This window comes from Kitasatospora misakiensis, assembly GCF_042656005.1.
GTDB lineage: Bacteria > Actinomycetota > Actinomycetes > Streptomycetales > Streptomycetaceae > Kitasatospora > Kitasatospora misakiensis.
Genome location: NZ_JBHSOF010000010.1, coordinates 1 through 110,414, shown reverse-complemented (window position 1 = coordinate 110,414; position 110,414 = coordinate 1). Strand labels below are relative to the sequence as shown.

Annotated in this window: 103 protein-coding genes, 1 tRNA gene and 1 pseudogene (1 of these 105 running past the window's edge); 46 read left to right on the top strand and 59 right to left on the bottom strand. The window is 73.3% G+C overall.

Annotated features, from left to right (window positions below; genetic code table 11):
- Together mqnP and ACFP3U_RS11045 are read right to left on the bottom strand one after the other, a co-directional pair.
- Positions 1-154 carry the start of a menaquinone biosynthesis prenyltransferase MqnP gene (gene mqnP / locus ACFP3U_RS11050; protein ID WP_380225175.1) on the bottom strand. Its footprint begins 752 nt before the window's first position, so only the first 154 of its 906 coding nucleotides appear in the window; the start codon lies at positions 152-154; its stop codon lies off the left edge, out of view.
- Positions 151-1,608 carry a menaquinone biosynthesis decarboxylase gene (locus ACFP3U_RS11045; RefSeq protein WP_380225174.1) on the bottom strand — a complete coding sequence of 486 codons (1,458 nt, stop codon included), beginning with the start codon at positions 1,606-1,608 and terminating at the stop codon, positions 151-153. Before ACFP3U_RS11045 ends, mqnP begins: the two co-directional genes overlap by 4 nt.
- A 137-nt stretch (positions 1,609-1,745) precedes the next feature.
- Here ACFP3U_RS11045 and ACFP3U_RS11040 point away from each other — a divergent pair, with 137 nt between their 5' ends.
- From ACFP3U_RS11040 to ACFP3U_RS11025, 4 genes are all read left to right on the top strand, one after another.
- On the top strand, positions 1,746-2,153 hold the full coding sequence (locus ACFP3U_RS11040; protein ID WP_380225173.1) for a PLD nuclease N-terminal domain-containing protein: 408 nt from the start codon (positions 1,746-1,748) through the stop codon (positions 2,151-2,153).
- Between the two features lie 440 nt (positions 2,154-2,593).
- The gene (locus ACFP3U_RS11035) at positions 2,594-4,195 is read left to right on the top strand and encodes an acyl-CoA carboxylase subunit beta (protein WP_380225172.1); all 1,602 of its coding nucleotides are present in this window, start codon (positions 2,594-2,596) and stop codon (positions 4,193-4,195) included.
- Between the two features lie 77 nt (positions 4,196-4,272).
- Positions 4,273-4,485, top strand: coding sequence for an acyl-CoA carboxylase subunit epsilon (locus ACFP3U_RS11030; protein ID WP_380225171.1), 213 nt, complete (start codon positions 4,273-4,275; stop codon positions 4,483-4,485).
- Between the two features lie 224 nt (positions 4,486-4,709).
- Positions 4,710-5,321, top strand: coding sequence for a ScbR family autoregulator-binding transcription factor (locus tag ACFP3U_RS11025; protein WP_380225170.1), 612 nt, complete (start codon positions 4,710-4,712; stop codon positions 5,319-5,321).
- A gap of 17 nt (positions 5,322-5,338) precedes the next feature.
- Here the strand turns inward: ACFP3U_RS11025 and ACFP3U_RS11020 are convergent, their stop codons facing one another.
- Positions 5,339-5,989 carry a ScbR family autoregulator-binding transcription factor gene (locus tag ACFP3U_RS11020; protein WP_380225168.1) on the bottom strand — a complete coding sequence of 217 codons (651 nt, stop codon included), beginning with the start codon at positions 5,987-5,989 and terminating at the stop codon, positions 5,339-5,341.
- 365 nt (positions 5,990-6,354) lie between these two features.
- Between ACFP3U_RS11020 and ACFP3U_RS11015 the strand changes: the two genes are divergently transcribed.
- Complete coding sequence (locus ACFP3U_RS11015; protein WP_380225167.1) at positions 6,355-7,437, top strand: ScbA/BarX family gamma-butyrolactone biosynthesis protein; 1,083 nt, start codon at positions 6,355-6,357, stop codon at positions 7,435-7,437.
- Between the two features lie 38 nt (positions 7,438-7,475).
- Here ACFP3U_RS11015 and ACFP3U_RS11010 read toward each other — a convergent pair whose 3' ends face one another.
- The 7 genes from ACFP3U_RS11010 to hemL all read right to left on the bottom strand — a co-directional run bounded on the left by ACFP3U_RS11010 (position 7,476) and on the right by hemL (position 14,617).
- Positions 7,476-7,883 (bottom strand): hypothetical protein, encoded by a 408-nt coding sequence (locus ACFP3U_RS11010; protein WP_380225166.1) that lies wholly within the window; start codon positions 7,881-7,883, stop codon positions 7,476-7,478.
- A gap of 129 nt (positions 7,884-8,012) precedes the next feature.
- Positions 8,013-9,146, bottom strand: a complete 1,134-nt coding sequence (gene ccsB / locus ACFP3U_RS11005; protein ID WP_380225165.1) for a c-type cytochrome biogenesis protein CcsB — start codon at positions 9,144-9,146, stop codon at positions 8,013-8,015.
- A 3-nt stretch (positions 9,147-9,149) separates the two neighbouring features.
- A complete protein-coding gene (resB, locus tag ACFP3U_RS11000; RefSeq protein ID WP_380225164.1) occupies positions 9,150-10,919 on the bottom strand; it encodes a cytochrome c biogenesis protein ResB in 1,770 nt (589 codons plus the stop codon).
- 3 nt (positions 10,920-10,922) lie between these two features.
- Entirely contained in the window at positions 10,923-11,696 is a 774-nt protein-coding gene (locus ACFP3U_RS10995; RefSeq protein WP_380225163.1) for a cytochrome c biogenesis CcdA family protein, read from the bottom strand.
- Positions 11,693-12,298, bottom strand: coding sequence for a TlpA family protein disulfide reductase (locus tag ACFP3U_RS10990; protein WP_380225161.1), 606 nt, complete (start codon positions 12,296-12,298; stop codon positions 11,693-11,695). Before ACFP3U_RS10990 ends, ACFP3U_RS10995 begins: the two co-directional genes overlap by 4 nt.
- A 263-nt stretch (positions 12,299-12,561) precedes the next feature.
- Positions 12,562-13,209 (bottom strand): histidine phosphatase family protein, encoded by a 648-nt coding sequence (locus tag ACFP3U_RS10985; protein WP_380225235.1) that lies wholly within the window; start codon positions 13,207-13,209, stop codon positions 12,562-12,564.
- Between the two features lie 79 nt (positions 13,210-13,288).
- Positions 13,289-14,617, bottom strand: a complete 1,329-nt coding sequence (gene hemL / locus ACFP3U_RS10980; RefSeq protein WP_380225160.1) for a glutamate-1-semialdehyde 2,1-aminomutase — start codon at positions 14,615-14,617, stop codon at positions 13,289-13,291.
- Positions 14,618-14,937: 320 nt separating this feature from the next.
- Between hemL and ACFP3U_RS10975 the strand changes: the two genes are divergently transcribed.
- Entirely contained in the window at positions 14,938-15,567 is a 630-nt protein-coding gene (locus tag ACFP3U_RS10975; RefSeq protein ID WP_380225159.1) for a hypothetical protein, read from the top strand.
- A 105-nt stretch (positions 15,568-15,672) separates the two neighbouring features.
- On the opposite strand, the gene ACFP3U_RS10970 is transcribed toward ACFP3U_RS10975, so the two are convergent.
- From ACFP3U_RS10970 to ACFP3U_RS10950, 5 genes are all read right to left on the bottom strand, one after another.
- Positions 15,673-17,493 carry an LCP family protein gene (locus ACFP3U_RS10970; protein ID WP_380225158.1) on the bottom strand — a complete coding sequence of 607 codons (1,821 nt, stop codon included), beginning with the start codon at positions 17,491-17,493 and terminating at the stop codon, positions 15,673-15,675.
- A 245-nt stretch (positions 17,494-17,738) separates the two neighbouring features.
- Positions 17,739-19,217, bottom strand: a complete 1,479-nt coding sequence (locus ACFP3U_RS10965; protein ID WP_380225157.1) for an MFS transporter — start codon at positions 19,215-19,217, stop codon at positions 17,739-17,741.
- A 115-nt stretch (positions 19,218-19,332) separates the two neighbouring features.
- Positions 19,333-19,821, bottom strand: coding sequence for a MarR family winged helix-turn-helix transcriptional regulator (locus ACFP3U_RS10960; protein WP_380225156.1), 489 nt, complete (start codon positions 19,819-19,821; stop codon positions 19,333-19,335).
- Positions 19,822-19,905: 84 nt separating this feature from the next.
- On the bottom strand, positions 19,906-21,069 hold the full coding sequence (locus tag ACFP3U_RS10955; protein WP_380225155.1) for a hypothetical protein: 1,164 nt from the start codon (positions 21,067-21,069) through the stop codon (positions 19,906-19,908).
- A gap of 458 nt (positions 21,070-21,527) precedes the next feature.
- A complete protein-coding gene (locus ACFP3U_RS10950) occupies positions 21,528-21,767 on the bottom strand; it encodes a chaplin (protein ID WP_380225154.1) in 240 nt (79 codons plus the stop codon).
- Between the two features lie 478 nt (positions 21,768-22,245).
- Between ACFP3U_RS10950 and ACFP3U_RS10945 the strand changes: the two genes are divergently transcribed.
- The 3 genes from ACFP3U_RS10945 (at position 22,246) to ACFP3U_RS10935 (ending at position 23,368) form a co-directional block, all read left to right on the top strand.
- A complete protein-coding gene (locus ACFP3U_RS10945; protein WP_380225153.1) occupies positions 22,246-22,488 on the top strand; it encodes a chaplin in 243 nt (80 codons plus the stop codon).
- 110 nt (positions 22,489-22,598) lie between these two features.
- The gene (locus tag ACFP3U_RS10940; RefSeq protein ID WP_380225152.1) at positions 22,599-22,874 is read left to right on the top strand and encodes a chaplin; all 276 of its coding nucleotides are present in this window, start codon (positions 22,599-22,601) and stop codon (positions 22,872-22,874) included.
- 119 nt (positions 22,875-22,993) lie between these two features.
- Entirely contained in the window at positions 22,994-23,368 is a 375-nt protein-coding gene (locus ACFP3U_RS10935) for a hypothetical protein (protein WP_380225151.1), read from the top strand.
- Positions 23,369-23,496: 128 nt separating this feature from the next.
- On the opposite strand, the gene ACFP3U_RS10930 is transcribed toward ACFP3U_RS10935, so the two are convergent.
- Positions 23,497-24,153, bottom strand: a complete 657-nt coding sequence (locus tag ACFP3U_RS10930) for a hypothetical protein (RefSeq protein WP_380225149.1) — start codon at positions 24,151-24,153, stop codon at positions 23,497-23,499.
- A 300-nt stretch (positions 24,154-24,453) separates the two neighbouring features.
- Here ACFP3U_RS10930 and ACFP3U_RS10925 point away from each other — a divergent pair, with 300 nt between their 5' ends.
- The 3 genes from ACFP3U_RS10925 to ACFP3U_RS10915 all read left to right on the top strand — a co-directional run bounded on the left by ACFP3U_RS10925 (position 24,454) and on the right by ACFP3U_RS10915 (position 25,744).
- Positions 24,454-24,798 (top strand): hypothetical protein, encoded by a 345-nt coding sequence (locus ACFP3U_RS10925; protein WP_030304790.1) that lies wholly within the window; start codon positions 24,454-24,456, stop codon positions 24,796-24,798.
- Positions 24,799-24,879: 81 nt separating this feature from the next.
- The gene (locus tag ACFP3U_RS10920) at positions 24,880-25,224 is read left to right on the top strand and encodes a rodlet layer protein (RefSeq protein ID WP_380225148.1); all 345 of its coding nucleotides are present in this window, start codon (positions 24,880-24,882) and stop codon (positions 25,222-25,224) included.
- Between the two features lie 253 nt (positions 25,225-25,477).
- Entirely contained in the window at positions 25,478-25,744 is a 267-nt protein-coding gene (locus ACFP3U_RS10915) for a hypothetical protein (protein WP_380225147.1), read from the top strand.
- A 65-nt stretch (positions 25,745-25,809) separates the two neighbouring features.
- On the opposite strand, the gene hemB is transcribed toward ACFP3U_RS10915, so the two are convergent.
- The 7 genes from hemB to ACFP3U_RS10880 all read right to left on the bottom strand — a co-directional run bounded on the left by hemB (position 25,810) and on the right by ACFP3U_RS10880 (position 33,195).
- Positions 25,810-26,790, bottom strand: coding sequence for a porphobilinogen synthase (gene hemB, locus ACFP3U_RS10910; RefSeq protein WP_380225146.1), 981 nt, complete (start codon positions 26,788-26,790; stop codon positions 25,810-25,812).
- A gap of 67 nt (positions 26,791-26,857) precedes the next feature.
- The gene (locus ACFP3U_RS10905; RefSeq protein WP_380225145.1) at positions 26,858-28,528 is read right to left on the bottom strand and encodes a bifunctional uroporphyrinogen-III C-methyltransferase/uroporphyrinogen-III synthase; all 1,671 of its coding nucleotides are present in this window, start codon (positions 28,526-28,528) and stop codon (positions 26,858-26,860) included.
- Positions 28,525-29,538: a hydroxymethylbilane synthase gene (gene hemC / locus ACFP3U_RS10900; protein ID WP_380225144.1), complete on the bottom strand. Its 1,014-nt coding sequence runs from the start codon at positions 29,536-29,538 to the stop codon at positions 28,525-28,527. The genes ACFP3U_RS10905 and hemC overlap by 4 nt, the downstream gene beginning before the upstream one ends.
- 41 nt (positions 29,539-29,579) lie before the next feature.
- Positions 29,580-30,917 carry a glutamyl-tRNA reductase gene (locus ACFP3U_RS10895; protein ID WP_380225143.1) on the bottom strand — a complete coding sequence of 446 codons (1,338 nt, stop codon included), beginning with the start codon at positions 30,915-30,917 and terminating at the stop codon, positions 29,580-29,582.
- Positions 30,918-30,951: 34 nt separating this feature from the next.
- Entirely contained in the window at positions 30,952-31,848 is an 897-nt protein-coding gene (locus tag ACFP3U_RS10890) for a redox-sensing transcriptional repressor Rex (RefSeq protein WP_380225142.1), read from the bottom strand.
- A 101-nt stretch (positions 31,849-31,949) separates the two neighbouring features.
- Positions 31,950-32,723, bottom strand: coding sequence for a 3'-5' exonuclease (locus ACFP3U_RS10885; RefSeq protein WP_380225141.1), 774 nt, complete (start codon positions 32,721-32,723; stop codon positions 31,950-31,952).
- 187 nt (positions 32,724-32,910) lie between these two features.
- The gene (locus ACFP3U_RS10880; protein WP_380225140.1) at positions 32,911-33,195 is read right to left on the bottom strand and encodes a glutaredoxin family protein; all 285 of its coding nucleotides are present in this window, start codon (positions 33,193-33,195) and stop codon (positions 32,911-32,913) included.
- Between the two features lie 118 nt (positions 33,196-33,313).
- Between ACFP3U_RS10880 and ACFP3U_RS10875 the strand changes: the two genes are divergently transcribed.
- From ACFP3U_RS10875 to ACFP3U_RS10865, 3 genes are all read left to right on the top strand, one after another.
- Positions 33,314-34,357 (top strand): HAD family hydrolase, encoded by a 1,044-nt coding sequence (locus tag ACFP3U_RS10875; RefSeq protein ID WP_380225139.1) that lies wholly within the window; start codon positions 33,314-33,316, stop codon positions 34,355-34,357.
- A 636-nt stretch (positions 34,358-34,993) separates the two neighbouring features.
- Positions 34,994-35,740 carry an ECF subfamily RNA polymerase sigma factor, BldN family gene (locus tag ACFP3U_RS10870; protein ID WP_380225234.1) on the top strand — a complete coding sequence of 249 codons (747 nt, stop codon included), beginning with the start codon at positions 34,994-34,996 and terminating at the stop codon, positions 35,738-35,740.
- A gap of 343 nt (positions 35,741-36,083) precedes the next feature.
- Positions 36,084-37,430, top strand: a complete 1,347-nt coding sequence (locus ACFP3U_RS10865) for a DUF5667 domain-containing protein (RefSeq protein ID WP_380225138.1) — start codon at positions 36,084-36,086, stop codon at positions 37,428-37,430.
- A gap of 82 nt (positions 37,431-37,512) precedes the next feature.
- Here ACFP3U_RS10865 and ACFP3U_RS10860 read toward each other — a convergent pair whose 3' ends face one another.
- From ACFP3U_RS10860 to ACFP3U_RS10835, 6 genes are all read right to left on the bottom strand, one after another.
- Entirely contained in the window at positions 37,513-38,526 is a 1,014-nt protein-coding gene (locus tag ACFP3U_RS10860) for a lysophospholipid acyltransferase family protein (RefSeq protein ID WP_380225137.1), read from the bottom strand.
- Between the two features lie 6 nt (positions 38,527-38,532).
- Entirely contained in the window at positions 38,533-39,672 is a 1,140-nt protein-coding gene (locus ACFP3U_RS10855; protein ID WP_380225136.1) for an NAD-dependent epimerase/dehydratase family protein, read from the bottom strand.
- Positions 39,673-39,822: 150 nt separating this feature from the next.
- Positions 39,823-39,921, bottom strand: a complete 99-nt coding sequence (locus ACFP3U_RS10850; protein ID WP_003948845.1) for a 30S ribosomal protein bS22 — start codon at positions 39,919-39,921, stop codon at positions 39,823-39,825.
- 189 nt (positions 39,922-40,110) lie between these two features.
- Complete coding sequence (locus tag ACFP3U_RS10845; RefSeq protein WP_045937940.1) at positions 40,111-40,320, bottom strand: helix-turn-helix domain-containing protein; 210 nt, start codon at positions 40,318-40,320, stop codon at positions 40,111-40,113.
- 251 nt (positions 40,321-40,571) lie between these two features.
- Complete coding sequence (locus ACFP3U_RS10840; protein WP_380225135.1) at positions 40,572-41,768, bottom strand: acetoin utilization protein AcuC; 1,197 nt, start codon at positions 41,766-41,768, stop codon at positions 40,572-40,574.
- A gap of 69 nt (positions 41,769-41,837) precedes the next feature.
- Complete coding sequence (locus tag ACFP3U_RS10835) at positions 41,838-42,218, bottom strand: HGxxPAAW family protein (protein ID WP_380225134.1); 381 nt, start codon at positions 42,216-42,218, stop codon at positions 41,838-41,840.
- Between the two features lie 115 nt (positions 42,219-42,333).
- On the opposite strand from ACFP3U_RS10835, the gene ACFP3U_RS10830 reads away from it, so the two are divergent.
- The gene (locus ACFP3U_RS10830) at positions 42,334-42,819 is read left to right on the top strand and encodes a MarR family winged helix-turn-helix transcriptional regulator (RefSeq protein WP_380225133.1); all 486 of its coding nucleotides are present in this window, start codon (positions 42,334-42,336) and stop codon (positions 42,817-42,819) included.
- A 52-nt stretch (positions 42,820-42,871) separates the two neighbouring features.
- On the opposite strand, the gene ACFP3U_RS10825 is transcribed toward ACFP3U_RS10830, so the two are convergent.
- From ACFP3U_RS10825 to proC, 3 genes are all read right to left on the bottom strand, one after another.
- On the bottom strand, positions 42,872-44,062 hold the full coding sequence (locus ACFP3U_RS10825; protein ID WP_380225233.1) for an MFS transporter: 1,191 nt from the start codon (positions 44,060-44,062) through the stop codon (positions 42,872-42,874).
- A 160-nt stretch (positions 44,063-44,222) separates the two neighbouring features.
- A complete protein-coding gene (locus ACFP3U_RS10820) occupies positions 44,223-44,879 on the bottom strand; it encodes an HAD family hydrolase (protein WP_380225132.1) in 657 nt (218 codons plus the stop codon).
- Between the two features lie 30 nt (positions 44,880-44,909).
- Positions 44,910-45,737 (bottom strand): pyrroline-5-carboxylate reductase, encoded by an 828-nt coding sequence (proC, locus tag ACFP3U_RS10815; protein WP_380225131.1) that lies wholly within the window; start codon positions 45,735-45,737, stop codon positions 44,910-44,912.
- Between the two features lie 188 nt (positions 45,738-45,925).
- Between proC and ACFP3U_RS10810 the strand changes: the two genes are divergently transcribed.
- Positions 45,926-46,360: a hypothetical protein gene (locus tag ACFP3U_RS10810; RefSeq protein WP_380225130.1), complete on the top strand. Its 435-nt coding sequence runs from the start codon at positions 45,926-45,928 to the stop codon at positions 46,358-46,360.
- 14 nt (positions 46,361-46,374) lie between these two features.
- Here the strand turns inward: ACFP3U_RS10810 and ACFP3U_RS10805 are convergent, their stop codons facing one another.
- The 5 genes from ACFP3U_RS10805 to ACFP3U_RS10785 all read right to left on the bottom strand — a co-directional run bounded on the left by ACFP3U_RS10805 (position 46,375) and on the right by ACFP3U_RS10785 (position 52,332).
- Positions 46,375-46,896, bottom strand: coding sequence for a hypothetical protein (locus tag ACFP3U_RS10805; protein ID WP_380225129.1), 522 nt, complete (start codon positions 46,894-46,896; stop codon positions 46,375-46,377).
- A 120-nt stretch (positions 46,897-47,016) separates the two neighbouring features.
- Entirely contained in the window at positions 47,017-48,861 is a 1,845-nt protein-coding gene (ilvD, locus tag ACFP3U_RS10800; RefSeq protein WP_380225128.1) for a dihydroxy-acid dehydratase, read from the bottom strand.
- Between the two features lie 153 nt (positions 48,862-49,014).
- A complete protein-coding gene (locus tag ACFP3U_RS10795) occupies positions 49,015-49,797 on the bottom strand; it encodes a class I SAM-dependent methyltransferase (protein WP_380225127.1) in 783 nt (260 codons plus the stop codon).
- Between the two features lie 32 nt (positions 49,798-49,829).
- The gene (locus ACFP3U_RS10790) at positions 49,830-50,657 is read right to left on the bottom strand and encodes a sugar phosphate isomerase/epimerase family protein (RefSeq protein ID WP_380225232.1); all 828 of its coding nucleotides are present in this window, start codon (positions 50,655-50,657) and stop codon (positions 49,830-49,832) included.
- A 712-nt stretch (positions 50,658-51,369) separates the two neighbouring features.
- Positions 51,370-52,332 carry a Ppx/GppA family phosphatase gene (locus ACFP3U_RS10785; RefSeq protein WP_380225126.1) on the bottom strand — a complete coding sequence of 321 codons (963 nt, stop codon included), beginning with the start codon at positions 52,330-52,332 and terminating at the stop codon, positions 51,370-51,372.
- A gap of 136 nt (positions 52,333-52,468) precedes the next feature.
- On the opposite strand from ACFP3U_RS10785, the gene ACFP3U_RS10780 reads away from it, so the two are divergent.
- Complete coding sequence (locus ACFP3U_RS10780; protein ID WP_380225125.1) at positions 52,469-53,449, top strand: DUF3109 family protein; 981 nt, start codon at positions 52,469-52,471, stop codon at positions 53,447-53,449.
- 49 nt (positions 53,450-53,498) lie between these two features.
- Here the strand turns inward: ACFP3U_RS10780 and ACFP3U_RS10775 are convergent, their stop codons facing one another.
- Together ACFP3U_RS10775 and ACFP3U_RS10770 are read right to left on the bottom strand one after the other, a co-directional pair.
- Complete coding sequence (locus ACFP3U_RS10775) at positions 53,499-54,668, bottom strand: NADH-quinone oxidoreductase subunit D (RefSeq protein WP_380225124.1); 1,170 nt, start codon at positions 54,666-54,668, stop codon at positions 53,499-53,501.
- Positions 54,665-55,720 carry an SAM-dependent methyltransferase gene (locus ACFP3U_RS10770; RefSeq protein WP_380225123.1) on the bottom strand — a complete coding sequence of 352 codons (1,056 nt, stop codon included), beginning with the start codon at positions 55,718-55,720 and terminating at the stop codon, positions 54,665-54,667. The genes ACFP3U_RS10775 and ACFP3U_RS10770 overlap by 4 nt, the downstream gene beginning before the upstream one ends.
- 139 nt (positions 55,721-55,859) lie before the next feature.
- On the opposite strand from ACFP3U_RS10770, the gene ACFP3U_RS10765 reads away from it, so the two are divergent.
- The 18 genes from ACFP3U_RS10765 to ACFP3U_RS10680 all read left to right on the top strand — a co-directional run bounded on the left by ACFP3U_RS10765 (position 55,860) and on the right by ACFP3U_RS10680 (position 77,451).
- Positions 55,860-57,089, top strand: a complete 1,230-nt coding sequence (locus tag ACFP3U_RS10765) for a sensor histidine kinase (protein WP_465261958.1) — start codon at positions 55,860-55,862, stop codon at positions 57,087-57,089.
- 50 nt (positions 57,090-57,139) lie between these two features.
- Complete coding sequence (locus ACFP3U_RS10760) at positions 57,140-57,832, top strand: response regulator (protein ID WP_380225122.1); 693 nt, start codon at positions 57,140-57,142, stop codon at positions 57,830-57,832.
- Between the two features lie 137 nt (positions 57,833-57,969).
- On the top strand, positions 57,970-58,926 hold the full coding sequence (locus ACFP3U_RS10755) for a Rossmann-like and DUF2520 domain-containing protein (protein WP_380225121.1): 957 nt from the start codon (positions 57,970-57,972) through the stop codon (positions 58,924-58,926).
- Entirely contained in the window at positions 58,926-59,831 is a 906-nt protein-coding gene (gene panC / locus ACFP3U_RS10750) for a pantoate--beta-alanine ligase (protein WP_380225120.1), read from the top strand. Before ACFP3U_RS10755 ends, panC begins: the two co-directional genes overlap by 1 nt.
- Positions 59,832-59,927: 96 nt before the next feature.
- Positions 59,928-60,377: an aspartate 1-decarboxylase gene (gene panD, locus ACFP3U_RS10745; RefSeq protein WP_380225119.1), complete on the top strand. Its 450-nt coding sequence runs from the start codon at positions 59,928-59,930 to the stop codon at positions 60,375-60,377.
- A gap of 15 nt (positions 60,378-60,392) precedes the next feature.
- Positions 60,393-62,066 carry an L-aspartate oxidase gene (locus tag ACFP3U_RS10740; RefSeq protein ID WP_380225118.1) on the top strand — a complete coding sequence of 558 codons (1,674 nt, stop codon included), beginning with the start codon at positions 60,393-60,395 and terminating at the stop codon, positions 62,064-62,066.
- 5 nt (positions 62,067-62,071) lie between these two features.
- On the top strand, positions 62,072-63,067 hold the full coding sequence (gene nadC / locus ACFP3U_RS10735) for a carboxylating nicotinate-nucleotide diphosphorylase (RefSeq protein WP_380225117.1): 996 nt from the start codon (positions 62,072-62,074) through the stop codon (positions 63,065-63,067).
- An 89-nt stretch (positions 63,068-63,156) separates the two neighbouring features.
- The gene (locus ACFP3U_RS10730) at positions 63,157-63,942 is read left to right on the top strand and encodes a type III pantothenate kinase (RefSeq protein ID WP_380225116.1); all 786 of its coding nucleotides are present in this window, start codon (positions 63,157-63,159) and stop codon (positions 63,940-63,942) included.
- 121 nt (positions 63,943-64,063) lie between these two features.
- Positions 64,064-64,843: a hypothetical protein gene (locus ACFP3U_RS10725; protein WP_380225115.1), complete on the top strand. Its 780-nt coding sequence runs from the start codon at positions 64,064-64,066 to the stop codon at positions 64,841-64,843.
- Positions 64,844-65,092: 249 nt separating this feature from the next.
- Positions 65,093-66,892: a hypothetical protein gene (locus tag ACFP3U_RS10720; protein ID WP_380225114.1), complete on the top strand. Its 1,800-nt coding sequence runs from the start codon at positions 65,093-65,095 to the stop codon at positions 66,890-66,892.
- An 89-nt stretch (positions 66,893-66,981) separates the two neighbouring features.
- Complete coding sequence (gene lysX, locus ACFP3U_RS10715) at positions 66,982-68,538, top strand: bifunctional lysylphosphatidylglycerol synthetase/lysine--tRNA ligase LysX (protein WP_380225113.1); 1,557 nt, start codon at positions 66,982-66,984, stop codon at positions 68,536-68,538.
- Positions 68,539-68,542: 4 nt separating this feature from the next.
- Complete coding sequence (locus ACFP3U_RS10710; RefSeq protein WP_256463529.1) at positions 68,543-68,665, top strand: hypothetical protein; 123 nt, start codon at positions 68,543-68,545, stop codon at positions 68,663-68,665.
- A gap of 136 nt (positions 68,666-68,801) precedes the next feature.
- On the top strand, positions 68,802-69,239 hold the full coding sequence (locus ACFP3U_RS10705; RefSeq protein WP_380225112.1) for a BlaI/MecI/CopY family transcriptional regulator: 438 nt from the start codon (positions 68,802-68,804) through the stop codon (positions 69,237-69,239).
- A gap of 9 nt (positions 69,240-69,248) precedes the next feature.
- On the top strand, positions 69,249-69,785 hold the full coding sequence (locus ACFP3U_RS10700; protein ID WP_380225111.1) for an amino-acid N-acetyltransferase: 537 nt from the start codon (positions 69,249-69,251) through the stop codon (positions 69,783-69,785).
- Positions 69,786-69,877: 92 nt separating this feature from the next.
- The gene (locus ACFP3U_RS10695; protein ID WP_380225110.1) at positions 69,878-70,228 is read left to right on the top strand and encodes a histone-like nucleoid-structuring protein Lsr2; all 351 of its coding nucleotides are present in this window, start codon (positions 69,878-69,880) and stop codon (positions 70,226-70,228) included.
- Positions 70,229-70,920: 692 nt separating this feature from the next.
- Positions 70,921-73,440 carry an ATP-dependent Clp protease ATP-binding subunit gene (locus tag ACFP3U_RS10690; protein WP_380225109.1) on the top strand — a complete coding sequence of 840 codons (2,520 nt, stop codon included), beginning with the start codon at positions 70,921-70,923 and terminating at the stop codon, positions 73,438-73,440.
- 350 nt (positions 73,441-73,790) lie between these two features.
- Positions 73,791-76,139, top strand: coding sequence for an immune inhibitor A domain-containing protein (locus tag ACFP3U_RS10685; RefSeq protein ID WP_380225108.1), 2,349 nt, complete (start codon positions 73,791-73,793; stop codon positions 76,137-76,139).
- Positions 76,140-76,542: 403 nt separating this feature from the next.
- Positions 76,543-77,451: a M23 family metallopeptidase gene (locus ACFP3U_RS10680; RefSeq protein ID WP_380225107.1), complete on the top strand. Its 909-nt coding sequence runs from the start codon at positions 76,543-76,545 to the stop codon at positions 77,449-77,451.
- A gap of 51 nt (positions 77,452-77,502) precedes the next feature.
- Here ACFP3U_RS10680 and ACFP3U_RS10675 read toward each other — a convergent pair whose 3' ends face one another.
- Positions 77,503-78,129 (bottom strand): TetR/AcrR family transcriptional regulator, encoded by a 627-nt coding sequence (locus ACFP3U_RS10675; protein WP_380225106.1) that lies wholly within the window; start codon positions 78,127-78,129, stop codon positions 77,503-77,505.
- Positions 78,130-78,381: 252 nt separating this feature from the next.
- Between ACFP3U_RS10675 and ACFP3U_RS10670 the strand changes: the two genes are divergently transcribed.
- Positions 78,382-80,019, top strand: a complete 1,638-nt coding sequence (locus ACFP3U_RS10670; protein ID WP_380225105.1) for an MDR family MFS transporter — start codon at positions 78,382-78,384, stop codon at positions 80,017-80,019.
- Between the two features lie 94 nt (positions 80,020-80,113).
- Here ACFP3U_RS10670 and ACFP3U_RS10665 read toward each other — a convergent pair whose 3' ends face one another.
- Entirely contained in the window at positions 80,114-81,112 is a 999-nt protein-coding gene (locus ACFP3U_RS10665) for an HhH-GPD family protein (RefSeq protein WP_380225104.1), read from the bottom strand.
- 182 nt (positions 81,113-81,294) lie between these two features.
- Between ACFP3U_RS10665 and ACFP3U_RS10660 the strand changes: the two genes are divergently transcribed.
- Positions 81,295-82,248: a hypothetical protein gene (locus ACFP3U_RS10660; RefSeq protein ID WP_380225103.1), complete on the top strand. Its 954-nt coding sequence runs from the start codon at positions 81,295-81,297 to the stop codon at positions 82,246-82,248.
- A gap of 161 nt (positions 82,249-82,409) precedes the next feature.
- Here ACFP3U_RS10660 and disA read toward each other — a convergent pair whose 3' ends face one another.
- Positions 82,410-83,516, bottom strand: a complete 1,107-nt coding sequence (gene disA, locus ACFP3U_RS10655; RefSeq protein ID WP_051769323.1) for a DNA integrity scanning diadenylate cyclase DisA — start codon at positions 83,514-83,516, stop codon at positions 82,410-82,412.
- Between the two features lie 142 nt (positions 83,517-83,658).
- The gene (radA, locus tag ACFP3U_RS10650) at positions 83,659-85,158 is read right to left on the bottom strand and encodes a DNA repair protein RadA (RefSeq protein WP_380225102.1); all 1,500 of its coding nucleotides are present in this window, start codon (positions 85,156-85,158) and stop codon (positions 83,659-83,661) included.
- A gap of 191 nt (positions 85,159-85,349) precedes the next feature.
- Here radA and ACFP3U_RS10645 point away from each other — a divergent pair, with 191 nt between their 5' ends.
- Positions 85,350-87,362, top strand: a complete 2,013-nt coding sequence (locus tag ACFP3U_RS10645) for a BACON domain-containing protein (RefSeq protein WP_380225101.1) — start codon at positions 85,350-85,352, stop codon at positions 87,360-87,362.
- A 32-nt stretch (positions 87,363-87,394) separates the two neighbouring features.
- Here ACFP3U_RS10645 and ACFP3U_RS10640 read toward each other — a convergent pair whose 3' ends face one another.
- From ACFP3U_RS10640 to ACFP3U_RS10630, 3 genes are all read right to left on the bottom strand, one after another.
- Positions 87,395-88,066, bottom strand: coding sequence for a GAP family protein (locus tag ACFP3U_RS10640; RefSeq protein ID WP_380225100.1), 672 nt, complete (start codon positions 88,064-88,066; stop codon positions 87,395-87,397).
- Between the two features lie 94 nt (positions 88,067-88,160).
- Positions 88,161-89,501, bottom strand: coding sequence for a DUF1254 domain-containing protein (locus ACFP3U_RS10635; RefSeq protein WP_380225099.1), 1,341 nt, complete (start codon positions 89,499-89,501; stop codon positions 88,161-88,163).
- A 49-nt stretch (positions 89,502-89,550) separates the two neighbouring features.
- Entirely contained in the window at positions 89,551-90,885 is a 1,335-nt protein-coding gene (locus ACFP3U_RS10630) for a DUF1254 domain-containing protein (protein ID WP_380225098.1), read from the bottom strand.
- Between the two features lie 250 nt (positions 90,886-91,135).
- On the opposite strand from ACFP3U_RS10630, the gene ACFP3U_RS10625 reads away from it, so the two are divergent.
- Complete coding sequence (locus ACFP3U_RS10625) at positions 91,136-92,167, top strand: NAD-dependent epimerase/dehydratase family protein (RefSeq protein WP_380225097.1); 1,032 nt, start codon at positions 91,136-91,138, stop codon at positions 92,165-92,167.
- Between the two features lie 95 nt (positions 92,168-92,262).
- Here ACFP3U_RS10625 and ACFP3U_RS10620 read toward each other — a convergent pair whose 3' ends face one another.
- Both ACFP3U_RS10620 and ACFP3U_RS10615 read right to left on the bottom strand, forming a co-directional pair.
- A complete protein-coding gene (locus ACFP3U_RS10620) occupies positions 92,263-93,312 on the bottom strand; it encodes a family 2 encapsulin nanocompartment cargo protein polyprenyl transferase (RefSeq protein ID WP_380225096.1) in 1,050 nt (349 codons plus the stop codon).
- Positions 93,313-93,464: 152 nt separating this feature from the next.
- Positions 93,465-94,892, bottom strand: coding sequence for a family 2B encapsulin nanocompartment shell protein (locus ACFP3U_RS10615; protein ID WP_380225095.1), 1,428 nt, complete (start codon positions 94,890-94,892; stop codon positions 93,465-93,467).
- A gap of 351 nt (positions 94,893-95,243) precedes the next feature.
- Between ACFP3U_RS10615 and ACFP3U_RS10610 the strand changes: the two genes are divergently transcribed.
- Entirely contained in the window at positions 95,244-96,329 is a 1,086-nt protein-coding gene (locus tag ACFP3U_RS10610; RefSeq protein ID WP_380225094.1) for an ATP-grasp domain-containing protein, read from the top strand.
- A 34-nt stretch (positions 96,330-96,363) separates the two neighbouring features.
- Here the strand turns inward: ACFP3U_RS10610 and ACFP3U_RS10605 are convergent, their stop codons facing one another.
- The 3 genes from ACFP3U_RS10605 to ACFP3U_RS10595 all read right to left on the bottom strand — a co-directional run bounded on the left by ACFP3U_RS10605 (position 96,364) and on the right by ACFP3U_RS10595 (position 98,694).
- Positions 96,364-96,891 carry a methylated-DNA--[protein]-cysteine S-methyltransferase gene (locus ACFP3U_RS10605; RefSeq protein WP_380225093.1) on the bottom strand — a complete coding sequence of 176 codons (528 nt, stop codon included), beginning with the start codon at positions 96,889-96,891 and terminating at the stop codon, positions 96,364-96,366.
- A 149-nt stretch (positions 96,892-97,040) separates the two neighbouring features.
- On the bottom strand, positions 97,041-97,277 hold the full coding sequence (locus tag ACFP3U_RS10600) for a hypothetical protein (protein WP_380225092.1): 237 nt from the start codon (positions 97,275-97,277) through the stop codon (positions 97,041-97,043).
- A gap of 52 nt (positions 97,278-97,329) precedes the next feature.
- A complete protein-coding gene (locus ACFP3U_RS10595) occupies positions 97,330-98,694 on the bottom strand; it encodes an MFS transporter (RefSeq protein WP_380225091.1) in 1,365 nt (454 codons plus the stop codon).
- A gap of 205 nt (positions 98,695-98,899) precedes the next feature.
- Here ACFP3U_RS10595 and ACFP3U_RS10590 point away from each other — a divergent pair, with 205 nt between their 5' ends.
- The gene (locus ACFP3U_RS10590) at positions 98,900-99,685 is read left to right on the top strand and encodes a hypothetical protein (RefSeq protein ID WP_380225090.1); all 786 of its coding nucleotides are present in this window, start codon (positions 98,900-98,902) and stop codon (positions 99,683-99,685) included.
- A 99-nt stretch (positions 99,686-99,784) separates the two neighbouring features.
- Here ACFP3U_RS10590 and ACFP3U_RS10585 read toward each other — a convergent pair whose 3' ends face one another.
- The 6 genes from ACFP3U_RS10585 to ACFP3U_RS10560 all read right to left on the bottom strand — a co-directional run bounded on the left by ACFP3U_RS10585 (position 99,785) and on the right by ACFP3U_RS10560 (position 105,698).
- Positions 99,785-100,180 carry a PIN domain-containing protein gene (locus ACFP3U_RS10585; RefSeq protein ID WP_380225089.1) on the bottom strand — a complete coding sequence of 132 codons (396 nt, stop codon included), beginning with the start codon at positions 100,178-100,180 and terminating at the stop codon, positions 99,785-99,787.
- Positions 100,180-100,455 carry a hypothetical protein gene (locus ACFP3U_RS10580; protein ID WP_380225088.1) on the bottom strand — a complete coding sequence of 92 codons (276 nt, stop codon included), beginning with the start codon at positions 100,453-100,455 and terminating at the stop codon, positions 100,180-100,182. The genes ACFP3U_RS10585 and ACFP3U_RS10580 overlap by 1 nt, the downstream gene beginning before the upstream one ends.
- Before the next feature lie 152 nt (positions 100,456-100,607).
- Positions 100,608-102,356, bottom strand: coding sequence for a glycoside hydrolase family 35 protein (locus ACFP3U_RS10575; protein WP_380225086.1), 1,749 nt, complete (start codon positions 102,354-102,356; stop codon positions 100,608-100,610).
- A 75-nt stretch (positions 102,357-102,431) separates the two neighbouring features.
- Entirely contained in the window at positions 102,432-103,775 is a 1,344-nt protein-coding gene (locus tag ACFP3U_RS10570; RefSeq protein WP_380225085.1) for an ABC transporter substrate-binding protein, read from the bottom strand.
- A gap of 70 nt (positions 103,776-103,845) precedes the next feature.
- Entirely contained in the window at positions 103,846-104,781 is a 936-nt protein-coding gene (locus ACFP3U_RS10565; RefSeq protein WP_380225084.1) for a carbohydrate ABC transporter permease, read from the bottom strand.
- A complete protein-coding gene (locus tag ACFP3U_RS10560; protein ID WP_380225083.1) occupies positions 104,778-105,698 on the bottom strand; it encodes a carbohydrate ABC transporter permease in 921 nt (306 codons plus the stop codon). Before ACFP3U_RS10560 ends, ACFP3U_RS10565 begins: the two co-directional genes overlap by 4 nt.
- A 274-nt stretch (positions 105,699-105,972) precedes the next feature.
- Here ACFP3U_RS10560 and ACFP3U_RS10555 point away from each other — a divergent pair, with 274 nt between their 5' ends.
- Positions 105,973-106,962, top strand: a complete 990-nt coding sequence (locus ACFP3U_RS10555) for a LacI family DNA-binding transcriptional regulator (protein WP_380225082.1) — start codon at positions 105,973-105,975, stop codon at positions 106,960-106,962.
- Positions 106,963-107,037: 75 nt separating this feature from the next.
- Here the strand turns inward: ACFP3U_RS10555 and ACFP3U_RS10550 are convergent.
- A tRNA-Thr gene (locus ACFP3U_RS10550) sits at positions 107,038-107,114 on the bottom strand.
- A 288-nt stretch (positions 107,115-107,402) separates the two neighbouring features.
- On the opposite strand from ACFP3U_RS10550, the gene ACFP3U_RS10545 reads away from it, so the two are divergent.
- From ACFP3U_RS10545 to ACFP3U_RS10535, 3 genes are all read left to right on the top strand, one after another.
- Positions 107,403-108,494 (top strand): ABC transporter ATP-binding protein, encoded by a 1,092-nt coding sequence (locus ACFP3U_RS10545; protein ID WP_380225081.1) that lies wholly within the window; start codon positions 107,403-107,405, stop codon positions 108,492-108,494.
- A gap of 183 nt (positions 108,495-108,677) precedes the next feature.
- Positions 108,678-109,121 carry a hypothetical protein gene (locus ACFP3U_RS10540; RefSeq protein ID WP_380225080.1) on the top strand — a complete coding sequence of 148 codons (444 nt, stop codon included), beginning with the start codon at positions 108,678-108,680 and terminating at the stop codon, positions 109,119-109,121.
- 137 nt (positions 109,122-109,258) lie between these two features.
- Entirely contained in the window at positions 109,259-110,038 is a 780-nt protein-coding gene (locus tag ACFP3U_RS10535; protein ID WP_380225079.1) for a nucleotidyltransferase family protein, read from the top strand.
- A gap of 130 nt (positions 110,039-110,168) precedes the next feature.
- Here ACFP3U_RS10535 and ACFP3U_RS10530 read toward each other — a convergent pair.
- Positions 110,169-110,414, bottom strand: a pseudogene (locus ACFP3U_RS10530) (hypothetical protein); the annotation flags it as partial.

Here is a 110,414-nt window from a genome sequence, read left to right as displayed (position 1 = left end):
CCCAGTGCACCCGTTCGTCGGCCCGGTACATCGCCGTCAGCGCCGCGATGTAGGCGAACGGCAGGGCGAAGACCGAGTGCTCGATCATCACCAGCCGCAGGAACGACTTGACCTTGCCGGGCGGGACCTCGGGCAGGGCGGCGGCGGTGCTCACAGGCCGTACTCCTTCCAGCGCCGGCTCACCAGGGCGGCGGTCGCCGGGTCGGAGCCGACCATCTCGGGCCAGCCGCCGTCCCGGGTGTAGCCCTCCTCGGGCAGCTTGCGGGTCGCGTCGATGCCCGCCTTGCCGCCCCAGAACTGCTGGTAGGAGGCGTGGTCGAGGTGGTCGACCGGGCCCTCCACCACGGTGAGGTCGCGGCTGTAGTCGACGTTGCCGAAGGCCCGCCAGGCGACCTCCTGGTAGTCGTGGACGTCGCAGTCGGCGTCCACCACGATGATCAGCTTGGTCAGCGACATCATGTGCGCGCCCCAGATGGCGTGCATGGTCTTCTGGGCGTGCTTCGGGTACTTCTTGTCGATCGAGACGATCACGCAGTTGTGGAAGCCGCCGGCCTCGGGCAGGTCGTAGTCGACGATGTCCGGGATGATGATCTTCAGCAGCGGCAGGAAGAAGCGCTCGGTGAACTTGCCCAGCGGGCCGTCCTCCGTCGGCGGGCGGCCGACCACGATGGACTGCAGGATCGGGCGGCGACGCATCGTCACGCAGTCGATCGTCAGCGCCGGGAACGGCTCCTGCGGCGTGTAGAAGCCGGTGTGGTCGCCGAACGGCCCCTCGGGCAGCAGCTCGCCCGGCTCCAGCCAGCCCTCCAGGACCACCTCGGCGTCGGCCGGGACCTGCAGCGGGACGGTCTTGCAGTCCACCATCCGGACCCGCTCGCCCGCCACGAAGCCGGCGAACAGGTACTCGTCGATGTCGCCCGGCAGCGGCGCGGTCGCCGCGTAGGTGACGGCCGGCGGGCAGCCGAAGGCGATCGCCACCGGCAGCCGCTCACCGCGCTTCGCGGCCACCGCGGCGTGGTTGCGGCTGTCCTTGTGGATCTGCCAGTGCATGCCGATGGTGCGGCGGTCGTGCCGCTGGAGCCGGTACAGGCCGAGGTTGCGGATGCCGGAGTCCGGGTCCTTGGTGTGGGTCAGGCCCAGGTTGAAGAAGGAGCCGCCGTCCAGCGGCCAGGTGAACAGGGCGGGCAGCTCGTCCAGGTCGACCTCGTCCCCGGTGAGCACCACCTCGTGCACGGGCGCGTCGCCGGACTTGACGTTCCTCGGCGGCACGTGGGCCATCGAGGCGAGCTTGCCGAAGGCGTCCCGGAAGCCGGTGAAGCCCTGCGGCAGCTCCGGCTTCAGCAGGCCGGAGATCCGGTCGGCGATCTCCTCCGGGCCCTTGAGGCCGAGCGCCTTGGAGAGCCGGCGCTCGGTGCCGAAGACGTTCATCGCCAGCGGCATCGACGAGCCCTTGACGTTCTCGAACAGCAGGGCCGGCCCCTTGGCCTTCTGCACGCGGTCGACGATCTCGCCGATCTCCAGATAGGGGTCCACCTCCGCCTTGATGCGCTTGAGGTCGCCTTCGCGGTCGAGGGCCCGCAGGAACGAGCGGAGATCGTCGTATGCCATGCCTGCCAGTATCCGCCACCCGCTAGCCTGGCCTGTGTCAAGGGCCCCCTCGAAGCGGCGCACCGCCCGACGGACCGGCCCGCCGCCGCGAGGACGCGCCCGTCCGCCACCGACGCCACCCGGGGGAGATCGCCGCCGTGCTGAGGATCCTGACCTTCGTGCTCCCGCTCGCCCTGTGGGTGTGGGCGTTCATCGACTGTCTGACCACCCCCGAGGACGAGGTGAAGCACCTCCCCAAGGTGGTCTGGGTGATCATCGTGCTGCTCTTCCCGCTCATCGGCTCGATCGCCTGGCTGGTGGCCGGTAAGCAGCGGGGGGTGCTGCGGACCGGCGCGGCGGGCGGCTACGGTGCCGCCGACGGGGCGTACGACCCCCGGCGCGACGGCCGTCCGTTGGCGCCGGACGACAATCCGGAGTTCCTCGCCTCGTTGAAGAAGCACAACAACGAGCACGAGGACATGCTCAAGCAGTGGGAGGCGGATTTGCGCCGCCGCGAGAACGAGCTGCGTGGCAAGGACGACCCGGACGAAGGGCGTCGCGGCTGACCGCGGATCGCTCGGACGGCCCACCCGGCATCCACCGGGTGGGCTGCGGTGTTTTTGGCGCATCCCTACGACTGGAAGGCGCCCATCGGCCCGTCGGCACGGCCTTCACCGCCGTACCAAGCGCCCCTTGAGCGGCCCTTGAGCACGCTCGGCCAGCATCGATGGGGACAGCCCTGACCTGCACCTTTCCTCATGTTCAGCTCATCCGGAGGCCATCCGGGCGACAGCTCGGGGTAATCGAACGGCTACCGGCCGCACGGGCTGAAACGCTTCGGTTTCTGTGCAGCCCTGACATCTAAACGGACGCGACCTTGTACGGAATCGACGCCGAAACCAGCGTGCGGCCCCTCGTACAGTCATAAGTGAAGAAGTGATTCGCAGCCGGGGGCATCGCAGACGTTGGCTGTCGGACAGTTCCCTCACCTTTGGAGTGGTTCGAGATGACGGTTGTGCACCAGGCGCCGGTCGACGACGACGCCCCCGAGACCCCCACGGACGTCCGGGGCAGAGTCGCGGAGCTGCACGAGCTCCGCGAGCAGGTCCGCCGGGGTCCGAGCGAGAAGGCCACCGAGGCCCAGCACGCCAAGGGCAAGCTGACCGCCCGTGAGCGGATCGAGCTCCTGCTCGACGAGGGCACGTTCCGCGAGGTCGAGCCGCTGCGCCGGCACCGCGCCACCGGCTTCGGCCTGGAGGCGAAGAAGCCGCACACCGACGGCGTGGTGGTCGGCTGGGGCACCGTGCACGGCCGGACGGTCTTCACCTACGCCCACGACTTCCGGATCTTCGGCGGCGCGCTCGGCGAGGCCCACGCCCAGAAGATCCACAAGATCATGGACATGGCCATCGCGGCCGGTGCCCCGCTGGTCTCGCTCAACGACGGCGCCGGCGCCCGCATCCAGGAGGGCGTCACCGCCCTGGCCGGCTACGGCGGCATCTTCCAGCGCAACACCCGCGCCTCCGGCGTGATCCCGCAGATCTCCGTGATGCTCGGCCCGTGCGCCGGCGGCGCGGCCTACTCGCCGGCCCTGACCGACTTCGTCTTCATGGTCCGCGAGACCTCGCAGATGTTCATCACCGGTCCGGACGTCGTCCAGGCCGTCACCGGCGAGAAGATCAGCCAGAACGGGCTCGGCGGCGCCGACGTCCACGCGGGCGTCTCCGGCGTCTCGCACTTCGTCTACGACGACGAGCAGTCCTGCATCGAGGAGGTCCGCTACCTCCTCTCGCTGCTGCCGCAGAACAACCGCGAGATGCCCCCGCCGGTGGTCAACGACGACCCGGTGGACCGCCGCAACGAGACGCTGCTCGACCTGGTGCCGGCCGACGGCAACCGGCCGTACGACATGCGCAAGGTGATCGAGGAGATCGTCGACCACGGCGAGTACCTGGAGGTCCACGAGCGCTGGGCCACCAACGTGCTCTGCGTGCTCGCCCGGATCGACGGCCACGTCACCGGCATCATCGCCAACCAGCCGCAGTCGCTGGCCGGCGTCCTGGACATCAACGCCAGCGAGAAGGCCGCGCGCTTCGTCCAGATGTGCGACGCCTTCAACATCCCCCTGGTCACCATGCTCGACGTCCCCGGCTTCCTGCCCGGCGTCGACCAGGAGCACGACGGCATCATCCGGCACGGCGCGAAGCTCCTCTACGCCTACTGCAACGCGACCGTGCCGCGGATCCAGCTGATCCTCCGCAAGGCCTACGGCGGTGCCTACATCGTCATGGACTCGCGCTCGATCGGCGCCGACCTCTCCTTCGCCTGGCCGACCAACGAGATCGCCGTCATGGGGGCCGAGGGCGCGGCCAACGTGATCTTCCGTCGGGACATCAACGCCGCCGACGACCCGGACGCGATGCGCAACCAGAAGATCAAGGAATACAAGAGCGAACTGATGCACCCGTACTACGCGGCCGAGCGCGGCCTCGTGGACGACGTCATCGACCCCGCCGAGACCCGCCAGGTCCTGGCCTCCTCGCTGGCCATGCTGCGCACCAAGCACGCGGATCTGCCGAGCCGCAAGCACGGCAACCCGCCGATGTAGCAGTGCCGCCCGGCCCGAGCAGTACGGCCGGCCACGCCGACGACCACACACCTCTTCCGCCGGGAGAAATCCGGACCATGACCGCTTCCGCCGAACCACTCGTCCGCATCGTCCGCGGCTCGCTCACCGACGAGGAGCTCGCCGCCCTGACCGCCGTGCTGATGGCCCGCGCCGCGGCCGCCCAGCAGGCGGCGGCCGCCGCCTCGCCGGTCGAGCCGATCGCCAACTGGCAGCGCCTGGAGCGCCGCCCGGCGTACTTCTCGCCGGTCAGCTGGCAGTGGGCCGCCTGACGGCTCGCCCGACCGCCGTTCGACCGTCGGCCGGCCACCCGCAGCACGGGGGTGGCCGGCCGACGGCGTTCCCCGCGGGGTACCGGGCGCGCCGGGCGCGCGGGACACGCACCGGTGCCCGAAACGGCTCGAAAGGGTCGCTACCGGGCGGTACGCGGACCGTCGCCCGGCCCGCCCCCGTAGGATCCAGCAGCTGACGACCGGAACCGACCAGGGAGACTGCGATGGCCAGGCAGGCCCGGGCGCTGGCGACCCGCCAGACGGTGCTGCGCGCCGCGGCCGAGGTGTTCGACGAGCGCGGCTACGCGGGCGCCACGATGGCCGAGATCCTGGACCGGGCCGGGGTCACCAAGGGCGCGCTCTACTTCCACTTCCCCTCCAAGGAGGAGCTGGCGCTCGCCGTGATCGAGGGCCAGGGCTCCTGGCTGGCCACCTGGCAGCCCGCCTCCGACAGTCCGGTGCAGACCCTCATCGACCTCGGCTACGCCTTCGCCCACGCGCTGCTGGACGACCCGCTGCTGCGCGGCGCGATCCGGCTGACCGTCGAGCACGGCACCTTCACCCAGCCGCAGATCGGCGCGTACCAGGGCTGGACGGACGCGGCGCGCGAACTGCTGGAGCGGGCCAGGGACGCCGGCGAGCTCCAGCCGGGGGTGCGGCCGGCGGCCGCCGCGGGGGTGATCACCGGCGCGGTGACCGGCATCCAGCTCAGCTCGCAGGTGCTGACCGACCGCAAGGACCTGCTGGAGCGGATGGCCGACCTCTGGGCGCTGCTGCTGCCCGGCCTGGTCGAGCCGCGCACCCTCGCCCGGCTGAACACCGTCGACCGGGCCTGAGGTCCTGGGGTCCGTCTTCAGACCCGGTACTCCGCCAGCCGCTCGGCGGGGACGAGCGACGGCAGGGCGGCCGACCAGAGGCCGGTGACGGCCTCCTCGGCCAGCCGGCCGGTGGACTCGGCGGCGAACAGGACCAGGCCGGCCGCCAGGGTGGTGAGCAGCCCGGCCGCCTGGGCCCGGTCCAGCCCGGGGCGCAGCTCGCCGGCCACGCCGGCCCGGTCGAGCAGGGTGCGGAAGACCGCGGTCAGGCTCCACCAGGCGTCCGCCGAGGGTTCCGGCGGCGAGCCGGCCGGGGACACCACCGCGCCCACCCCGCAGCCCGCGGGACGGCCGCCGAGGCCGAGCAGCACGCCCGCCCGGACGACCACGTCCTCGCGCAGCAGCCGGGCCAGTTCGTGGGTGAGGTCGAGGAGTTGCTGGACGGCCGGCCCGCGGCCGCGCAGCGCGTGGAGCACGGCCAGGCCGATGGTGTCGGCGGCCGCGGCGCGGACCCCGTCGGCGAGCGCCTGCTTGGAGACGAAGTGGAAGTAGAGCGCGCCCTTGCTGACGCCCGCCCGGCGGCTGATGTCGACCAGGCTGGCCGACTCGAAACCCGCGTCGGCGAAGGTGTCCGCCGCTGCGAGCAGCACGGCCTGCCTGGTTCGCCCCGCCCGTTCCTGCTTAGCCACTCGGCCCCTCCGGCCCCCGGCCGCGGCGAGCTCCGGCTCGCCCGGTTGCTGTCACGGCGCCGTCGTCGATGCCGCGGCGCCCCGTCTGCGGGCCGTCGGTGGCGCGTCGCGCCCGCCCGAAACCGCATGGTTGGTATCTAATCTAGCCCCTGCCCGGCCCCCGTCGTCCAGGGGGGACCGGCCCCCGCCCAAGGTCCGGAGCGGGCCGCCCGGGCGTTACCGCAGGCAGGCGCGCGGGTACGGTGAACCCGCCGGGTGCACGCCAGGAGCCACCCCGCAGGGGGAGCAGAAACCGGGTGGCCTGTATGTTTTGGCGAGGGCCGCCCGTACGGCCGGCCGACCGACACCCGGGAGTGGGGCCAGTCATGCCAGTGTTCACCGCGATCGACGGCGACGCTCCGTTTCCCCACACCGGTCCCGGCCACCCGGGCCCGCACCGCTACGACTTCCACGAACGGACCGTCTCCCGCCAGTTGGTCCACCGCTCCTCGGTCGCCGAGGTGCTCATCACCGGCTGGCAGTCCACCGGCCCGTACGACTTCCTGCTCGGCGCCCAGTGGCCGCGGGTGCACGGCTTCTACCGGCTGCCCGGGGACCGCCACCACGACCCGGTGCTGATGGCCGAGACGCTCCGGCAGGCCGCGCTGCTCGTCGGCCACGCCGGTTTCGGCGTCCCGCACGACCACCACGCCGTGCTCGACGAACTCGGCTACACGCTCGGCCCGGCCGGCCTCGACGGTCTCGCGGTCCGCGCCGCCCCCACCGAGCTGATGCTCCGGGTCACCTGCCACGACGTCCGGATGCGGCACGGCCGGCTGGTCGCGCTGCGGGTGCAGGCCGAGATCGAACGCGACGGCCGGCCGGTCGGCCGCGGCGTCGGGGGCCTGCGGATCCTCTCCCCCGCCGCGTACGACCGGCTGCGCGGCCCCGGCCGCCCGGCCGCCCCGCCGCCCCGGCTCCCGGAGCAGGTCGTCGCGCCGGAACTGGTGGGCCGTCAGCAGGCCTCCGACGTCGTGCTCGGCCCCGCGCTGATGCCCGACAGCTGGCTGCTGCGCGCGGACGCCGGCCACCCCGCGCTGTTCGACCCGATGGACCCGGCGCCCGGCCACCTGCCCGGGATGCTGGTCCTGGAGGCCGCCCGGCAGGCCGCCCAGCGCCTGCACCACCCGGACCGGGTCGTGCCGGTGGACGTGGTGACGTCCTTCCACGATCCGATCGCGCCGGACCGCCCCTGCGTGGTGCGGGCCGTCCGGGAGGTCGGTCCGGACACCGGGCAGGACGGCGGCGGCGGCCGGCGGGCGCCCGTCCGGGTCGTACTGGTGCAGGACGGCCGGACGGTGGCCGAGGTCCGGCTGATCGGCGCTCCGGCGGACGGCGCGCCGGCCGACGGCGGCCCGTCCGCGGCCGCTCCGGCCCCCACCAGACGCGGCCTGCCGCTCGCCAGCTGAGCACGCCGCGCGCCCGGCACCCCCGTACCCCCGCCGGGTCAGGCCGCCACCAGCGCGGACGACGGCCGCCCGGCGTGCATCACGCTGAGGTTCTCCGCCAGCCGCCCCGGGTCCTGGGCCAGCCAGAGCCGCAGCGCGGCGCCCAGCATCGCGCTGGCCGAGCCGATCCGCACGTGGGTCACCTGGGCGATCCGGGCCGCGCCCGGGACGAGCAGATCGGCCAGCGGCGTCGGCAGCCAGACGGTCAGCGCGCACGGCGCGGGGGCCGCCAGGGCGGCCAGCAGCCGGTGGGCGTCGGCCGGTGAGGCGAACGTCGGGATGACGTCCAGCAGCCCGTCGGCCACCACCTCGGAGACGTCGCTGCGGTGCCCCTGGGCGAGCCGGCGGAGCAGCAGGTGCTCGGCGGCGGTGATTCGGACGGTCAGCATGACCTCGTCGCACTCCATCGCGCGATTTCCTCCTCGGTTCCTCCCCGTGCCGGACCGGGCGGCCGGCACGCTCTTACCCACCCCTGTCGCACCTCGGCCCGGCTTCCTCGTCTGGAGCGCCGGGCCGGTGGGTGGATGCCGTTCCGGTCAGATCCCCGCGTAGGAGTGCTTGCCGGTGACGAAGATGTTCACGCCGTAGTAGTTGAACAGCCAGCAGGCGAAGGCGGCGAGGGCCAGGTACGCGGCCTTGCGCCCCTTCCAGCCGGCCGTGGCGCGGGCGTGCAGGTAGCACGCGTAGCCGACCCAGGTGATGAACGACCAGGTCTCCTTCGGGTCCCACTCCCAGTACTTGCCCCAGGCGGCCTCGGCCCAGATCGCGCCGGCGATGATGGTGAAGGTCCAGAGCGGGAAGACCAGGGCGTTGATCCGGTAGGACAGCTTGTCCAGGGTCGCGGCCGCGGGCAGCCGGCGCCAGATCGACGGCGAGGTGCCGAGCGGGCCCTTGGCCAGGCCGGCCGCCATCCGCTGGTCGAAGGAGTCCTTGCCCAGGTACAGCAGGGTCGTGATGAACGCCGCGTAGAAGGCGCCGCCGCAGATGATCGCGGTGGAGACGTGGATCGCCAGCCAGTACGAGTGCAGCGCCGGGACGAGCTGCTCGGAGTCGGTGTAGAGCACCGAGACGGCGACGCCCAGGGTGAGCAGCACCGCCAGGGTGACCGGCAGGCCGAGCCAGCGGACCGGCTTCTTCGCGACCAGCAGGCCGAGGAAGGCGACCGTCATGGCGAGCGCGAAGGCGCAGGAGAACTCGTACATGTTGCCCCACGGCCAGCGGGAGACCGAGAGGCCGCGGGTGAGCACGGCCGCCGCGTGCAGCAGGGCGGCGAGCACGGTGAGCGAGACCGCGATCCGGCCGGACAGGTCGGCCTTCTCGCTGGTGCCGGCCGCGCCGGGACCGTCCACGTCCTCGTCGCCGCGTCCGCTGGTGACCACCGTCGCGCCCTCGCCGGCCAGCGCCGTGCGGGTGAGCGTGGTGGTGCCGCCGCGCGCCGAGGCGACCGTGACGGTGACCTTCTTGGCGCCCTTGGCCCTGGCCTCCGCCTCGGCCACGGTCCCGGCCAGTCCGGCCTGCTCGGTGGAGCGGACGGCGACGGCGCCCTTGGCGCCGAAGGTCCACTCGAACATGTAGGCGAACATGGCGATCAGATAGACCGCCATCGCCGAATAGATCAGCTTGTTGGACAGGTCGGCCAGCTGCGGGTCGACCGACGAGGCGAGGTGCACCGTCTACTCCTTGGAGTTCTGGGCGGCGGGGACTGCGGATTCTGCGGGTGCTGAGGCCTCGTCGGCCTCGGTGGTGTCGTCGTCAAGAGCGGGGGCGTCGTCGAGCGCGGGGGCGTCGTCCAGCGCGGGGGCGTCGTCCTGGAGGTCCACCGCGAGCGCGGCCAGCTCCTCGGCGATCTTCGCCGACTCGCTGCGGCCGAGACCGGCCAGCTCGACCAGGGTCCCGCCGTCCGGCAGGGCCACCGCCCGCACCCAGATCCGGCGCCGCTGGATGAACAGCGAGCCGATCAGACCGGCGATCGCCAGCACCGCGCCGGTCAGGGCGATCCCGTTGCCCGGGCGGTGCGAGACGTTGAAGCTGGCCCACTGCCGGTAGCCCTCGAAGGTGACGCTGCCGTAGTTGTCCGGCAGGCTCCAGGCCTGGCCCGGCTTCAGGCGGGCCTTGGCCGGCTCGCCGTCCTGCTGGAGCTGGGTCAGGTTCTTCGTGTTGAGCTGGTAGATGTTCTGCGGCAGGCCCGAGTCGGTGCCCAGGTCGCCCGCGTAGGCGTTGAGCACCAGCGCCGGGTCCGCGTCCCCGGGGAACAGCGAGCGCGGGCCGGTGTTCCGGTCGAAGGCCACCGGGGCGGTCGGCAGGAAGAAGCCGGACAGGCCCAGCTGGGTCTTCTGGCCGTCCTTGTCGCCGTAGTCGGAGACCTTGATGACGCCGGTGGAGGTCAGGTTGCCGTCCTGCGGCAGGAACGGGGTCGCGCCGGTGTAGACGATCTCACCGGCGGCGTTGCGCACCGTGACCACCGGGGCGTAGCCGTGCCCGATCAGGAAGAACTTGCTGCCGCCGATCTCCAGCGGGTGGTTGACCTCGATCTTCCCCCGCTTGAGCTTCGCCGGGTCGGAGCCCGCGTAGTACTCGACGTTCGCGGTGAACTCCCGCGCGCTGCCGATCTGCGAGCCGTTGTTCTGGAACTTCGAGGTGAACGTGTCCAGCTTCACGTAGAAGGGGTCGAGGTCGTCGGAGCCGTAGAAGCGCGTGCCGGTGAAGTCGTCCAGCTGGGTGATGGTGTTGGAGTAGCCCTCGCCCTCGACCAGCAGCTTGCCGCCGGTGCCGCTGGCCAGGCTCGCCCAGGCGAAGCCGCCGAGCAGCGCGAACAGCGACAGGTGGAAGACCAGGTTGCCGACCTCGCGCAGGTAGCCCTTCTCGGCCGCCACCGCGCCGCCGTCCAGGTGCGCCCGGAAGCGCCGCCCGCGCAGCAGCCGGTGGGCGGCGGCGTTGACGGCCGCGGGGTCCGCGTCCGTCCGCCAGGCCGCGTACACCGGCATCCGGGTCAGGTTGCGCGGCGCCGCCGGCGGCCGGGAGCGCAGCACGCCGACGAACTGCCAGGTCCGCGGGACGATGCAGCCGGCCAGCGAGACGAACAGCAGGATGTAGATCGCCGAGAACCAGACCGAGCTGTAGACGTCGAACAGCTGGAGCTTCTGGTAGATCGGCGCGACCGTGCCGTGCTGCGCCTTCCAGGTCTCGACCTTGAACTGGTTCTGGCCGTTCTGCGGGATCAGCGAGCCGGGGATGGCGGCCAGCGAGAGCAGGAACAGCAGGATCAGCGCGACCCGCATCGAGGTCAGCTGGCGCCACATCCAGCGCAGCCACCCGAGCACGCCGATGCCGGTGGGGCCGTCGGACTCGGCCGGCGCGGTGCTCAGCCGCTCGGCCGCGTCCTCGGCCGCGCCCTGCGCCGCGGCGGCCGTGTGCTGCTCGCGGTCGGTCGTGGTCTTGGTCACGGGTCAGATTCCGATCTGGAAGTCGGCGAACTGGTTCTGCAGGTCACTCACCATCGAGTCCCAGACCCCGGTGACCAGCAGCAGACCGACCACGACGAGCATGCCGCCGCCGATCCGCATGACGAGCGGATAGTGCCGCTTGACCCAGCCGAAGGCGCCCAGCGCCCGCCGGAAGGCCACGGCGGCCACGATGAACGGTACGCCGAGGCCCAGGCAGTAGAAGAACATCAGCAGCGCACCGCGCTGGGCGTCGGCCTGGTTGAGCGCGAGGTTGGTGACGGCGGCCAGGGTCGGCCCCATGCACGGCGTCCAGCCGACGCCGAAGACCACGCCGAGCAGCGGTGCGCCGACCAGCCCGACCACCGGGCGGCGGTGGGAGCGGACCTCGCGCATGCTCAGACCGGGCACCAGCCCCATGAAGGCGAGGCCCATCACGATGGTGACCGCCCCGAGCACCTTGCTGATGACCGCCTGGTGCTCCCTGAGCGTGTCGCCGAACTGGCCGAACAGCGCGCCGCCGGAGACGAAGACGGCGGTGAAGCCGAGGATGAACAGCCCCGCGCCGGCCAGCATCCGGCCGCGCCGGGCCCCGCGCGCGTCGGCGAGGTCGGCGGCCGAGAAGCCGGTCACGTAGGAGAGGTAGCCGGGGACGAGCGGCAGCACGCAGGGCGAGAAGAACGACACCAGGCCCGCCGCCAGCGCGATCGGTGCGGCGACCAGCAGCGCCCCGCTCTGGATGGTCCCGATGTTGTCGGCGAGCTGCTGCGTCGCGCTCACCGCTGCTGCTCCGCCAGCACCGGCTGGAGCATCGTCTCCAGGGCGTCGTCGGTCTGGCCGCCGACGGCGCGGGCGGCGAGCCGGCCGTCCCGGTCGATCACCAGGGTGGTCGGGATGGACTGCGGGTTGAGGCTGCCCTTGGGGAACTTCAGCAGCTGGGCGCCGGCCGGGTCGTAGATGCTGGGGAAGGTGACGCCCTTCTCCTGCTCGAAGCGGACGGCGTTGCTGATCTCGGGGTCCCGGGTGTTGATCCCGAGGAACTGCACGCCCTGGCCCTGGTACTTCTCCCAGATCCGCTGGAGGTCGTCGGCCTCCGAACGGCACGGGCCGCACCAGGAGCCCCAGACGTTCACCACGACGACCTTGCCCCGGTAGTCGGAGAGCTTGGCCGGGGCGCCCTCCAGGGTGTTGCCGCCGATGTCCGGCGCGTCCTGGCGGTGGCCGGCGGCGGCGGTGGAGATGTTGGTGCCCTTGGCGGTGACGAAACCGATCTGCCCGTCACCACTGGCCGAGGAGCCGGAGGAGCTGCAGGCGGTGAGGACCAGCGCGGCAGCGGCGGCGGTGACCGCGGCGGCGGCGAGACGGGGACGGGGGCGCGTCATGCCAGACATGTGAAAAGTTTCGCATGGAGTCACGGGCAGGTACCGGGGGGTCCGGCATTGTCTGCCGGACCCCCTCTGACCTGCGGCGGGACGGCTCGGCGGGGTGTCGCGGGAGTGTGACCCAGGTCTTACTCACACGGCGCTTACACCGCATCGGGAACCATGAGCACCGTTCCGCTCGTCCGGGCTTCCTCGGCGTACCCGGATCCCGGCGTACCCGGATCCCGGCGTACCCGGGGCCGGTGTCGGCCCCGGAGCCGGCGTCAGGCGCCGAAGCTCTTGCCCACCGGCTTGCTCTTGCCGCCCTTGCCGACCAGGTGGGCCGGCAGCAGGTCGCGGGCCGGCTCGCGGTAGCCGACCGAGACGATCCGGTCGCCCTCGTAGGTGAAGCTGGTCAGCGAGGCCAGCGAGCACTGCCGGTTGCGCGGGTCGTGCCAGAGCCGGCGGCGCTCCACGAAGGAGCGGACGATCCAGATCGGCAGCTGGTGGCTCACGCAGACCGCCTCGTGCCCGCGCGCGGCGTCCCGGGCCGCGGCGAGCGCGCCCATCATCCGCACCGCCTGCTCCAGGTACGGCTCGCCCCAGGAGGGCTTGAACGGGTTGGTGAGGTACCTCCAGTAGGACGGGTTGCGCAGCGAGCCGTCGCCCACCCCGAAGGTCTTGCCCTCGAAGATGTTCTCCGCCTCGATCAGCCGCCCGTCCGTCGCGAGCTCCAGGCCGTGCGCCTCGGCGATCGGCGTGGCGGTCTCCTGGGCGCGCTCCAGCGGGGACGCCACCACGTGGGTGATGTCCCGCCCGGTCAGGTCCTCGGCGACCCGCTCGGCCATCTCGCGGCCCAGCTCGGACAGCCGGTAGCCCGGGAGGCGGCCGTACAGGACGCCCTCCGGGTTGTGCACCTCACCGTGCCGCATCAGGTGGACGACGGTGATGTCCTTGGCGCTCACTTCTCAGTACTCCTGGGGCTCGTAAAGGCCGGGGTCCGGGAGGACCCTAGGCCGTGGCTTCGGCGGCGGCCCGGGCGGCGGCGGGCAGGGCGGCGGCGATCCGCTCGATCGCCCGCTCGTCGTGCGCCGCGGAGACGAACCAGGACTCGAAGGCGGACGGCGGCAGGTAGACGCCCCGGGCGAGCATCGCATGGAAGAACGCGGTGAAGCGGAACGCCTCCTGGGTCTTCGCCTGGGCGTAGTCGGTCACCGCGTCCTCGGTGAAGAACACCGAGAACATGTTCCCGGCGGTCTGCAGCCGGTGGGTCACGCCCTCCTTGGTCAGCGCCGCGGAGACCAGGCCGGAGATCTCGGCGGAGACCCGGTCGACGGTCGCGTAGACCTCGTCGGTGCAGCCCCGCAGCTGGGCCAGCCCGGCCGCGGTGGCGATCGGGTTCCCGGACAGGGTGCCGGCCTGGTAGACCGGGCCGGCCGGGGCCAGGTGGGCCATCACGTCGGCACGGCCGCCGAAGGCCGCCGCCGGGAAGCCGCCGCCCATGACCTTGCCGAAGGTCAGCAGATCGGGCGCCCAGCCCTCGTTCGCCGCCTCCAGGCCGTACCAGCCGGCCTTCGAGACGCGGAAGCCGGTCATCACCTCGTCCGAGACGAACAGCGCGCCGTTCTCCCGGCAGAGCCGGGCCAGGCCGCCGTTGAAGCCGGGCAGCGGCGGGACGACGCCCATGTTGCCGGGCGAGGCCTCGGTGATCACGCAGGCGATCTCGCCGGGGTTGGCCCGGAAGGCCTCCTCGACCGCGGCGAGGTCGTTGTACGGCAGCACGATGGTGTCGCCGGCCTGGGCGCCGGTGACGCCCGGGGTGTCCGGCAGGCCGAAGGTGGCGACACCGGAACCGGCGGCGGCCAGCAGCGCGTCCACATGACCGTGGTAGCAGCCGGCGAACTTCACGACCTTCGCGCGGCCGGTGAAGCCGCGGGCCAGCCGGATCGCCGACATGGTGGCCTCGGTGCCGGAGGAGACCAGGCGGACCTGCTCCACCGGGGCGACCCGGGCGACGATCTCCTCGGCCAGCTCGACCTCGCCCTGCCCGGGCGTGCCGAAGGAGGTGCCGCGGGCGACCGCGGTCCGCACGGCGTCGAGGACGGCGGGGTGCGCGTGGCCGAGGATCATCGGACCCCACGAGCAGACCAGGTCGACGTACTCGCGGCCGTCGGCGTCGGTCAGGTAGGGGCCGGTGCCGGACACCATGAAGCGCGGCGTACCGCCGACGGCGCGGAAGGCGCGCACCGGGGAGTTGACGCCGCCGGGCGTGACGACCGAGGCACGATCGAAGAGCGACTGGGACTGAGGTGCTTCGTAGGGGTAGCTCACGGGAGACATGGTCTCAAATCGTGTCCTTCACCTCTGCATGTCGGACCTCATCATCTGGAACGATGATCCGGGCGCCCGAGTCTGTACGGTTATCCGTACAACAGGACCCCTGGCTGCGCCGGCCCCCCGGACCAGTCAGACTATGTACCCAGAGTGTCTCCGGGGTTCGGCCGGCCATCAGGACGGGCAGGAACTCCGGGTCGACGCAGGGGTCTGGAGAGGACTGCCGCGTACCGCGACTGGGTACGGCGGCGCATGACGGGTAAGGAGCATGTCCGGAGGACACCGGACGTGCGGGGGTCTGTCGATTCCGGCGAATTCCGGTGAGGATGGTCCGAGTGTCCGAGGCGCAGGACGGCCACGACGAGGCCGCGGGTGGCCCCCGCCGGCCCACCGAGGCCGCACGCGGGGGTACGGGAGCGGGAACGGGGCGTGGCGGCCGTGGCCGTGAGAGGCGGGGTGAGGGACGCGTGGGGGTGACGTACAAGTACTTCGGCGCACCCGACCGGGCGACCGCGGCCCGGGTCCCGACCGCGCTCGGGCCGGGCGGGCTCGGCCTGGACGCGGGCGAGCTCGGCTCGCTCGGCCGGCTCGGCGACCTGATGGAGACCAGCGGCTCGCCCAACGGCCACCTCTCCACCAAGATCAAACCGGAGACCATGAGCGCGATGGTTCTCACCGGCATCCAGGGCGTGCCGCTGCACCAGGTGCCGCCGCTGGAACTGGTGGTGCTGCACCCGGACTACGCCGTCGTCCAGCTCCCGCACAACGTGGTCGAGCCGCTCCGGAAGGCCGACGAGACCGAGCTGGGCGCCGCCGCCTTCATCTGGTCCACCGTCCCCGACCGCCGGGGCCCGCGCGACGCCTTCGTGATCTACAGCATGCTGCACGAGTGGCAGGACTTCGCCAACCGCCTGCACGACGCCGGCCACCAGCTGTACTGCCTGGTCTGGCCCTGAGCCGACGGCTCCCCGCCACGAGCGGGGAGCGGGAGCGGAGACGGGCGGGGCCTCGGCGGGGAGCCGGGGCGCCGCCCGTCGGTGTTCGCGGGAGCCGTCGGGGGCTCAGCCGCCCGAGCCGTAGCTGGTGTTGGCGCAGATGTCGTCGTCCGCCGAGCGGGCCTCCTCGGTGACCGAGCTGGGCAGCGGGGCGGGGGCCGCGGGGGCTCCCGAGGCGCCCGGGGCGGAGGCGCCGGCACCGCCGTTGGCGTCCGCGTAGTCCTTGCCGAGGACGACGCTGATGCCGGCCGCCGAGGTGGCGGTGAGGGTGGCCCCGGGGAACAGCTCGGCGACCTTCTCCGCGTTGGCCTTCTGCCCGGCGCCGTACTCGATCGCGGTGGTGGCCTTGTTGGTGGACTTCGCCTGGTTGATGCCGGTGACGGTGAACTGCGCCGCCTTGAGCGCGTCGCCCGCCTTGGCGCCCAGGCCGTTGACGGTCGTTCCGTTGTAGACCGCGACCTTGATCGGCGCCGCCGGGGCGAGGTGCGCGGTGGGCGCGCTGGTGGTCGGCGCGGGCTCCGGCGCGGCCGGGGCCTGCGGCGTGGCGGACTGCTCGCCGGTGGCGTCCTTGCCGTCGAGCGTGCGGTCGGCCTTGATGGCCTCCCAGAGCCGGTCCACGTCCGGCTTGACCAGGTCGAGGTTGGCGTCGCTGTAACGCCACGGCGGGGTCACGAACTTGAGGTCGTGGAGGTCGATGTTCTTCAGCGACAGGGCGAAGGACATCAGCTTGTCGACCGAGTTGAGCCCCTCGTCGACGCGCAGCGACTTGGTGGCGGCGTCGGCCAGCGGCAGCAGGGTGGTGGGCTCCAGGCCCTTCTTCTTCACCGTGCTGATCATCGAACTCATGAAGGCCTGCTGACGCTTCATCCGGCCGATGTCGGAGCCGTCGCCGATGCCGTGCCGCAGCCGGACGTAGTCGAGCGCCTTCTGGCCCTCCACCTTCTGCCGTCCGGAGGGGAGGACCTGCGCGCCCTTCTTGGGGAGGTTCGGGTTGATGTCGCCCTCGAAGATGGGCTTGGGCAGGCAGACCTCGACGCCGCCGACCGCCTTGGTCATCGCCGCGAAACCCGAGAAGTCGACCACCAGGGTGTGGTCGACCCGTATCCCGGTGAGCTTCTCCAGCGTGTTCTGGGTGCAGGCGGCGTTGCCGTCCGGCGACTCGCCCTGCGTGAACGCGGCGTTGAACAGGACGTCCTTGCCCTTCTGCTCCTTGGTCCACTTGCCGTTGGGGAGCTTGCAGGGCGGGATGGTGACCAGGGTGTTGCGCGGGATCGAGACGCCGATGGCGTTCTTGTGGTCGGCGTAGACGTGCAACAGGATCGTGGTGTCCGAACGGGCGCCCGCGGCGTCGCCGCCGCCGAGGTCGGAGTTGCCGCCGCCCCGGCTGTCGGAGCCGATCAGCAGGATGTTCACCGGCTTGTTGCCGTTGGCGTCGGCCGTGGCCTCCGGCGGGCGGTCCTTGCTGAGGCCGTCCGCGTCGATGGTCTTGATGTTGCCGCTGAGCTTGAAGTAGATCGCGCCGCCGGTCCCGGCTATCAGCACCAGGGCACCGACCGCCGTCCAGCCGACGATCTTCTTGATGTTGCGTTCGGGCTTCTTGCCGCGTCCGCCGGAGCGGCGGTGGCCCGAGCCGTTCTGCCCGCCGTCGCCGCCCTGTCCGCCCTGTCCGCCGCGGCCCTTGCCCTGGGCCGCCCGCCGGGCCTCGGCGCGGCCGCCGGGCCGGGGGGCCGGGATCGAGCCCGTGGCGCCGGTCGTCCCCGCGCCGGCCGTGCCGCCGCCGGAACCACCGCCGGAGCCACCACTCGCGGCTCGGCTGCCCGTGGAGCCGCTCCGGGTGCCGCCGGAGCCCGCCGAGCCGGTCGAGCCCTCCGAACGCGGTCCGGCCACGCTGGGCTGACTCCTGTCTCGGCGACCCGACATCCCCGCACCTCTCACGGCTGTGCCATCGAACGATCGGCGGCCAAGGTTGTGCCCCCAGGCGCCAGGTGGAGCATACAAGCCGACCGGAAACGACCGTTCGCCGCGCCGGGTTCCGCGGGTGCGCGGGGGCCCGGGGCGGGCGGCCCAGGGCGGTCACCCGCCGACGGCCGCCCGTCGGCGGGTGCGGACGGGCGACCGCGGCCCGGCGGCCGTCACCGCGCCGGACGCAGCACCAGGGCGGTGACGGCGAAGGCCAGCGCCAGCAGCCCGGTGGCGACCGCGAAGGCGAGCCGGAAGCCGCCGGTGAGCGCCTCGGCGGCCGGGTGGCCGGCGGCGGCCAGGGCCTCGCCGTGCGAGGTCGCCAGGGTGGAGAGCACGGCCACCCCGAGCGCCGCGCCGACCTGCTGGGTGGTGTTGAAGAGCCCGGAGGCGGTGCCCGCGTCCGCCTCGCCCGCGCCGGACATGCCCAGCGAGGCGAGGCCGGAGAGCACCAGTCCTCCCCCGCCGACGAGCAGCATGGTCGGCAGCAGGTCGACCGCGTAGCCCGCGTCGGCCGGCAGCCGGAGCAGCAGGCCGAGCGCGGCGACCAGCAGGGCGAGGCCGGCCAGCAGCACGGCCCGCTCGCCGAACCGGGCGCTCAGCCGGGCGGAGAGCAGCAGCGAGACGGCGCCGATGGCGAGGGCGGCCGGCAGCATGGCGAGCCCGGTGGCGGCGGCGCCGTAGCCGCGCACGTTCTGCAGGTAGAGGGCCACCAGGATCTGGAAGCCGAACATCCCGGAGATGACCAGCACCTGCACCCCGTTGGCGACGGAGACGGCCCGCGAGCGGAACATCCGCAGGGGCAGCAGCGGTGTCGCGGCCCGGGCCTGCCGGGCCAGGAAGCCGGCCAGCAGGACGAGCGCCAGGGCGCCGAGGCCGAGGGTCCGCGCGGAGGTCCAGCCGTGCTCGGCGGTGCCGACGATGGTGAAGATGCCGAGCATCAGCGCCGCCGTGATCAGCACCGCGCCGAGGGCGTCGGCGCCGGCCCGCAGTCCGGGCCCGCGGTCGGGGGCCAGCACGCGCAGGGCCAGCAGGGCGGCGGCCAGGCCGAGCGGCAGGTTGATCAGGAAGATCCAGTGCCAGTCCAGCGCCTCGGTGAGGATGCCGCCGAGCACCTGGCCGATCGAGGCGCCGGCCGCGCCGACGAAGCTGAACGCGCCGATGGCGCGGCCGCGCTCGCCCGGCTCGGGGAAGAGCGTGACGATCATGCCGAGGCTGACCGAGGAGGCCAGCGCGCCGCCGACGCCCTGCAGGAAGCGGGCGGCGATCAGCATGCCCTGGTCGGTGGCGAGCGCGCAGAGCAGCGAGGCCGCGGTGAACAGCAGCAGCCCTGCGACGAACACCTTCCGGCGGCCGACGAGGTCCCCGAGCCGGCCGGCGAGCAGGAGCAGCCCGCCGAAGGCGATCAGGTAGGCGTTGACGGTCCAGGTGAGGTCGGCGGAGGTGAACCCGAGGTCCCGCTGGATGGCCGGCAGGGCGACGGTGACGATCGAGCCGTCCAGGACGATCATCAGCATCCCCGCGCAGAGCACCGCCAGGGCGAGCGCCCGGGAGCGGGTCGGGGAGGTCCTGGGCGGGGCGCTCCCGGCCGGTTCCGCCGAGGCGGGTCGCGGCGCGGTCGGGTCGTGCTTCATCGGGGCGTGCGTGGTCATGGTGGGTCTCCCGGTCGTCGAGTACCGGGTAAGACGCTAACAGATGGTTTTGTTGTGGACTATCTTTTCCCGGAGAATCTCCTGCCGGATGATCCTCTTCGTGACATCAGCGACATCATCCCCGGGAGCGGCGGGCGCGGCGGACCGTCCGCTCGCTCTCCACCGGTTCGGCCAGCGGGCCGCCCACCAGGCGGGTCAGCGCCGAGACGAAGGCGGTGCGCTCGTCGTCCGGCAGCGCCTCCAGCACCTCCCGGTGCACCCGGTCGGCGATCGCCGTACCCCGCTCGACGGCGCGCTCCCCCGCCCCGGTGACCGAGATGATCCGGGCCCGGCGGTCGACGGCGGACGGCCGGCGCTCGGCCAGCCCGGCCTTCTCCAGCTCGTCGACGGTCACCACCATGGTGGTCTTGTCCAGGTCGGCCAGCTCGGCCAGCTGGATCTGGGTGCGCTCGGCCTCCATCGCGTGGAAGAGCACGCAGTACGCGCGCGGGGTGATCCCGAGCTCGGTGAAGGCGGCCGCCATCCGGGTCGCGAGCACATGGCTGGCGTGGTCCAGCAGGCCGGAGATGTCACGGATCTGCCGCGCGGGCGGGCTGGTCGTCATGGTTCCGAGGTTAGCAACGACCGTCCGCCGACGGATGATCCCGTGCGGGACCGCTTCGGCCCCCAGGGACCGGCCCCGGTCGGCCTACGGGATGCCGAGCTCGAACAGCGCGTACCCCGCGTACCAGCCGGCCGCCACCGCCGGCATCGCGAACAGCCCGGCCACCGTGCTCGGCCGCAGCCGGCGCAGCGCCACCGCCAGGCCGATGCAGAGCGGGAAGGCCGGCAGCAGGTAGCGCGAGATGTTGCCGTAGATCTGGTTGCTGCTCAGCGCCATGAAGACGGTCATCAGCGTGTAGACCACCAGGACCAGCGGCGGCCGCAGCCGCAGCAGCAGCACCAGGAGTCCCGGCAGGGCGATCAGCAGGGCCACCGCGATGAGGTCCGGCGCCGGGTTGGACTGCCAGAACGTCCAGTGCCCGGTGATCGTGTCCAGGGTGCTGCGCGCGGTGGACGCGCCCCAGTCGAAGTAGCGGTTCCAGGCCCCGCGCTGGAGCTTGAAGTAGCCGGTCCAGTCGCCCATCCGCCAGCCGACCCAGGCGATGTAGCCGAGCATGCCCCACGGGGTGATCAGCATCGCGGTCAGCGGCCGGGCCACCCCGTCGGTGCGCCGGACCAGCGCCACCAGCGCGGCGATCGAGACGGCGGCGATCAGCGTGGCCGCGGTCGGCCGGTTGAGCCCGGTCACCAGGGCGAGCACCCCGGCGGTCAGCCAGCGGCGGGTCATCACGCAGTAGCAGGCCCAGGCCGAGAGGGCGACGAAGAGCGAGTCGGAGTAGACCGCCCACTCCACGCCCGAGCCCGGGAACAGGCCCCAGACCACCGCCGCGATCACGCCGGCCCGGAAGCCGCCGAGCCGCTCGGCGATCGCGAAGATCCCGGCCGCGGCGACGAAGGAGGCGAGCACCGAGACCACGATGCCCGAGCCGTACGGGCCGAGCCCGGTCACCGCCCCGACCAGCCGCATCAGCCACGGGTAGAGCGGGAAGAACGCCGCCGAGTTCTCGTAGTAGGTGGCCAGCGGGTAGCCGTGCAGCGGGATCAACTGCGGGTCGTAGCCGTTCTCGGCGATCCGCTGGTACCAGACGCCGTCCCAGGTGCCGAGCACGTCCCAGGGCCGGGCGCCGCCGCCGCGCCCCGGGTCCTTCTTGAGGAAGTCCTCGGTGTGCGAGAGCAGCAGCAGGAAGACGGTCAGGCCGGTCGCCTTGACCATCGCGTACGCGCCGAGCGCCGGTGCGAAGCGGTCCACCAGGGCACCGAACCGGCCCGGGCCGGGCCGCGGAGCCGCCGGCCGCTCCGCGCCGTCCGCCCCGTCGGCCGTCCTCGGCGACGAGGGCGACGGCGTGGAGGACGACGGCGTGGAGGACGACGAGGGCACGCCCGCGCCACCCCCCGACGACTCGGTGCTCGATGCCGTGCTCATCAGCTCTGGTACTCCCCGCCCCACTCGTGACCGGCGCGCCGAACCGACACCGCGACGCCGGGCGAGCCTACGACACGGCCGCCGCCGCACGGGCGGGCAGCCCGCCCGGTGGCCGGACGGCGGGTCGCGGACGGAACATCCGCGCAGGTGGCGGGTGCCGGGCCCGGTCGGCCCCCGGGGCCGGGCCGGATCGGTCCGGCCCCGGGAACGCCGCGAGCCGCCACTCCGCACCCCAGGAGGGAAGCGCGGGAGCGGCGGCTCGCACCGGCCGGACCGAGGAACGATCAGCCGTGGTTGACGCAGGTGTTGCCGAACGCCGGGTTCAGCAGACCGATCACGTTGATGGTGTTGCCGCACAGGTTGACCGGGATGTGGATCGGAACCTGCAGCTGGTTGCCGGAGATGACACCGGGGGAACCGGCGGCAACACCCTCGGCGCCGGAGCTGGCCATCGCGGTGCCGGCACCGGCGGCCACGATGCCGACAACAGCGGCGCCGACGGCGGCCGTCTTCTTGATGCTCATGAGGAGCCTCCTGACTGTTCGACAGAGATGCACGGGGAGTGCGACATCTCCAACGAGGCCCGGTCAGCCCGGTTGCGAGGGCACCCCCGTTGTCACCCGTCCGGAGGAACGGCCCCACCGGCCGGGCATTCGGGTGACTGCCGCGTCCGACCGTTTCCCCCGGCCCGGCGCCTCGTTCTCCCAGTCGGAACACGCTCCACCCGCCCCGCTACGACGAGGAGATCCGCCGCCGGTCCAAGCCCGTCCGGAATTCCTCCCGGTCGCGCGTCGATGCGAATTCTTCCCGGCCGTGCGGGAATCGTTCGCGACGCACGGTACCGCGGCGGCCGCTCATCGCCCGAGCCATGGGCGACACGCGCCATCTGGGCCGCCCGAGTGACAATCACGGCATTCCCAGACGCCAACGGGCCAGGATTTCCCCTCGCCCGGCTCCCGACTATTCCACAGACGGTCGGGCAGAAATCGGAGGAAGAACCACATGCGTAACCTCAAGAAGGCTGCCGCCCTGTCCCTCGCGACCGCCGGCCTGGTGGTCGGTGCGGCCGGCGGCGCGTTCGCCAGCTCCGGTGCCCAGGGTGTCGCCGCCGGCTCCCCGGGCGTGCTCTCCGGCAACCAGATCCAGATCCCGGTGCACGTCCCGATCAACGTCTGCGGCAACTCCATCGGGATCATCAGCATCCTGAACCCGGCGTTCGGCAACACCTGCATCAACAAGGGCTGAACCGGTGGCCGCCGACCCGGCGGCCGCGGTTTCCCCGTACCCGTGCCGCACCCCGCCGCCGGCGGGGTGCGGTCCGCTCAACCCGTGTGTGATCGAGGAGATCAACCCCCATGCAGAACGTGAAGAAGGCCGCCGTCCTCTCCGCCGCCGCTGCCGGCCTGGTGCTGGGCGCGGCGGGCGGTGCCTCCGCCAGCTCCGGCGCCGAGGGCGTCGCCGCCGGCTCGCCCGGTGTCGTCTCCGGCAACCAGCTGCAGGTCCCGGTGCACATCCCGGTGAACCTGTGCGGCAACTCCATCGACGTGATCGGTCTGCTGAACCCGGCGTTCGGCAACACCTGCATCAACGCGGAGGCCGAGCACCACCACCACGACATGGACGACTGCTGATCCCGATCGGCACGCGTTCCGCCCGCACTGCCCCCCGGCCCGCCGGCCGGGGGGCGGTTCGGCGTACCCGGGCGCGGTCCGGTCGCCCGGGGACTTCCTCCCCCCGAAGGTGATTGCGCATGGTTTCGAAGAAGAGCGGGGCCGGCCTCGCCGCCGCCCTGGGCGCCGCGGTGCTGCTCGGCGGTGCCGGCGCGGGAGCGGCGCACGCGGCCCCCGCCGAGGGCGGCGCCGCCCTGACCAAGACCGACGTCGCCCAGGCGCTCGGCGGCACCACCACCGGCCTCGGCTACGGCATCGCGCCGGTCAAGGACCTCCGGCTGGACCCGTGGGCCAACTCCTCCGCCGACGTGCTGAACAACGGCGCGACCGTCCAGCCGGAGAACTCGGGCCTGGCGCCGGTCGGCACCGACCTGCTGACCGGCCCGCTCAGCGCCGGCGGCGGCCCGCGCGACCTGCCGGTGGTCGGCGGGCTGCTCGGCGCGCTGCCCGGCTGAGCCGCCGCGGCGGCACCACACCGCGAACGCCGGGAGCCCGGCACCCCGTCCTGCGACACGGGGTGCCGGGCTCCCGGCGTTCGGCCCTACAGCTTCGGCCCTACGACTCCGGCCCTGCAGCTTCGGTCCTACAGCTGGGCCAGGCCCGCCAGACCGGTCTCCTGGACGACCCCGGTGGCGGTGGCCGTCGTGGTGGTCGCCAGGTTGTCCACCGAGTCGGTCACCGAGATCCGCTCGTCCTCGTTGCCCAGGGTGGCGCTGGCGCCGGGCACGGCCTGCACCGCGCCGGTGATCAGCCGCGGGTCGATCTCGTCGATCTTGACCCGGCCGTCGGCGAGCTGGCCGGTGCCGTCCTGGGCCAGCGAGAGCGGCTTGCCGAGGCCGATCCCGGGGGTGTCGGCGTGCAGCGGCGCGGCCGGGGCGTCCAGCAGCAGTTCGCCGAGGTCGGCGCCCCGGTCGAGCAGCGGCAGCGGCAGCTCGGCCTTGGCGGTCGGGCCGACCTTGCCGGTACCCAGGGCGGGCACGATGCGCTCCGGGATCAGCGCGTCGCCGGTGGTGTGGGCGGGCACCGGCGGCATCACCAGCGAGGTCGGGATGCCGCCCGAGATCCGGCTGTCCAGCGGCGCCACCGGAATGTCCACCGGCACCTGCTGGGTCGCCAGCTTGTCCTCCAGCGCCCCCACCTGCTCGGGACCGACCGGGGCGGCGGACGCCGCCCCCTGGGAGGCGAGCACGCCCGCACCGACCGCCAGCAGCATCGCGCCGGCCCGCTTGGAGAACCTCATGCTTTTCACCGTTCTGCCTGTCCGTACTGGAGATCTCTCATGGGAAGGCTGCGCGGGCGCAGCCGAAAGCAATGTGCTCAACGACCCACCCGGATCCCGGATTGCGGCGGTTAGCCGGTTCGGGCTAATAATCCGAAAAGAAACACCCGACCGCCGAGCCTCCCGGACTCTTTTCAAAAATCCCCGTAACCTTCCGTGCCGTCATTCTTTGATCTGAGCGTCAGTGACCGCAGACCGGGTCTGAGCGTTGTACGCGTTGTACGCACGGAAACCAAGAGCTTTTCAGAGAGGGATCTCCCCATGATCCAGAAGTCCTTCGCGGCCGCCGGCCTGGCCGCCGCCGCGCTGGCCGTCGCCGCGGCGCCGGCCTCGGCCATCGGTGACTCGGACGGCTCCGCCGGGTCGTTCCAGGGCAACGGCGGCACCAACTTCACCGGCACCGTCGGTGACCACAGCCCGAACTTCCACTTCCTGGACAACGCGAACGTCTGCCTCCCCGAGATCCACAACATCGCGGTCGGCGTTCTCGGTGTGGCCGTCCCGGTCGAGGTCCCGATCGCCAACAGCGGTGGCAAGCAGTACTGCACCCAGGGCCAGGGCACCCAGACCAAGGGCGACTCGGGCGTCTCCCACCTGATCGGCTGACCCGCTCGTCCCCAGTCGCGTCACCCCCCTGAATCCACCCTTCGAATCGCTCCCCGATTCACCCCTGAGAGGAACACCGAAATGATCAAGAAGTCTTTCGCCGCCGCCGGTCTGGCCGCCGCCGCCATCGCGATGTCCGCCGGCTCCGCCTCCGCCATCGCCGACTCGGACGGCTCGGCCGTCTCGGTCCAGGGCAACGGCGGCACCAACCAGACCGGCACCCACGGCGACCACAGCCCGAACTTCCACACCCTCGACAACGCGAACATCTGCCTGCCGGAGGTCCACAACATCGCGGTCGCCGTCCTCGGCGTGGCCGTCCCGGTCGAGGTGCCGGTCCTCAACAGCACCCCGAAGCAGATCTGCAACGTCGGCCAGAACACCCAGTCCTCGGGCGACGCGGGTGTCTCGCACCTGATCGGCTGATCCGGCCGCACGGCGCGACGGAGGGCCCGGGGACGTCTGGTCCCCGGGCCCTCCGGGCGTACCGGACCGGACGGCCGGCCGCACCGCACGGCCGCCGTCCGGCCGGTGACGGGCCGTCGGCGCGGCGCGCGGGGCGCCGTGCTGGACGGCACCCGGGTGCTCCCGGGCCGGGGCGGGACCCCGGCACCGACCGGAGCACACACCAGAGGCAGAGCGCCCGCAGGGGGCGCTCCGGAAGAGAGGGCAGAGATCCATGAAGAGCAAGCTGGGCAAGATCGCTCTGACCGCCGTCGGCGCGCTGGCACTGGCCGGCCTCGCCGCCCCGGCGGCGTCCGCGCACGTCGGCCTGGCCGGCGGCGCCGAGTTCATCGCCTCCGCCCACCCGGTGTTCGCGGCCGGCGAGTGGGGCGGCATCGCCCACACCTCGCACATCCTCACCGGTGCGCACGGCTGGGGCGCCGCCACCTCCACCGACGTGGTCGGCGGCGAGGAGGGCTTCGCCCACATCGGCGGCTGGTAGCACGCGCGAAGGCCGGGTCCCACCCCTCGGGGGCGGGACCCGGCCTTCGGTGCGTCCGGACCGGGCTACTTCACCATCGCGGCGGCCTCGACGGCCCAGTAGGTGAGGATCTGCTCGGCACCGGCGCGGCGCAGCGAGGTCAGCGTCTCCAGGATCATCCGCTCCCGGTCGATCCAGCCGTTGGCCGCGGCGGCCTCCACCATCGCGTACTCGCCGGACACCTGGTACGCGGAGACCGGCACCGGCGAGGCGTCGGCGATCTGGCGCAGGATGTCCAGGTAGGCCATGCCCGGCTTGACCATCACCAGGTCGGCGCCCTCGGCGAGGTCCAGCTCCAGCTCGCGCAGCGCCTCCCGGGCGTTGGCCGGGTCCTGCTGGTAGGCCTTGCGGTCGCCCTTCAGCGAGGAGCCGATCGCCTCCCGGAACGGGCCGTAGAACGCCGAGGCGTACTTGGCGGTGTAGGCGAGGATGCCGACGTCCTGGTGGCCGGCCTCGTCCAGCGCCTTGCGGACCACCGCGATCTGGCCGTCCATCATCCCGGACGGGCCGACCAGGTGGACGCCCGCGTCCGCCTGCACCCGGGCCATCTCGGCGTAGCGCTCCAGGGTGGCGTCGTTGTCCACCGAGCCGTCCGCGGCCAGCACGCCGCAGTGGCCGTGGTCGGTGTACTCGTCCAGGCACAGGTCGGACATGACCACCAGGGCGTCGCCGACCTCGGCGACCACGTCCCGGATCGCCTGCTGGAGGATGCCGTCCGGGTTGGTGCCCTCGGTGCCGGTCGCGTCCTGCGTCTCGGGGACGCCGAACAGCATGACGCCGCCCAGGCCCGCCTCGGCCGCCTCGGTGACGGCCTTGCGCAGCGTCTCCCGGGTGTGCTGGACCACGCCCGGCATCGACGCGACCGGGACCGGCTCGCGCACGCCCTCGCGGACGAACAGCGGCAGGATCAGCTCCGCCGGGTGCAGCCTGGTCTCCGCGACCAGCCGGCGCATCGCCGGGGTCGAGCGCAGCCGGCGCGGGCGGACGTACGGGAATTCAGCGGACACGGCTTCTCTCTCCGAACGGTGGTGCGGGCGCCGGGGGCGGTCCGGGTGGTCCGCTCCCGGCCTGGATTCAGCGCGCGGCCTTGCGGCGCGAGCCCGGACGGCGCTCACTGGGCCGGTAGACCGGCTCGCCGGCGGCGGTCGCGGTGTCCCGGCGCTTGGCGCCGAAGTCTGCCAGGGCCTGCGCCAGCGCGGCGGCCGACGGGGCCGGGGCCATCACGTCGACCCGCAGGCCGTGCTCCTCGGCGGTCTTCGCGGTGGCCGGGCCGATGCAGGCGATGACCGTCACGTTGTGCGGCTTGCCCGCGATGCCGACCAGGTTCCGCACGGTCGAGGACGAGGTGAACAGCACCGCGTCGAAGCCGCCGCCCTTGATCGCCTCACGGGTCTCGGCCGGCGGCGGCGAGGCGCGCACCGTCCGGTACGCCGTCACGTCGTCGACCTCCCAGCCCAGCTCGACCAGGCCGGCCACCAGGGTCTCGGTGGCGATGTCGGCGCGCGGCAGCAGCACCCGGTCGATCGGGTCGAACACCGGGTCGTACGGCGGCCAGTCCTCCAGCAGCCCGGCGGCGGACTGCTCGCCGGACGGCACCAGGTCCGGCTTCACGCCGAAGTCGACCAGCGCCTGGGCGGTGGTCTCGCCGACCGCCGCGACCTTGATCCCGGCGAACGCCCGGGCGTCCAGGCCGTACTCCTCGAACTTCTCGCGCACCGCGCGCACCGCGTTCACCGAGGTGAAGGCGATCCACTCGTACCGGCCGGTGACCAGGCCCTTGATCGCCCGCTCCATCTGCTGCGGGGTCCGCGGCGGCTCGACCGCGATGGTCGGCACCTCCTGCGGCACCGCGCCGTACGAGCGCAGCTGCTCGGACAGGCCGTGCGCCTGCTCCTTGGTGCGCGGCACCAGGACGTTCCAGCCGAACAGCGGCTTGGTCTCGAACCAGGAGTGCGAGGAGCGGTGGGCGACCTGCTCACCGACCACGGCTATCACCGGGGTGGCCGGGTCCACCGGGGCGGAGACCGGCGCGGGCAGCACCCGGGCGGCCTTGAGGTCGGCCGCGATGGTGGCCAGGGTGGCGGTGAAGGTGCGCTGACGGGTGGTGGTGCCGGAGAGCGTCGCGCTGAGCGCCGACTCCGGCTTGCGGCCGTTGGCGACCAGCGCGTTGGCGGTGGCCGGCAGCTGGCCGAGGGTGGTGCGCACCACCAGGGTGGTCTCCGGCGCGCCCAGGTCCACCGGGGAGCCGGCCAGCAGCGCGCCGGCCTCCACGAAGCGGACGTCGGTCCCGGCGGCGCCGCGCAGCGGCACACCCGCGTAGGCCGGCACGCCGACCGACTGGGCGACACCCGGGATCACCTCGAAGGCGATCCCGGCGCCCGCGCAGCCGAGCATCTCCTCGGCGGCGCAGCCGTCCAGGCCCGGGTCGCCGTCGACGGTCCGCACCACGTGCTTGCCGGAGCGCACGGCCTCGGCGACCAGCCCGGCCAGGTCGAAGTCCGGCCCGTCCGCACCGGGGGTGTGCACCTGCACACCCGACGGACAGTGGCTGCGCACGGCGGCGGCGGTCAGCGGGTCGGCGACCAGGACGTCGGCCGAGGCCAGCACCTCGACCGCGCGCAGGGTCAGCAGGCCCGGGTCGCCCGGGCCCGCCCCCAGGAAGGTGCACCGGCCGGTCGCGGGGACCGTGCCCCCGAACGGGCTGTCGGCCGGGAACGGGCTGTCGGTGGCGGCGGTGGGGCTCATCGGGCTCGCTCCCCCATCAGGGCGGCCGCGCCCGCGTCGAGCAGCCGGGCCGCCAGCGCGCGGCCGAGGGCCGCCGCCTGCTGCTCGGCGGCCTCGTCGAGGACGATCGGACCGTGGGCGGACATCTTCAGCAGGGTGGCGCCGTCGGTGGTGCCGACCACGCCCTCCAGCCGCAGTTCGGATCGGTGGACCCAGCCGGCCAGCGCGGCGACCGGTGCGGAGCAGCCGGCCTCCAGGGTGGCGAGCAGGGCGCGCTCGGCGGCCACCGCGGCCCGGGTGGGGGCGTGGTCGAGGCCCGCCAGCGCGGCGGCCAGGGCGGTGTCGGCGGCGGCGCACTCGACGGCCAGCGCGCCCTGGCCCGGGGCCGGGGTCATCAGCTCGGGGTCGAGGTGCTCGGTGATCTCGGCGGACCGGCCGAGCCGGTTCAGGCCGGCGGTGGCCAGCACCACGGCGTCCAGCTCGCCGGAGGCCACGAAGCCGATCCGGGTGTCCACGTTGCCGCGGATCGCGACGGTCTCCAGCTGGGCGCCGCGGGCGTGGGCCCAGGCGTTCAGCTGCGCCATCCGGCGCGGCGAACCGGTGCCGATCCGGGCCGGGCGGCCGGCTCCGGCCAGCTTCTCCACCAGCTCGCCGAGCGCCAGGCCCTCGCGCGCCACCAGGGCGTCGCGGCTGTCCTCGCGCTCGGGGACGGCGGCCAGCACCAGGCCCTCGGGGGCCGCGGTGGGCAGGTCCTTGAGCGAGTGGACGGCGAAGTCGATCCGGCCCTCCAGCAGCGCGTCGCGCAGCGCGGAGACGAACACCCCGGTGCCGCCGATCTGGGCCAGCGCCTCGCGGGAGGTGTCGCCGTAGGTGGTGATCTCCACCAGTTCGACGGGGCGCCCGGTGAGGCGGGTCACCTCGCGGGCGACCATGCCCGACTGGGCCATGGCGAGCGCGCTGCGCCGGGTGCCGAGCCGCAGGGGTGCCGCGGTGGTGTCCGGTGCCTGGCCGGTGAGCGGTTGACCATTCATGGGGTGATCGTCCCGGTGGTACTCGTGGGATGGCTGACGGTTCATCCGGCGCCCCCGCCCGCAGGCTGCTGGGTGCCGATCGGGGTGCCCGAGACCGCGTGCACGGCGGCCGGGTCGAGGTCGAACAGTTCACGCAGTGCCTCCGCGTAGGAGGCGCCGCCGGGCTCGGCGGCCAGCTGCTTCACCCGCACGGTGGGGGCGTGCAGCAGCTTGTCGACGACCCGGCGGACGGTCTGGCCGATCTCGGCGCGGGAGCGCTCGTCCAGACCGGGCAGCCGGGAGTCCAGGCGGCCCAGCTCGGCGGCGACCACCTCGGAGGCCATCGCGCGCAGCGCGACCACGGTCGGGGCGATCCGCGCGGCCCGCTGGGCGGCGCCGAAGGCGGCGACCTCCTCGGCGACGATGCCGGTGACGGCGTCGACGTCCCCGGCGCCGGGGGTGGCGGCGTGGGCGTGCGAGAGGCTCTCCAGGTCGACCAGGAGCGCGCCGGGCAGCTCGTGCACGGCGTGGTCGACGTCGCGCGGCATGGCGAGGTCGAGGAAGGCGAGCGGGGTCGCGGAGCCGCGCGCGGCGAGGGCGGCGGCGACGTCCTCGGCCCTGATCACCACGCCGGCCGCGCCGGTACAGGAGATCACCAGGTCGACGTCGGCCAGCGCCTCGGGGACCTTGGCCAGCTCCAGGGTGCGGGCGACGTCGCCGCCGAGGATCTCGACCAGGCGCTCGGCGCGCTCGGCGGTCCGGTTGGCGATCAGCAGGTCGGTGACGCCCGCGCGGACCAGGGTGGCGGCGGCCAGCGAGCTCATCGAGCCCGCGCCGACCACCAGGGCCCGCTTGCCCGCGATCGGGCCGGCGCCGGCCGCGACCTGCTCCAGGCCGAAGGTCACCAGGGACTGGCCGGCCTTGTCGATGCCGGTCTCGCTGTGCGCCCGCTTGCCGACCCGCAGGGCCTGCTGGAACAGCTCGTTCAGACCGCGCGCGGCGGTGTGCTCCTCCTGCGCCCGGGCCAGCGCGTCGCGCAGCTGGCCGAGGATCTGGCCCTCGCCGACCACCATCGAGTCCAGGCCGCAGGCCACCGAGAAGAGGTGGTGGACCGCGCGGTCCTCGTAGTGGACGTAGAGGTGCGAGGTCAGCGCCTCCAGGTCCACCCCGCTGTGGTGGGCGAGCAGCAGCGACAGCTCGGCGACGCCGGCGTGGAACTTGTCCACGTCCGCGTACAGCTCGATCCGGTTGCAGGTGTTGAGCAGCGCGGCCTCGGCGACGGTCGCGGACTCGGCCGCGTCGTGCAGCAGCCGGGTCGGCACCTCACCGGTCAGCGCGGCCCGCTCCAGCACGCCGACGGGGGCCGTGCGATGGCTCAGCCCTACGACGAGAAGACTCACGCCCGCCCCCTGGTCCCACGAATCTCGGTCCCGCTCATGCCGGCATCACCGCCGACAGCTCGCCCTCGCCGGTCTTGCCGGGCTTGCCCTTGGCCGCCGGCTCCGCGTCCTTGGCCGACTCGGCGGCGGTGCGGGGCTTGCCGTTGCCGCCGGCCGCGCGGCGCAGCTTGGCGGCGGCGGCGCGGACCGGACCGGGGGCGCGGTCGAGCACGGACTCCGTGCGGTCCGGCTCGTCGCCGGCCTTGCGCTGCTCGTGGAAGGCGAGGATCTGCAGCTCGATGGAGAGGTCCACCTTGCGCACGTCCACGCCGTCCGGGACGGTCAGCACGGTCGGGGCGAAGTTCAGGATGCTGGTGACGCCGGCCTCGACCAGCCGGTCGCAGACCTGCTGGGCGGCGCCGGGCGGGGTGGTGATGACACCGATCGAGACGTGCTGGCTCTCCACGATGGACTCCAGTTCGTCCATGTGGCGCACCGGCAGGCCGGCCGCGCTGCTGCCGACCACGGCCGGGTCGGCGTCCAGCAGGGCGGCGACCCGGAAGCCGCGGGAGGCGAAGCCGCCGTAGTTGGCGAGCGCGTGGCCGAGGTTGCCGATGCCGACGATGACGACCGGCCAGTCCTGGGTCAGGCCCAGCTCGCGGGAGATCTGGTAGACGAGGTACTCGACGTCGTAGCCGACCCCGCGGGTGCCGTACGAGCCCAGGTAGGAGAAGTCCTTGCGGAGCTTGGCGGAGTTCACCCCGGCCGCGGCGGCCAGCTCCTCGGAGGAGACGGTCGGCACCGAGCGCTCGGAGAGCGCGGTGAGCGCGCGCAGGTAGAGGGGCAGCCGGGCGACCGTCGCCTCCGGGATGCCCCGGGCACGCGAGGGTCGGCGCGCGGCGCCCTGGTCGGGCGTCTGCGAACTGCTCTGTGGTGATCGGCCGATTGCCACGGTGCTCCTGTGGGTGAAGCTGGGCTTTGGCAGCCAGGCTATGCGTTTGTGAACGTGTGCACAAAGATGGTGTCCGTTTTGTCCACGCACAGTGATGCGCATCACGCCGTCGAACCCATAGCACCGGATGATTTCAGGGCCATCGCCGGGGGCGGTTCCAGGGGCGGCCGAGGGCCGTACAGCAGGCCGTTCGGCAGGCCGGACGGGGCCGCGTGGACGAGTTCCCGCGGGAGCAGCGGCACCGGCGCGGACCGGGCCCGCCCCAGCCGCGGCCACGGCACCCGGGCCGCCTCCCGCAGCGGCTCGGCCCAGTCGCCCGGCGGGCAGGACGGCGCGCCCAGGCAGTGGCGGAGCAGGGCGGCGGTGGCCCGGGCGTCGCCCAGCGCGGTGTGCGCGGCGAACCCGCCCAGGCCGGCCGCCGCCACGCAGGCCGCCAGGCCGAACCCGCCGGCCTCCGGCAGGTGGTCGCGGGCCAGCCGCATCGTGCACAGCGACGGCACCGGCGGCAGCGGGACGCCGATCCGGGCGAACTCGCGGTCCAGGAACGCGTGGTCGCAGGTGACGTGATGGCCGACCAGCACCCGGCCGGCCAGCAGGTCCAGGAGTAACGGCGCGATCTCGCGAAAGCGCGGGGCGCCCTCGACGTCCTCCTGCGCTATCCGGTGCACATGGGTCGGGCCGACCGGGCCGAGCGGGTCCAGCAGAGTGCAGAACTCGCCCTCGGGGCGGAGCCGCTCGTCCAGCAGCACCACGGCCACCTCGACCATCCGGTGCCGCCAGGGGCTGCGGCCGGTCGCCTCGACGTCCACCACGGCGAAGCCTCCGCGGGCGGCCGACGGCTCGGCGGGCATGCCGGGGGGCGGACCGGGAAGCATGGCGGCACTCCTCGTGTGCTCAGCCCCCCATGGGCGCAAACGAGTTCGATCGTAAGCCGAGCACCGGGGGGCCTCCCAAGCCGAGCGCGCGGAATCTTCACAACGATTCGGCGAACCGCCCCCGCCGTCCGGCGGGGGTCCGGGCGCCTCCGGCCGGGTGGGGGCGGCGCGCCCGCGGTGGGGCGGGTCAGGCGCCGAGCGCGGTGCGGAGGCGCTTCTCGTCCACCCGCCAGAAGTCGTGCTGGCGACCGTCGATCAGGGTGACCGGGATCTGCTCCCAGTACAGCCGGTGGAGCTCCTCGTCCTGGGTGATGTCCCGCTCCTCGAAGGCCGCGCCCAGCTCGGCCGTCACCCGGACGATCACCTCCCGGGCGTCGTCGCACAGGTGGCAGCCGGGCTTGGCCACCAGGGTCACCGTCCGGTCGGCCGGCTTCGGGCCCCGGTTCTTGTCGCGTCGCAGCAGTGGACTCACCCCGCCATTGTGCGCCGCCCCCGCGGGTGGGCCGGACACGACCGTGCTTCGCTCCGTTCACCCTCCGGGCACGTCGCCGTCACGGCCGCCGCACAGGTGGCTGGCTATGCTCGGTGGCATGGCCGTGCTCCGAAGGCTCCTCCAGGCAAAGCGCCCCACCGGCTCGCGGGCCGCGCTGGCGGGCGAGGCCGCGGCCGAGGCGGCGGAGGCCGCCCTGCGGGCCGCACCGGCGCCGTCCGCCCCCGGGGAGACCGCCGCGGAGGTCGCCGCGGAGACCGTCGGGGAGACCACCGCGGAGACCGTCGGGGAGGCCGCCGGGGACGTACGGCCGGCCAGGCGCGGCAAGGCGCCCAAGGCCCCCGCCGAGAACCACACCCCCGAGCCGGACGACCCGCACGCCGCCGCCTTCTTCGACTGCGACAACACCATCCTGCGCGGCGCCGCGATCTTCTACCTCGGGGTCGGCCTCTACCGCCGGGGCTTCCTCACCCGCCGGGACATCGCACGGTTCGCCTGGCAGCAGACCTGGTTCCGGGTGCACGGCGCCGAGGACCCGGACCACGTGGCCGGCGCCCAGCACACCGCGCTGGGCCTGGTCGCCGGCAAGCGGACCGCCGATCTGGAGGCGCTCTGCGAGGAGGTCTTCGAGGAGGTCATCGCCGACAAGGTGTGGCCGGGCACCCGCGCGCTGGTCCAGATGCACCTGGACGCCGGGCAGCGGGTCTGGCTGGTCACCGCCGCCCCGGTCGAGGTGGCCCGGATCATCGCGGCCCGGCTCGGCATGACCGGGGCGCTCGGCACCGTCGCCGAGGCGCGCGACGGCGCGTACACCGGCCGGCTGGTCGGCGAGCTGCTGCACGGGCCGGCCAAGGCGGCCGCGGTGCGCTCGCTGGCCCGGCGGGAGCGGCTGGACCTCGACCGGTGCGCCGCGTACAGCGACTCGGCCAACGACATCCCGATGCTCTCGCTGGTGGGCCACCCGTACGTGGTGAACCCGGACGGCGCGCTGCGGCGGCACGCCCGCGCGCAGGGCTGGCGGGTCCGGGACTTCCGGACCGGGCGGAAGGCGGCCCGGGTGGGGCTGCCGGCGGCCGCCGCGCTCGGCGTGGTCGCCGGCGCCGCCGCGGCCGGGGTCGCCCTGCACCGCCGCCACCGGGTCTGAGCGACTCCGCCGCGCGCCGAGCGGGTCCGCCGCGCGACGCCCGCCCGGAGGGCCCCCGGCGGGGTGAGTCCGGTCAATTCGCGCGCTGACGATGCCGCCCGTACGGGCGAACTCCCGCGCGTCGCAGGGCCGTCCGGCCCCATCGACCGAACTCGCCAGCCAGTGACCGGATCTGATCGTTCGCCAGCCCGGGAAAGTCAGGGGTTATCGGGCCCAAGAACCGGGAAACCACCCGCCACACCGCCGAATTGGTCACCTGACGCACTCGTTCTGTCACGTTGGGCCAGCCGATCGCCGACACGTTCGGTCAGTGTCGGCCGGATATGTGCCCAATGCGGATCCCAAACGACCACTTCGACCACACGGTGTAGCTGTCATTGCACAAAGCGTTATTCTCTCCTGGATGCACGTCACCCACCCGCCCCAGCACGACCGGGCGGTCGGGCGTGCTCTCCGCGCAGGCGGAGGTGATCCGTCCACAGTTCTGCCTCTGGGAGTCCCGTGTACCCACCCGTCCGGAACGACGCGCCTGCACCCTCCCGCCCGTCGTCCGCGCCCCTGCGCTCCCGCACCAGCCTCCGCGGCCGGCCGGTCCCGCCCCGGCAGATCTCCACCGGCCTGGACCTGCTGCGCACCATGCTCCGCAGCCAGCTCGCCGCCACACCCCAACTGGTGCCCGCCGGAGGCGCGTTCGGCCAGGGCCCGGCCCAGCCCGGTGCCCCGCTGCTGCGCACCACCGCGGCCGGCTCGGCCGGCGCCGGGACCCGCGGCCGCGCCGGCAGCACCGGTGGCCGCAGCCGGTCCCGCACCACCACCGGCCCCGGCTACGAGACCGAGCACAACCCGATCATGGAGCTGGTCGAGCGCGCCCAGGCGGGCGAGAGCGAGGCCTTCGGCCGGCTCTACGACCACTACGCGGACACCGTCTACCGCTACATCTACTACCGGGTCGGCAGCCGGGCCACCGCCGAGGACCTCACCAGCGAGACCTTCCTGCGCGCGCTGCGCCGGATCGGCACGTTCACCTGGCAGGGCCGGGACTTCGGCGCCTGGCTGGTGACCATCGCCCGCAACCTGGTCGCCGACCACTTCAAGTCCAGCCGGTTCCGGCTGGAGGTCACCACGGGCGAGATGCTCGACTCCAACGAGTGCGAACGCAGCCCCGAGGACTCGGTGTTGGAGTCGCTCTCCAACGCGGCCCTGCTCGAAGCGGTCCGCCGGCTCAACCCGCAGCAGCAGGAGTGCGTCACGCTGCGCTTCCTGCAGGGGCTCTCGGTCGCCGAGACCGCCCGGATCATGGGCAAGAACGAGGGGGCCATCAAGACCCTCCAGTACCGCGCCGTGCGCACCCTGGCCCGGCTGCTCCCGCCCGACGCGCGGTGAGCCGACGCGCGGTGAGCCGACGCGCGGCGGGCCGGCGGCGCTCCGGGGAGGACCCCGGGGATGCGGCCGGGGACGCGGCCGGGGAGATAGGCCCGCCCGTCCGCGTCCCGCCGGGCGCGCCGTCACCCTCGACGGCGGCCCGACACATCCGGGTGAACGGTCGGTCCGATGATCAGTCGTGCGTAACCGACCGCCCGCACCGCTCGTTGGCCAAGGTGCAAGCCTCCACCAGGCGTGCGGTCAAGTCGAATTGCGACCTCTCACCCGATGGAGTGGCTTTGGCTTGCCGGGGCAACCGTCCGGCAGGCCGGGGTGTCGACAACGACGAAGGGAGGTGTGGCCCGTGACGGCAAACGTGCTGGAGCACCGGCGGGCGAAGGCCTTCGCCGAGGCGCTGGAGGCCCACCAGGCGGAGCAACGCGCTGCCGACGGCAACGGAACGGCCAACACCGCAACCGGCAACGCCGGTTCGGCCGCGATGGCCGAACTCATCGACACGGTCGGCGCGCTCGGCGCGCTGCCCGCCCCGGAGCTCGGCCACGAGGTCCGGACGGTCCAACGCGCCCAGCTGATGGCCGCGTTCGAGCAGGCCTTCGCGGGCGGCCCGGGCGCCACGGTGCCGCGGCAGCGCCGCCACCGGGCGGTCCGCACCGCGCCGCGCGGACGCTGGAGCCGCCGGTTCGCGATCGGCGGGCTGGTCGCCGGCCTCGCCGTCGGCAGCTTCGCCGGCGCCGCGGCCGCCAGCGGCAACGCCCTCCCCGGCGACCCGCTGTACGGCATGAAGCGCGGGTTGGAGGGCCTGCGGCTCAACCTCGCGGACACCGACAGCGAGCGCGGCGAGCTGCTGCTCGACAACGCGGCCACCCGCCTCGGCGAGGCCCGGTCGCTGGTCGGCCGCGCCGGCACCGGCGGCTCGCTCAGCCCGGGCACCGTCGACCAGGTCCGCCAGGCCCTCGACGACATGCACAGCGACGCCCTCAAGGGCCGCGACCTGCTGCGCGCCATCTACCGCAACAACGGCTCGCTCGACCCGATGCGCACCCTGGCCGGCTTCGCCCAGGACGAGGACGGCACCTGGGCCGAGGTCCAGTCCAGGCTCCCCGTCCAGCTCATCCCGCAGGCCCATCTGGTGGACCAGCTCTTCGACGACATAAGCCAGGACGTCGCGCCCCTGCGTCTGGTCCAGCAGCCCGCCAAGAGCGGTATGCCGGACGACGGCGGGGCGGGCGACGGCACCCGCGGGCCCGGCGCCCCGGGCGGACCGTCCGTCGGCACGGCCCCGGCCCCGTTGCTCGGCGGGGTACCGGCCCAGGGCGGTGCCACCGGCGGACCGGCCGGCAGCACGGTCAGCGGCAGGCCCGGCGGCACCCCGCAGGTCCCGCCGCAGGGCGGCGCGCCCGCTCCGCTGGCGCCCGCGGCCCCCGGCGGACCGGCGGCTCCGGCTCCCAGCGGCGAGTCCAACGTCGTCCCGGCCCCGGTCGGCGGGCTGGTCGACAACCTCACCAACGGGCTCACCGGGGCCAGGCCCTCGCCCAGCGCGGACGCCCCCGCCCCGGCACCGGCTCCCGACCGGTCCCCGGCGCAGCCGTCCGAGTCGCCCACCGCGAGCGGCGGCGCCGCCCAGCAGGGCGTCGAGGTGCCCCCGCTGATCCCGGGCCTGCTGCCCGGCCTGCGGATCCTCGGCGGCTGACCTGGCGGCCGAACGGCGGGGCCCCGGCGGACGAGCTGTCCGCCGGGGCCCCGCCGCGTCGGTCCCGGGCGCCGTGGACCGCTCAGAAGAACACCGAGCGCCGCCGCACCAGCAGCTGGTAGAGGGTGTGCTGGATGGTCTCGCGGACCTCGTCGGCCAGGTCGAAGACCAGCATCGGGTCCTCCGCCGCCTCCACCGGGTGCCGGTCGGTGGCGATCGGCTCGCCGAACTCGATGATCCACTTGGTCGGCAGCGGCACCGCCCCCAGCGGGCCCAGCCAGGGGAAGGTCGGCGTGATCGGCACGTACGGCAGGCCCAGCAGCCGGGCCAGTGTCTTGAAGTTGCCGATCATCGGGTAGGTCTCCTCCGCCCCGACGATCGAGCACGGCACGATCGGCACCCGGGCCCGCAGCGCGGAGGAGACGAAGCCGCCCCGGCCGAAGCGCTGCAGCTTGTACCGCTCGGAGAACGGCTTGCCGACCCCCTTGAAGCCCTCCGGCCAGACCCCGACCAGCTCGCCGCGCTCCAGCAGCGCCTGGGCGTCCTCGTTGCAGGCCAGCGTGTGCCCGGCCTTGCGGGCCAGCTCGTTGACCCCGGGCAGCACGAAGACCAGGTCGGCGGCGAGCATCCGCAGGTGCCGGTGGTGCGGGTGGTGGTCGTGTATCACCACCTGGGTCATCAGGGCGTCCAGCGGGATCGTCCCGGAGTGGTTGGCGACGATCAGCGCGCCGCCCTCGGCCGGGATGTTCTCGATCCCGCGCACCTCGACCCGGAAGTACGTCCGCGCCAGCGGCCGCACCAGCCCGAGCAGCACCTCCTCGGTGAGCTCCCGGTCGAAGCCGAACTCGTCCACCTCGTAGTCGCCGGTGATCCGGCGGCGCAGGAAGGCCAGGCCGTCGGCGGCGCGGTCCTCCCAGCCCTTGCCGAACGCGCGGGTCGCGGCGGCGCCGAGCCGCCCGGCCAGCGCGCCGCCGACCGCGTCGGCGACCCGGTCGGCCAGGCCCGGGCCCTCGGCCGGCGGCTCGGTCCAGCTGGGGGCGGACTCGATCGGGATGACCTTCGCCTCGCCCGGCCCGTTCTCGGCGGCGGCACTCATTCGGGTTCAGCTCCTGGGTCGGTGCGGTCGGTCGGGGGTGCCCGGGTCGGTGGGCCGGCCGGCCTCCCGGGCGGCCCGGTGGCCGGACTCCGGCCCGAGCAGCGCGGCCAGGCCGTCGGTGACGGCGGTCAGCCGCTGCGGCGGCAGCAGGCCCGGCGACTGGGCGGCGGCGAAGTCCGCGAAGGCCTCCGGGGTGGTGAACGCGGGGCGGTAGCCGAACGCCTCCCGCAGCCGCGTGGTGTCCACCACCCGGCCGTGGGTCAGCAGCCGCAGGTGCTCGGGCGAGACGTCGACCAGCCGGCTCCGCCGGGCCAGCCCGGCCATCCAGCTGACCGCCGGCAGCAGCAGCGGCAGGGTGGGCCGGCCCAGCCGGCGGGCGCACTGGGAGAGCAGCAGCACGCCCTCCCCCGCGACGTTGAAGGTGCCGGTGTTCACGGTGCCCGGCTCGGCCGGGAAGGCGGCCCGGCAGAGCACCTCGGTCACGTCGTCCTCGTGCGCGAACTGCAGCCGGGGGTCGTACCCGAGCACGGTCGGCAGCACCGGCAGCGCGAAGTAGTCGCTCAGCGGGGTGTCGGCGTTCGGGCCGACGATGTTGGCGAACCGCAGCACCGTGACGGCGACGTCCGGGCGGCGCCGGGCGAAGCCGCGGACGTAGCCCTCGACCTCGGCCGCGTCCTTGGCGAAGCCGCCGCCCGGCAGGGTCTTCGGCTGGGTCCGCTCGGTGAACACCGCCGGGTCGCGCGGGGCCGAGCCGTAGACGCCGGTGGTCGACTTCACCACCAGTCGGCGGACGCCCGGCGCCTTCTGGCAGGCCCCGAGCAGTTGCATGGTGCCGATCACATTGGACTCCTTCACCGCGGAGCGGTGGGTGGAGCCAAGACCGGTGGCGCTGACCGCGAGGTGGACCACGGTGTCGACGCCGTGCTCGGCGATCACCCGCGCCACGGCGGGGCGGCGCAGGTCCAGCTGCTGGAACCGGTACGGCGCGGCGGGCCCGTCCGGCTCCACGAGCGCGCGCAGTGCCGGGCGCGGCGGCTGCACGTCCACGCCGACCACCAGGTCCACCCCGGGCCGGCGGCGCAGCTCGGCCGCGAAACGGGCGCCCAGGTGCCGGGCCACGCCGGTGACGAGCACGACCGTTCCCACAGCGCTGCACCCCATTCCTCGGCCCGGGCGACCTGCGTGCACCGTACCGCGCCGCCGGGGCGGGCCGGGAAACGACACCGCCCGCCCGGGCCACGAGGGCCTGGGCGGGCGGTGCGAAGCGCTGGGCGCGCAAGGCGCGGCCGGGGCCGCTTACTTCTTGTTGCGACGCTGAACGCGCGTGCGCTTGAGAAGCTTGCGGTGCTTCTTCTTGGCCATACGCTTGCGACGCTTCTTGATGACAGAGCCCACGGAACAACCCTCGCTCACTGAGACTCTCGCCCGTGAGAGACGGAGTCCATACGACTGACGGAGGGTCCAGCCTACCGTCCACTTGCCCAGGGTCGTAATCGTGCTCCCCGGAGCAGGCGAACCGCAGGCGAATCCGGGGCGAACGGATGCGGGGTCCACCGGCGGTGGACCCCGTACGGACCGGCCTGCCTACGCGCTCTCGAGCCGCACGTAGGACTCCTTGAGGTACTCGTGCACTGCCTGCTGGGGCACCCTGAACGAGCGGCCCACCCGGATGGCGGGCAGCTCACCGCTGTGCACCAACCGGTAGACCGTCATCTTGGAGACCCGCATGACCGCGGCCACCTCGGCCACGGTCAGGAAGACGACGTCCTGCAAGGGGCGTTCGCCGGAACTCATGACCATCACCCGACCCTTACCCGTGTGCAAGGCACCGGCTTCCCCTCCGGTGACTCCACCGGCACACGTGTATCCCCAGAGTAGTTATGGGTGGTACCAGTGGGAAGAGGGGGAAGCGCAGTCCTCGTACGGTGAGGGATAAGCCCGTTGCAGTACGTAGCCGATCGGCGGTCTGTACCGGTCGCCCTGCGCACGGAACGCGACCGGGCACCAGGTCTCCACAAGCGGACGGCGCGGATTCGCCGGCCAGGTCAGGGCAGCAGGCCGTGGTGCGGCAGGACGGCGCGGCGGGTGGCCAGGATCGCCTGGTCGAGGCGGTCGGCCGGATCGTATCCCGCGTCGAAGTCGCGCCAGACCGGGCGGGCGCCGTCGGTCATCCGCAGCGGGGCCGGGCGACGGGTGCGCCGGTAGACCTCGGCGCGCCAGGACTCCGGGGTCTCGGTGGCCGGGTCGATCGGCCGGCCGGCGGCGGTGGCGACCAGATGGGTCCAGGTCCGCGGGACGACGTCGACGACGGCGTAGCCGCCCCCGCCGAGGGCGAGCCACCGGCCGCCGGCGTGCTCGTGGGCCAGCGCGTGCAGCTCCTGGGCGATGGCCCGCTGGGCGTCCACGGTGACGGCGAGGTGGGCCAGCGGGTCCTCCAGATGGGTGTCCGCGCCGTGCTGGGTGACCAGGACCTGCGGGCGGAAGGCCGCGAGCAGCTCCGGCACCAGGGCGTGGAAGGCGCGCAGCCAGCCGGCGTCGCCGGTGCCGGCGGGCAGCGGGAGGTTGGCGGCGGTGCCCTCGGCGTTCGGGCCGCCGGTCTCGGTGGCCCAGCCGGTCTGCGGGAAGAGCGTGGCGGGGTGCTCGTGCAGGGAGACGGTGAGCACCCGGGGGTCGTCCCAGAACGCCTCCTGGACGCCGTCGCCGTGGTGCACGTCCACGTCGACGTAGGCGATCCGCTCGGCGCCGAGTTCGAGCAGCCGGGCGATGGCGAGGGCCGGGTCGTTGTAGACGCAGAAGCCGGAGGCCCGGTCGGGCATCGCGTGGTGCAGACCGCCCGCGAAGTTGACGGCGTGCGGGGTCTCGCCGCGCCAGACGGCCTCCGCGGCGGCGACCGACTGGCCGGCGATCAGCGCGGAGGCGGAGTGGACGGCGGGGAACGACCAGTTGTCGTCGGTGCCGAGGCCGTGGCGCCGGTCCTGCCGCTCGGGGTGGGCGGCGGCGAACTTGACCGCCTCGACGTACTCCGCGGTGTGCACCAGGCGGAGGGTGGACTCGCCGGCGGCGGGCGCGGCGCGGACGGTGACGCCCGGCCCGGCGGCGAGGCCGAGGGACTCCACCAGGCGCATGGTGAGCGACAGCCGGGCCGGATCCATCGGGTGGCCCGGGCCGAAGTCGTAGGCGGTGACCGCCTCGTCCCAGAAGAGGTGCAGGCCGCAGGAGGTGTCGCGCTCGGCGTCGGGCATGGCCTCCACCGTAGTGGGTGGCGGCGGTGCGGCCGGGCAACGGGTCCTTGAACTCCGGCGGTACGGACGTCAGGCCCGGGCGCCCGCGTCCGGGGCGGGCGCGCCGGCGGGGGCCGGGGCGGTCGGGGCCGGGGCGGTGCTCGGGGCGGGGCGGCGGCCGGCCAGCTTGCAGCCGAGGCAGTCGGGGTGGCCCCGGCGGCCGGCCGGGTCGGGGGTGCGCCAGTGCCGCAGCCCCGGGGGACGGGGCCCGGTGGGCTTGCCCCACCCGGCCAGGTGGAGCGCCCAGGCGGTGAGCGCCCCCAGGACGGTCACCGCCGCGCCGGCCCAGAGCCCGGGGACGGAGCCGGCGACGAGCGCCACGCCCGCGACGGCGAAGCCGAGGGTGGTGACGGCCGTACCGGTCCAGCCGGCCACGGTGTGGCCCATGTCGTGTTCACCGTGTGCGCCCATGTCTCCTCGTTTGGTGTGATGGACGGGTTCGCGGGCCCGCCCGACGACGGCCGGCCGCGAACACTGGACGTCTTATCTCGCAAGATAAGTAACTTAGATGCTAAGGAGATACCTCGTGGAAGGCAAGCCGCGCCCGGAGGCGACGGCCGAGCAGGCGCTCTACGCGATGGACCGGATGATCGCGCTCGCGCAGTTCGGCCAGCAGGACATCGCGGCGCGGCTCGGCCTCAACGTCACCGACCTCACCTGTCTGGGCTTCCTGATCGAGGCGGCGATGGCCGGCGAGGCGCTGGCCGCCGGCGACCTCGCCGAACGCGCCCAGCTGACCACCGGCGCGGTGACCGGCGTGCTCAACCGGCTGGAGAAGGCCGGGTACGCCCGGCGCGAGGCCGACCCGGGCGACCGCCGCCGGGTGCGGGTGGTGCTGGAGGCCGACGCGCAGGTCCGGATCCTGGAGGTCTACGGGCCGTTCTACGAGCGGATCAACGGCCTCTTCGCCGACTACGCCCCGGCCGAGATCGCCGTCCTCGCCGACTGGTTCACCCACGCGAAGGCGATCCTGCAGGAGTCCCTGGAGGAGATCCGGAAGGCGACGCCCTGAGGAAGGCGCCCTGAGGAAGACGCGCTGAGGAAGGCGCCCCGAGGAAGGCGCCCTAAACGGCGTCCCGGACGGCCGGGCGGGCGGGGGCGGGGGCGGTGGCCGCCGCGACCGGGGCGAAGCGGTCGGCGAGCGGCAGGACGGCCAGCACCAGCAGCATCGGCGCGAGCAGCGCCCAGCGGTACGAGCTGGCGTCCGCCAGGGCCCCCACCAGCGGTGAACCGACCAGGAACCCCGCGTAGTTGAACAGGTTGAGCCGGGCCACCGCGGCGTCCGAGTCGGCCGGGAACAGCTGCCCGCCGGCCGCGAAGACCTGCGGGATGATCGCGCAGATCCCCAGCCCCAGCACGGTGAACCCGGCGATCCCGGCCCAGGCGGCGGGCGCGGCGGCGGCCAGGGCGAACCCGAGCGCGGCCAGCGCGGCCCCGGAGCGCACCACCGGGACGGCGCCCCAGCGCCGCACCGCGCGGTCGCCGAGCGCCCGGCCGAGCAGCATGGCCACCATGTAGCCGAGGTAGGAGAGCTTGGCGACGTCCTCGGGGCTGCCGAGCCCGTCGGTCAGGTACTTGACGCTGTAGTTGGAGACCGAGGCGTCGGCGATGTACGCGCAGGCCATCGCCAGGCAGAGCGGCAGCAGCGGGCGCCAGGGGATCGACCGGGCGGCGGCCTCGGCGGCCTCCCGTACGGCGTCGCCGAGTTCGGCCGGCCCGGGGAGCCTCGTGCCGGCCAGCAGCGCGAGCGGGGCGATCACCCCGGCCGCCGTCCCGAACAGCACCGGCAGGCCGAGGTCGACGTGCGCGCCGAGGCCCGCGAGGGCCGCGCCGAGGATGCCGCCGAGGCTGAAGGCGGCATGGAAGCCGAGCATCACCGAGCGGCCGTAGCGGTGCTGGAGGCCGACCCCGAGCATGTTCATACTGGCGTCCAGCGCGCCGACCAGCAGGCCGAAGGCCCCCAGGGCGAGCGCCAGTTGCCAGAGCGCGTCGCCCAGGCCGGCGGCGGCCAGGGTGGCGCAGACCGCCGGCTGGACCACCCGCAGCACCGCCCGCGCGCCGACCCCGCGCACCAGCCGCTCGGAGGCGATCGACCCCACCCCGGCCAGCACCGGCACCGCGGCCAGGAAGACCGGCAGCAGCGCGTCGCTCAGCCCGTACCGGTCCTGGACCTCCGGGATGCAGGTGACCAGCAGGGCGAAGGTGACGCCCTGGAGGAGGAAGCTCGCGGCCAGCGCCGTCCGGCCGGCCCGCAGCCGCGGCGTGACCGGGCCGCCGCCGTCCCCCGCGTCGCTCCCGGAACGGTCGGCACTCTCGGTAGGCACATGCACCTCGCTACTGGCCGGTACGGCGGTCGGTGGCGAGAGCGTAGGCGCAGACGCGCGATTGCGGGAGGGGGCGTGCGCCCCGGGACGGCTACCGGTCGAGCAGGGCGCGCACCCCGGCGAGGTCGGCGATCAGGCCGGTGGCGCCGGCCGCGGTCAGCTTCTCGGGGGCGGTCAGGGCGGTGTAGCCGTACACGTCCATACCGGCCGCGCGGGCCGCGAGCACGCCGTTCGGGCTGTCCTCGACGACCAGGCAGGCCGCCGGATCGACGCCGAGGGTACGGGCGGTGTGCAGGAACAGGTCGGGCGCGGGCTTGCCCACGCCGACATCCTGGGCGCTGAAGATCCGCGCCTCCGGGAAGTACCCGCGCAGACCGGTGACGTCCAGCGCGGCGCGGATCCAGCTGTGGTGCGCGGACGAGGCCAGGCCGTAGGGCACGGCGCGCTGCTGAAGCTCCTTCAGCAGCGTCTCGGCACCCCGGACGGCGGTCAGCTCGGCGGCGAAGGTGTCGAAGACCCGGCCGTGGAACGCCTCGTCGAAGCCCTCCGGGAGCCGCGCGCCGTCGTGCCGCTCGGCGATCACGTCGTGCACGCGGTGGGCGGCGGTGCCCATGAAGTCCCGGTAGGAGTCCTCGACGGTGGTCGGGTAGCCGAGCTCGGTCAGGTAGCCGGCGAGCACCCGGTTGGAGAGCGGCTCGCTGTCCACCAGGACGCCGTCGTTGTCGAAGATCACCAGTTCGTAGGCCATACGGGCGACCCTACCGGCCGCTCCCGGCGGTCACTTGCCGCCGGAGGCCAGCTCCCGGGAGCGGTCCCGGGCCGCCTCCAGGGCGCCCAGCAGGGCCGCCCGCACCCCGTGGTTCTCCAGCTCGCGGATGGCCGCGATGGTGGTGCCGGCCGGCGAGGTGACCGCCTCGCGCAGCTTCACCGGGTGCTCGCCGGAGTCCCGCAGCATGACCGAGGCGCCGATCGCCGACTGCACGATGAGGTCGTGCGCGACCTGCCGGGGCAGGCCGAGCAGGATGCCCGCGTCGGTCATCGCCTCGACCAGGAAGTAGAAGTACGCCGGACCGGAGCCGGAGAGCGCGGTCGCCGCGTCCTGCTGGGACTCGGGCAGCCGCAGCGCCTTGCCGACCGAGCGGAAGATCTCCTCCGCCCGCTCCAGGTGCGTCTCGGTGGCGTGCGAGCCGCCGGAGATGACGCTCATGCCCTCGTCCACCAGCACCGGCGTGTTCGGCATCACCCGGACCACCGGGGTGCCGGCCGCCAGCCGGGCCTCGAACCAGGCGGTCGGGATGCCGGCCGCCGCCGAGATCACCAGCCGGTCGGGGGCGACGTGCGGCGCCAGCTCGTCCAGCAGCGTGCCCATGTCCTGCGGCTTCACCGCGAGGATCAGGGTGTCGGCGAGCTTGGCGGCCTCGGTGTTGCCCACCACGCCGACCCCGTACCGGGCGGCCAGTTCGGCGGCCCGCTCGGGGCGGCGGGCGGTCACCAGGACGTCCGCCGGGTTCTTGCCGGCCCGCAGCAGACCGGAGAGCAGGGCCTCCCCGATCTTGCCCGTGCCGAGGAAGGCGATCTTCTGTCCGTGTGCCGCGCTGCTGGTCATGGCCGCTCCTTGCCTCCGGTGCCGCGTTCCCGTCCCGCCGCCATCCTCGCACCGCACCCCGGCCGCACGCGGCGGCGTCCACTCTGCGGGCAGGGGTCTGAAGACGGCCCCTAGGGCGAATCTCGGGGTTCTCCCCTATGGCCCGGGGATGGGCGGGGGCGCACCGTGGAGGCATGGCACACGGAGAGATGTCCCGACGTGAGAACCGGCAGGTCGCCGTCGCGGCGGCGACCCTGGGCCCGTGGCGGACGGCCGCGGGAGTCGGTGCGCTGGTGGGGGCGACGGACCTGGTGATCGATCTGATCGACGGGGACTGGTCGCTGAGCATGCTGGCCGGTCCGGCCGGCGTCGCCCTGTTCTTCTTCTTCCTGGTCGGCACGGTCGGCGGCCAGCTGCGCCGGGACACCGCGGACCGGCGGCTGCGCAAGTGGGCGAACGAGCACCCCTGGCAGGCGGCGATGCCGGCCGCGGGCGGGCTGCTCGTCCTGAACACGCTGGCCCAGCTGTTCCTCGGCGACGCGGGCGTCTTCGAGGCGTTCTTCCTGTCGCTGTTCCCGGCCGCGCTGGTCCTGGGAGTCGCGGGGGTGGTCGGTTCGGTGAAGCGGGCCCGCGGCAAGGAGTGACCGCCCCCGGCGGCTCAGCGCCTGCGCCTGGCCCGCGCCCCGGCGCCGGGCCGGCCGCTGCGGCCCGCCTGCCGGCGCCCGTACCGGGCGAGCGCCTGCTCGTACCGGGCGCGCTGGACGGCCTCGCCGGGGGCCTCGCGCAGGCTGCGGACGAAGTAGGCGAGCAGGGCGCCGACGCCGCCGATCACCCAGACCACGCCGAGCGACCTGTCCTCGGCCATCCAGCCGGTCAGGTTCTCCCTGCCCTCGGCGAGCAGCTTCCAGGTGCGCAGCGCGGCGAGCAGCGAGCAGATCGCGACGGCGGCGACCAGCAGACCGTTGAGGAAGCCCCCGTTGTCGGCGACCCGGATGCCGTCCACGGCGAGGCGCAGCACGAAGGAGGCGGCCGCGGCGGCCAGCAGGGCCCCGATCGGGACGAGGACGCGGCGGAGCCGGTAGTCGCCGCCGCGGTCGACCCAGCTGGTGCCGAACCAGCGGATCGGCTCCGGCCCGGGGGCGCCGGCGGGCTGGGCGATGGGGGTGGGTTCCTGGGTCACGGGTCCGATTATCCCCGGCGGGCGGGGAACGGCGGAGGCGCCGTCCGGTAACCGGAGGGAACGGCGGAGGCGCCGTCCCGGTGGCCGGGACGGCGCCTCGCGAGGTCCTGTCGGGGAGGGTCAGCCGAGCTTGCTGACGTCCCGGACGGCGCCCTTGTCGGCGGAGGTGGCCATCGCGGCGTAGGCGCGCAGGGCCTGGCTGACCTGGCGGTCGCGGTTCTTCGGCCGGTAGCCGCCGGCGGCCTCCAGCGCGCGGCGCCGCTCGTCCAGGACCTCGGCGGGGACCTCCAGGGAGATCGTCCGGCCCGGGATGTCGATGGCGATGGTGTCGCCGTTCTCGACCAGGGCGATGGTGCCGCCGGAGGCGGCCTCCGGGGAGGCGTGGCCGATGGACAGGCCCGAGGTGCCGCCGGAGAAGCGGCCGTCGGTGACCAGCGCGCAGGCCTTGCCCAGGCCCCGGCCCTTGAGGAAGGAGGTCGGGTAGAGCATCTCCTGCATGCCGGGGCCGCCCTTGGGGCCCTCGTAGCGGATGACGACGACGTCGCCCTCCTTGATCCGCTTGGCGAGGATCGCCTCGACCGCGTCCTCCTGGGACTCGACGACGACGGCCGGGCCGCTGAACGTCCAGATCGACTCGTCGACGCCGGCGGTCTTCACGATGCAGCCGTCCTCGGCGAGGTTGCCGTACAGCACGGCGAGGCCGCCCTCGACGGAGTAGGCGTGCTCGACCCCGCGGATGCAGCCCCGGGCGGCGTCGGTGTCCAGCGACTCCCAGCGCTCGGACTGCGAGAAGGCCTCGGCGGAGCGGACGCAGCCGGGGGCGGCGTGCCACAGCTCGACGGCCTCGGCGGACGGCGAGCCGCCGCGGACGTCCCAGGTCTTGAGCCACTCGGCGAGCGAGTCGGAGTGGACGGTGTGCACGTCCTCGTTGAGCAGCCCGCCCCGGTACAGCTCGCCGAGGATCGCCGGGATGCCGCCGGCCCGGTGCACGTCCTCCATGTAGTACGAGCCGTTGGGCGCGACCTTGGAGAGGCAGGGCACCCTGCGGGAGACCGCGTCGATGGCCCGCAGGTCGAAGTCCAGCTCGGCCTCCTGGGCGGCGGCGAGCAGGTGGAGGATGGTGTTGGTCGAGCCGCCCATGGCGATGTCCAGGGCCATGGCGTTCTCGAAGGCGGCGCGGGTGGCGATCGAGCGCGGCAGGACGGAGTAATCGTCCTGGCCGTAGTGGCGGTTGGTGATCTCGACGACGGTCCGGCCGGCCTTCTCGTAGAGGGCGCGGCGGGCGGTGTGGGTGGCGAGGACGGAGCCGTTGCCGGGCAGCGAGAGGCCGATCGCCTCGGTGAGGCAGTTCATCGAGTTGGCGGTGAACATGCCCGAACAGGAGCCGCAGGTCGGGCAGGCGTTCTCCTCGATGATCGCGATGTCCTCGTCGGAGACGTTCTCGTTGACCGCCTGGGAGATCGCGTCGACCAGGTCGAGCCGGCGCACGGTGCCGTCGACCAGGGTGGCCTTGCCGGCCTCCATCGGACCGCCGGAGACGAACACGGTCGGGATGTTCAGCCGCAGCGCGGCCATCAGCATCCCGGGGGTGATCTTGTCGCAGTTGGAGATGCAGATCAGCGCGTCGGCGCAGTGCGCGTTGACCATGTACTCGACCGAGTCGGCGATCAGGTCGCGCGAGGGCAGCGAGTAGAGCATGCCGCCGTGACCCATCGCGATGCCGTCGTCCACCGCGATGGTGTTGAACTCGCGGGGGATGCCGCCCGCCTCCTTGATCGCCTCGGAGACGATCCGGCCGACCGGCTGGAGGTGGGTGTGGCCGGGGACGAACTCGGTGAAGGAGTTGGCGACCGCGATGATCGGCTTGCCGAAGTCCTCGCGGGCTACGCCGGCCGCCCGGAGAAGCGCCCGGGCGCCTGCCATGTTGCGACCGTGGGTGACCGTACGGGACCTCAGCTCGGGCACTGTGCTCCACTCCTTCGGAGGACTGGCGGCCCCGCTCGGTGAGGAGGGTGCGGAGCCACTGTGTCCGTCGAGCCTACGCCCGCCGTCCGGGCGGCGGACGGCGCGTCCGCGATGCGGTCAGCGGGACGCCCCGTCCCGGGCCCCGTCCCGGGCTCAGGCCGGGGTGACCGCGACGGTGAGGTCCAGCACGTACGGCTCGACGACCGTGCCGTCCGGGAACGCCGCCAGCAGGGCCTCGCGCTCGACCGCCAGCAGCGGCGCGCGCTGCTCCGGGGTGAGGGCGGCGAGGTACGAGCGGGAGGTGAGGTCGGTGATCACGTGGTCGACGCTGACCCGGCGCTCCCAGCGGAGCACGACGTGCTCGGTCCGCAGGTCGTACGGGGCGAGGTGCGAGGTGATCTCGTTGACGGCGCCGTAGCCGTGGTAGGTCGCGGGCAGCGCGGCGGCGAGCCGCTCGCCCATCGCCCGCACCCAGGCGACCCCGCCGTCCTTCACGTTCCACCAGGTGGCCAGCGCGCCGCCGGGCCGCAGGACCCGGATCGCCTCGGGCACGGACCGCTCCGGGCGGGTCCAGTGGAAGGCCTGGGCGTAGGTGACGAAGTCCGCCGAGTCGTCGTGGAACGGCAGCGCGTCGCCACTGCCCCGGACCAGCCCGAGCCCGGCGGAGGCGGCGAGGAACTGCGCGGCCATGCCCGCGCTCGGCTCCACCGCGACGACGTCCGCGCCGCGCGCGGCCAGCAGCCGGGTCGAGATGCCGGTGCCCGCGCCGACGTCCAGCACCCGCGCGCCGCCGAGGCCGCGGCCGGCCAGCCGCTCCAGCGCGTCGAAGAGCTCGCCCGGGTAGGACGGCCGGGCCCGGTCGTACTCCGCCGCCACCCCGTCGAAGGACTTCGCGAGCTCGCGGTAGTCGCTGCTGGGCCGGGTCTGTTCCGCCATGTCTCCCCCTGTGGACGGCAGTTCGTGTGCCGTCAGCGTACGCGCGCGGGGGTGGCCAGGTGCAAGCGGGTAAAGGCGAGCGCCTCGGCGAGATCGGCCTCGCGTTCGGCGGGCGACGCGGCGCGGCGGGTGTTGACCTCCAGCACCACATGGCCGTCGAAGCCGGTCCGGGCGAGGTGTTCCAGCAGTTCCGCGCAGGGCTGCTTGCCCCGGCCGGGGATGAGGTGCTCGTCCTTGCCGGAGCCGGAGCCGTCCGCCAGGTGGATGTGGGCGAGCCGGTCGCCCATCCGCTCGACCATCTCGAAGGCGTCCACCCGCGAGGTGGCGACGTGCGACAGGTCGATGGTGAAGTGCCGGTACTCCTCCTCGGTGACGTCCCAGCCCGGCGCGTACGCCAGCATCTCGCGGTCCTTGTAGCGCCACGGGTACATGTTCTCGACGGCGAAGCGGACGTCCGTCTCCCCCGCCATCCGGTGGATGCCCTCGACGAACTCGCGGGCGTACTGCCGCTGCCAGCGGAACGGCGGGTGGACGACCACCGCGCTCGCGCCGAGCTTCTCGGCCGCCGCCCGGGCGCGGACCAGCTTTGTCCACGGGTCGGTGGTCCACACCCGCTGGGTGATCAGCAGGCAGGGCGCGTGCACGGCGAGGATCGGCATGCCGTGGGCGTCGGAGAGCCGGCGCAGCGCGTCGACGTCCTGGCTGACCGGGTCGTTCCAGACCATCACCTCGACGCCGTCGTAGCCGAGCTTGGCGGCCAGCTCGAAGGCGACCGCCGTGTTGGCCGGGTAGACCGAGGCGGTGGAGAGGACGACCTTGGTGTCCGGGATGTGCAGGGTCGGGTGCGGGGGCAGCACCAGGCGGTCGGTGGTGCGCAGCAGCGGCGGGCGGGCGGCGGCCTGCCGGGCGGCCTTGACGGACTTCACCGACTGGACGGCGGCCTTGGCGGCGCCGGCCGCCCGGGCGGTCCGGGTGGTGCGGGGCGGCTCGGCGGCGGGGGCTCCGGTGGGCTTGGGCGCCTTGGTGGTCTCGGTGCTCCTGGCAGCCTTGGTGCTCTTTGCGGTCTTGGTGGCTTTCGCGGGGCCGGTCGCGGCGGTCCCGCGTGCCTTGGCCGTCCTGGCCGTCTTCGCCGTCTTGGTCGCCCTGGCCGTCCTGGGGGCCTCGCCGGCCTCGGTGGCCTTGGCTGGCCTGCCCGCCGTCCGGCCCGCCGCCCTGGTCGCGGCCTTCCGGGCCGCCTTCTCGGCGACGCCGCCGGCCACCTCCCGGGCCGCCTTGACGCCCTGGGCCGCCTTGCCGAGCGGGCGGGGGCGCCCGGGTTGGGCGGGGTCCGCCGGACCGGCCGGGTCGGGGGCGGCGTCCGGGGCGGCGGCCGGGGCCGTGCCGGGGGCCGTCCGCGTGGAGCGGCGGCCTGCGCGGCGCGGGGCGTCCGGCCGCGGCTTCCCGTCCTCGGGCGCGCGGCCCTCCCGCGTCCCGTCCTCGCCCGCTGGTTGCGCCACGGGAGACAGCGTAAGCGGACCGCGCCCGGAACGGGGAGCCGGTCGGCGCGCGCCCGGCCGCCCGGCGGGCCCGGTGTCAGGGAGTGAGGGCGGGCCGACGGCGGTCGGCGGAGCCGTCCATGGCGTCCAGTCGGCGCAGGATGATCCCCTCGCGCAGCGCCCAGGGACAGACGTCCAGCTCGTCGAGGCCGAACAGGTCCATCGCGGCGTCCGCCACCAGCGCGCCCGCGAGCAGCTGCTTGGCGCGGCCCTCGGAGACCCCGGGGATCCGCGCCCGTTCGGCGGCGGTCATCGCGGAGAGCCGGGGCAGCCAGGCGGCGAGGTTGCTGCGGGTGAGCCGGCGGTCCGCGTACGGGCCCGCGTCGGCCGGGGCGGCGCCGGTCATCCGGGCGAGCTGCTTGAAGGTCTTGGAGGTGGCGACGGCGTGGTCCGGGGCCCCGAGCCGGGCGATCTCGCCGACGACGGTGGCGATCTCGGCGCGGATGTGGCGTCTGAGCTCGCGCAGCTGCTCGGGGTCGGCAACGTCGCCGGGCAGCCAGCGGGCGGTCAGCCGGCCGGCGCCGAGCGGCAGCGAGCAGGCCGCGTCCGGCTGCTCGTCCAGGCCGCAGGCGATCTCCAGCGAGCCGCCGCCGATGTCGAGGTTGAGCAGCCGGCCGGAGGACCAGCCGAACCAGCGGCGGACCGCCAGGAAGGTGAGCCGGGCCTCGTCCTGGCCGGAGAGCACCCGCAGTTCGACGCCGGTCTCCTCGGCGACCCGGCGGAGCACCTCCTCGCCGTTGGCGGCCTCGCGCACGGCGGAGGTCGCGAAGGGCAGTATGTCGACCACGCCCTTGTCCTCGGCGACCCGCAGCGAGGAGGCGATCATGCCGACCAGCCGCTCGACGCCGGCCTCGCTGATCGCGCCCTGCCCGTCGAGGAGTTCGGCGAGCCGCAGCTCGGCCTTGTGGGAGTAGGCGGGCAGCGGGGCGGCGCCCGGATGGGCGTCCACCACGAGGAAGTGGACCGTGTTGGAACCTACGTCGAGCACACCGAGTCGCATAACCCTCCACGCTACGCGATCCCGTGCCGGGCCAGACCGGCTATGCCGGTGTTCGTGCTGGTCCGGGCGGTGAACTCGTCGTAAACCCGGTGGCCGCGGACGGTTCACGGCCGCGTGAAGGCTCTACCCTTGCCGGGTGGCAGCAGCAGAGACCTCCCAGCACAGCAGCACCTCCAAGGGCGACAAGGCCGGCAGAGCCGACAAGGCCGCGAAGGCCGAGAAGGCCGGCACGTCCGAGAAGGGCGGGAAGAACAGGGCGAAGGCCGGCGGTCCCGCCCCCGTCGACCTGGCGATGCCGACCCTCCGCTCCGAGCTCCGCCCCGAGGTCCCGCTCGACTTCCCGCGCGCCTGGGTCGAGTTCACCGACCCGGACGACGAGGAGCAGGTCTTCCGCTGCGACCTGACCTGGCTGACCTCCCGCTGGTCGTGCGTCTTCGGCCAGGGCTGCCACGGCATCCGGGAGGGCCGGGGCGAGTCCGACGGCTGCTGCACCCTGGGGGCGCACTACTCGGACGAGGACGACGAGAAGCGCGTCGCCGGCCACGCGGCCCGGCTGACCCCGGAGCTGTGGGAGAACCACCCGCACGGCACCGACGCCAAGGGCCGGCTCAAGCTCGACGGCGGCATCACCATGTTCGACGAGGACGGCGACCGCCAGACCCGGCGGGTCGACGGCGCCTGCGTCTTCGTCAACAGCCCCGGCTTCGCCGGCGGCACGGGCTGCGCCCTGCACGCGCTGGCGCTCACGGAGGGCCGCGAGCCGCTGGAGACCAAGCCGGACGTCTGCTGGCAGCTGCCGGTCCGCCGCACCTACGACTGGATCGACCGCCCGGACGACACCCGCTACCTCCAGGTCACCATCGGCGAGTACGACCGCCGGGGCTGGGGCCCGGGCGGCCACGACCTGCACTGGTGGTGCACCGGCAGCCCGGAGGCCCACCAGGGCGCCGACCCGGTGTTCGTCAGCTACCGCCCGGAGCTCACCGAGCTGATGGGCCGGGCCGCCTACGGGGTGCTGGCCGGGCTCTGCGAGGAGCGGATCGCCACCAAGGGCGACCGGAAGGTGGCCCCGCACCCGGCCGACCCGGTGAAGCGGCCGAAGGCGCCGAAGAAGTAGCGCGGACGGGGGCGGGCCCGGCCCGCCCCCCGCCACGGGTCCAACGGGCCTACTTGTCGATGTCGCCGACGACGAAGAACATCGACCCCAGGATCGCCACCATGTCCGCGACCAGCGCCCCGGGCAGCAGCTCGGTCAGCGCCTGGATGTTGTTGAACGAGGCCGAGCGCAGCTTCAGCCGCCACGGCGTCTTGTCGCCGCGCGACACCAGGTAGTAGCCGTTGACGCCGAGCGGGTTCTCCGTCCAGGCGTAGGTGCTGCCCTCGGGGGCCTTGAGCACCTTGGGCAGCCGCAGGTTGACCGGCCCGGGGGCGAGCGTGGCCAGCTTGTCGAGGCAGGCGTCGGCGAGGTCCAACGCGTTGACGGTCTGCTCCAGCAGGCACTCGAAGCGGGCCAGGCAGTCGCCCTCCTCGCGGGTGACCACGGTCAGCACCCGCCGCAGCTCCTCGCTGCCGTACGCCAGGTAGGGCTCGTCGCGGCGCAGGTCGAGGTCCAGGCCGCTGGCCCGCGCGATCGGGCCGCTGACGCCGTACGCCTCGGCCTGCGCCCGGGTCAGGATGCCGACCCCGGCGGTGCGGGCGCGGAAGATCTCGTTGCCCAGCACCAGCTCCTCGAAGACCGGCAGCTGGGAGCGGACGACGGCGACGGCGGACCGGACCCGGCCGAGCCAGCCGGCCGGCAGGTCCTCCTTGAGGCCGCCGACCCGGTTGAACATGTAGTGCATCCGGCCGCCGGAGGCCTCCTCGAGCACGTGCTGGAGGTCCTCGCGGCCGGTGAAGGCGTGGAAGATCGGGGTGATCCCGCCCAGCTCCAGCGGGTAGGAGCCGAGGAACATCAGGTGGTTGAGGACGCGGTTCAGCTCGGCGAGCAGGGTGCGGATCCACACCGCGCGCTCGGGCACCTCCATGCCGAGCATCCGCTCGACGCCGAGCACCACGCCCAGCTCGTTGGAGAAGGCCGAGAGCCAGTCGTGCCGGTTGGCCAGCATGATGATCTGCCGGTAGTCCCGGGCCTCGAAGAGCTTCTCCGCGCCCCGGTGCATGTAGCCGATCACCGGCTCGGCGCTGACGATGCGCTCGCCGTCCAGCACCAGCCGCAGGCGCAGCACGCCGTGGGTCGCCGGGTGCTGCGGGCCGATGTTGAGCACCATGTCGGTGCTGTCACCCGTGCCCGTGAAGTTCTCGGCTCCCGCCCCGATGCCGACCGTGGTCTCCCTCATGGGGTCAGAGTCTGCCATCCCGGCAGCGTCCCGAGGCTCGGCGGTACCGGCATGCGGACGGTCTGCGCGAGCCAGCCGAATCCGCCCAGGCCCGCCGGGTCGGTGAGCTCGGCCCCCTCGCCGGCGCCGCCCAGCGCGCGCAGGTAGCCGACCGGGTCGCTGGAGGCGAGCGCGAGCGCGGGCCTGGCCCCGCTCACGCCGAGCGCCCGCAGCGCGTCCCGCTGCGTCGTCCACAGGCTGTGGAGACCGGTGGCGGCGACGGCGTCCAGCGCGACGTGCGCGGTGACGTCGCAGGAGCCGTCGGGCACCGGGGGCACCTCGCGGCCGGACCGGAAGCCGGTGCGGGTGGGGAACGGCGGGCGGCGCCCGGCGGTGTGCCCGTAGTCGACGGCGACGGCCAGGCCGCGCTCCAGCCCGGCCACCGCGTGCGCCCAGGCGGCGTCCCGGGGCGCCCCGAACTCGACGAAGTCCCCGGGGCGTTCGGCCGGCCACCAGCGGGCGGCCCAGTCCGCGTCGGCCGCGTCGACGGGCGCGCCGAGCCGCTCCTCGCCGGTCGCGGGCTCCACCTCCAGGTAGCGGAGCAGCCCGTCCTCGTCGACCTCGCCGGTGTCCAGCGGCACGTTGTCCAGCCACTCGTTGGCGAACAGCAGCCCGGTGACGCCGCGCGGCACCTCCGCCGTCCACTCCACCCCGGCCCAGCTCCGCTCCGTCCACAGGCCTGTGGACGGAGCTGCGGGCGGCGCGGCCGGGCGGGCGGCGAGCTCCACCGCCCACACCCGCAGCCGCTCCGCCAGCTCCGGGGGCAGTTCGGCCAGCACCCCGGCGACCAGCTCGCCCCGGCCGGCGCCGACGTCCACGAAGGCCAGCTCCGCCGGCCGGCCGAGCGCCGCGTCCACCTCCAGCAGCAGCCGGGCGACCGCCCGGGCGAACAGCGGCGAGGCGTGCACCGAGGTCCGGAAGTGCCCGGCGGGGCCCTCCGGCCTGCGGTAGAAGCCGCCGTCGGGGTCGTAGAGGGCACGCTCCGTGGCGGGCGCCCACCGCATCCAGCTCATGGAGCGGGACGCTACACACCCTCTCCGTACCCGCCCAATCCGTACGGCAGCGGTACGGCGGGCTCTCCGACCTAGGGAGTAGGACGGATCGCCCTCCCGGCGGACCTGGGCACGGTGCGCGACTGCCTACGCTTGAGTCGTGCATCGACTCAACGCCTGGCTCCGCCGTCACCCCATGGTGGTCGACTCCGTCTGGGCCGCGATGGTGCTTTTTCTCGGCGTACTGCCGGAGGACGGGACCGGCACCGGCGGCTGGCGGCTGGCGGTCCACTACGTCATCGCCGTCGTGCTGCCGCTGCTGATGGTGGTCCGCCGCCGGTTCCCCGACGCGGCCGTGGCCGCCGCGGGCCTGGTCGGCCTCACCCAGGTCCTCCTGGACGTCAACCCGGCGGTCTCCAGCATCGCCTACCTGGTGTTCGCCTACACGGGCGCCGCCTTCGGCAAGCCGTGGACGTCCCGGTTCGCGCTGGTCGGCGGGCTGCTCGCGGGGCCGCTGGTGTACTGGCGGCTGCATCCGCAGAAGATCCAGTCGGTCGGCGAGTCCGACGTCCACTTCGTGAACTACTCGGTGCCCGAGTCGCTGCTCCTCATCGGCCTGATGACCACCCCGTTCATCCTCTGCTGGGCGTGGGGCCGGCTGACCCGGGTCCGCCGGGCGTACCTGGTGGAGTTGGAGGACCGCGCGGCGCGGCTGGAGCGGGAGCGCGACGCCCAGGCCAAGGTGGCGGTCGCCGCCGAGCGGGCCCGGATCGCCCGCGAGCTGCACGACGTGGTCGCGCACAACGTCTCGGTGATGATCGTCCAGGCCGACGGCGCCGCCTACGTGCTGGACAACTCGCCCCAGCAGGCCAAGGAGGCGCTCGGCACGATCGCCTCCACCGGCCGCCAGGCGCTGGTCGAGATGCGCCGGCTGCTCGGGGTGCTGCGCACCTCCGACACCAAGGGCGAGGAGTACGTGCCGCAGCCGGGCGTCGAGGAGCTGCCGGAGCTGCTGGACCAGTGCCGCACGGCCGGCCTCCAGGTGGACTTCGCCACCTCGGGCCAGCCGCGCGAGCTGCCGCGCGGCGTCGAGCTGACGGTCTACCGGATCGTCCAGGAGGCGCTGACCAACGTCCGCAAGCACGGCGGCCCCGATGTGCACGCCCGGGTCGCGGTCGACTTCGGCGAGCGCGAGCTGGCCGTGCTGGTCGAGGACGACGGCCGCGGCAGCACCGACGAGCAGCTCGCCGCCGGCGGCACCGACGGACAGGGCCACGGCCTGATCGGCATGCGCGAGCGGGTCGGCATGGTCAGTGGCAGTCTCGACGTCGGGCCGCGCCCCGGCGGCGGCTTCCGGATCCGCGCCGTCCTGCCGCTGAAGACCGCCTGACCCGGACACCCACCGACCCCGCCGTTCCCCCCAGGATCTAGGAGCCACCCTTGACCATCCGCGTGATGCTGGTCGACGACCAGGAGCTGCTGCGCACCGGATTCCGGATGATCCTGCAGTCCCAGGGCGACATCGAGATCGCCGCCGAGGCCGGGGACGGCGCCCAGGCCGTGGAGAAGCTCCGGCACACGGAGGTGGACGTCATCCTGATGGACGTCCGGATGCCGCGGCTGGACGGCGTGCAGGCCACCCGGCGGATCTGCCTCGCCGAGGACGGCAGCCCGCTGCCGGACGCCCCGCACGTGCTCATCCTCACCACCTTCGACCTCGACGAGTACGCCTTCGCCGCGCTCAAGGCCGGGGCCAGCGGCTTCCTGCTCAAGGACGTGCCGCCGACCGAGCTGGTGGCCGCGATCCGCGCCGTCCACGGCGGGGACGCGGTGGTCGCGCCGACCACCACCCGCCGGATGATCGACCGGTTCGCCGAGGTGCTGCCCACGCCGCAGACCGGTCCGGGCGGCGCGAACACCCTGGGCCCGCTCACCGAGCGCGAGCGCGAGGTGTTCCTGCTGGTCGCGCAGGGCCTGTCGAACGGGGAGATCGCGGCCCGGCTGGTGCTGTCCGAGGCCACCGTGAAGACCCACGTCGGGCGGATCCTGGCCAAGCTGGGGCTGCGCGACCGGGTCCAGGCGGTCGTCCTGGCCTACGAGGCGGGCCTGATCCGGGCCGGCGCCACCGACTGAGCCGGCCGCCGGGCGCTCCGGCCCCGGCCTGGCCCTGACCGCTCCGCGGCCCCGGCGCCGGTCCCGCCCGTAGAATGGGCCGGTACGTCCGGTACCCGGCAGTGGACTGGAACGGAACCCTGGACAAAGGTGGACGCGTGAGTCCGTCCGACTTCGCCGACCACGGCGAGTTCGCCCCGCTCGCCGACGGCCTCGGCGACCCGGCCGACCCCGGCAACCGCCCCGCCCGCCTCGCCGTCGGCGTGGTCGGCACCGGCCGGGTCGGCCCGGCGCTCGGCGCCGCCCTCCAGCTCGCCGGCCACACCGTGGTCGCCGCCTCCGGGGTGTCCACCGCCTCGCGCCGCCGGGCCGAGACCCTGCTGCCGGGCGTACGGATCGTCACCCCGCCGCAGGTGCTCGCCGCCGCCGACCTCGTCCTGCTCACCGTCCCCGACGACGCGCTGGCCGACCTGGTCACCGGCCTCGCGGCCACCGGCGCCGTCCGCCCCGGCCAGCTGCTGGTGCACACCTCCGGCGCGCACGGCGTGGCCGTGCTGGAGCCGGCCACCCGGGCCGGCGCGCTGCCGCTCGCCCTGCACCCCGCGATGACCTTCACCGGCACCTCCGTCGACCTGGCCCGGCTGGCCGGCTGCCCGTTCGGGGTGACCGCCCCCGAGGAGCTGCGGCCGGTCGCCGAGGCGCTGGTGGTGGAGATGGGCGGCGAGCCCGAGTGGGTGCCCGAGCACGTCCGCCCGATGTACCACACCGCCCTCGCGCACGGCGCCAACCACCTGGTCACGCTGGTCGCCCAGGCGATGGAGCTGCTGCGCACGGCCGGTGTCGCCGAGCCGGGGCGGATGCTCGGCCCGCTGCTCGGCGCCGCGCTCGACAACTCGCTGCGCTCCGGCGACGCGGCCCTCACCGGCCCGGTCGCCCGGGGCGACGCCGGCACCGTGCGCCGCCACCTGGCGCAGCTCAGTACGGTGTCCCCGGACATCCCGGCCGCCTACCGGGCGATGGCCCGGGCCACCGCCCAGCGCGCCCTGGCCAACGGGACGATCGACGAAACGTCGGCGGCGGCGCTGCTGGACGTACTGAACGAGGAGAAGCAGTAATGGCACGCGGCAAGCAGCCGGGCAAGACCCAGCGCGCCCCGAAGGTCCACCGGGCCGTCGTCACGCGCACCGTCGACGAGTTCGAGTCGGCGTTCTGGCCGGACGAGCAGCCGGTCGACAACGCGGTCGTGATGACGATGGGCGCCCTGCACGAGGGGCACGCCGCGCTGATCCGGGCCGCCCGCAAGCAGGTCGGCCGGGACGGCCGGGTCGCCGTCACGGTGTTCGTCAACCCGCTGCAGTTCGGCGCCGGCGAGGACCTGGAGCGCTACCCGCGCACCCTGGACGAGGACGTGCGGCTCGCCGAGGCCAACGGCGCCGACGTGGTCTTCGCGCCGTCCGTCGACGAGGTGTACCCGAACGGCGAGCCGCAGGTGCGGCTGGCGGCCGGCCCGATGGGCGAGCGCTACGAGGGCGCCACCCGGCCCGGCCACTTCGACGGGGTGCTGACCGTCGTCGCCAAGCTGCTGCACATCACCGACCCGGACTTCGCCCTGTTCGGCGAGAAGGACGCCCAGCAGCTGACGGTGATCCGCCGGATGGTGGCCGACCTGGACTTCGACGTCGAGATCATCGGCGTGCCGACCGTCCGCGAGGAGGACGGCCTGGCGCTCTCCTCCCGCAACCGCTACCTCTCGGCGGACGAGCGCGGCCACGCGCTGGCCCTGTCCGGGGCGCTGTTCGCCGGCCGCGACGTGGCCGCGCAGGGCCCGAAGGCCGTGCGCGAGGCCGCCGCGGCCGTCCTCGACACCGCCGAGGGTGTCGAACTCGACTACCTCGCCCTGATCGATCCGCACGACTTCACCGAGGCGCCGGACGACTTCCAGGGCGAGGCGGTGCTGGCCGTCGCCGCCAAGGTGGGCGCGACCCGCCTGATCGACAACGTCCGCATCATCGTCCGGTAGCCACGGCGCCGGACGGCACGGCACCGGACGCCCGCCCGCAGGGCGTCCGGCCGCAAGTACCCCCTAGGCATGCACTCACAGGAGGCGTGACCCGCGATGCTCCGCACCATGCTCAAGTCCAAGATCCACCGGGCCACCGTGACCCAGGCCGACCTGCACTACGTCGGCTCGGTCACGGTGGACGAGGACCTGCTCGACGCCGCCGACCTGCTCCCCGGCGAGCTGGTCCACATCGTCGACATCAACAACGGCGCCCGGCTGGAGACGTACACCATCGCCGGCCCGCGCGGCACCGGCGTCATCGGCATCAACGGCGCCGCCGCCCGCCTGGTCCACCCCGGCGACCTGGTCATCCTGATCGCCTACGGGCAGATGGACACCGCCGAGGCCAAGGGCTACCTCCCCAAGGTCGTCTTCGTCGACGAGCACAACCGGATCACCGGCACCGGCGGCGACCCCGCCGAGGCCGGGGAGGGCACCGGGCTGCTGCGCGGCGACGCGGCGTACCGTGGCGGCAACGGCGCGGCCGACCCGGTCGCGCGCTAAGGAGCCACTGAAGCCATGTCCGTCACGCACCGTCTCACCGCCCCCGCGCCGGGCTGGACCACCGACACCGACGTCGTGGTGGTCGGCTCCGGCGTGGCCGGCCTCACCGTCGCCCTCAACGTCCGCCAGGCCGGCCTGCGGGTCCTGGTGGTCACCAAGGCGATGCTGGACGACGGTTCCACCCGCTGGGCCCAGGGCGGCATCGCGGCCGCCCTGGGCGAGGGGGACACCCCCGAGCAGCACCTGGCCGACACCCTGGTGGCCGGTGTCGGGATCTGCGACGAGGAGAGCGTCCGCACCCTGGTCACCGAGGGCCCGGGCGCGGTCCGTCGGCTGATCGCGGTCGGCGCGGCCTTCGACCAGGACGAGGACGGCGGCGTCCTGCTCACCCGCGAGGGCGGCCACCACCGGAACCGGATCGCGCACGCCGGCGGGGACGCCACCGGCGCCGAGATATCCCGCGCCCTGGTCGAGGCCGTCCGGCGGGACCCGGACATCGAGCTCATCGAGCACGCCCTAGTCCTCGACCTCCTCGCCGACGCCGACGGGCACGCCGCCGGGCTGACCCTGCACGTGATGGGCGAGGGCCAGCGGGACGGCGTCGGCGCCGTCCGGGCCCGCGCGGTGGTGCTCGCCACCGGCGGCATGGGCCAGGTCTTCTCGGCCACCACCAACCCGGCGGTCTCCACCGGCGACGGCGTGGCGCTCGCGCTGCGGGCCGGCGCCGAGGTCACCGACCTGGAGTTCGTCCAGTTCCACCCCACCGTGCTCTGGCTCGGCCCCGAGGCGGAGGGCCAGCAGCCGCTGGTCTCCGAGGCGGTCCGCGGCGAGGGCGCCCACCTGGTCGACGCGGACGGCGTCCGGTTCATGGTCGGGCAGCACGAGCTGGCCGAACTGGCCCCGCGCGACATCGTCGCCAAGGGGATCACCCGGCGGATGCAGGCCAACGGCACCGACCACATGTACCTGGACGGGCGGCACTTCGGCGCCGAGATGTGGCAGCGGCGCTTCCCGACCATCCTGGCCTCCTGCCGCGCCCACGGCATCGACCCGGTCACCGAGCCGGTCCCGATCGCGCCGGCCGCGCACTACGCCTCCGGCGGGGTGCGCACCGACAGCCGCGGCCGGACCTCCGTCCCCGGCCTGTACGCCTGCGGCGAGGTGGCCTGCACCGGGGTGCACGGCGCCAACCGGCTGGCCTCCAACTCCCTGCTGGAGGGCCTGGTCTTCGCCGAGCGGATCGCCGCCGACCTGACCGCCCGGCACACCGCCGACGACCTTCCCGAGCGCACCGTCGACGTGGCGGCGGCCCGCGCCGCCCGCCCGGTGCCGCTGCCCGCCCCCGAGGCGCGGGCCGAGATCCAACGGCTGATGTCGCGCGGCGCGGGCGTCCTGCGCTCGGCCGCGTCGATCGCCGCCACGGCGGAGGGGCTGGCGCTGCTCGCCGAGCAGACCCGCGCCGCCGTCGCCGAGGAGAAGCCGGCCGACCCCCGGGTGGAGACCTGGGAGGCCGCCAACCTGCTGCTGGTCGCCGGCGCGCTGGTCACCGCCGCCGGGCAGCGCGAGGAGACCCGCGGCTGCCACTGGCGCGAGGACTTCCCGGAGCGGGACGACGCCCACTGGCAGCGCCACCTGATCACCACCCTCACCGCCTCCGGCGGCCCCGTCAGCACTCCCGAGGAGCAGTAACCACCATGACGACCGACGCGACCGACGTGACCCACCTGCACGAGCACGAGCACGACGAGCTCCCGCTGGCCGGCGGCTGCGGCGACGGCTGTGCCTGCGGGGACGGCGAGGGCTACGAGACCGGCCTGGACCCGCAGCTCGCCGAGCTGCTGGAGGAGGCCGGCCTGGACCCGATCGAGGTCGAGGACATCGCCACCCTGGCGCTGGCCGAGGACCTCGCCGGCGGCGAGGACGTCACCTCGGTGGCCACCGTGCCGGCCGAGGCCGTCGCCACCGCCGACTTCACCGCCCGCGAGGCGGGCGTGGTGGCCGGCCTGCGGATCGCCGAGGCGGTCGTCTCGCTGGTCTGCGAGGAGGAGTTCGAGGTCGAGCGGCACGTCCAGGACGGCGACCGGGTCGAGGCCGGCCAGGTGCTGCTCTCGGTCCGCTCCCGCACCCGGGACCTGCTGACCGCCGAGCGCAGCGCGCTCAACCTGCTCTGCCACCTGTCCGGCATCGCCACCGCCACCCGCGCCTGGGCGGACGCCCTGGAGGGCACCGGCGCGGTGGTCCGCGACACCCGCAAGACCACCCCGGGCCTGCGGGCGCTGGAGAAGTTCGCGGTCCGCTGCGGCGGCGGCGCCAACCACCGGATGGCGCTCTCCGACGCGGCCCTGGTCAAGGACAACCACGTGGTCGCGGCCGGCGGCGTCGCCGAGGCGTTCCGGGCCGTCCGGGCCGCCTACCCGGAGCTGCCGGTGGAGGTCGAGGTCGACACCCTGGAGCAGCTCGCGCCGGTCCTGGAGGCCGGGGCCGACCTGATCCTGCTGGACAACTTCACCGTCCCGCAGCTGCGCGAGGCGGTCGCCCTGGTGGCCGGCCGGGCTCGGCTGGAGGCGTCCGGCGGACTCACCCTGGCCAGCGCGCGCGAGGTCGCCCAGACTGGTGTCGACTACCTGGCGGTGGGCGCGCTGACCCACTCCTCGCCGATCCTGGACATCGGCCTGGACCTGCGCGCCTGACCGTCGGCCCGCCTGACCCTCCGTCCACCTGACCGTCCGTCCGCCTGACCGTCCGTCCGCCCGCTGGTCCTCGACGCAGAAAGCTCCTCATGCTGCTCACCATCGACGTCGGCAACACCCAGACCACCCTCGGCCTGTTCGGCGGCGAGGACGTGGTCGAGACCTGGCGGATCTCCACCGATCCGCGCCGCACGGCGGACGAACTGGCGGTGCTGCTGCACGGTCTGATGGGCTCGAACACCGCCATCGCCGAGGCGAAGGTCGAGGGCCTGGCGATCTGCTCCTCCGTCCCCTCCGTGCTCCACGAGTTCCGCGAGGTGGCGCGCCGGTACTACGGCGACGTCCCCGCGGTGATCGTGGAGCCGGGGGTGAAGACGGGGGTGCACGTCCTCATGGACAACCCCAAGGAGGTCGGCGCCGACCGGATCGTCAACGCGCTGGCCGCCAACCACCTCTACGGCGGCCCGTGCATCGTGGTCGACTTCGGCACCGCCACCACCTTCGACGCGGTCAACGCCCGCGGCGACTACGTCGGCGGCGCGATCGCCCCCGGCATCGAGATCTCGGTCGAGGCGCTCGGCAACCGCGGCGCCCTGCTGCGCAAGATCGAGCTGACCCGCCCGCGCAACGTGATCGGCAAGAACACCGTCGAGGGCATGCAGTCCGGCATCCTCTACGGCTTCGCCGGGCAGGTCGACGGCCTGGTCGACCGGATGGCCCGCGAGCTGTCCAAGGACCCCGACGACGTCCAGGTGATCGCCACCGGCGGCCTGGCCACCCTCGTCCTCGGCGAGGCCGCCTCCATCGACGTCCACGAGCCCTGGCTCACCCTCATCGGACTGCGCCTCGTCTTCGAACGCAACCGTCCGAGCTGACCCCCGGCGGACGGCGCGACCCCGCCCGGCCGGCGGCGGGCACCGGGTCCTGTCCGGCCAAACGTGGGGGATCGGCGCGACGTTACCGACAAATCGGATATTCCTCACGTAGTGTCAGCCCATGCCTACGCCACACGGATCGCGCGGCGGCATGGCCTTCAGCGCCGACGAAGTCCGCGTGCTGCGCCGCGCCCTCGCCCAAGCCCTGCACCCCGCCGTCCCCCTCCACGTCCGGCTCCCCGAACGGCTCGCGTACGCCGACCCGGGCGCCGCGCTGTGGGCCGAGGACGTCCAGGAGGCGCTGCGCCTGACGGAGGCCATCGACGAGGCCGTCCAGGAGGGCGGCCGGCTGCGCGCCTTCCTCCTCGCCGACCTCGCCCGCTACCGGGCCGCCCTGCCCGGCAGCGCCGGCGGCTACCTGGAACGGCTGGAGGAGGCGGTGGCCGACGGCTACCTCCCGGGGCCGGAGGACCTCACCGCCCTGCGCGGACTGTCCCGCCAGCCCTGCGGCCAGCACGAGCGGTCCCGCCGCTCCCGGCTGGCCGGCCGCTGCCACGCGCTGGCCGAGGCCGCCGTCCGCGAACGGCTCGCCCTCACCACCGGCCAGCGCCACCTCGTCGCCGTACCGAGCCCCGCCGCACCCCCGAGCAGTCCCCTCATCCCTGTTGGAGGACGGATCCCGATGAGCAGCACCGAGCCCCCCGTCGAGCAGCCCGCCGCGCCCCGCAAGGGCGCGCCCCGCGGCCCGCAGGGCCAGCAGCCCGCCCGGCCGCACCGGATGCCCACCCCCGCGGAGCTGTTCGGCCGCCGTCCCAAGCCCCCGGCCCACCCGGACCGTCCGGCCCAACCGGCCTCACCGACCGATCCCGAGGATCTGGAGCTGGCCACCGGCACCGGCTGAGCCCGCACCGCCACCGCCTCCCGGGGAGGCCGCGCCGCACCGAGCGGCCCGGCCTCCCCGGTCCACGTGTCGACAATCCCGCTCCCCGGCGCTTTGGTTCGCGTCACAACTCGATAACCATCACCGCGCGCGCCGCCGGATCGCTCCCGTCCTGTACGAATTGATGGGCGATCACCCGGCTTGACGTCCGCCCCGCCGTCCATAGGGTCGCGGGGACACCCCACGATCAGGACGATCAAGAGGATCCCCGTGAACTCGACCCGCACGCGCCGGGTGCTCGGCTCGGCCGCCGCGACGGCCGTCGCCGCCCTGTCCGTCGGCACGCTCGCCGTCCCCGCCCACGCCGCGGACCACGCCCTCAGGCTCGACGTCGGCGCCGTGGTCCAGATCCCGGGCGAGCCGGCCACCCAGCCGCAGTTCGGGGACAACGTCTTCCTGCGGATCGGCCGGACCGGCACGGGCCCCGTCATGGGCACCAGGCTCACCCTCGACACCGGCGGACTCGACGGCGTCGCCGCGCTCACCGCGTCCGGCGGCCGCTGCACCACCGCGGCCCGGACCATCACCTGCGACATCGGCTACCTCGACAGCGACAACGTCAACATCACCGACCACCTGTGGCTGAGCGCGCTGCCCGGGGTGAAGCCGGGGTCGAGCGGCACCGTGCACGCCACGCTGTCCGCGCCCGGCGCCGAGTCGGCCGCCGCGGACTTCACGGTCGAGGTCGGCGGCGCCGCGTTCCGCACCGCCGAGATCGCCCCCAAGCAGCACGCGAAGGTGGGCAGCACCTTCACCCCGGCCGTCCGGTTCGCCAACCGCGGCGGCGTCTCGGCCGCCCGGGCGATCGTCGAGGTCATGATGCTGCCGGGGCTGAAGGTCGAGAACTGGCCGTCCAACTGCGAGTACGCCACCGACCCGGGCCAGCTCGGCCGCGAGGGCTTCGGCACCGCGATCCCGACCGTCCACGGCATCTGCGCCGTCGAGGGCGAGATCCTGCCCAACGAGCCGGTCCGGCTGAACGGCCTCGACCTCACCGTCACCTCGGAGGCCGAGTACACCTTCGCGGACTTCGCGGTGCTCTCCGGCCCGGACGCGGCCGGCGCCCAGGGGCCGGCCCTGCGCAAGCGGCTGGCCTTCCAGCGCGGCACCGGCGCGCCCGCCACCCTGACCAGGGACGCCGCCGAGGGCATCCCCTCCGGCTACCCCGACGTCAACGGCCACTTCGCCGAGCAGGAGGTGTTCGCGGACAACGGCGCCGACTTCGAGCTGACCGCCACCTGGGCGCCGGACGCCTCCGGCCGCGAGGGCGCGCTGACCGTCACGGCGGCCAACCGCGGCCCGGCCGCGATCTACGACCGCAGCGGCGGCGAGGGCACCCCGTTCGTCCGCGTCCAGCTGCCCGAGGGCGCCTCGATCACCGGGCTGCCCAGGACCTGCCGGGCCAACGACTACGCGCAGGGGCAGAAGCAGGACCACCCGCTCAACAAGTTCGACTGCGACGCCTTCGACTTCTTCATGCCGAACGGCGCGACCAGCACCCACGTCCTGGGCGTGCGGCTGGCCGAGGGCAGCACCCCGCTGGCCGCCACGGTCTCCTTCCAGAACCAGTTCAGCGACCTGGAGGAGGGCTACCCGACCGCTCCGCTGAGCTGGGACCCCAACCCGGACAACAACCGGATCAAGGTCGCGCTGCGCTCGGCCCCGGCGCCCGCGCCCAGCACCCCGGCTCCCGCCCCGAGCACGCCGCCGGCCGCCGTCCTCCCGGTCGCAGCGGCGGACCCCGCCGGGACGGCCGCCGGCACCGCGGACACCCCCGCCGGCCGGGCCTCCCGGACCTCCACGACGACCACCACCGGCAGCACCGGCACCGCCGGCACCGGCCGGACGACCGCCTCGGCCGGTCTCGCGGCCGGTCTCGCGGACGGCGGCGAGCTGGCCGACAGCGGCCGCGGCGACGCCGTCCCGCTGGCCTGGGCCTCCGCCACCGCGCTGACCCTGGGCGCGGGCGCGCTGCTCACCTCCCGCCGCCTCGGCCGCCGGCGGTCCTGACCCCGCCGCGCTGGCGGGGCACCCGCCCCGCCAGCGCGGCGCGGCAATCCCGTGGCGGAGCACCTGTGAGGGCTGGCTACCCTGGTGGGGTGAGCGATCAGAGTCCCATCACCGCGACCGACGACCTTCCCGAGCAGATGCGCGTCCGGCGCGAGAAGCTGGACCGGCTCCGGGCCGCCGGCATCGACCCGTACCCGGTCGGCTTCCCCCGTACCAGCACCATCGCCGACCTCCGGGCCAAGCACCCGGACCTCGCCCCGGACACCGCGACCGGCGAGCGGGCCGGCATCACCGGCCGGGTGATCCTCTCCCGCACCGGCGGCAAGCTCTGCTTCGCCACCCTGCGCGACGGCTCCGGCGACCTCCAGGTGATGTTCTCCCTGGACAAGCTGGGCGAGGAGCGGCTGGCGGCCTGGAAGTCGGACATCGACCTCGGCGACCAGGTGGGCGTCGAGGGCGAGGTGATCACCTCCCGGCGCGGCGAGCTGTCGGTGATGGTGGACCGCTGGGAGCTCACCGCCAAGTGCCTGCGCCCGCTGCCGGACAAGCACAAGGGCCTGACCGACCCGGAGGCCCGGGTCCGCCAGCGGTACGTGGACCTGATCGTCAACCCCGAGGCGCGCGAGATCCTGCACCTGCGCTCCAAGGTGGTCCGCTCGATCCGCCGCACCTACGAGGAGCGCGGCTACATCGAGGTCGAGACCCCGATGCTGCAGCCGGTGCACGGCGGCGCCAACGCGCGTCCGTTCAAGACGCACATCAACGCCTACGACATCGACCTCTTCATGCGGATCGCCCCCGAGCTGTACCTCAAGCGGCTGGTGGTCGGCGGCGCGGAGAAGGTCTTCGAGATCAACCGCAACTTCCGCAACGAGGGCGCGGACTCCACCCACAACCCCGAGTTCACCTCGCTGGAGTCGTACGAGGCCTACGGCGACTACGACACCCAGGCCGAGCTGATCCGGGCGACCATCATCAACGCCGCCCGGGACGCGCTCGGCAGCACGGTGATCAAGGGCCTCGACCCGCACGGCGTGGAGCACGAGATCGACCTGGCCGAGCCCTGGGACGAGGTCGCCGTCTACCCCGGCATCTCCGCCCACCTCGGCGTCGAGGTCACCCCGGAGACGGGCGTCGAGGAGCTGCGCAAGCTGGCCGCCGAGCACGGCATCCCCTTCGAGAAGGAGTGGGGCCACGGCCAGATCGTGCTGGAGATGGTCGAGCGCCTGCTGGAGGAGAACGCCGTCCGGCCGACCTTCATCAAGGACTACCCGACCGAGGTCTCCCCGCTGACCCGCCAGCACCGCTCGATCCCGGGCGTGGCCGAGAAGTGGGACCTGGTGATCTTCGGTACCGAGATCGGCACCGCCTACTCCGAGCTGATCGACCCGGTCGAGCAGCGCGCCCGCCTCACCGCGCAGTCCCTGCTCGCGGCCGGCGGCGACGTCGAGGCGATGCAGGTCGACGAGGACTTCCTGCGGGCCCTGGAGTACGCGATGCCGCCCACCGGCGGCCTCGGTCTCGGCGTGGACCGCCTGATCATGCTGCTCACCGGCAAGAACATCCGGGAGACCGTGCTCTTCCCGCTGGTCAAGCCGGAGCCCAAGGCTTCCGCCGGTGCGGCGGAGCAGACCGAGGAGGAGTGACCTGATGGACTACGTCAGCGCGATCGTCCCGCCGCTGGTCATGGCGATCGGATTCGGCTTCCTGGTGCGGGCCATCATCCGCAGCCAGGGCGGTGCCCAGAAGGCCAAGGAGGACCTGGTCGACTGAGTGCCGCCCGGCGGTCGCCCGCCGTCCGCCCGGAGCACACCGCGCGCCGCCATTCCCGGATTCCGGGGGTGGCGGCGCGCCGGTTTGGCGGCACTTCACAAGATTTGCCCCATTCACTCCCTATCCTGGCCGGACTATGGTCCGGCAACTCGGCGAACTTGAGAACGCCATCATGACCCGGGTGTGGCAGTGGAACCGACCGGTCACGGTACGCGAGGTTCTCCTGGATCTGCGGTCGGAACGGGAAATCGCGTACACCACGGTGATGACCGTCCTGGACAAGCTGCACAGAAAGGGCTGGCTCCGCCGGGAGCGCGCCGGCCGGGCCTATCGATATGAACCGGTCTCCTCGCGCGAGGCGTACACGGCGGCCCTGATGAACGACGCGTGGGCCACCGGCGACAATCCGGCCGCGGCCCTGGTGCACTTCTTCGGCCTGATGTCGCCGGAGCAACGGGAGGCGCTGCGGGACGCGTTGCGGGTGGCCGCTCTGTTCCCGTCCGATCCGGCGGGCCCGGATTCCCCGGAGAGCGGACCGGATACCGGTGGGACCCGATCGGGGCCGGCACGATAACGTCCCGCCATGGAGGTCACCATCCGCCGGGCGCGGACCACGGACGTGCGGGCAGTGCGCGGGCTCATCGACGCCTACTCACGGGACGGGATTCTGCTCGACAAGCCCACCGTCACGCTGTTCGAATCGGTGCAGGAGTTCTGGGTCGCGGAACGCGACGACAACGGCACGGTGGTGGCCTGCGGCGCACTGCACGTGATGTGGGAGGACCTCGCCGAGGTCCGCACCCTCGCCGTCGATCCGTCCTGCCGCGGCCACGGGGTCGGGCACCTGCTGCTGGAGAAGCTGCTGCAGACCGCCCGCTGGCTCGGCGTCCGTCGGATTTTCTGCTTGACGTTCGAGGTCCCCTTCTTCGCGAAACACGGTTTCGTGGAGATCGGGGAGGTCCAGGAAACCGATGATGGTACGACAGACCCGGCGGCGATCGCTACGGATGTCTATGAAGAACTTCTCCGCTCGTACGATGAAGGTGTCGCCGAGTTCCTCGACCTGGAGCGGGTGAAGCCCAACACACTGGGCAACTCACGCATGCTGCTGCACCTGTGAGCCGCCCCCGGGACGGTCAGGGGTTTGTGTTTTCCGGAGAAAGGCGCTTTCCTTTCCTTAGGCAATGGGTCGTTTAGCGGAAAGGGAAGCCCGTGGCACAGAGGGTGCAGGTCATTCTTGAAGACGATCTCGACGGCGGGTCGGCGGACGAGACGGTGACGTTCGCCCTCGACGGCGTTGCCTACGAGATCGATCTGAAGAGCGTCAACGCGGACAAGCTCCGCGATCTGCTGGCGCCGTACGTCGAGAAGGGGCGCAAGCAGAGCGGCCGGCTCGCCGGTCCCCGCCGCGCCGCCCGCGGCACCGCCCCGCGCCCGTCCGGCAGCGTCCCGGACACCGCCAAGATCCGCGCGTGGGCCAAGGAGCAGGGCCTGGAGGTCAACGACCGCGGCCGCGTGCCCAGCAACGTGCGCGAGGCCTACGAGAAGGCCAACGTGGCCTGACCCGGGCGACCCCCGGCCGCCCGGACGGGTGCGGGGTTCCGGGTGGCACCCGGGCCGTCGACGGCACACGCGCGGGGCGCGGAGGATTCCTCTCCGCGCCCCGCGGCGCACATCCGGACGGCGCTCCGCGGGCCCGGCGCGGGCGCGGCTGCCCGTTCGGGCAGCGGGCCGGGCGCGGATTCGGGCGGCGGGCCGGGCGCGGATTCGGGCGGCGGAACCGTCACGGCCTGTGCAACGCTGGAGGGGCGAAGCGGTAACGCGGACCACCGTGGCGGCGTACCGGCCGCCCGGGCCGCGGCTGACCGACCGTCAGCGGCGGCCGACTTCTCGCCAGGCGAACACCGCCACCGCGGAAACTGCGCGAGAACCGCGCCGATACCGGGTATGAATGCAGATGGACGAGGTCCGTGACCCCGTCCGGGGCAGTACGCGTGACCGGTCGGACGCCCACCGACCGCGCCGCGGCGGAGGTTGTTCGCCGATGGCGTAGCGGTATCCGGTGCATCCGGCCCGCGTGCGGGAACACCGTCTCCCAACATCGGGTTGGGATTGGTGTCGGCTGGTCGCGCAGTATGTCGCTCCCCTACCAGGGAGTGAATCCGTGGGCCGCGCCGCTGAGCGGGACTAGCATGCGGAAGGACAGGGCGGGGACGGACCCCGAACTGCCCGACCGCTCTGAGGAGCGATAAACGATGTTCGAGAGGTTCACCGACCGCGCGCGGCGGGTTGTCGTCCTGGCTCAGGAAGAAGCCCGGATGCTCAACCACAACTACATCGGCACCGAGCACATCCTCCTGGGTCTGATCCACGAGGGTGAGGGTGTCGCCGCTAAGGCCCTGGAGAGCCTCGGGATTTCTCTTGAGGCCGTTCGCCAGCAGGTCGAGGAGATCATCGGCCAGGGCCAGCAGGCCCCGTCCGGTCACATTCCCTTCACCCCCCGGGCGAAGAAGGTCCTGGAGCTGTCGCTCCGGGAGGCCCTGCAGCTCGGCCACAACTACATCGGCACCGAGCACATCCTGCTCGGCCTGATCCGCGAGGGCGAGGGCGTCGCCGCCCAGGTCCTGGTGAAGCTGGGCGCCGACCTCAACCGGGTCCGTCAGCAGGTCATCCAGCTGCTCTCCGGTTACCAGACCCCCGGCGGCAAGGAGTCGGCCACGGCCGGCGGGCCGGCCGAGGGCACCCCGTCGACCTCGCTGGTCCTGGACCAGTTCGGCCGCAACCTGACCCAGGCCGCCCGCGAGGCCAAGCTCGACCCGGTCATCGGGCGCGAGAAGGAGATCGAGCGGGTCATGCAGGTGCTGTCCCGCCGCACCAAGAACAACCCGGTGCTGATCGGTGAGCCCGGCGTCGGCAAGACCGCCGTGGTCGAGGGCCTGGCCCAGGCGATCGTCAAGGGCGAGGTCCCGGAGACGCTCAAGGACAAGCAGCTCTACACGCTGGACCTGGGCGCCCTGGTGGCCGGCTCCCGCTACCGCGGTGACTTCGAGGAGCGCCTGAAGAAGGTCCTCAAGGAGATCCGCACCCGCGGCGACATCATCCTGTTCATCGACGAGCTGCACACCCTGGTCGGCGCGGGCGCCGCCGAGGGCGCCATCGACGCCGCCTCGATCCTCAAGCCGATGCTGGCCCGCGGTGAGCTGCAGACCATCGGTGCCACCACGCTCGACGAGTACCGCAAGCACCTGGAGAAGGACGCCGCGCTGGAGCGCCGCTTCCAGCCGATCCAGGTCGCCGAGCCCTCGCTGCCGCACACCATCGAGATCCTCAAGGGTCTGCGCGACCGCTACGAGGCCCACCACCGGGTCTCCATCACGGACGCCGCCCTGGTCGCCGCCGCCACCCTGGCCGACCGGTACATCTCGGACCGCTTCCTGCCGGACAAGGCCATCGACCTGATCGACGAGGCCGGCTCCCGGATGCGCATCCGCCGGATGACCGCGCCGCCGGACCTGCGCGAGTTCGACGAGAAGATCGCCGACGTGCGCCGCGAGAAGGAGAGCGCGATCGACGCGCAGGACTTCGAGAAGGCCGCGTCCCTGCGCGACGACGAGAAGCAGCTCCTGCAGGCCAAGGCCAAGCGCGAGAAGGAGTGGAAGGCCGGCGACATGGATGTCGTCGCGGAGGTCGACGAGGAGCTCATCGCCGAGGTCCTGGCCACCGCCACCGGCATCCCGGTCTTCAAGCTGACCGAGGAGGAGACCTCCCGGCTGCTGCGCATGGAGGACGAGCTGCACAAGCGCGTCATCGGCCAGAAGGACGCCATCAAGGCGCTCTCCCAGGCCATCCGGCGCACCCGTGCGGGCCTCAAGGACCCGAAGCGCCCCGGCGGCTCGTTCATCTTCGCCGGCCCGTCCGGTGTCGGTAAGACCGAGCTGTCCAAGACGCTCGCCGAGTTCCTCTTCGGCGACGAGGACGCGCTGATCGCGCTGGACATGTCGGAGTTCTCCGAGAAGCACACCGTCTCCCGGCTCTTCGGTTCGCCCCCCGGCTACGTGGGCTACGAGGAGGGCGGCCAGCTGACCGAGAAGGTGCGCCGCAAGCCGTTCTCCGTCGTCCTCTTCGACGAGGTGGAGAAGGCCCACCCGGACATCTTCAACTCGCTGCTGCAGATCCTGGAGGACGGTCGCCTGACCGACTCCCAGGGCCGCGTGGTCGACTTCAAGAACACCGTCATCATCATGACGACCAACCTCGGCACCCGGGACATCTCCAAGGGCTTCAACCTGGGCTTCGCGGCCCAGGGCGACACCCAGACCGGGTACGAGCGGATGAAGGCGAAGGTCGGCGAGGAGCTCAAGCAGCACTTCCGCCCCGAGTTCCTGAACCGCGTCGACGACATCGTGGTCTTCCACCAGCTGTCCGAGGACGACATCATCCAGATCGTCGACCTCATGATCGCCAAGGTGGACGAGCGGCTCAAGGACAAGGACATGGGCCTGGAGCTCAGCGTCGAGGCCAAGAAGCTGCTGGCCAAGCGCGGCTACGACCCGATCCTGGGCGCCCGGCCACTGCGCCGGACCATCCAGCGCGAGATCGAGGACCACCTCTCCGAGAAGATCCTCTTCGGCGAGCTGCGGGCCGGCCACATCGTGGTCGTCGGTGTCGACGGCGACGGCAAGGACGCGAAGTTCACCTTCCGCGGCGAGGAGAAGTCCGCGGTCGCGGACACCCCGGCCGCCGTTGCCTCGCCGGGTCCCGACCTGACGAAGTAGCAACATTTAACAGATAACAGCAACGGTTTAGGCCCCCGGCGTTCGCGCCGGGGGCCTATTCCGTTTTTCACCTCCGCGCCGAAGCTGTGATCCTCAACACGAAGCGGCAGGTCGGGGGCCTGAACGGGGGACGCTGCGGGTGCGACCGAAGTCTTAGTCATCTTTAATGGCAATGTTCTTGACAGGACGTCACCTGATACGCAGTCGCGGAGGATAGCGTTGTGGCCATGTCATGGTCAAGGTCTATCTTTTCCGTCCACACTTAGATCAAATGACGTCCACCTGTCTTTCATTGGTTTACCGGAAGGCCAAGAGCCGGACGGTTTGGGGAGGACGTCACAACGTTGAAGATGACCAGGAAAGCCGCTGCGGTCGCCTCGGCCGCGGCGGTCATAGCCGCGCTCGGCGCGGGACTGCTCCCGAGCACGGCGGTCGCCGCCGGCGCCGCCCCCGTCCCGCAGGACCCGGCCGACGCCGTTCAGACCAGCACCGACCACAACATTCCCGGTCCGTTGACCGAGAAGGTCGAGGCTGAGCAGAAGGCCGCGACCGAGCAGCTGATCGCGGGCACCGCCCAGATCGAGCAGCACGGCGGCGGCTCCAGCATCAAGCTGGGCAAGGACAAGTACGTCGAGCTGGCCCGTGAGCGCACGGACAAGATCTTCACCATCCTGGTGGAGTTCGGCGACGAGGTCGACAACACGACCAAGACGCCGGACGGCAAGATCAAGTACGGCGGTCAGCCCGGCCCGCAGCGCAACCAGATCGCGCAGCCGGACCCGGCGACCAACAACTCCACCCTCTGGCAGGCCGACTACAACCGTCAGCACTACCAGGACCTGTACTTCAGCAAGACCGGTGACTCGCTGAAGACCTACTACGAGAAGCAGTCCTCGGGCCGCTACTCGGTGGACGGTCAGGTCACCGACTGGGTGAAGATCAAGTACAACGAGGCCCGTTACGGCTCGGACTACTGCGGCCAGCACGTCTGCGCCAACGCCCAGGACCTGATCCGCGACGCGATCGACACCTGGGTCGCCGACCAGAAGGCCAAGGGCCAGACGGACGAGCAGATCAAGGCCACCATCGCGCAGTACGACCAGTGGGACCGGTACGACTACAACCACAACGGCAACTTCAACGAGCCGGACGGTTACATCGACCACTTCCAGATCGTGCACGCCGGTGAGGACCAGTCTGCGGGCGGCGGCAAGCAGGGTACTGACGCCCTGTGGGCCCACCGCTCGTACGTCTACGGCACCGGCGCCGGCACCACCGGCCCGGCCACCAACAAGCTGGGCGGCACCCCGGTCGGCAGCACCGGTGTCTGGGTCGGCGACTACACCATGCAGCCCGAGAACGGCGGCCTGGGAGTCTTCGCCCACGAGTACGGCCACGACCTCGGTCTGCCGGACCTGTACGACACCTCGGGCAGCGGCATCGACAACTCGGTCGGCTTCTGGTCGCTGATGTCGTCCGGTTCCTGGCTCGGCGAGGGCAAGAACTCGATCGGCGACATGCCGAACGACCTCGACGCCTGGAGCAAGCTCAAGCTCGGCTGGCTGAAGTTCGACAAGGCCAAGGCCGGCACCGAGTCGACCCACCACATCGGCCCGGTCGAGTACAACAGCCAGCTCCCGCAGGCGCTCGTCGTCGACCTGCCGAAGAAGTCCGTCACCACCACCATCAACAAGCCCTTCGCGGGTGCGAACGAGTGGTGGAGCGGCAGCGCGGACGACCTGAACGTCTCGCTGACCCGTGACCTCGACCTGACCGGCAAGACCAAGGCCGCGCTGTCGGCCAAGGCCTGGTACGACATCGAGCAGGACTTCGACTACGGCTACGCCGAGGTCTCCACCGACGGCGGCGCCCACTGGACCGCCCTCGACGGCACCTACAACGGCGTCGCGCTGCCGAAGGACCCCTCCGGCAAGGCCTCGCTGACCGGCAACTCGGGCGACAAGTGGGGCGACCTCGCCTTCCCGCTGGACGCCTACGCCGGCCAGGCCGTCAAGGTCCGCTTCCGTTACACCACCGACGGCGGCCTGCACCTCAAGGGCCTGGCCCTGGACGACATCGCCGTGACCGCCGACGGCGCCTCCGTCTTCACCGACGGTGCCGAGAACGGTGACAACGGCTGGACCGCCAAGGGCTTCTCCCGCACCACCGGCTCGTTCACCAACGAGTACAACCAGTACTACATCGCGGAGAACCGCCAGTACGTCTCGTACGACCGCACCCTCAAGGTCGGCCCGTACAACTTCGGCTTCGCCGACAAGCCCGGCTGGGTCGAGCACTACCCGTACCAGCCCGGCCTGCTGATCTGGTACTGGGACGAGTCGCAGAGCGACAACAACGTCACCAACCACCCGGGCCAGGGCCTGATCCTGCCGGTCGACTCGCACCCGACCCCGCTGAAGTGGAAGGACGGCACGCTGATGCGCCCGCGCATCAACGGCTACGACTCCACCTTCGGCTCGCGCCGCACGGACAGCCTGACCCTGCACCGCGCGGGCGTCGAGACGGTCATCCCGAAGGCCAAGGGTGTCGACGAGTTCTCCGACCTGAAGTCCTACTGGACCAAGGACAACCCGTACAGCAGCGTCATCGTCCCGAAGACGGGCACCAGCATCGAGGTCGAGAACGAGTCCTCGAACTACCTGGAGACCTGGATCCGCGTCCGCCCGGTCGACAACTGATCGACCGCGCTCTGACGCCCGGTCCGTGACCAGGCACCGCTGAGCCGATCCGGCCCGCTCCCGCACCCGCGGGGGCGGGCCGGATTTCTTTCTCCCCGGACCGGCCGGGCCGGGGAGCGCCCGGCGGGCGGGTGGTGCTGCTCACAGCCCTCGGGGGCGGTACGAGCGGGGGTAGTAGGACGGCCGTGCGAACAGATCCGGCCGTCGTCCCATGGGCGGACCATCCGATCGCATGATCGTTACTCCGTCGGTTTGAATCTCCGGCGCGATGCTGACTACACGCCGTAGTACGTCACACCGTTTGGGACTCCGCTCGGTGACGGTTACACCTGAGTGGTCCCCCACTCAGCACGCCCGAACGGGCTCAGCGTGCTGCCCCCGTACGTTCGTGAGGTCGTTTCCGATGTCTCCTGTCCCGCCTCTGGGGCCGGCCCTGTGCCGGCTCGCCGACGCCTTCCTTCGGCAGACCGACCGGAACCGCTCCACCACCGCCGCCGCGGCCGGGGCGGTCGTCCTCACCGGCGCCCTGCTCATCGCCGCCTCGGGCAGCGCCTCGGCCCAGACCATCGCCCCGACCACCCCCGGCAGCTCGGCGTTCACGGCGCCGCACGGCGCGGGCCCGGCCCCGGCACTGGTCCAGGTCGCCGGTCCCAGCCCGTACACGCTGTCGTCCGAGCAGGCCTCGGCTCAGGATTCGGTGGCGATCGCCGCGAACCTGCTGACCGCGCAGGCCGCAGCACCGGCGCCGTCCGCCGACCAGGCACCGGCCGGGCAGGCGGAGGGCCAGGCGCCCGCCCCGCAGCCCGAGGCCGCCCCGCAGGAGGCCCCCGCCGCGCCTGCCCCGGCACCGGCCCCCGCGCCCGCCCCTGCCCCTGTCCCTGCCCCGGCTCCGGCTCCGGCCCCGCAGTGGTCCGCGCCGATCCCGGGCGCGCCGACCAGCAACCCGTACGGCGTGCGCAACGCCGGCTACGCGGCCGGGTACCACACCGGCGTGGACTTCGCGGTCTCCCCCGGCACCGCGCTGCTCGCGGTCGGCAACGCCACCGTGGTGTCGGCCGGCTGGGACGGCGCGTACGGCAAGGAGGTCGTGCTGCGGCTGGCCGACGGACGCTTCGCCCAGTACGCGCACATGTCGGCGCTCGCGGTGTCGCCGGGCCAGCACGTCGCGGCCGGCCAGCAGATCGGCCGCTCGGGCAACACCGGCAACTCGACCGGGCCGCACCTGCACTTCGAGATCCGCTCCGCCAACCGCTACGGCGCGGTGATCAACCCGATCGCCTACCTCGCCGCGCACGGGGTCACCAACTTCTGACCCCCGGTCACCGGGGGTACGGCCCGCGGGGGGTACGGGCCGCGGGGCCGCTCAGTCCGTCGGCGCGGGCCGGTCGATCAGCCGGCAGATCTCCAGCGCCACGTGCTGGGCGGCCTCGATCGCCTCCTCGCGGGTGACCTCCGGGACCGGGATGTCGCCGACGTAGCGGTCGACCTCCGGCCGCTTGTCCTGGTACAGCAGGAAGAGCGCCGAGTTGATGGTGAACAGCGACATCATCGCGCGCAGCCGGTCCTCGAAGCCCGCGCCCGGACCGTGCACCAGCCGGACCAGCGCGATCATGCGGTCCCGGAACTCCTGCCCGGCCGGGAGGTCGCGCAGCGCGGGCTGGTTCTCCTGGAAGAAGCGCAGCAGCGGCGCCCGCTCGTTCATCCCGGCCGCGAACCGGCGGATCAGCTCGTCCCGCACCTCGGGCGTCCAGGGCTGCTCGCGCCCCCAGACGATCAGCTCGTCGATCGGCGCGGCGGTGGTCTCCACGATCCCGTGGACGATGTCTTCCTTGGTCTTGAAGTGGTAGTAGAGCGCGGCCTTGGTGACGCCCAGCCGGTCCGCGATCTCCCGCAGTGAGGTGCGCTCGTAGCCCTGCGCGGAGAAGAGCTCCAGGGCGATCGCGACGATGCGCGCCCGGGTGTCGCTACGGGGGCTCTGCGTCGTGCCCATCGCCTGCCTCTGCCTGCGTCGTGGTTCGGTCTCCGGCGGCCCTCGGCCGCCGCGGCGTAGCGGCGGTTGCCTCCCCCGGCGACCACTGGTGCGCTCATTCTTCCTGCCCGGGGAGTCCACCGAGAAACTGGCTTGACGACCGGCTAGGGAACAACCTACCGTGCCCACGGTCCACAAACTAGCCGGGCGACAAGTAAGGGGGCTGCCGCAGGCCGCGCCGGTCGCCCGACCCGCTGTCCGGGAGTCCCACCCATGTCACACTCCAAGGCCGACAACGCGGCCCCCGAGAAGAAACCGACCGAGGACGAACAGCCCCGCTCGGCCCGTGAGATCCGCCTGGTGATGATCGGCCTGGTGGTCACCATGCTGCTCGCCATGCTCGACGGCCTGATCGTCGGCACCGCGATGCCGACCATCGTCGGCGAACTCGGCGGCGCCGAGCACCTGTCGTGGGTGGTCACCTCCTACACCCTGGCCACCGCCGCCTCCACCCCGATCTGGGGCAAGCTCGGCGACCTCTACGGTCGCAAGGGCACCTTCCTCACCTCGATCGTGATCTTCCTGGCGGGCTCGGCGCTGTCCGGCCTCTCCCAGGACATGACGGAGCTCATCGGCTTCCGCGCCCTCCAGGGCCTGGGCGCCGGCGGTCTGATGGTCGGCGTGATGTCGATCATGGGCGCGCTCGTCCCGCCGCGCGACCGCGGCAAGTACCAGGGCATGTTCGCCGCGGTGATGGCGCTCGCCACCATCGGCGGCCCGCTGGTCGGCGGCTTCATCACCGACCACCTGAACTGGCGCTGGACCTTCTACATCAACCTGCCGCTCGGCGCCGTCGCGCTCGCCGTCGTCGTCATCACGCTGAAGCTGCCGAAGGTCCGCAGCACGGCCCGGATCGACTACCTGGGCGCGCTGCTGCTCACCACCGGCATCACCGCGCTCACCCTGATCACCACCTGGGGCGGCCAGGAGTACGCCTGGGGCTCGAAGCAGGTCCTCGGCCTGTCCGCGCTGGCCGCGGCCACGCTGATCGGCTTCTGCTACGTCGAGCAGCGGGTCGAGGAGCCGATGCTCCCGCTGTCGCTGTTCAAGAACCTGAACTTCACCCTGGTCTCGATCATCGGCTTCGTGGTCGGCTTCGTGATGTTCGGCTCGACCGTCTTCCTGCCGCTCTACCAGCAGACCGTGCAGGGCGCCTCGGCGACCAACTCCGGCCTGCTGCTGATGCCGATGATGTTCGGCATGCTGGTGATCTCGCTGGTGGTCGGCCAGGCCGTGACCAAGACCGGCAAGTACCGGATCTACCCGATCATCGGCACCGTCGTGATGACCGCCGGCATGCTGCTGCTCTCCACCCTCTCCACCGACACCTCGGGCTTCACCTCCGCCTGCTGGATGGTGGTGCTCGGTGCCGGTATGGGCTTCCTGATGCAGATCACCATGCTGGTCGCGCAGAACAGCGTCGAGCTCAAGGACATGGGTGTGGCCAGCTCCACCGCCACCCTGTTCCGCACCATCGGCGGCTCGTTCGGCGTGGCGCTGTTCGGCGCGCTGTTCAACAGCCGGGTCACCGAGACCATGAAGGAGCGGCTCGGTTCGGCCGGCGGGGCGGGCGGCTCGCAGGGCGGCGACCCGGCCCAGCTGAGCCCGGCCGCGCTCAAGGCGCTGCCCGCGCCGGTCCAGGACGCCTACCACCACGCGGTGGCCAACGGCATGCACACCGTCTTCCTCTGGGGTGCGGCCGTCGCCGTGATCTCGGTCGCCGCCGCGGTCTTCATGCGGGAGGTTCCGCTGCGCGGAGCCGGCGCGCCGCCCGCCGACGGCAAGGGCGGTGAGGGCGGCGAGGCCGGGAAGGGCACCGCGGCCGACAACGTCGAGGCCGTCGCGATCTGACGCGGCCTGCCGCAGGAACGCATCAGGCCCCCACTCGCCGCATCGGCGGGTGGGGGCCCTTGCAGTGCTCCAGGTGCTCCCGGTGGCAGGGCGGCTACTGCGGCAGCCGGTAGACGCCCTGCTCGACCGGTTCGACCAGGCCGTCGGAGACCAGCCCGTCCAGGGCGCGGGCCCGCTGCACGGCGTCCGGCCAGACCGCGTCGAGCCGGGCCTGCGGCACCTCGCCGTGCGCCTCGCGGAGCACCGCGAGCAGCTTGCCGCGCACCTGCCGGTCGGTGCCCTCGTAGGACTGGCCGCGCCGGGCCGGGCCCTCGTACGGCGGGCACCCGGCCCGCTGCCAGGCGCAGGAGGTGAACAGCGGGCAGTCCCCGCACTCCGGCCCGCGGGCCGTGCAGACCAGCGCGCCCAGCTCCATCACGGCGACCGCCCAGGTGGCGGCCGTCCGGTCGGCCTCGGGCAGCAGCGCGGTGGCGGTCCGCCGTTCGGCCGCCGTGGTGGCCTGCGCCGGGTACTCCACGCCGGTCACCGCGCGGGCGAACACCCGGCGGACATTGGTGTCCAGCACCACGTGCCGCTGGCGGAAGGCGAAGGAGGCCACCGCCGCCGCGGTGTACTCGCCGATCCCGGGCAGCGAGAGCAGGGTCGCGTGGTCGTCCGGCACCTCGCCGCCGTGCTGCTCGGTGATCGCCACCGCAGCGCCGTGCAGGCGCAGCGCCCGGCGCGGGTAGCCCAGCCGGCCCCACATCCGGACCGCCTCGCCGGGCGCCTCGGCGGCCAGGTCGGCCGGGGTCGGCCAGCGCTCCATCCAGGCCTGCCAGGCGGGCAGGACGCGCTTCACCGGGGTCTGCTGGAGCATGAACTCGCTGACCATCACGGCCCAGGGCGAGGCGTCCGGGGTCCGCCAGGGCAGGTCGCGGGCGTTGGCCTCGTACCAGTCGAGGACGGTCGCGTGCAGGACCGGCAGCGGCAGCGCGAGCTTCGGCGTCGCGGCGGACGTCGCGGCGGATGTCGCGCCGGATGTCGCGGTGGGGACCGGCGGCGCGGTGGGGGTCGCGGGTACGGGGAGGGCGGGGGTGACGGTGTTGGCAGCCATGGCCCTTCGATCCTCCCACGCCCGGGGCGGCCATCGAAGCGGATCATGGAACTCCGCTTCGGCGCGCAAAACGCCCCATTCAGCCTCGCCCGAACGGCGCAAATGGCGGATCATGTGAAGGAAGGGATGACTGTGCGGTGTTGGTGCGTCAAGGGGCACACACTGTCTCGTAGAGTTTGGGCGTGCCCTCTCTGCGTCAACCCGTAGGACCACTGCCGGCCTCGATCTACTGGCGTCGGCGCGTCGTCGTGCTCATCGCCGCCGTCGCGGTCGCCGCCCTCGTCATCTGGCTGATGGCCGATCAGGGCGGGGGTGGAGACGGCGGGAAGGACAAGGCGGCGCAGGCCGCGCCGACCCAGTCCCAGAACCAGACGCCCGCTCAGACGATCACGCCGGGCGCCTCGCCGAGCGGACCGGCCAACAACTCCCGCCCCGGCAGTGGCGGCGGCAGCGGCTCCGGCGGCACCACGGGCGGCTCTGCGGGCGGCTCCGGCGGCGGCGACGTCAGCCTGAGCACCGGCGGCACGACCGGCGGCGGCGCCAACCCGGCACCCGCCACCGGCGGAGCGGCGGCGGCCGGCGCGAGCGGCGGCACCTCGGGCGGCGGCGCCCCGGCCGGTACGGGCGGCAGCGGCGGCGGCACCGGCGGCGGGACCGGCGGAGCCGGCACGGGCGGGGGCGGCACGGGCGGCCAGCCCGCGATGAACACCCCCGAGATCATGGCCCTGCCGATCTGCGCCTCCTCGCAACTGACGCTCAATCTGGCCGGCACCCAGAACTCCTACCAGCCCAAGGACAAGCCCAAGCTGGCGCTGACCATCAACAACTCCTCCGGCACCGCCTGCCGGGTGGACCTGGGCCGGACCGCCTCCGCGATCACCGTCACCGCCAGCAACGGCGAGCGCATCTGGTCCTCCGGCGACTGCCCGGCCGACCGGAACAGCACCTGGGTCCAGCTCCCCGCCAACGGCGGGCTGACCGAGACCTTCGGCTGGGACCGGGTCCGCAGCAAGCCGCAGTGCGCGACCGCCGACCCGGCGCCCGCCCCGGCCGGCACCTACCTGGTGGTCGCCGACCTCACCGGCCTCTCCGGCGGCCAGGCCTCGGCGCGCTCCTCGATCCGCCTGGAGAACTGAGCCCGGCTCAGCCTCCCGCCTCCGACGGCACGAAGAGGCCCGGACCGCCTGAGCGGTCCGGGCCTCTTCACGTTCGGTCCCCGGGTCCGGAGCGTCGTCCGGAGCTGCGTCCGGGGTGTCGTCCGGGGCGTGCCCCGGCGTCCGGAGCGGCACGGGACCGCTCAGACGTAGCGCTCCAGGATGGACGATTCAGCAAGGCGGGACAGGCCCTCGCGGACCGAGCGGGCCCGGGTCTCGCCGACGCCCTCGACCGTCTGCAGATCGTCGATGCTGGCGGCCAGCAGCTTCTGCAGCCCGCCGAAGTGCTCCACCAGCCGCTCTATCACCGTGTTGGGCAGCCGCGGGATCTTGGCCAGCAGCCGGTAGCCACGCGGCGAGACCGCCGAGTCCAGCGACTCCGGCGTGCCCGAGTAGCCGAGCGCCTTGGCCACCGTCTGGAGGTCGAGCAGCTCGGCGTGGGTCAGTGCCTCCAGGTCGGCCAGCACCTCGGTGACGGTTCGGCCCTTCTTGGCGGCGCGCTCCGGGAAGTAGTCCCGGGCGACCAGCTCGCGCTCCGGCTCCACCCCCGCGATCAGCTCGTCCAACTGGAGCGAGAGCAGCCGGCCGTCGATGCCGAGCTCCAGCACGTAGCCGGCGATCTCGGTGGCGATCAGCCGGACCATCTCCAGCCGCTGGGCGACGGCGGTGACGTCCCGGACCGTCACCAGGTCCTCGATCTCCAGCGCGGAGAGCGTGCCCGCCACCTCGTCCAGGCGCAGCTTGTAGCGCTCCAGGGTGGCCAGCGCCTGATTGGCGCGGGACAGCACGGTGGTGGAGTCCTCCAGCACCCGGCGGGTGCCGTTGACGTACATGGCGATCAGCCGCATCGAGTGCGAGACCGCGACCACCGGGAAGCCGGTCTGCCGGTTGACGCGCTCGGCGGTGCGGTGGCGGGTGCCGGTCTCGTCGGTCGGGATGGTGGAGTCCGGCATCAGGTGGACGCCGGCCCGGACGATCTTGGTGATGTCCTTGTCCAGCACCACGGCGCCGTCGAGCTTGCACAGCTCGCGCAGCCGGGTCGCGGTGAACTCGACGTCGAGCACGAAGCCGCCGGTACAGATCGGCTCGACGGTCTTGTCGAAGCCGAGCACGATCAGACCGCCGGTGTTGGCCCGGAGCACCCGCTCCAGGCCGTCACGCAGTGCGGTGCCGGGGGCGATGGCGGTGAGGGAGGCCCGCAGCAGGGCCTCCTCGCGGGAGGACTTGTCCGCCCGGTCGCTGGCTGCCACGTGACTCCTCCGGTCGACCCCGTACCGCGCGCCTCGTGCGGGGGGCGCCGGCCTGCGGTCTGTTGCTCTGTCGCTTAGTACTGCCTTATCACCAATGAGACAGAGGAAAGTCTAACTGCGTGCGGCAACGACAGGGCTTGGGTCAGCGCAGTTCGTCGGAGTCGACCGGCTCCCACCCCTCCATGAGCTCCTCCGGGTGGGCCACCGGCCGGGGCGCGCGCGGGGCCGGCGGCGCCGACGGGGCCTCACCCTTCGGCTTCGCGGCGGCCCGGCGGCGGCCCGGGATCGCCCGCAGCGCCTCGCCGATGTCCGACACCTCGACCACCTTCATCCCGGCCGGCACCTTGCCCGGGTCCGGCGGGACGAGCGCGTGGGTGAAGCCCAGCCGGTGCGCCTCGGCCAGCCGCCGCTGCACACCCGTCACCCGCCGCACCTCGCCGGCCAGGCCGACCTCACCGATCGCGACCAGGTTGCTGGGCAGCGGGGTGTCCGAGGAGGAGCTGGCCACCGCGAGGGCGATCGCGAGGTCCGCCGAGGGCTCGGAGAGCTTCACGCCGCCGACGGTGGCGGTGTAGATGTCCTGTTTGCCCAGCTTCACCCCGCCGTGACGCTCGACCACGGCGAGGATCATCGCGATCCGGGGCGACTCCAGGCCGGAGGTCGTCCGCCGCGGCGAGGGGATCTGCGAATCCACCATCAGCGCCTGCACCTCGGCCACCAGCGGCCGCTTGCCCTCCAGGGTCACGGTCAGGCACGTCCCCGGCACCGGCTTGTCACGCCTGGTCAGGAAGAGGCCGGACGGGTCGGCCAGGCCCTCGATGCCCTCGTCGTGCAGCTCGAAGCAGCCGACCTCGTCGGTCGCGCCGTACCGGTTCTTGACCCCGCGGATGATCCGCAGCCGGGCGTGGCGGTCCCCCTCGAAGCTCAGCACCACGTCCACCAGGTGCTCCAGCAGGCGGGGGCCGGCGATCTGGCCGTCCTTGGTGACGTGGCCGACCAGCAGGGTGGCCATGCCGCGCTCCTTGGAGGCCCGGATCAGCGCGCCGGCCACCTCGCGGACCTGGGCCGGGCCGCCGGGGGCGCCGTCCAGCTCGGCGGAGGCGATGGTCTGCACCGAGTCCAGGATCAGCAGGCCGGGGTTGACCGCCTCGATGTGGCCGAGGACGGCGCCGAGGTCCGACTCGGCGGCCAGGTAGAGGTGCTCGGAGAGCGCGTTGATCCGGTCGGCGCGCAGCCGCACCTGGCCGGCCGACTCCTCGCCGGTGACGTAGAGCGTGCGGTGCTGCGCGGTGGCCGCCTTGGCGGCGACGTCCAGCAGCAGGGTGGACTTGCCGACGCCGGGCTCGCCCGCCAGCAGTACCACGGCGCCCGGCACCAGGCCGCCGCCGAGCACCCGGTCCAGCTCCGGCACACCGGTGGAGCGGGCCGTCGCCACCTGGCCGTCCACCTGGCCGATCGGGCGGGCGGGCGCGCTGACCGGGCCCGCGGCGGTGGTCCGGATCGGCACCGCGCCGTACTCCTCGACCGTGCCCCAGGCGTTGCACTCCGGGCAGCGGCCGACCCACTTGGGCAGCTGGTTGCCGCACTCGGTGCAGCGGTAGGCCGGGCGCGGCTTGGCGGTGGTCTTGGTACGGGCAGCCATGCGGTCACCGTAGCGCCCGGGTACGACAACGCGGGGACCGGCCGGGCCGGAGGCGGGGCTCCGGGGTGTGGAGCGAACGGTGCGCCCCTTCCCCCGGTCCGGTCCACGAATGAGCGATGTTGTTACCCGAAAGAAGTACAACCGGGCGGAAAAACCAGGGCCGGGCCCGCGCCCTCTCTACCGTCGGACGGGTGACAACGAGTACCGAAGGGCCGCGCGACGCCGTCCTCGCGGCGTACGAGCGACAGGTCGACGGCCTCTTCACCTACTGCCTCTCGGTGCTGTGCGAGCACGAGGCCGCCGCGGCCGCCCTGCGGGAGGTGCGCGAGCTGGCCGTCCGGCACGGCTCCCGGCTGGCCGAACCCGGGCTGCTCCGGGCCTGGCTGTACTCGCTGGCCCGGTACTGCTGCCTGCGGCGGCTGGCGGACGGGCCGTCGGCCGGGCCGGGTGCCGGGGCGACCCGGGTGACCGGGGAGGACGGGGACGGCGGCGCCGAGGCGGTCCGGCGGCGGCGCGAACTCGCCTCGCTGGCCTGGCCCGAGGCGGCCGGCACCGATCCCGAGCAGCGCGAGGCGCTGGAGCTGGCGGTCCGCCACCGGCTCAGCCCGATCGAGGTCGCCGCCGTCCTGGGGCAGCCGTTCGAGACCGTCCGGGCGCTGCTCGCCGCCGCGCGGGCCGAGGTCGACCGGACCAGGGCCGCCCTGCTGGTGCTCGGCGTCGGCAGCTGCCCGGAACTCGACCGGCTCGGCGGCGCCGGCGCGGAGAGCTGGCGGGACTGGGTGCTCGGCCCGGCGCTCCGCCGCGAGCTGGTGCAGCACGTGGTGGAGTGCCCGACCTGTCGGGGGACGGCGGAGCGGGTCGCGGGCGAGGTGCCGGAGGGGCCGGTCCCGGCCGGGCTGCCGGTGCTCGCCGCGCCGCCCGGGGCGTCGGGGGCTGCCCCGGGCTCCTCGGCGGCCCTGGGCTCATCGGCGGCCCTGGGCTCATCGGCGGCCCCGGGCGCCCCGGCCGGGACCGTGGCGTTCCTGCCGACGGCCGAGCGGGAGTGGGCCGGGCGGCGGGCGGGCGCACCGGTGCCGGTGACCGAGCCGGCGCTCCGCTTCGACCAGGGCGGGTTCCCCCGGCACCGCGCGCCGGACTCCGGGCGCGGGCCGACCGTGCGACGGCGGGTGGTGACCACCGGGGTGCTGGCCGCCGTCCTGGCCGCGCCGGTCGTCGCGCTCTGGGCCGGGCACCGGAGCGGCGGCGGGCCCGGAACGGCGGCGGCGGTCTCCTCGGTCCGGGTCGAGGAGGACGGGCGCCCGGCGGGCGGGCAGCGGCCCGATGGTCCGCCGGACGGTTCGGCGGGCGGGTCCGGAGGCACCGCCGGGGCCCTCGGTGCCCTGATCGGCGCGGCGCGCGGCGCCGGTCCGGCGGTGGCCGGGATGGAGCTCGCCGGAGCGGGGCCGCTCGATGCAGAAACGTTGCTGCCCGGGATCCAGGGCCCGCTGATCCCGGTCCCGGCCCATGGCGCGACACCGCTCAGCAGCCCCACCCTGGTCGCGGCACCGGCCCCCGCCGCCGGCGCGGCGGTCGTACCGTCCGGACCGGGCACCCCCGGGACCGGGGCGCCGGCGCCCGTCGGCCTGCTGACCGTCGAAGCGGGCGAGTACGGCAACCGGACGGTGCTCACCCTCACCAACTCCGGCGGCACCGAGATCCACTGGCACGCCGTGGTGGACGCGTCCTGGCTGCGGCTCAGCCGGGACTCCGGGACGCTCGCGCCCGGGCAGCGGATCACGGTGATCGTCAGCGTCGACGAGGACCTCGCCCCCGAGACCCGCTGGACCGCCCGGATCGCGCTGCCGCCCTCGCAGGCCGTGGTCACCCTGGAGGGCGGGCCGCGGCACCGCGGCGGGTCCACCTCGGCGCCGGCCGAGCCCGGCAGCACCGGACCGACCACCGCGCCGAGCCCCACCCCCACCGGCGGGCCGGCGCCGTCCGGCACCCCGTCGCCGAGCAGCCCGGCACCGACCGGCCCGGCGTCCACGGCTCCGGCGACGGCGAGCCCCACGACCGGCCCGTCGACCGGCCCGACGCCGACCGGCACGCCCGCGCCGACCGCCACGCCGACGGCGAGCCCGTCGGGTTCGGCGGCCCCGACGCCGTCCCCGTCCGGCAGCACCCCGGCGGGCCCGTCCGCCTCCGCGAGCCCGTCCCCGCACTGAGCCCGGGGCGGCGGGCCGCGCGGGTGCCCCGGTCAGGTGGTCAGGCCGGACAGGGCGGCGCCGAGGTGGGTGGTGCCGAGGGTGAGCAGGAGGACCAGCAGCACCGCCGTGTTGTGGGTGGCCGCCCAGGCCTTCCACTCCTCCAGGCGCCGGGGCGCCCGCGCGCCGTCGAGGAGGTGGACGCCCAGGGGCAGCAGGGTGCCGAGCGATCCGATCAGCACCAGCAGTACGGCGGCGCCCGCCTTGCCGCCGGGCGCGGCGGTACTGGTCGCGATCGAGACGCCCGCGCCGACCGCCAGCAGCAGGTTCTTCGGGTCGGTCGCCAGCAGCACCACCGCGAGGCCGGCGGAGCGGGCGGGGGTGGAGCGGTCGACCGTCCGCATCCAGTCCGGCGGCCCGTGCACCCGGCCCTCGCGCGGGCGGTCCCACCACAGGCGCAGACCGAGCAGCAGGAGCAGGCCGCCCAGGACCAGTTCGAACCACCACGACCACTCCGGGTCGGCCCGGCCGGCCGCGAGCCACGATCCCAGCGGCACCACGACGGCGGCCAGCACCGCCAGCGCGACCGCCCAGCCGGCGGCGAACGCCGTCCCGTTCCCCCGGCCCCGGGGGCCGGCGAGCAGCAGGACCGTCGCGATCAGCGACATCGGGCTGATCGCGACGCCCGCGGCCGAGGCGAGCATCCCGCCGACGGCGTCGCCCATGCGGTCTCCTTCCTGACCGGGCCGGTCGGATCCGGCCGCGTGCCGTCCCGGGCCTTCGGAGCGTGTTCGACGGCGCGCCCCGGCCGGACAGGGGCTAGCTCCGCCGGATCGGCGGCAGGCGGTAGGTCCCGTCCAGGGCGGCCGGTCCCGGCCGGTAGAGCCGCATCACCGGGCGGAACGGGCCGTCGGGCGCGGGCAGCCAGTTGGCGGCCGCCGCGGGGTCGGTGGGCCGCCGGTGGCTCAGGTGGAGGGTGAGGCCGCCGTCCGGGTCGCGGACCAGGCCGGGTGTGCGGTCGCCGATCGCGTAGCGGTTCAAGGGGTTGGCGACCAGGCGGTGGTCGGGCAGGCCGTACATGGTGAGGGACCAGAAGGCCGCCGTGGGCGGCAGGCCGTCCGGCGCGAAGCGCAGGGTGTAGTGCCCGGCACCGTCCAGCGGGCGGCCGTCGGCGTCGTCGGTGGTGGCCGCGGACAGCGCCTCGTAGGCGTGGCTGCCCCAGAGGCCGGCGCGGGCGGCGGCGGCCCGGCTGAGGTAGGCGGCGCGGCGGTCCGGGATCCGCCACTCGGGGTCGTCGAGGGTGCCCGGGCCGAGGAAGTCGACGTTGTGGTCGAACAGGTGGAGCGCCGCGCGCCATTCGCCGGGCGGGTGGCCCTCGGGCGGCCGGGTGGCGTCCTCGACCCGTTCGCGCCCGGCGGCGAGACCGCTCGCCAGGGCGAGCGTCCAGTCGGGGGCGGCCGCGCGGTACGGGGAGACGCCGGGGTCGAGGAGGCCGAGCGGCGCGAACCGCTGCTGGTAGTCGCGGTCGGCCGCGGCGGGCGGGAAGGCGGCCATCCAGACCCGGAGCCGTTCGAAGAAGGCGAGCCGCTCGGGCACCTCCGGGTCGGGTGCGGGCAGTCCGGCGACGAGGCCGCCCGGCTCCATCGGTTCGAGGGCGAGCCCGTCCTGGAGGGCCCGGACCCTCGGGAAGTCCTCCGGGCCGGTGCAGGCGAACCGGCCGACCACGGTGGCGACGGTGGTCGGGGCGACGATCACCCGGTCCGGCTCGGTCGGGGTGCCGTGCCAGTCGGGCGGGACGATCAACCAGGTCTGGGCGGCGCTGCCGGTGGCGCGGCTGCCGAGGTAGGCGAAGTTGGCCGTCCACGCGTCGACGAACTGCAGCACGTAGTAGGCGCCCGCGGTGTCGGGCACGCGCAGCAGCTGCGGTCCCTCGGAGAGGTCGAGCTGGGCGACCGAGTAGAGGACGTCGTTGTTGACGGAGCTGAAGTCGTCGTCGGGGCCGGCCTGCCGGGTGGCGTGGGCGAACCGGTTGAACGGCGTGGGCGGCAGGACGCCCAGGCCGCCGACGACGAAGCGGTCGACCATGGTGAGGCCGGCGACGAGCGGGTAGCCGTAGACGTAGGCGTCGGCGGCCATGGCCTCCAGCTCGGGTTGGGTCATGGGGGCGTCCTTCCCGGGTCCGGGGGTCGGGCCGGCGGTGGGCGGCGGGTCAGCGCGGGGTGAGCGGGGTGAGCGGGGGCGGCGTCCAGCGGCCGTCGAGCACGGCCCCGTCCGGGCCGTAGAGGCGCAGCACGGCGGTGAACGGGCCGTCGGGTGCGGGCAGCCAGTTGGCCGCCGCCGCGGGGTCGGCGGGCCGCCGGTGGCTCAGGTGGAGGGTGAGGCCGCCGTCCGGGTCGCGGACCAGGCCGGGCGTGCGGTCGCCGATCGCGTAGCGGTCCAGGGGGTTGTCGACCAGCCGGAGTGCGGGCAGCGCGTACATCGTGACGGACCAGAAGAACCGGGCGGGCGGCAGCGCGTCCGGCGGGAACCGCAGCAGGTGGTCGCGCCGGTGCGCGTCGGGCGGCCGGTGGCCCGCGCCGTCCGCCTGCCAGGCGCCGTACCAGGCCTCCTCGGCGGGCAGGCCGTAGAGGCCCGTGAGCGCGCCGACGGCCTGCTCCAGGTACCTGGTGCCGATCCGCTCGCGGGTGCCGAAGAGCTCGACCGAGGAGTCCGTCCGGGCGACGGCGCGGGCGAGTTCGGCCTTGCCGTCGGCGATGCCGCGTTCGAGCTCGGTGCGGACCGCGATCGGCAGGGTGGCCGGTTCGAACTCGCCCCGGCCGTCGACGCCGAGGTCGGTCAGCCGGCCGCGCAGGTCGGCCTCGGCCGGCAGGACGGGGAAGAAGCCCAGCAGGAAGTCGAGGAAGGAGAAGAACTCGACGGTGTCCAGCACCTCCTCCCGCCAGACTGGCCAGACCGGTTGCGGGGCGGGCTCGGGCTCCGGTGTCCCGGCGTACGCGTGCAGCGGGCGGAGGCGGTAGCGCCGCTGGATCCCGGTGAGCTCCCGGACGGCCTGGGGGGAGGTGCCGGCGGCCTGGATGCGGCCGACGATGCCGGCCAGCCGGGTCGCCGTGCGGATGACGCCGCTGATGCCGGCCGGCGGCTCGCCGTCCCAGTCCGGGCCGGCCACCAGGTGGTCGCCGGCCTCCTGGCCGGTGCTCCGGGAGCCGACGAACCCGGCGTACACGGTGTCGAGCTCGTGCACGGGCAGGACGTAGTAGCGGTCCACGGCGGGGACCGAGAGCACCCACGGTTCGGTCCGCAGGTCGAGCCAGGCCCAGGAGTACGGGGTGTCGTTGCTCGGGGTGACGAGGTCGGTGTCGGCCGGGGTGAAGGGGCGCGGGTAGTGCCGGAAGACGCCGAAGCCGCCGACGTAGCGGGGGTCCGCGTCGTCCAGGGCCTGGGTGTAGAGGGTGCGGTAGTTCTCCAGGATCGGCCGACCGCGGATCCATGCCTCGGCGGCGGTCGCGCGGATGGTGTCCGGGTCGACGAGTGCCGGGTTGACCATGGTGCCGCTCTTCCCTGCGCCGAGCCCCGGCCCCGGGGCTCGGCGGCTGCGTGACGTGCCTGACGGCGTGACGTGGATATCGGTACAAACCGGATGCTATGCGGGGCCCCGGGGCTCGGCATCTCGGTCGCCGGCGGGGCGGTCGGGCGGGTAGCGGAGGGGGGTAGCGGAGGGCGGGCGCCCGGGGGTGGGCCTGCGCCCAGGGCGAACGACGGTATGCGGAGGATGGGCGTGGGACAGTCTTGCCGGTATGAAGATCCTTCTACTCGGCGGCTCGTCCTTCCTGGGGCGGGCGTACGCCTCCCAGGCCCTCACCCGGGGCCACCAGGTCACCACCTTCAACCGCGGCCGCACGGCCGCCGACCTGCCCGGCGTCGAGGCCGTCCACGGCGACCGCGACGCGGCCGAGGACCTCGCCCGGCTGGTCGAGGGCCGGCGCTGGGACGCCGTGGTCGACACCTCGGCCCAGCAGCCCGCCCAGGCCGCGGCCACGGCCCGGCTGCTGCGCGACCGCGCCGACCACTACACGCTGATCTCCTCCGTCCACGCCTTCGCCGACTGGCCGGCCCGGGCCGTCGACGAGACCTCTCCGCTGCACCCGTGCCCCGCCGACACCCCGCCCGGGCAGGAGTTCAGCGCCGCGCTCAAGGCGGGCTGCGAACGCGCCGTCCTGGAGTACTTCGGCGCCGACCGCGCGCTGATCCTCAACAGCGGGCTGCTGATCGGACCGTACGAGCGGGGCGGCCGACTGCCCTGGTGGCTGGAGCGGATGGCCCGGGGCGGGCGGGTGCTGGCGCCAGGCGAGCCGGGGCGGCCGATGCAGCTGATCGACGTCCGGGACTTCGCGACCTTCGGTCTCGACCTGCTGACGGCGGGCACCACCGGCCGCTTCCTCACCACGGCGCCGCCCGGCCGGATCACCTACGGGGAGTTCCTGGCGGGCTGCGCGGAGGCGGCCGGCGGCGCGGACGTCGAGCTGGTCTGGGCCGCCGACAAGCGGCTGCTGGCGGAAGGGCCGGACAGCGTCCAGCCGTGGAGCGAGCTGCCGCTCTGGACGCCCGACGTGCCCGAGTCGGCGGGCACCTGGCAGGTCGACACCGGACGGGCCGAGCAGGCCGGGCTGCGCTGCCGGCCCTTCGCCGAGACCGCCCGGGACACCTGGGAGTGGCTGCGGCGGCGCGGGCCGGCCGAGGACACCGAGCCCGACGGGCGCAAGCGCGGCCGGATCGTCCACGGCATCGAGCCGGCGAAGGAACGGCGGCTGCTGGACGCGCTGGCCTGACGGCGCGGACGCGGGGCATGACCGGTACGGACCCGACCCGGGGGAGCGGGGGTGCCCGCTCCCCCGCTGAGGTCACCCGGACTCGGTGCCCGGGCTCAGTGGCTGCGGCGGGTGACCAGTTCCGCGAGCGCGAGCAGTTCGTCGGCGGCCGAGGGCTCGGGCACCGCGAGAGCCAGCTGCGACATCGCCGCCGCCATCCGCTCACAGGACTCGCCCTGCGCCCAGGCCCGCCCGCCGGCGCCCTCGACGGCGGCCGCGCAGCTCGCCAACTCCTCCGCGGTGAGCGGCCGCTCCAGCGCGTACAGCTCGGCCAGCCGGTCCCCGTCGGGCGTCCCGGACCGGAGCGCGGCGACCACCGGCAGGGACTTCTTCCGGACCAGCAGGTCCGCGCCCACCGGCTTGCCGGTGACCTCCGGATCGCCCCAGATGCCGATCAGGTCGTCGATCAGCTGGAACGCCAGGCCGATCTCCCGGCCGAAGCCGTCCATCGCCTGCGCGGCCGCCTCCGAGCCGCCCGCGTACTGGGCGCCCATCGCGCAGGCGGCGCCGAGCAGCGCGCCGGTCTTGGCCTCGGCCATCGCCAGGCACTCGGTCAGCGAGACGTCGCTGCGCTGCTCGAAGGCGCAGTCGATCTGCTGGCCCTCGCAGAGCTCCACCACGCAGTCGGCCAGCCGGCGGACGGCTTCGCCGGCCACGGCGTGACCGTCCTCGGCGAGCAGTCGCAGCGCCAGCGAGTGCATGGCGTCACCGGCCAGGATGGCCTCGGTGGTGCCGAACACCAGCCAGGCGGTGGGCCGGTGCCGCCTGGTCTCGTCCCGGTCGATGATGTCGTCGTGCAGCAGCGTGAAGTTGTGCACCAGCTCGACGGCGGCCGCGGCGGCGGTGGCCCTGGCGGGGTCGCCGCCCAGGGCCTGGGCGGCGGCGAGCACCAGGGCCGGCCTGATGGCCTTCCCGGAGGACGCGGCCGAGGGCGAACCGTCCGCCTCCCACCAGCCGAAGTGGTAGCCGGCCACCCGGCGCATGGTGCCGGGCAGCGAGTCCACCGCGGCCCGCAGCACCGGGTCGACCAGGGTGCGGGCGCGCGCGAGGACGTCCTGTGCCTCGTGTCCCTCGCGATGGTCGCGCTCCAGCGTGAACATTCCCATGGGTCCTCCCCCTTGGTGGTACGACGGGCCGGCCCGGTGGCGGGCGGGCCCTTCGGCGGGCCGGAACCCTCAGAGCAGGAACCCTCAGGGGCGGCGTCCGGCCGGGCGGCGGGTCCCGCCCGGCCGGATGCCGTGGTTCCGGTCGGCCCGGGTCAGCCCTGGTGGTGGGCGATGTCGACGTTCTCCAACACGCCGACCGCGTCCGGCACCAGGATCGCGGCCGAGTAGTAGGCGCTCACCAGATAGGAAATGATGGCCTTCTCGCTGATTCCCATGAATCGGACCGAGAGGCTCGGCTCGACCTCATCCGGAATTCCGGTCTGGTGCAGACCGATGACACCCTGGTTGTCCTCGCCGGTGCGCATCGCGAGGATCGAGGTGGTGTTCCCGTTGACGATCGGGATCTTGTTGCACGGGAAGACCGGCACCCCGCGCCAGCCGAAGACCTGGCGGCCCTGCACCTCGACGGTGTCCGGGTAGAGGCCGCGCCGGTTGCACTCGCGGCCGATGGCGGCGATGGCCCGCGGGTGGGCCAGGAAGAGCTTGGTGCCGCGCCGGCGGCTCAGCAACTCGTCCATGTCGTCCGGGGTGGGCGGGCCGGAGTGGGTCTGGATCCGCTGCTCGTGGTCGGCGTTGCGGAGCAGGCCGAACTCCGCGTTGTTGATCAGCTCGTGCTCCTGGCGCTCGCGCAGCGCCTCGATGGTCAGCTTGAGCTGGTGCTCGGTCTGGTTCATCGGCTGGTTGTAGAGGTCGGCGACCCGGGTGTGCACCTTGAGGACGGTCTGGGCGACGCTCAGCTCGTACTCGCGCGGCTTGAGCTCGTAGTCCACGAAGGCGGTGGGGAGCTCGTACTCGCCGTGGTGGCCCGCGGAGAGGCCGATCGCCGCCTCGCCGTGCTTGTTCTGCGGCTGCTCGAAGCCGGCCAGGTACTCCATGATCTGCAGCTGGAGGGCCTCGGAGCGGTCGGCGAGCGCCTGGAAGTCGGCCAAGCGCAGCGACAGCACGGTGCCGGCGGTGGCCGCCCGGACGGTGTACGCCCAGTCGCCGTTCTCCTGCCGGAGCGCCTCGTCGCCGAGGTGGTCGCCGTCGGCCAGGGTGCCGACCACGGCCTCCTCGCCGTACTTGCCCGTTCCCAACCGGTCGAGCTTCCCGTACGCGATGATGAGGACCTCGTCGATCGGCGCACCGGCGGCGACCAGGACCTCACCCGCGGAGAACTCGCGTTGGACGAAGCGCCCGGCCAGTTCCTCCAGTACGGCGTCGTCCGGGAAGCCCCGCAGCACCGGTACCTCGCGCAGGGTCTGCGGCAGGATCCGGGCCTGGCTGCCCGTCCGGTCGAAGCTCACCCGGCCGCGGCCGACGGCGTGGCGCAGCCGGCGGTTGACGCGGTAGGCGCCGCCCGAGACCTGGACCCAGGGGAGCGTCCTGAGCAGCCAACGGGGGCTGATCTCCTGCATCTGCGGCGCGGACTTGGTCGTCGTCGCGAGGTTCCGCGCGGCCGCGGTCGCGAGACTCTGCTGGTCCGGGGCCTGCGCTTCACCGCCCGGTGCAGGAATACCGACGTTGGTTTCGGTCGACATAGGGAGCCCTTCGCGTACCCGTACCCGATGAAGTGTCACCTTGCAACTTGCAACAATCCATGGTGGGCCCATTCGGAGGGCAACCGCAATCACTCTTTCGAGTGGTCGGAATAACCGAAAAAATAGTACGAATAGAATGTCTGATCGATATTGAATCGATCAAGTGATCTAATGACTTCCGGAACGGGACGGTCCGGTTCACTCCCGGGCCGCCGCCCGACAGACCCACCCCGTGTTCACGTCCGTTCGGGGGAGCGCTAAGGTGCCACCTCAAAGGGCCACGGAGCCAGGACGAGCGCGGCCGCGCCACAGCCCTTCTTCTCTCTCGTTCACCCCTGCCCTGGGAGCCCCATGAGCGCCCCCGTCACCGTTTGGCTCAACCGCACGTACGCCGAGAACGTGTTCTTCATCGAACAGTTGCGCGCCGCCCCCCGCCCGGTCCGGGTCCACGCGACCCACGTCGACCCCGACTCCCCCGTCCTCGCCGCCGCCGACACCGCCGGCCTGGAACCCGCCGACCTCACCCCCGACGCCTACGTCGCCTACGCCCTCGACCACTGCGCCCGCCACCGCGTCGACGTGTTCGTGCCCCGGCTCCACCAGCTCGCGATCTCCCTGCACCGCCACGAGTTCGAGGCCGTCGGCACCGCCCTCGCCTGCCCGCCGGCCACCGCGATCGCCGCGTTCGAGAGCAAGGCCGACGGCTACGCGGCGATGACCGCCGCCGGACTGACCACCCCGCCCTGGTGGCTGGTGCGCACCGCCGGGGAACTGGTCGACGCCGTCGACCGGATCGAGGCGGACGGCCTCACCGCCTGCCTCAAGCCCGCCTCCGGCGCCGGCGGCGAGGGGTTCCGGATGCTCACCCGCGAGCCGTTCGGACTGCACCGGCTGGCCGGCTGGGACAGCCGCGTCCAGGTCGACCAGGTGGCCGCCGCACTCGACCGGGCGGCCCGCGAGGACCCGGACACGCCCGCCGACCTGCTGGTCATGCCCTACCTCGACGGCCCCGAGGTGTCCGTGGACTGCCTCGCCGACCTGGACGGCACCCTGCTCGCCGCGGTCGGCCGCAGCAAGCACCGGCGCCGCCGCAGCTTCACCACCGAACCCCGGTACCTCGAACCCGCCCGCCGCCTGATCGAGGCCACCGGGATGGCCTACCTCTCCAATGTGCAGTTCCGGCACCTGCACGGCGAGCCGGTGGTCATCGACGTCAACACCCGGCCCTCCGGCGGGCTGTACCAGCTGGGCCTGTGCGGGCTCAACCTGCCGTGGAACGCGGTGCAGTTGGCGCTCGGCGAACGCCCGGACACCGACTGGGCCGGGGATGCGACGGGCATCGAGTACACCCTGGTCTCCGGCATCCAGCCGGTGCTGCCGCGCCAGTTGCCGCCGCTCGTCCCGGCCGCCCGGCCGGCGGTCCAGCTGGTGTACTGACCCGTCGTCACCGCCGGTGCTGGAGCGGGCCGTTCTACAGCGGGCCGTTCCAGTCCAGGGTCGGCTCCAGCACGCCCTCCAGGGTGAGCAACCAGCGCTTCACCTCGATCCCCACCCGGCCGCCGCCGAAGCCGCCGATCCCGTCCGCCGCCACCACCCGATGGCAGGGCACCAGCAGGGCGACGGGATTGGCGGCCATCATCTGGCCGACCGTGCGGGCCGCCAGCCCGGGCTCCTCGACGTCGGCGAACACCCCGCTGCGGGCAGCGAGTTCGCCGTACGTGACGGTCCGCCCGTACGGCACCTGGTGGAACAGCGTCTGCAGCACCACCCGGTGCGGACCGGAGCTCAGGCTCCAGTCGATCGGCAGGTCCAGCTCCCGCCGCCGGCCCGCCAGGTACTCGCCGATCCGGCCGGTGACCGCGGCGATCTTCGACTCGTCGGTGCAGTGGGGCAGTTCGCCCTCCCGGCCGTGGTAGCCGATCGCCGCCACGCCCTGCGCGGTCACCGCGACGTGCAGCGCGCCGCTCGGCAGCGGCGTCTCCACCGTCAGCCAGGACAACGGCGCCGTCGTCCTCCCCGCCACGTCTTCCCCCCTGCCTTCCGCCGTCCTGTCCAGCGCACCGGCCGCGTCCGCCCACGGGCGCGCGGGCCACCCGCCCCGCGCGCCATCGTACGGCGGGCCGGGCGGGTGCTCCGCCGGGTTCGCGGTCAGGGGCGCCGCCCCTTCAGCTCCGCGGCGATCGTCCGCGACCAGTCCGCCAGCTCGGCCCGGTCGGCGGTGCGGCCCTCGCAGAGGGCGGCGAGCTGGGCGTCGTTGATCCGGTTCGGCCCCGGGATCTCCAGCAGGTACGCGAGCTCGTCCAGGACGCCGGCGAGCCGCACGGCGTCCGTGTGGTCCAGGGAAGCGGCCGCCTCGTGGTGGCTGATGGTGAGAGAACCGGGCATGGTCTGCCTCCTCCGTTCACCCCCGCACCCCTCCACGGTACGACCGCCCGGCTCACCCGGCACCCGCCGCGGACGGGGCCGGCCGCACCTCCTCACTCCCGGGCACCGGCGCACTCCGGGCCCCCGGATCCCCCGGTTCCGTCCAGCGCCGGCCGCGCACCGCGGGCATCGCCAACACCACCAGCCCGGCCACCAGTTGCCAGCCGGCGCCGAAGGCCAGCACGGCCGACACCCCCACCCGGTCGGCCAGCGGCCCGGCCGCCGCCAGGCCGAGCGGCCCCAGCACGAACGCGCCGAGACCGCCGAAGGCCGTCACCCGCGCCAGCGCCTCGGCCGGCACCCAACTCTGCAGCGTCGAGCCGTACAACGAGCCGCAGACCGCCGACCCGGCCCCCGCCACCAGCGCCGCCGCCACCGTCCAGCCCAGCGGCAGCCCCGCCGCGAGCACCGCCGAGGGCAGCGCCCAGCCGAGGGTCGCCACCGTCGCCACCGCGAGCGGCCGCCCGGGCCGGCGCCCCAGCATCAGCAGTCCGCCGAGCACCGCCCCGACCCCGTACACGCCCATCACCAGCCCCCAGGCCCGCGCCCCGCCCAGCTCGCGCTGCGCGGTCAGCGGCCCCAGCACCAGGAACGGCGCCCAGACCAGCAGATTGAACAGCGCCATCTGGAGGGTGGTCACCCAGAGCCACCGCCGGGAGGCGAACTCGGTCCAGCCGTCCCGGAGATCGGCCAGCATCGACCCCTTTTCGCGGGCCGCGTCCGCCCCGGCCGCCGCGTCCGCCGCGTCCGGCAGCGCGGCGGACAGCCGGGCCAGCGCCAGCGCGCCGACCCCGTACGTCACCGCGTCGATCAGCAGCACCGCTCCCGGGCCGTACCCGGCCGTGATCACCCCGGCGAGCGCCGGGCCGGCCACCGTCGACACCGAACGCGCCAGCCCCAGCAGGGTGTTGGCGTCCGACAGGTGCTCCTCGCGGCGCACCAGGGCGGGCACCAGCGCGCCCAGGGCCGGCAGGAACACCCCCTCGCCCAGCCCCCAGACGGCGACCAGCGCCACCATCACCCAGACCGACGCGTGCCCGGTGGCCAGCACCGCCGCGAACCCGGCCTGCACCGCGCAGCGCAGCACATCGGCGGCCAGCATCACCCGGCGGCTGCCCAGCCGGTCCGCCACCACGCCGCCGACCAGCAGCACCAGCACGATCGGCAGGACCCGGGCGGCCATCACCCGGCCGAGATCCGACCCGCCGCCCCCGCCGTCGAGCACCGCGAACGCCACCGCCACCGGCGCCATGGAGGAACCGACCAGCGAGGTCGCGTAGCCGACGAAGAACCACCTGAAGTCGCGTTCACCCAGCACGGCCGGACGGCTCAGCAGCCGTCGACGGCGGTCCGGGACCCGCTTCGTCTCCCCTGTCATGGCCGCCCAGTCTGCCCACCGGCGGCGGCCGTCGACAAGGCTTTCTGGAAAAATACTTGAGTCTTTCCGTATCAATTTACGCCACTAACCCCCCTATCGCAGTAAATACCGCTCACCAACCTCCCCCACCTGCACTTTACTGCGCTCTCGGCTATTCTTTCCCGCACCCCTCCTCCTATCATTTACTGCGGAAAGAAGACGCCGGATGGCTCCCCTTCCCCCGGTCGAGTACGCGGTCGCCGTCGAGCGCTACCTGGCCGCCGTCGGGCTCGGCGACGGCTCCCGCCGCGTCTACCGGATCGCCCTGCGCACCTGGGCCTGGGCGCTCGCCGACCGGCCCGCCCCGACCGGACCGGAACGGCGCCGCGCCGGCCCGCCCGTCCTCCCGCTCGCGCTGCTCGACCACCCCGAGGCCGCCGACCGGCTGCGGGCCGCCGTCGACCGCCGCTCCGCCGAAACCGACCCGCGCACCCTCAATCGCGAGCTCTCCACCCTGCGCGCCGCCGTCACCTGGTGGCGGGACCAGGGCTGGATCGACACCGACCCCACCGACGGCCTCCGCCCCCGCCCGCTCCCGGACCCCGGCCACGGCCCCGCCGCGCTCACCCCCGAGCAGCTCCGCGCCCTGTTCGCCCTACGCGTCCCGCTCCGCGAACAGCTCCTCTGGCGACTCCTCCACGAGAGCGGCGCCCCCGTCGAGACCGTGCTCGCCCTGGACGTCGACGACCTCGACCTCCCGCACCGCCGCACCCACCCCTCGGCCCCGCCCCTGACCTGGCAGGCCGGCACCGCCCGCCTGCTCCCCCCACACCTCGCCGGCCGCCCCTCCGGCCCGCTCTTCCTCACCGACCGCCGCGCCCCGGCCACCACCCCCGCCGCCGACCGCTGCCCCCACACCGGCCGCGCCCGCCTCTCCTACCGCCGCGCCGCCGAACTCTTCACCACCCACACCCCCACCCACACCCTCCGCCACCTCCGCCCCCGACCCTGACAGAACGCCGAAGGCCCCCCGGCTGCACACCGGGGGGCCTTCACCGAGGACCTGCGGAGCCCCCACGTCGGATTCGAACCGACGACCTGCGCTTTTCCTTCAGATCCCGCTGACAACGACACGATCCCCGCAGAGAAGTCCCATGTCCTCCTCGTCGGAGGTGAAGATCGTGACGTCGCCACGCTGACGCAGCGCCACTGCGGCGAGAGCGGCGTCGATGGCGTACTTGTGCCCGTGCAGACCGGCCGTCTCCAGCAGCTCGATCGCCTCCTCCGCGATCTCCCTCGTCACCGGTTCCACCGCGATCTTTGAGAGGGTCCATGCCCACGCGGCCTTCTTGACGCGCCCGTGATAGGCCTCGACGAGCGTCATCGACGTGGTCACCACCCGGATGCCGGATCGATCCGCGTCCTTCAGCCGGGCACCCATCGCGCGGTGCCCGAGAACGGCTTGGGACAAGCCCTCGCTGTCGAGCACATAGACGAGCTCGGACATCAACCCGCCTTGCGCCGGGGCGCCGAACGGGCCTTGCGCTCCGCGTGCTGCCGTTGGAGCGAGAGCCTCTCCGCCTCCGCGGCCGCCAGCTCCGCGTCGGTCACCTCACCGTGCTCGCCCTCCCACCAGCCGACGAACTCGTGCAGGTGGTCCCGCTCGCGCTGACGCTCTATGGCCTGCGCGACGTACCGGCTGAACCCGCCCGACCCCACCTCGGCGCGGATCTCCTCCGCCAGCTCCTCAGGCAGCGTCACCGTGTACTTCTTCGTTGCCATACCAGTCATCATACCGACCGCCGGCTGCCGGCGGGCCGACGCGACACCGTCCTGCGCGCCGCACCGGGCTGAACCTCGCGCCACGCCGACGGGTACCGGGATCCACCGAGATCCCGCTTGGTGGCCGATGCCCGTCGGCGGTGCTCGCGGTGCTATTCGTCGGTCGGGCCGAGGTCGGGTTCCGCGCGCAGGTCGACGGTGCGGGCGAGGTGGGCGGCGTGCAACTCCAGCACGGTGATCTCGTTCGACCCCGGGCGCAGGACGGGGCCGGGTACGTAGAGGGAGCGTTGGGGGCCTCGGGACCAGAACCGGCCGAGGTGGAAGCCGTTGACCCAGACGTTGCCCTTGGTCCAGCCCGGGAGGTGGACGAAGGTGTCCGCGGGGACGTCGACGTCGAACGCACCGCGGTGGAAGGTCGGGCCGACGGTGGGCGCCGTGCCGGTGAAGGCGAGCTCGTCGAGCGAGTGCAGCGGAAGCGGGCGGCTGGTCCAGCCGGTGAGTTCGGCGCCGTTGAGACGGACGTGCCCGAGGAGTCCCTTGCGGTCGTGGATGCCCGGCCCGTAGTTGACCCGCCCCTGGTTCTCGACCAGCAGGCGCAGGACGCTGCCCGCGCGCGGACTGGTGAGGGCGATGGCGTGCTCGTGGTTCTCGCGCTCCAGGACGCCCACCGGCTGTCCGTCGACGAAGACCTGGGCGCGGTCGCGGACTTCGTCCACTTCCAGCAGGACGGGACCGTCCACGGGCAGGACGGCCTCGTAGAGGACGAACCCGAAGTCCTGGCCGAGCTGTTCCATGGTCAGCGGGCGTTCGGAGGGCACCGGGACGCCCAGGGACGGCAGGTTGTCGAACAGCGGCGCGCTCTCGGTCAGGGCGATGCCGGGTGCGGTGAACTTCGCGGCCGGGTCGGGGAGCGGAGCCGCGGGTACGGTGGCGTACTTGGCGATGACCTTGCGGAACGCGTCGTACTTCTCGGTGGGGTCGCCGGCCTCGTCGAGGGGGGCGTCGTAGTCGTAGGAGGTGACGGTGGGGCGGTAGGTGTGCTTGTCGTTGGCACCGTTGGTGAAGCCGAAGCTGGTGCCGCCGTGGAACATGTACAGGCTGACCGAGGCTCCGGTCGACAGCAGGTCGTCCAACTCCTCGGCGGCCTGGCCCGGATCGCGGACCACGTGGCGACCGCCCCAGCGGTCGAACCAGCCGTTCCAGAATTCGCCGCACATCAGCGGGCCGGTGGGCTGGTGGGCGCGCAGGGCGGCGAGGCCGCGCAGGGAGTGGCTGCCGAAGTTGACGGTCGCGAGCGTGCCGGGGACCGCTCCGCGTCCGAGGTCGGAGGGCTGGTCGCAGGTGAACAGGGGGACGTCGACGCCCAGCCGGCGCAGGAGTTCGGCGAGGTGGGCCAGGTGCGCGGCGTCGTCGTCGTAGGCGCCGTACTCGTTGTCCACCTGGACCGCCAGGACCGGGCCGCCGCGGGTCGCCAGCCGGTCGAGCAGCGGGGGCAGCAGTTGCGCGAAGTAGCCCTCGACGGCGTCGAGGTACTTCGGGTCCTGGCTGCGCAGGCGGATGTCGGGGTCGGCCAGCAGCCAGGAGGGCAGGCCGCCGCCCTCCCATTCGGCGCAGATGTACGGGCCGGGGCGCAGCAGGACGTGGAGCCCTTCGGCGGCGGCGAGGTCGACGAAGGCGGGGAGGTCGAGCCCGGCGTCGAGCCGGAAGGTGTCGGGCCGCGGCTGGTGGAGGTTCCACGGGACGTAGGTCTCCACCGTGTTGAGGCCCATCAGCCGCGCCTTGCGCAGGCGGTCGGCCCAGTGGTCGGGGTGGACGCGGAAGTAGTGGAGGCCGCCGGAGATGATCCGGAACGGCTCGCCGTCGAGGGTGAAGTCGTCGCCTTCGATCTGCAGAACGGGCATGGTGCTGGGTGCTCCGTGTGTCGTCGGGGGCCCGGCGCCGCGCGTCGTGGCGTGCCGCCGGGCGTTCGGCCGGCCTTACTTGCCGGTGCTGAATCCCTGCTCGCTGCCGTACTTGAGGGAGGAGTCCTGCCAGGCCTTCAGGCCGGAGGACAGCGTGGTGCCGGAGACGTAGGCCTTGCCGACCGTGTCATTGAAGATCGAGTTGGCGTAGACCTGGTAGGGGAGGTACTGCCAGCCGGTCGCCACGTTCTTGGCCGAGTCGGAGAAGATCTTGTTGGCCTGCTGGCCGCCGAAGTACGGGAAGGCGGTGTCGAGGAAGGCCGGCGAGTCGAGGTCGGCCGTGGTGGCGGGGAAGGCTCCGCCCTTGATCCGGTCCTGGACGCCCTCGCCGGCGTTCGCGAACTTCAGGAAGGCGTACGCGAGGTCCTGGTTGGCGCTGGACTTCATGAGCGCGAGCGAGCTGCCGCCGTTCTCGGAGCTGGCGGTCTGGCCCTGCTGCCACTGCGGCAGCGGGGCGACACGCCAGTCACCCGCGGCCGAGGGAACGCCGGAGGCGAGGTTCGCGGGCATCCAGGCACCGAGGGCGAGGGTGGCGATGGTGCCGTCACCGAGGCCCTTGTACCACTGGTCGCTCCACGAGGTGACGGGCGCGACGAGGCGGTCGGAGAGCAGCTTCTGCCAGGTGTCGGCGAACTTCGCGCTGCCCGGGTCGGTGAAGTCGACGGAGACCTTGGTGCCGTTCACCTTGTAGGGGTGACCGCCGGCCTGCCAGATCATGCTGGTGGTGAAGCCGGCATCGCCGGCGTCGTTGGTGATGTAGGCGTTCGGGTTGGCGGCGTGCAGCTTCCGGGCGTCGTCGAGGTACTCGTCCCAGGTGGTGGGCACCTTGAGCTGGTACTGGTCGAAGACCTTCTTGTTGTAGAAGAGCGCCATCGGGCCCGAGTCCATGGGCAGTGCGTACACACCGCCATTGATGCTGACGGAGTTCCACGGCCCGGGCGAGTACTGCTTGGAGAGGTCGGAGGCCCCGTACTTGGAGAGGTCCTGGAGCGACTTGCCGAGGGCGAACTGGCCGAGCGCGTAGTACTCGACCTGGGCGACGTCGGGTGCGCCGTTGCCGGCCTGCACCGCGTTCTGCAGCGCGGTGTACTGCTTGTCGCCGGTCCCCGCGTTCACCAGGTTGACGTGCACGTTGGGGTACTTGGCCTGGAAGTCGGTGACGACCTGCTTCAGGGTGGGCTCCCAGGCCCACACGGTGATGGTGCCGCCCTTCTCGAGCGCCGCGTCGAGGCCGGCGGCGGACACCGGACCGGAGTCGGAGCCGGCGGTGGAGCCGCTGCCGCAGGCGGTGGCGGCGAGCACCACCGCGCAGACCAGGCCGAGGCCGCGCAGGGAGTGGCGAACTGCGGTGGATCTCATCTCGGTTACTCCGGTATCGAGTCGGGTGGGAGCGATCGGAGAGCGGAAGGAGGCGGGGGTCAGACGGGGGTCACTCCTTGACGCTGCCTGCGGCCAGGCCGGACTGCCAGTAGCGCTGGAGCAGGAGGAACGCCGCGATCAGGGGAAGGACGGTGAGCAGGGAGCCGGTGATCACCAGGTTGAACACGGGCTGGCCGCCGGCTGTGGCGGCCTGGTCGTTCCAGGCGTTGAGGCCGAGCGTGAGCGGGTACCAGTCGGGATCCTTGATCATGATCAGCGGCAGGAAGTAGTTGTTCCAGGTCGCGACCACGCTGAACAGGAGCACGGTGACGATGCCGGGGCCGAGCAGCGGAAGGCTGATCCGGAAGAAGGTGCGCAGCTCGCCGGAGCCGTCGACGCGTGCCGCCTCCAGCAGCTCGGTGGGGACGGCCTCGGAGGCGAAGACCCACATCAGGTAGAGCCCGAACGGGGAGATCAGGGAGGGGACGATGACAGCCCAGGGCGTGTCGGTCAGGCCCATCTTGCTGAACATCAGGAACGTGGGGACGGCCAGGGCGGTCGTGGGTACGGCCACGGCGCCGATGACGACGGCGAACACGGCGCGCTTGCCGCGGAAGTCGAACTTCGCCAGGCCGTAGCCGCCGAGCACGGCCAGGAAGGTGGCACCGCCGGCACCGAGCACCACGTAGAGCAGGGTGTTGAGCAGCCAGCGGCCGAAGATGCCGTCGTGGTAGGTGAGCGTCTGCCGGATGTTGTCCCACAGGGCGAAGTGGCCGCTGAACCACATACCCGGGGAGCCGAACAGGTCCTGCTGGGTCTTCGTCGCGCTGATCACCAGCCAGGCCAGCGGCACCAGGGTGTAGAGGACGACGAGGGACCCGAGGAGGGTGAGAGGGGCGCTGCGGCGGGGGCGGTCGACCGAGTGGACTCGCCGGCGCGTCCGGGGAACCGCGGCGGAGCGCACTCGCGGCCGGGCCGCGGCTTGCGTCGTGGTGGGCACGGTCATGCCTCCCTTCGCATGCCGCGCAGTTGGAAGGCGTAGGCGATGATCATGGTGATGACGCCCATGATGATCGCCACCGTGGCGGCGTAGTTCTGTTGCTGGCCGGAGAAGGACAGCGTGTAGGTGTAGTAGTTCGGCGTGTAGTACGTGGTGATCGCGTTCGGCGCCGGCGTCTTGAGAATGGCGGGCTCGCTGAACAGCTGGAAGCTGCCGATGATCGAGAAGATGGTCGCGATGACCAGGGCGCCGCGGATGGCGGGGAGCTTGATCGCCGTGATGACCCGCCACTGCCCGGCACCGTCGATCTCGGCCGCCTCGTAGAGGGAGTGCGGGACGACGCGCAGCGCCGAGTAGAAGATGAGCATGTTGTAGCCGACGAACTCCCAGGTCACGATGTTGCCGATGCCCGCGAGCACATAACTCGGCGACAGCGGGTCGGGCAGTGAGACGTCGAAGGCCCGTTCGATGTCACCGACCAGACCGAAGCGCGAGCCGTAGAGGAACTCCCACATCAGCGTGGCGACGACCGCCGGCACCGCGTAGGGAAGGAAGACGGTGATCCGGAAGAAGCTCTTCCCGTACAGCCGTCCGCTGTCCAGCGCCAGCGCGGCCAGCAGGGCGATCCCGAGCATGACGGGGACCTGGACGGCCAGGAAGAGTGCCACCCGCCCGAAGCCGGACCAGAACTTGGGGTCCCGGAAGGCCTCCTGGTAGTGGTCGAGGCCGACGAAGGTGTTGCCGCCGATGAGTCGGTTCTGGAACAGGCTGAGGTAGATCGAGTAGGCGATGGGCGCCAGGAAGACCAGGGCGAACACGGCCAGGAACGGCCCGGTGAAACCCCAGCCGGCCAAGCCGCGTCGGCTCCGCCTGCGCGGCGGGGCCCCGCGACCCACTGCGACGGGTGGTGAGGTGATCGTCATGACCGTCCCGGGTTGGAGGAATGGATGACACGGGCGGATGTTTGCGCAAACATTCGATCGCGCAGACGTGGACGTTTACGTAAACATTGGGTTAGCGTGATGTTTTCACCGTCGCACGACGACCGTCAAGAGGCCGGTACAGCTCCCTTTTCCCGGCAGCGGCGGACAGACCAGAAGGATCAGGTAGGCACACGTGGGCACAGCAGGCGCCCCGACGTCCGCAGGAGTCGAGGACATCGCAGCGGGCGGACACCGGCGACGGCGCGGGCCGTCCATGGCGGATGTCGCCCGTCTTGCCGGCGTCTCCTCGCAGACCGTCTCCCGGGTCTCCAACGGCAGCACCGGCGTGGTCGAGGAGACCCGCCAGCGGGTCCTCGCGGCGATGAGGGAGCTGGGCTACCGGCCCAACAGCGCGGCCCGAGCACTCAAAGCCGGCGAGTTCCGGACGCTGGGCGTCATCCTCTTCACCCTCTCCACCACGGGCAACGTCCGCACCCTGGAGGCGATCACCGAGTCCGCCGCCGAGGAGGGCTACGCCATCACGCTCCTGCCGGTGGCCGTCCCCACCCAGACCGGCGTGCACGGAGCCTTCACCAGACTGGGCGAACTCGCCGTGGACGGGATCATCGTGATCATGGAGGTCCACCTCCTCGACACCGCCACCATCTCGCTGCCACCGCACATCCAGGTGGTGGTCGCCGACTCCGACGCGGGCAAGCGCTACAGCGTGGTCGACACCGACCAGAGCGAGGGCGCGCGCATGGCCGTCCGGCACCTGATCGACCTCGGACACGACACCGTCTGGCACCTTGCGGGACCGGAGGGCTCCTTCGCCGCCCAGCGCCGCACCGACGCCTGGCAGGCCGTCCTCGAAGACGCCGGCCGCGCCGTACCCGCCGTCGTACGAGGCGACTGGTCCGCCGACTCCGGCTACCGGGCCGGCCTGCTCCTGGCGGACCGGCCCGACTGCACCGCCGTCTTCGCCGCCAACGACCAGATGGCCCTCGGACTGCTGCGCGCCCTCCACGAGCGCGGCAGACGCGTCCCCCAGGACGTCAGCGTGGTCGGCTTCGACGACATCGCCGAAGCCGCCGACTTCATCCCCCCGCTGACCACCGTCCATCAGGACTTCGCAGAGGTCGGCCGCCGCTGCGTCGAAGGCGTGCTGAAGCAGATCCGGAACCAGGCCGCCGAGCAGGGCACCACCCTCGTCCCCACCCGGCTGATCCTCCGGGCGAGCACCGCTCCCCCGCGACGGAGCTGACAGGGGGCTCCAAGATCGACAATGGGCTCCGAACGTGATCACGTTCGGAGCCCATTGCCTGGCCGGAGTCGCTTTTGGAGCCCCCTGTCGGATTCGAACCGACGACCTACGCTTTACAAGAGCGGTGCTCTGGCCAGCTGAGCTAAGGAGGCATGGTGACCGTCCGCGACGGATCACGGCGGCACCGGGGGCAGTCTACCGGGCGGGGAGCGGGCGGTGGGGGGATATCCCGGGGCGGCGGGCCCGGCGGGTGGGCGTGATGGAAACGAGGCCGAAAATCCGGGCGGTCGGGGGCTGACAAGTGGCGGGCGCGCGGGTAGCGTCGCCGGGAGCCGGTTTCGCACAGAGGTTCAGACCGCGGTGCGGAGCCGGAGAGGTACCACCCACCCCCTTTACTCGGATCGTCCGGCACGTTCCTGCCGGTGAAGGAGAGCACAGCCATGGCTTCTGTGACGTACGACCAGGCGACCCGTGTCTACCCCGGGGCGACCACGCCCTCGGTGGACGCGCTGGACCTGGAGATCGCGGACGGCGAGTTCCTCGTCCTGGTCGGCCCCTCCGGCTGCGGCAAGTCGACCAGCCTCCGCATGCTGGCCGGCCTGGAGGACGTCAACAGCGGCGCCATCCGGATCGGCGACCGCGACGTGACCCACCTGCCGCCGAAGGACCGGGACATCGCGATGGTGTTCCAGAACTACGCGCTGTACCCGCACATGACCGTCGCGGAGAACATGGGCTTCGCGCTCAAGATCGCCGGCGTCAACAAGGCCGAGATCCGCAGCAAGGTCGAAGAGGCCGCCAAGATCCTCGACCTCACCGACTACCTGGACCGCAAGCCGAAGGCGCTCTCCGGTGGTCAGCGCCAGCGTGTCGCGATGGGCCGCGCGATCGTCCGCGAGCCCCAGGTCTTCCTGATGGACGAGCCGCTGTCCAACCTGGACGCCAAGCTCCGCGTCTCGACCCGCACCCAGATCGCCGGCCTGCAGCGCCGCCTGGGCATCACCACCGTCTACGTCACCCACGACCAGACCGAGGCGCTCACCATGGGCGACCGCGTCGCGGTCCTCAAGGGCGGTCTCCTGCAGCAGGTCGACACCCCGCGCAACATGTACGACAAGCCCGCCAACCTCTTCGTGGCCGGCTTCATCGGCTCGCCCGCGATGAACCTGGTCGAGGTGCCGCTGGTCGACGGCGGCGTGAAGTTCGGCGGCTCGGTCGTCAACATCTCCCGCGAGGACCTGGCCGGCGCCGGCACCGACAAGAACGTGACCGTCGGCATCCGCCCGGAGCACTTCGAGATCGTCCCGAGCGGCGGCATCGAGGGCGTCGCCGTCACCGTCAACGTGGTCGAGGAGCTCGGCTCGGACGGCTTCGTCTACGGCACCACCAAGATCGGCGGCGAGGACAAGGACCTGGTCGTCCGCGTGCACGGCCGCCAGATCCCGGCCCGCGGCGAGACGATCCACGTCGTGCCGATCGCCAACGAGACCCACGTGTTCTCCACCAGCACCGGCGCCCGCCTCTCCAGCTGAGCCGGCCCACGCCACACCGCGGAGCCCCGTCGGACCGTCACCGGTCCGGCGGGGCTCCCGCCGTTCCCGGCCACTCCGACGGGCGACGGCGTCAACCCGATGAGGGGACGAACCAGGACACCTTGTCACCCGATGGTGTAACGGAGGGCGATCCGACCCGCACCCACCGCTACTCTCCTGTGCGTGAAGCAGCTAGTTCGCCGAATCGGCCAGACCGTCGCCCTCACCCTGCCCGTCGTCCTGGTGACCACCGGCACGCTCGCCGTGACCAGGGTCCCGTGGGCCCCGCCCACGTCGCTGGACCAGCAGGTCGTCGCGGCGTCCAGCGAGGACGGCGCGGGGATCGGCCGGGCGGCCTCCACCGCTCGGACGCCCGACGGGCTCGCCCCGCAGGACGCGCTGCGCGTCGCTCTCATGGACGAGCTGCGGGCCCACAACCCGGGCAGCGCGCTCGACCTGCTGGAGCGCGCGATGCGTGAGCAGCCCTCGCTCACGCCGTACTGCAGCTCGCTCGCCACCGAGCTGGGCAAGGCTGCGGTGCGCAAGTACCAGGGCGACGTCCAGCGAGCCCGGACCTTCGCCCGCGCGGTCTGCGACGGCTCGTTCGCCGCCGGCGCCTCGGGCTGACCCGCCCCGGGCCCGGCATCCGGCGGCGCGTCCGGTCGGGAGAGCACCGGAGTCGGGCACGGGCTCGGGCACGGGCGCGGGCGCGGCCCGGCCGGAGCGGAGGGCTCAACCGGCCCTGACCCGCCTATTGTTCAGCCATGACCGCTGACTCCGGCCGCACGGCCACTCCCCCGCCCGCTCCCGCCCTCGGCCCGGTGCCGGTGACCCAGGCCGTCATCCTGGCCGGCGGCCAGGGCTCCCGGCTGCGCCCCTACACGGACGACCGGCCGAAGCCGCTGGTCGAGATCCCGGGCACGGGCACCCCGATCCTGGGCCACCAGCTCGCCTGGCTGGCCGCCGAGGGCGTCACCGACGTGGTCATCTCCTGCGGCCACCTGGCCGACGTGCTGGAGGCCTGGCTCGACAAGGCCGATCTGCCGCTGCGGGTCCGCACGGTGGTCGAGGCCGAGCCGCTCGGCCGCGGCGGCGGCCTCAAGTACGCCGCCAAGGCGCTGCCCCGCCCCGAAGAGCCCTGGTACGCCACCAACGGCGACATCTGGACCAGGTTCAGCCTGCGCGACATGGCCGCCTTCCACCACGAGCGGGACGCCGTCGCGACGCTCGCGCTGGCCCGGCCGCGGATCCCGTGGGGCGCGGTGGAGACCGACCAGTTCGGCAACGTCCTGGACTTCATCGAGGCGCCGCCCTCGCCGTTCCTCATCAACGCCGGCCTCTACGTGTTCAGCCCGGAGTTCACCGAGCTGCTGCCGGACGTCGGCGACCACGAGCGGACCACCTTCCCGCAGCTCGCCCGCAGCAAGCGGCTGGCCGGCTACCAGCTGCCGCAGGGCGTCTACTGGCGCGCCATCGACACCGCGAAGGACCTCACCGAGGCCGCCAAGGAGCTCGCCGCGGGCGCCGGCCGCGCGCCGCAGTAGCCGCCGGAGGCCCGCCAGCCGGAGGCCGGGCACCGCACACCCGCACCCCGCGCAGCACGGCGATCGGCCGGGTGCTCCCCCACGGAGCACCCGGCCGATCGCCGTTTCCCGGGCCGGTTCGCCCGGCCCGTCAGGTGGCCGTGGCCGGCCCCGGACGGGGAGTGCGGGCACCGCCGCCGGCCAGATCGACCAGCGGCGCACTGCCCAGCACCCCGCCCAGCAGGCCCGAGCCGCCCGACGCGGACCCGCTCGGGGCGCCGCCGGTGCTCGGGCCCGACTTCGGCGCCGTCCCGGAGCCGGCGGGCGCGGCGGGAGTGGCCCGCTGCGCGGGCGTCGACCCGGCCGAGGCCGGGGCCACGCCCGCGCGGCGCCGCGC

Excerpts from the sequence above, each read along its gene's own strand:
- ACFP3U_RS10770 (WP_380225123.1), bottom strand. The coding sequence starts at position 55,720 with ATGAGCTGGATGCGGTGGGCGCCCGCCACGGAGCGTGCCCTCTACGAC.
- ACFP3U_RS11035 (WP_380225172.1), top strand. The coding sequence starts at position 2,594 with ATGACGGTTGTGCACCAGGCGCCGGTCGACGACGACGCCCCCGAGACC.
- ACFP3U_RS10960 (WP_380225156.1), bottom strand. The coding sequence starts at position 19,821 with ATGACGACCAGCCCGCCCGCGCGGCAGATCCGTGACATCTCCGGCCTG.
- ACFP3U_RS10565 (WP_380225084.1), bottom strand. The coding sequence starts at position 104,781 with ATGACCGTGCCCACCACGACGCAAGCCGCGGCCCGGCCGCGAGTGCGC.
- ACFP3U_RS10870 (WP_380225234.1), top strand. The coding sequence starts at position 34,994 with ATGCTCCGCAGCCAGCTCGCCGCCACACCCCAACTGGTGCCCGCCGGA.
- ACFP3U_RS10560 (WP_380225083.1), bottom strand. The coding sequence starts at position 105,698 with ATGACGATCACCTCACCACCCGTCGCAGTGGGTCGCGGGGCCCCGCCG.
- ACFP3U_RS10620 (WP_380225096.1), bottom strand. The coding sequence starts at position 93,312 with ATGGGAATGTTCACGCTGGAGCGCGACCATCGCGAGGGACACGAGGCA.
- ACFP3U_RS10680 (WP_380225107.1), top strand. The coding sequence starts at position 76,543 with ATGTCTCCTGTCCCGCCTCTGGGGCCGGCCCTGTGCCGGCTCGCCGAC.
- ACFP3U_RS11045 (WP_380225174.1), bottom strand. The coding sequence starts at position 1,608 with ATGGCATACGACGATCTCCGCTCGTTCCTGCGGGCCCTCGACCGCGAA.
- ACFP3U_RS10915 (WP_380225147.1), top strand. The coding sequence starts at position 25,478 with ATGAAGAGCAAGCTGGGCAAGATCGCTCTGACCGCCGTCGGCGCGCTG.
- ACFP3U_RS10785 (WP_380225126.1), bottom strand. The coding sequence starts at position 52,332 with ATGCGACTCGGTGTGCTCGACGTAGGTTCCAACACGGTCCACTTCCTC.
- ACFP3U_RS11030 (WP_380225171.1), top strand. The coding sequence starts at position 4,273 with ATGACCGCTTCCGCCGAACCACTCGTCCGCATCGTCCGCGGCTCGCTC.
- ACFP3U_RS10625 (WP_380225097.1), top strand. The coding sequence starts at position 91,136 with ATGAAGATCCTTCTACTCGGCGGCTCGTCCTTCCTGGGGCGGGCGTAC.
- ACFP3U_RS10925 (WP_030304790.1), top strand. The coding sequence starts at position 24,454 with ATGATCCAGAAGTCCTTCGCGGCCGCCGGCCTGGCCGCCGCCGCGCTG.
- radA (WP_380225102.1), bottom strand. The coding sequence starts at position 85,158 with ATGGCTGCCCGTACCAAGACCACCGCCAAGCCGCGCCCGGCCTACCGC.
- ACFP3U_RS10725 (WP_380225115.1), top strand. The coding sequence starts at position 64,064 with ATGCCTACGCCACACGGATCGCGCGGCGGCATGGCCTTCAGCGCCGAC.
- ACFP3U_RS10600 (WP_380225092.1), bottom strand. The coding sequence starts at position 97,277 with ATGCCCGGTTCTCTCACCATCAGCCACCACGAGGCGGCCGCTTCCCTG.
- ACFP3U_RS10775 (WP_380225124.1), bottom strand. The coding sequence starts at position 54,668 with ATGAGGGAGACCACGGTCGGCATCGGGGCGGGAGCCGAGAACTTCACG.
- ACFP3U_RS10675 (WP_380225106.1), bottom strand. The coding sequence starts at position 78,129 with ATGGGCACGACGCAGAGCCCCCGTAGCGACACCCGGGCGCGCATCGTC.
- ACFP3U_RS10615 (WP_380225095.1), bottom strand. The coding sequence starts at position 94,892 with ATGTCGACCGAAACCAACGTCGGTATTCCTGCACCGGGCGGTGAAGCG.
- proC (WP_380225131.1), bottom strand. The coding sequence starts at position 45,737 with ATGACCAGCAGCGCGGCACACGGACAGAAGATCGCCTTCCTCGGCACG.
- ACFP3U_RS10730 (WP_380225116.1), top strand. The coding sequence starts at position 63,157 with ATGCTGCTCACCATCGACGTCGGCAACACCCAGACCACCCTCGGCCTG.
- ACFP3U_RS10990 (WP_380225161.1), bottom strand. The coding sequence starts at position 12,298 with ATGACGCGCCCCCGTCCCCGTCTCGCCGCCGCCGCGGTCACCGCCGCC.
- ACFP3U_RS10685 (WP_380225108.1), top strand. The coding sequence starts at position 73,791 with ATGACCAGGAAAGCCGCTGCGGTCGCCTCGGCCGCGGCGGTCATAGCC.
- ACFP3U_RS10575 (WP_380225086.1), bottom strand. The coding sequence starts at position 102,356 with ATGCCCGTTCTGCAGATCGAAGGCGACGACTTCACCCTCGACGGCGAG.
- ACFP3U_RS10930 (WP_380225149.1), bottom strand. The coding sequence starts at position 24,153 with ATGAGGTTCTCCAAGCGGGCCGGCGCGATGCTGCTGGCGGTCGGTGCG.
- ACFP3U_RS10740 (WP_380225118.1), top strand. The coding sequence starts at position 60,393 with ATGTCCGTCACGCACCGTCTCACCGCCCCCGCGCCGGGCTGGACCACC.
- ACFP3U_RS10640 (WP_380225100.1), bottom strand. The coding sequence starts at position 88,066 with ATGGGCGACGCCGTCGGCGGGATGCTCGCCTCGGCCGCGGGCGTCGCG.
- ACFP3U_RS10635 (WP_380225099.1), bottom strand. The coding sequence starts at position 89,501 with ATGACCCAACCCGAGCTGGAGGCCATGGCCGCCGACGCCTACGTCTAC.
- ACFP3U_RS10950 (WP_380225154.1), bottom strand. The coding sequence starts at position 21,767 with ATGAGCATCAAGAAGACGGCCGCCGTCGGCGCCGCTGTTGTCGGCATC.
- panD (WP_380225119.1), top strand. The coding sequence starts at position 59,928 with ATGCTCCGCACCATGCTCAAGTCCAAGATCCACCGGGCCACCGTGACC.
- ACFP3U_RS10570 (WP_380225085.1), bottom strand. The coding sequence starts at position 103,775 with ATGAGATCCACCGCAGTTCGCCACTCCCTGCGCGGCCTCGGCCTGGTC.
- ACFP3U_RS10580 (WP_380225088.1), bottom strand. The coding sequence starts at position 100,455 with ATGGCAACGAAGAAGTACACGGTGACGCTGCCTGAGGAGCTGGCGGAG.
- ACFP3U_RS10860 (WP_380225137.1), bottom strand. The coding sequence starts at position 38,526 with ATGAGTGCCGCCGCCGAGAACGGGCCGGGCGAGGCGAAGGTCATCCCG.
- ACFP3U_RS10585 (WP_380225089.1), bottom strand. The coding sequence starts at position 100,180 with ATGTCCGAGCTCGTCTATGTGCTCGACAGCGAGGGCTTGTCCCAAGCC.
- ACFP3U_RS10545 (WP_380225081.1), top strand. The coding sequence starts at position 107,403 with ATGGCTTCTGTGACGTACGACCAGGCGACCCGTGTCTACCCCGGGGCG.
- panC (WP_380225120.1), top strand. The coding sequence starts at position 58,926 with ATGGCACGCGGCAAGCAGCCGGGCAAGACCCAGCGCGCCCCGAAGGTC.
- nadC (WP_380225117.1), top strand. The coding sequence starts at position 62,072 with ATGACGACCGACGCGACCGACGTGACCCACCTGCACGAGCACGAGCAC.
- ACFP3U_RS10590 (WP_380225090.1), top strand. The coding sequence starts at position 98,900 with ATGGCTCCCCTTCCCCCGGTCGAGTACGCGGTCGCCGTCGAGCGCTAC.
- ACFP3U_RS10985 (WP_380225235.1), bottom strand. The coding sequence starts at position 13,209 with ATGCGGCACGGTGAGGTGCACAACCCGGAGGGCGTCCTGTACGGCCGC.
- ACFP3U_RS10665 (WP_380225104.1), bottom strand. The coding sequence starts at position 81,112 with ATGGCTGCCAACACCGTCACCCCCGCCCTCCCCGTACCCGCGACCCCC.
- ACFP3U_RS10835 (WP_380225134.1), bottom strand. The coding sequence starts at position 42,218 with ATGGGCGCACACGGTGAACACGACATGGGCCACACCGTGGCCGGCTGG.
- ACFP3U_RS10700 (WP_380225111.1), top strand. The coding sequence starts at position 69,249 with ATGGAGGTCACCATCCGCCGGGCGCGGACCACGGACGTGCGGGCAGTG.
- ACFP3U_RS11010 (WP_380225166.1), bottom strand. The coding sequence starts at position 7,883 with ATGGAGTGCGACGAGGTCATGCTGACCGTCCGAATCACCGCCGCCGAG.
- ACFP3U_RS11015 (WP_380225167.1), top strand. The coding sequence starts at position 6,355 with ATGCCAGTGTTCACCGCGATCGACGGCGACGCTCCGTTTCCCCACACC.
- ACFP3U_RS10670 (WP_380225105.1), top strand. The coding sequence starts at position 78,382 with ATGTCACACTCCAAGGCCGACAACGCGGCCCCCGAGAAGAAACCGACC.
- ACFP3U_RS10845 (WP_045937940.1), bottom strand. The coding sequence starts at position 40,320 with ATGAGTTCCGGCGAACGCCCCTTGCAGGACGTCGTCTTCCTGACCGTG.
- ACFP3U_RS10555 (WP_380225082.1), top strand. The coding sequence starts at position 105,973 with ATGGCGGATGTCGCCCGTCTTGCCGGCGTCTCCTCGCAGACCGTCTCC.
- ACFP3U_RS10795 (WP_380225127.1), bottom strand. The coding sequence starts at position 49,797 with ATGGCGGAACAGACCCGGCCCAGCAGCGACTACCGCGAGCTCGCGAAG.
- ACFP3U_RS10945 (WP_380225153.1), top strand. The coding sequence starts at position 22,246 with ATGCGTAACCTCAAGAAGGCTGCCGCCCTGTCCCTCGCGACCGCCGGC.
- ACFP3U_RS10940 (WP_380225152.1), top strand. The coding sequence starts at position 22,599 with ATGCAGAACGTGAAGAAGGCCGCCGTCCTCTCCGCCGCCGCTGCCGGC.
- ACFP3U_RS10610 (WP_380225094.1), top strand. The coding sequence starts at position 95,244 with ATGAGCGCCCCCGTCACCGTTTGGCTCAACCGCACGTACGCCGAGAAC.
- ACFP3U_RS10630 (WP_380225098.1), bottom strand. The coding sequence starts at position 90,885 with ATGGTCAACCCGGCACTCGTCGACCCGGACACCATCCGCGCGACCGCC.
- ACFP3U_RS11025 (WP_380225170.1), top strand. The coding sequence starts at position 4,710 with ATGGCCAGGCAGGCCCGGGCGCTGGCGACCCGCCAGACGGTGCTGCGC.
- ACFP3U_RS10595 (WP_380225091.1), bottom strand. The coding sequence starts at position 98,694 with ATGACAGGGGAGACGAAGCGGGTCCCGGACCGCCGTCGACGGCTGCTG.
- ACFP3U_RS10820 (WP_380225132.1), bottom strand. The coding sequence starts at position 44,879 with ATGGCCTACGAACTGGTGATCTTCGACAACGACGGCGTCCTGGTGGAC.
- hemC (WP_380225144.1), bottom strand. The coding sequence starts at position 29,538 with ATGAATGGTCAACCGCTCACCGGCCAGGCACCGGACACCACCGCGGCA.
- ACFP3U_RS10710 (WP_256463529.1), top strand. The coding sequence starts at position 68,543 with ATGGACTACGTCAGCGCGATCGTCCCGCCGCTGGTCATGGCGATCGGA.
- hemL (WP_380225160.1), bottom strand. The coding sequence starts at position 14,617 with ATGTCTCCCGTGAGCTACCCCTACGAAGCACCTCAGTCCCAGTCGCTC.
- ACFP3U_RS10810 (WP_380225130.1), top strand. The coding sequence starts at position 45,926 with ATGTCCCGACGTGAGAACCGGCAGGTCGCCGTCGCGGCGGCGACCCTG.
- ACFP3U_RS10935 (WP_380225151.1), top strand. The coding sequence starts at position 22,994 with ATGGTTTCGAAGAAGAGCGGGGCCGGCCTCGCCGCCGCCCTGGGCGCC.
- ACFP3U_RS10690 (WP_380225109.1), top strand. The coding sequence starts at position 70,921 with ATGTTCGAGAGGTTCACCGACCGCGCGCGGCGGGTTGTCGTCCTGGCT.
- ACFP3U_RS10705 (WP_380225112.1), top strand. The coding sequence starts at position 68,802 with ATGGTCCGGCAACTCGGCGAACTTGAGAACGCCATCATGACCCGGGTG.
- ACFP3U_RS10840 (WP_380225135.1), bottom strand. The coding sequence starts at position 41,768 with ATGCCCGACGCCGAGCGCGACACCTCCTGCGGCCTGCACCTCTTCTGG.
- ACFP3U_RS10975 (WP_380225159.1), top strand. The coding sequence starts at position 14,938 with ATGGTCCGAGTGTCCGAGGCGCAGGACGGCCACGACGAGGCCGCGGGT.
- ACFP3U_RS10885 (WP_380225141.1), bottom strand. The coding sequence starts at position 32,723 with ATGCTTCCCGGTCCGCCCCCCGGCATGCCCGCCGAGCCGTCGGCCGCC.
- ACFP3U_RS10905 (WP_380225145.1), bottom strand. The coding sequence starts at position 28,528 with ATGAGCCCCACCGCCGCCACCGACAGCCCGTTCCCGGCCGACAGCCCG.
- ACFP3U_RS10920 (WP_380225148.1), top strand. The coding sequence starts at position 24,880 with ATGATCAAGAAGTCTTTCGCCGCCGCCGGTCTGGCCGCCGCCGCCATC.
- ACFP3U_RS10535 (WP_380225079.1), top strand. The coding sequence starts at position 109,259 with ATGACCGCTGACTCCGGCCGCACGGCCACTCCCCCGCCCGCTCCCGCC.
- ACFP3U_RS10875 (WP_380225139.1), top strand. The coding sequence starts at position 33,314 with ATGGCCGTGCTCCGAAGGCTCCTCCAGGCAAAGCGCCCCACCGGCTCG.
- ACFP3U_RS10965 (WP_380225157.1), bottom strand. The coding sequence starts at position 19,217 with ATGACCACGCACGCCCCGATGAAGCACGACCCGACCGCGCCGCGACCC.